Source organism: Corynebacterium sp. 5QC2CO, from assembly GCF_024580435.1.
In the GTDB taxonomy this organism is placed as follows: domain Bacteria; phylum Actinomycetota; class Actinomycetes; order Mycobacteriales; family Mycobacteriaceae; genus Corynebacterium; species Corynebacterium jeikeium_D.
The window spans coordinates 54,984-170,326 of sequence record NZ_JANIKI010000001.1; the positions used below are offsets into that span (position 1 = coordinate 54,984).

99 protein-coding genes, 2 tRNA genes, 1 pseudogene and 1 riboswitch (2 of these 103 cut by a window edge) are annotated in these 115,343 nt (G+C 59.2%); of the genes and pseudogenes, 64 read left to right on the forward strand and 38 right to left on the reverse strand.

Features of this window, described 5'->3' with window-relative positions; genetic code table 11:
- A protein-coding gene (locus NQ014_RS00340; RefSeq protein ID WP_373467688.1) for a DJ-1/PfpI family protein crosses the window boundary here: on the forward strand, positions 1–114 show its 3' end. The gene continues 288 nt to the left of window position 1, outside the view; 114 of the gene's 402 nt are visible here — the last part of the coding sequence; its start codon lies beyond the left edge, outside the window; it ends in the stop codon at positions 112–114.
- Between the two features lie 16 nt (positions 115–130).
- Here NQ014_RS00340 and NQ014_RS00345 read toward each other — a convergent pair whose 3' ends face one another.
- Positions 131–1,015: a hypothetical protein gene (locus NQ014_RS00345; RefSeq protein ID WP_070566880.1), complete on the reverse strand. Its 885-nt coding sequence runs from the start codon at positions 1,013–1,015 to the stop codon at positions 131–133.
- Between the two features lie 146 nt (positions 1,016–1,161).
- Positions 1,162–1,395: a hypothetical protein gene (locus tag NQ014_RS00350; protein ID WP_048734899.1), complete on the reverse strand. Its 234-nt coding sequence runs from the start codon at positions 1,393–1,395 to the stop codon at positions 1,162–1,164.
- 372 nt (positions 1,396–1,767) lie between these two features.
- Here NQ014_RS00350 and NQ014_RS00355 point away from each other — a divergent pair, with 372 nt between their 5' ends.
- The 3 genes from NQ014_RS00355 to NQ014_RS00365 all read left to right on the forward strand — a co-directional run bounded on the left by NQ014_RS00355 (position 1,768) and on the right by NQ014_RS00365 (position 6,394).
- Positions 1,768–3,291 (forward strand): glycoside hydrolase family 1 protein, encoded by a 1,524-nt coding sequence (locus tag NQ014_RS00355; RefSeq protein ID WP_101688156.1) that lies wholly within the window; start codon positions 1,768–1,770, stop codon positions 3,289–3,291.
- Positions 3,288–4,613, forward strand: a complete 1,326-nt coding sequence (locus NQ014_RS00360; RefSeq protein WP_257072998.1) for an MFS transporter — start codon at positions 3,288–3,290, stop codon at positions 4,611–4,613. Before NQ014_RS00355 ends, NQ014_RS00360 begins: the two co-directional genes overlap by 4 nt.
- A gap of 260 nt (positions 4,614–4,873) precedes the next feature.
- Positions 4,874–6,394 carry an alpha/beta hydrolase gene (locus NQ014_RS00365; protein ID WP_257073000.1) on the forward strand — a complete coding sequence of 507 codons (1,521 nt, stop codon included), beginning with the start codon at positions 4,874–4,876 and terminating at the stop codon, positions 6,392–6,394.
- A 20-nt stretch (positions 6,395–6,414) separates the two neighbouring features.
- Here the strand turns inward: NQ014_RS00365 and NQ014_RS00370 are convergent, their stop codons facing one another.
- Both NQ014_RS00370 and NQ014_RS00375 read right to left on the reverse strand, forming a co-directional pair.
- Positions 6,415–6,627: a hypothetical protein gene (locus NQ014_RS00370; RefSeq protein ID WP_048735147.1), complete on the reverse strand. Its 213-nt coding sequence runs from the start codon at positions 6,625–6,627 to the stop codon at positions 6,415–6,417.
- A 186-nt stretch (positions 6,628–6,813) separates the two neighbouring features.
- Positions 6,814–6,888, reverse strand: a tRNA-Gly gene (locus NQ014_RS00375).
- Positions 6,889–7,452: 564 nt separating this feature from the next.
- Here NQ014_RS00375 and NQ014_RS00380 point away from each other — a divergent pair.
- The 5 genes from NQ014_RS00380 (at position 7,453) to clpX (ending at position 11,784) form a co-directional block, all read left to right on the forward strand.
- Positions 7,453–7,529 (forward strand) — tRNA-Pro (locus tag NQ014_RS00380).
- Complete coding sequence (gene tig / locus NQ014_RS00385; RefSeq protein ID WP_257073003.1) at positions 7,502–8,965, forward strand: trigger factor; 1,464 nt, start codon at positions 7,502–7,504, stop codon at positions 8,963–8,965. Before NQ014_RS00380 ends, tig begins: the two co-directional genes overlap by 28 nt.
- A 140-nt stretch (positions 8,966–9,105) precedes the next feature.
- Entirely contained in the window at positions 9,106–9,678 is a 573-nt protein-coding gene (locus tag NQ014_RS00390) for an ATP-dependent Clp protease proteolytic subunit (protein WP_016422302.1), read from the forward strand.
- Positions 9,679–9,724: 46 nt separating this feature from the next.
- Entirely contained in the window at positions 9,725–10,348 is a 624-nt protein-coding gene (locus NQ014_RS00395) for an ATP-dependent Clp protease proteolytic subunit (protein ID WP_369707172.1), read from the forward strand.
- A 173-nt stretch (positions 10,349–10,521) separates the two neighbouring features.
- Positions 10,522–11,784 (forward strand): ATP-dependent Clp protease ATP-binding subunit ClpX, encoded by a 1,263-nt coding sequence (gene clpX, locus NQ014_RS00400; protein ID WP_257073010.1) that lies wholly within the window; start codon positions 10,522–10,524, stop codon positions 11,782–11,784.
- A gap of 62 nt (positions 11,785–11,846) precedes the next feature.
- On the opposite strand, the gene NQ014_RS00405 is transcribed toward clpX, so the two are convergent.
- On the reverse strand, positions 11,847–12,632 hold the full coding sequence (locus tag NQ014_RS00405; RefSeq protein ID WP_048735139.1) for a TetR/AcrR family transcriptional regulator: 786 nt from the start codon (positions 12,630–12,632) through the stop codon (positions 11,847–11,849).
- A gap of 230 nt (positions 12,633–12,862) precedes the next feature.
- Here NQ014_RS00405 and NQ014_RS00410 point away from each other — a divergent pair, with 230 nt between their 5' ends.
- The 20 genes from NQ014_RS00410 (at position 12,863) to holA (ending at position 38,098) form a co-directional block, all read left to right on the forward strand.
- Positions 12,863–13,846 (forward strand): malate dehydrogenase, encoded by a 984-nt coding sequence (locus NQ014_RS00410; protein WP_257073013.1) that lies wholly within the window; start codon positions 12,863–12,865, stop codon positions 13,844–13,846.
- A 213-nt stretch (positions 13,847–14,059) separates the two neighbouring features.
- A complete protein-coding gene (locus NQ014_RS00415; RefSeq protein WP_257073015.1) occupies positions 14,060–16,795 on the forward strand; it encodes a valine--tRNA ligase in 2,736 nt (911 codons plus the stop codon).
- 227 nt (positions 16,796–17,022) lie between these two features.
- Positions 17,023–18,528: a folylpolyglutamate synthase/dihydrofolate synthase family protein gene (locus tag NQ014_RS00420; RefSeq protein ID WP_187402728.1), complete on the forward strand. Its 1,506-nt coding sequence runs from the start codon at positions 17,023–17,025 to the stop codon at positions 18,526–18,528.
- Complete coding sequence (locus NQ014_RS00425) at positions 18,525–19,040, forward strand: DUF4233 domain-containing protein (RefSeq protein WP_257073017.1); 516 nt, start codon at positions 18,525–18,527, stop codon at positions 19,038–19,040. The genes NQ014_RS00420 and NQ014_RS00425 overlap by 4 nt, the downstream gene beginning before the upstream one ends.
- A 99-nt stretch (positions 19,041–19,139) precedes the next feature.
- On the forward strand, positions 19,140–19,550 hold the full coding sequence (ndk, locus tag NQ014_RS00430; protein ID WP_038629458.1) for a nucleoside-diphosphate kinase: 411 nt from the start codon (positions 19,140–19,142) through the stop codon (positions 19,548–19,550).
- Between the two features lie 572 nt (positions 19,551–20,122).
- Positions 20,123–24,196, forward strand: coding sequence for a translation initiation factor IF-2 N-terminal domain-containing protein (locus tag NQ014_RS00435; RefSeq protein ID WP_257073020.1), 4,074 nt, complete (start codon positions 20,123–20,125; stop codon positions 24,194–24,196).
- 383 nt (positions 24,197–24,579) lie between these two features.
- Positions 24,580–24,888 carry a 50S ribosomal protein L21 gene (gene rplU, locus NQ014_RS00440; protein ID WP_005511541.1) on the forward strand — a complete coding sequence of 103 codons (309 nt, stop codon included), beginning with the start codon at positions 24,580–24,582 and terminating at the stop codon, positions 24,886–24,888.
- Positions 24,889–24,928: 40 nt separating this feature from the next.
- Positions 24,929–25,186, forward strand: a complete 258-nt coding sequence (gene rpmA, locus NQ014_RS00445; RefSeq protein WP_016422312.1) for a 50S ribosomal protein L27 — start codon at positions 24,929–24,931, stop codon at positions 25,184–25,186.
- A 257-nt stretch (positions 25,187–25,443) separates the two neighbouring features.
- Positions 25,444–26,958 carry a GTPase ObgE gene (gene obgE, locus NQ014_RS00450; protein ID WP_070429496.1) on the forward strand — a complete coding sequence of 505 codons (1,515 nt, stop codon included), beginning with the start codon at positions 25,444–25,446 and terminating at the stop codon, positions 26,956–26,958.
- Positions 26,959–27,056: 98 nt separating this feature from the next.
- The gene (gene proB / locus NQ014_RS00455) at positions 27,057–28,406 is read left to right on the forward strand and encodes a glutamate 5-kinase (protein WP_016422314.1); all 1,350 of its coding nucleotides are present in this window, start codon (positions 27,057–27,059) and stop codon (positions 28,404–28,406) included.
- A 174-nt stretch (positions 28,407–28,580) separates the two neighbouring features.
- The gene (locus NQ014_RS00460; protein WP_070603365.1) at positions 28,581–29,294 is read left to right on the forward strand and encodes a class E sortase; all 714 of its coding nucleotides are present in this window, start codon (positions 28,581–28,583) and stop codon (positions 29,292–29,294) included.
- The gene (locus NQ014_RS00465; protein ID WP_016422316.1) at positions 29,295–29,447 is read left to right on the forward strand and encodes a hypothetical protein; all 153 of its coding nucleotides are present in this window, start codon (positions 29,295–29,297) and stop codon (positions 29,445–29,447) included.
- 14 nt (positions 29,448–29,461) lie between these two features.
- On the forward strand, positions 29,462–30,805 hold the full coding sequence (locus tag NQ014_RS00470; RefSeq protein WP_257073026.1) for a glutamate-5-semialdehyde dehydrogenase: 1,344 nt from the start codon (positions 29,462–29,464) through the stop codon (positions 30,803–30,805).
- Between the two features lie 21 nt (positions 30,806–30,826).
- Positions 30,827–31,597 (forward strand): nicotinate-nucleotide adenylyltransferase, encoded by a 771-nt coding sequence (gene nadD / locus NQ014_RS00475; RefSeq protein WP_101687695.1) that lies wholly within the window; start codon positions 30,827–30,829, stop codon positions 31,595–31,597.
- Between the two features lie 87 nt (positions 31,598–31,684).
- Positions 31,685–32,143, forward strand: coding sequence for a ribosome silencing factor (gene rsfS / locus NQ014_RS00480; RefSeq protein ID WP_005511538.1), 459 nt, complete (start codon positions 31,685–31,687; stop codon positions 32,141–32,143).
- Between the two features lie 2 nt (positions 32,144–32,145).
- A complete protein-coding gene (locus NQ014_RS00485; protein WP_070603359.1) occupies positions 32,146–32,853 on the forward strand; it encodes a histidine phosphatase family protein in 708 nt (235 codons plus the stop codon).
- The gene (locus NQ014_RS00490; RefSeq protein ID WP_257073027.1) at positions 32,843–34,186 is read left to right on the forward strand and encodes a DegV family protein; all 1,344 of its coding nucleotides are present in this window, start codon (positions 32,843–32,845) and stop codon (positions 34,184–34,186) included. The genes NQ014_RS00485 and NQ014_RS00490 overlap by 11 nt, the downstream gene beginning before the upstream one ends.
- Before the next feature lie 126 nt (positions 34,187–34,312).
- A complete protein-coding gene (locus NQ014_RS00495; RefSeq protein ID WP_257073029.1) occupies positions 34,313–35,083 on the forward strand; it encodes a ComEA family DNA-binding protein in 771 nt (256 codons plus the stop codon).
- Positions 35,067–37,043: a ComEC/Rec2 family competence protein gene (locus NQ014_RS00500; protein ID WP_257073031.1), complete on the forward strand. Its 1,977-nt coding sequence runs from the start codon at positions 35,067–35,069 to the stop codon at positions 37,041–37,043. Before NQ014_RS00495 ends, NQ014_RS00500 begins: the two co-directional genes overlap by 17 nt.
- Positions 37,044–37,108: 65 nt before the next feature.
- Positions 37,109–38,098, forward strand: coding sequence for a DNA polymerase III subunit delta (gene holA, locus NQ014_RS00505; RefSeq protein ID WP_257073034.1), 990 nt, complete (start codon positions 37,109–37,111; stop codon positions 38,096–38,098).
- Positions 38,099–38,357: 259 nt separating this feature from the next.
- On the opposite strand, the gene rpsT is transcribed toward holA, so the two are convergent.
- Positions 38,358–38,624 (reverse strand): 30S ribosomal protein S20, encoded by a 267-nt coding sequence (rpsT, locus tag NQ014_RS00510; RefSeq protein ID WP_016422323.1) that lies wholly within the window; start codon positions 38,622–38,624, stop codon positions 38,358–38,360.
- Between the two features lie 255 nt (positions 38,625–38,879).
- Entirely contained in the window at positions 38,880–39,494 is a 615-nt protein-coding gene (locus NQ014_RS00515; protein ID WP_070603350.1) for a type II toxin-antitoxin system PemK/MazF family toxin, read from the reverse strand.
- 162 nt (positions 39,495–39,656) lie between these two features.
- On the opposite strand from NQ014_RS00515, the gene lepA reads away from it, so the two are divergent.
- From lepA to NQ014_RS00550, 7 genes and pseudogenes are all read left to right on the forward strand, one after another.
- On the forward strand, positions 39,657–41,504 hold the full coding sequence (gene lepA, locus NQ014_RS00520) for a translation elongation factor 4 (RefSeq protein WP_257073035.1): 1,848 nt from the start codon (positions 39,657–39,659) through the stop codon (positions 41,502–41,504).
- A gap of 12 nt (positions 41,505–41,516) precedes the next feature.
- Positions 41,517–42,533 carry an ankyrin repeat domain-containing protein gene (locus NQ014_RS00525; protein ID WP_257073037.1) on the forward strand — a complete coding sequence of 339 codons (1,017 nt, stop codon included), beginning with the start codon at positions 41,517–41,519 and terminating at the stop codon, positions 42,531–42,533.
- Between the two features lie 76 nt (positions 42,534–42,609).
- Positions 42,610–42,855 (forward strand): annotated as a pseudogene (locus NQ014_RS00530) (portal protein); the annotation flags it as partial.
- Positions 42,856–42,882: 27 nt separating this feature from the next.
- Positions 42,883–43,884 carry a hypothetical protein gene (locus NQ014_RS00535; protein ID WP_257073039.1) on the forward strand — a complete coding sequence of 334 codons (1,002 nt, stop codon included), beginning with the start codon at positions 42,883–42,885 and terminating at the stop codon, positions 43,882–43,884.
- Between the two features lie 49 nt (positions 43,885–43,933).
- On the forward strand, positions 43,934–44,506 hold the full coding sequence (locus NQ014_RS00540) for a histidine phosphatase family protein (protein ID WP_049189288.1): 573 nt from the start codon (positions 43,934–43,936) through the stop codon (positions 44,504–44,506).
- Positions 44,507–44,588: 82 nt separating this feature from the next.
- The gene (locus NQ014_RS00545) at positions 44,589–48,119 is read left to right on the forward strand and encodes an exonuclease domain-containing protein (RefSeq protein WP_257073040.1); all 3,531 of its coding nucleotides are present in this window, start codon (positions 44,589–44,591) and stop codon (positions 48,117–48,119) included.
- Between the two features lie 10 nt (positions 48,120–48,129).
- On the forward strand, positions 48,130–49,095 hold the full coding sequence (locus NQ014_RS00550) for an ADP-ribosylglycohydrolase family protein (RefSeq protein ID WP_257073041.1): 966 nt from the start codon (positions 48,130–48,132) through the stop codon (positions 49,093–49,095).
- A 16-nt stretch (positions 49,096–49,111) separates the two neighbouring features.
- Here the strand turns inward: NQ014_RS00550 and NQ014_RS00555 are convergent, their stop codons facing one another.
- Positions 49,112–50,911: a BCCT family transporter gene (locus NQ014_RS00555; protein WP_257073352.1), complete on the reverse strand. Its 1,800-nt coding sequence runs from the start codon at positions 50,909–50,911 to the stop codon at positions 49,112–49,114.
- Positions 50,912–51,108: 197 nt separating this feature from the next.
- Entirely contained in the window at positions 51,109–52,194 is a 1,086-nt protein-coding gene (locus tag NQ014_RS00560; protein ID WP_257073042.1) for a biotin/lipoate A/B protein ligase family protein, read from the reverse strand.
- Between the two features lie 8 nt (positions 52,195–52,202).
- Between NQ014_RS00560 and NQ014_RS00565 the strand changes: the two genes are divergently transcribed.
- Positions 52,203–52,847 (forward strand): cation transporter, encoded by a 645-nt coding sequence (locus NQ014_RS00565; protein ID WP_070429486.1) that lies wholly within the window; start codon positions 52,203–52,205, stop codon positions 52,845–52,847.
- Positions 52,848–52,913: 66 nt separating this feature from the next.
- Here NQ014_RS00565 and nagB read toward each other — a convergent pair whose 3' ends face one another.
- The 4 genes from nagB to NQ014_RS00585 form a co-directional block, all read right to left on the reverse strand.
- Positions 52,914–53,699, reverse strand: a complete 786-nt coding sequence (gene nagB, locus NQ014_RS00570) for a glucosamine-6-phosphate deaminase (protein WP_257073043.1) — start codon at positions 53,697–53,699, stop codon at positions 52,914–52,916.
- A gap of 161 nt (positions 53,700–53,860) precedes the next feature.
- Positions 53,861–54,172: a hypothetical protein gene (locus tag NQ014_RS00575; protein ID WP_257073044.1), complete on the reverse strand. Its 312-nt coding sequence runs from the start codon at positions 54,170–54,172 to the stop codon at positions 53,861–53,863.
- A gap of 82 nt (positions 54,173–54,254) precedes the next feature.
- Positions 54,255–55,043 carry a MerR family transcriptional regulator gene (locus NQ014_RS00580; protein WP_257073045.1) on the reverse strand — a complete coding sequence of 263 codons (789 nt, stop codon included), beginning with the start codon at positions 55,041–55,043 and terminating at the stop codon, positions 54,255–54,257.
- 115 nt (positions 55,044–55,158) lie between these two features.
- Positions 55,159–56,898, reverse strand: a complete 1,740-nt coding sequence (locus tag NQ014_RS00585; RefSeq protein WP_257073046.1) for an ABC-ATPase domain-containing protein — start codon at positions 56,896–56,898, stop codon at positions 55,159–55,161.
- Between the two features lie 142 nt (positions 56,899–57,040).
- Between NQ014_RS00585 and NQ014_RS00590 the strand changes: the two genes are divergently transcribed.
- The gene (locus NQ014_RS00590; RefSeq protein ID WP_257073047.1) at positions 57,041–58,360 is read left to right on the forward strand and encodes an MFS transporter; all 1,320 of its coding nucleotides are present in this window, start codon (positions 57,041–57,043) and stop codon (positions 58,358–58,360) included.
- Here the strand turns inward: NQ014_RS00590 and NQ014_RS00595 are convergent.
- Positions 58,357–59,391, reverse strand: a complete 1,035-nt coding sequence (locus NQ014_RS00595; protein ID WP_257073048.1) for an NADP-dependent oxidoreductase — start codon at positions 59,389–59,391, stop codon at positions 58,357–58,359. The two genes, NQ014_RS00590 and NQ014_RS00595, sit on opposite strands and share 4 nt — an antisense overlap.
- Positions 59,392–59,450: 59 nt before the next feature.
- Positions 59,451–60,047, reverse strand: a complete 597-nt coding sequence (locus tag NQ014_RS00600; protein WP_257073050.1) for an HD domain-containing protein — start codon at positions 60,045–60,047, stop codon at positions 59,451–59,453.
- Between the two features lie 57 nt (positions 60,048–60,104).
- Between NQ014_RS00600 and NQ014_RS00605 the strand changes: the two genes are divergently transcribed.
- From NQ014_RS00605 to NQ014_RS00615, 3 genes are all read left to right on the forward strand, one after another.
- The gene (locus NQ014_RS00605) at positions 60,105–61,199 is read left to right on the forward strand and encodes a trimeric intracellular cation channel family protein (protein WP_070767396.1); all 1,095 of its coding nucleotides are present in this window, start codon (positions 60,105–60,107) and stop codon (positions 61,197–61,199) included.
- Between the two features lie 15 nt (positions 61,200–61,214).
- On the forward strand, positions 61,215–62,510 hold the full coding sequence (locus tag NQ014_RS00610) for an alpha/beta hydrolase (protein WP_257073051.1): 1,296 nt from the start codon (positions 61,215–61,217) through the stop codon (positions 62,508–62,510).
- A 104-nt stretch (positions 62,511–62,614) separates the two neighbouring features.
- On the forward strand, positions 62,615–63,259 hold the full coding sequence (locus NQ014_RS00615) for a bifunctional 2-polyprenyl-6-hydroxyphenol methylase/3-demethylubiquinol 3-O-methyltransferase UbiG (protein WP_257073052.1): 645 nt from the start codon (positions 62,615–62,617) through the stop codon (positions 63,257–63,259).
- Between the two features lie 7 nt (positions 63,260–63,266).
- Here NQ014_RS00615 and NQ014_RS00620 read toward each other — a convergent pair whose 3' ends face one another.
- The 8 genes from NQ014_RS00620 to arsC all read right to left on the reverse strand — a co-directional run bounded on the left by NQ014_RS00620 (position 63,267) and on the right by arsC (position 72,383).
- Positions 63,267–65,093 (reverse strand): amino acid ABC transporter ATP-binding/permease protein, encoded by a 1,827-nt coding sequence (locus tag NQ014_RS00620; protein ID WP_257073054.1) that lies wholly within the window; start codon positions 65,091–65,093, stop codon positions 63,267–63,269.
- A 1-nt stretch (position 65,094) separates the two neighbouring features.
- The gene (locus tag NQ014_RS00625) at positions 65,095–66,813 is read right to left on the reverse strand and encodes an ABC transporter ATP-binding protein (protein WP_257073055.1); all 1,719 of its coding nucleotides are present in this window, start codon (positions 66,811–66,813) and stop codon (positions 65,095–65,097) included.
- 117 nt (positions 66,814–66,930) lie between these two features.
- Positions 66,931–67,956 (reverse strand): ABC transporter substrate-binding protein, encoded by a 1,026-nt coding sequence (locus NQ014_RS00630; RefSeq protein WP_257073057.1) that lies wholly within the window; start codon positions 67,954–67,956, stop codon positions 66,931–66,933.
- 69 nt (positions 67,957–68,025) lie between these two features.
- Positions 68,026–68,886, reverse strand: coding sequence for an ABC transporter ATP-binding protein (locus NQ014_RS00635; protein ID WP_257073058.1), 861 nt, complete (start codon positions 68,884–68,886; stop codon positions 68,026–68,028).
- Positions 68,883–69,980, reverse strand: coding sequence for an iron ABC transporter permease (locus tag NQ014_RS00640; RefSeq protein ID WP_257073059.1), 1,098 nt, complete (start codon positions 69,978–69,980; stop codon positions 68,883–68,885). The genes NQ014_RS00635 and NQ014_RS00640 overlap by 4 nt, the downstream gene beginning before the upstream one ends.
- Positions 69,981–70,122: 142 nt before the next feature.
- Positions 70,123–70,290 (reverse strand): antitoxin, encoded by a 168-nt coding sequence (locus tag NQ014_RS00645; protein WP_257073060.1) that lies wholly within the window; start codon positions 70,288–70,290, stop codon positions 70,123–70,125.
- Positions 70,291–70,443: 153 nt separating this feature from the next.
- Positions 70,444–71,841, reverse strand: a complete 1,398-nt coding sequence (locus NQ014_RS00650) for an MFS transporter (protein ID WP_070601649.1) — start codon at positions 71,839–71,841, stop codon at positions 70,444–70,446.
- A 197-nt stretch (positions 71,842–72,038) separates the two neighbouring features.
- Complete coding sequence (arsC, locus tag NQ014_RS00655) at positions 72,039–72,383, reverse strand: arsenate reductase (glutaredoxin) (protein WP_257073353.1); 345 nt, start codon at positions 72,381–72,383, stop codon at positions 72,039–72,041.
- Between the two features lie 275 nt (positions 72,384–72,658).
- Between arsC and NQ014_RS00660 the strand changes: the two genes are divergently transcribed.
- From NQ014_RS00660 to NQ014_RS00690, 7 genes are all read left to right on the forward strand, one after another.
- Positions 72,659–73,789, forward strand: a complete 1,131-nt coding sequence (locus NQ014_RS00660) for a metal ABC transporter substrate-binding protein (protein WP_257073062.1) — start codon at positions 72,659–72,661, stop codon at positions 73,787–73,789.
- A gap of 23 nt (positions 73,790–73,812) precedes the next feature.
- Entirely contained in the window at positions 73,813–74,481 is a 669-nt protein-coding gene (locus NQ014_RS00665; protein WP_306438381.1) for a metal ABC transporter ATP-binding protein, read from the forward strand.
- Positions 74,471–75,301 carry a metal ABC transporter permease gene (locus tag NQ014_RS00670; RefSeq protein WP_257073064.1) on the forward strand — a complete coding sequence of 277 codons (831 nt, stop codon included), beginning with the start codon at positions 74,471–74,473 and terminating at the stop codon, positions 75,299–75,301. Before NQ014_RS00665 ends, NQ014_RS00670 begins: the two co-directional genes overlap by 11 nt.
- On the forward strand, positions 75,294–76,112 hold the full coding sequence (locus NQ014_RS00675) for a metal ABC transporter permease (RefSeq protein WP_257073065.1): 819 nt from the start codon (positions 75,294–75,296) through the stop codon (positions 76,110–76,112). Before NQ014_RS00670 ends, NQ014_RS00675 begins: the two co-directional genes overlap by 8 nt.
- Positions 76,113–76,115: 3 nt before the next feature.
- On the forward strand, positions 76,116–76,808 hold the full coding sequence (locus NQ014_RS00680; RefSeq protein ID WP_257073066.1) for a metal-dependent transcriptional regulator: 693 nt from the start codon (positions 76,116–76,118) through the stop codon (positions 76,806–76,808).
- 92 nt (positions 76,809–76,900) lie between these two features.
- On the forward strand, positions 76,901–77,218 hold the full coding sequence (locus NQ014_RS00685; protein WP_257073067.1) for a hypothetical protein: 318 nt from the start codon (positions 76,901–76,903) through the stop codon (positions 77,216–77,218).
- Positions 77,215–77,736, forward strand: a complete 522-nt coding sequence (locus NQ014_RS00690) for a hypothetical protein (RefSeq protein ID WP_257073068.1) — start codon at positions 77,215–77,217, stop codon at positions 77,734–77,736. Before NQ014_RS00685 ends, NQ014_RS00690 begins: the two co-directional genes overlap by 4 nt.
- Positions 77,737–77,749: 13 nt before the next feature.
- On the opposite strand, the gene NQ014_RS00695 is transcribed toward NQ014_RS00690, so the two are convergent.
- The gene (locus tag NQ014_RS00695) at positions 77,750–78,715 is read right to left on the reverse strand and encodes an NADP-dependent oxidoreductase (RefSeq protein ID WP_257073069.1); all 966 of its coding nucleotides are present in this window, start codon (positions 78,713–78,715) and stop codon (positions 77,750–77,752) included.
- 132 nt (positions 78,716–78,847) lie between these two features.
- Between NQ014_RS00695 and NQ014_RS00700 the strand changes: the two genes are divergently transcribed.
- The gene (locus NQ014_RS00700; RefSeq protein WP_306438384.1) at positions 78,848–80,326 is read left to right on the forward strand and encodes an MFS transporter; all 1,479 of its coding nucleotides are present in this window, start codon (positions 78,848–78,850) and stop codon (positions 80,324–80,326) included.
- Between the two features lie 118 nt (positions 80,327–80,444).
- Entirely contained in the window at positions 80,445–80,792 is a 348-nt protein-coding gene (locus NQ014_RS00705; protein ID WP_257073072.1) for a GNAT family N-acetyltransferase, read from the forward strand.
- A gap of 48 nt (positions 80,793–80,840) precedes the next feature.
- Here NQ014_RS00705 and NQ014_RS00710 read toward each other — a convergent pair whose 3' ends face one another.
- Positions 80,841–82,316, reverse strand: a complete 1,476-nt coding sequence (locus NQ014_RS00710; protein WP_257073073.1) for an NAD(P)(+) transhydrogenase (Re/Si-specific) subunit beta — start codon at positions 82,314–82,316, stop codon at positions 80,841–80,843.
- Positions 82,317–82,322: 6 nt separating this feature from the next.
- The gene (locus NQ014_RS00715) at positions 82,323–83,912 is read right to left on the reverse strand and encodes a Re/Si-specific NAD(P)(+) transhydrogenase subunit alpha (protein ID WP_257073074.1); all 1,590 of its coding nucleotides are present in this window, start codon (positions 83,910–83,912) and stop codon (positions 82,323–82,325) included.
- Between the two features lie 387 nt (positions 83,913–84,299).
- Here NQ014_RS00715 and NQ014_RS00720 point away from each other — a divergent pair, with 387 nt between their 5' ends.
- On the forward strand, positions 84,300–85,502 hold the full coding sequence (locus tag NQ014_RS00720; protein WP_257073076.1) for an alpha/beta hydrolase: 1,203 nt from the start codon (positions 84,300–84,302) through the stop codon (positions 85,500–85,502).
- Between the two features lie 6 nt (positions 85,503–85,508).
- On the opposite strand, the gene NQ014_RS00725 is transcribed toward NQ014_RS00720, so the two are convergent.
- The 4 genes from NQ014_RS00725 to NQ014_RS00740 form a co-directional block, all read right to left on the reverse strand.
- Entirely contained in the window at positions 85,509–86,054 is a 546-nt protein-coding gene (locus NQ014_RS00725; protein WP_257073078.1) for a TetR/AcrR family transcriptional regulator, read from the reverse strand.
- Entirely contained in the window at positions 86,041–87,537 is a 1,497-nt protein-coding gene (locus NQ014_RS00730; RefSeq protein ID WP_257073080.1) for an MFS transporter, read from the reverse strand. The genes NQ014_RS00725 and NQ014_RS00730 overlap by 14 nt, the downstream gene beginning before the upstream one ends.
- Positions 87,538–87,746: 209 nt before the next feature.
- The gene (locus tag NQ014_RS00735) at positions 87,747–89,225 is read right to left on the reverse strand and encodes a hypothetical protein (RefSeq protein ID WP_257073082.1); all 1,479 of its coding nucleotides are present in this window, start codon (positions 89,223–89,225) and stop codon (positions 87,747–87,749) included.
- 365 nt (positions 89,226–89,590) lie between these two features.
- The gene (locus tag NQ014_RS00740; protein WP_257073083.1) at positions 89,591–90,103 is read right to left on the reverse strand and encodes a hypothetical protein; all 513 of its coding nucleotides are present in this window, start codon (positions 90,101–90,103) and stop codon (positions 89,591–89,593) included.
- Positions 90,104–90,505: 402 nt separating this feature from the next.
- Positions 90,506–90,627, forward strand: a riboswitch (TPP riboswitch).
- Between NQ014_RS00740 and thiC the strand changes: the two genes are divergently transcribed.
- The 3 genes from thiC (at position 90,626) to NQ014_RS00755 (ending at position 95,354) form a co-directional block, all read left to right on the forward strand.
- Entirely contained in the window at positions 90,626–92,332 is a 1,707-nt protein-coding gene (thiC, locus tag NQ014_RS00745; RefSeq protein ID WP_049172697.1) for a phosphomethylpyrimidine synthase ThiC, read from the forward strand. It overlaps the preceding riboswitch by 2 nt.
- Before the next feature lie 380 nt (positions 92,333–92,712).
- Entirely contained in the window at positions 92,713–93,696 is a 984-nt protein-coding gene (locus NQ014_RS00750; protein ID WP_257073084.1) for an HtaA domain-containing protein, read from the forward strand.
- Between the two features lie 314 nt (positions 93,697–94,010).
- Entirely contained in the window at positions 94,011–95,354 is a 1,344-nt protein-coding gene (locus tag NQ014_RS00755) for a glycosyltransferase family 87 protein (protein WP_257073085.1), read from the forward strand.
- A 2-nt stretch (positions 95,355–95,356) separates the two neighbouring features.
- Here NQ014_RS00755 and NQ014_RS00760 read toward each other — a convergent pair whose 3' ends face one another.
- On the reverse strand, positions 95,357–95,554 hold the full coding sequence (locus NQ014_RS00760) for a hypothetical protein (protein WP_048732933.1): 198 nt from the start codon (positions 95,552–95,554) through the stop codon (positions 95,357–95,359).
- A gap of 264 nt (positions 95,555–95,818) precedes the next feature.
- On the opposite strand from NQ014_RS00760, the gene NQ014_RS00765 reads away from it, so the two are divergent.
- The 3 genes from NQ014_RS00765 (at position 95,819) to NQ014_RS00775 (ending at position 100,094) form a co-directional block, all read left to right on the forward strand.
- Positions 95,819–97,201 carry a M18 family aminopeptidase gene (locus NQ014_RS00765; RefSeq protein ID WP_257073086.1) on the forward strand — a complete coding sequence of 461 codons (1,383 nt, stop codon included), beginning with the start codon at positions 95,819–95,821 and terminating at the stop codon, positions 97,199–97,201.
- Between the two features lie 135 nt (positions 97,202–97,336).
- Positions 97,337–98,749 (forward strand): M20 family metallopeptidase, encoded by a 1,413-nt coding sequence (locus NQ014_RS00770; RefSeq protein WP_257073087.1) that lies wholly within the window; start codon positions 97,337–97,339, stop codon positions 98,747–98,749.
- Between the two features lie 4 nt (positions 98,750–98,753).
- Positions 98,754–100,094 (forward strand): alpha-amylase family protein, encoded by a 1,341-nt coding sequence (locus tag NQ014_RS00775; RefSeq protein ID WP_257073088.1) that lies wholly within the window; start codon positions 98,754–98,756, stop codon positions 100,092–100,094.
- Positions 100,095–100,247: 153 nt separating this feature from the next.
- On the opposite strand, the gene NQ014_RS00780 is transcribed toward NQ014_RS00775, so the two are convergent.
- Entirely contained in the window at positions 100,248–100,445 is a 198-nt protein-coding gene (locus NQ014_RS00780; RefSeq protein WP_048732925.1) for a hypothetical protein, read from the reverse strand.
- Positions 100,446–100,534: 89 nt separating this feature from the next.
- A complete protein-coding gene (locus NQ014_RS00785; protein ID WP_257073089.1) occupies positions 100,535–102,586 on the reverse strand; it encodes a hypothetical protein in 2,052 nt (683 codons plus the stop codon).
- 157 nt (positions 102,587–102,743) lie between these two features.
- Here NQ014_RS00785 and NQ014_RS00790 point away from each other — a divergent pair, with 157 nt between their 5' ends.
- The 6 genes from NQ014_RS00790 (at position 102,744) to NQ014_RS00815 (ending at position 108,464) form a co-directional block, all read left to right on the forward strand.
- Positions 102,744–103,352 (forward strand): ECF transporter S component, encoded by a 609-nt coding sequence (locus NQ014_RS00790; RefSeq protein WP_257073090.1) that lies wholly within the window; start codon positions 102,744–102,746, stop codon positions 103,350–103,352.
- Between the two features lie 8 nt (positions 103,353–103,360).
- Positions 103,361–104,977: an ABC transporter ATP-binding protein gene (locus NQ014_RS00795; protein ID WP_257073091.1), complete on the forward strand. Its 1,617-nt coding sequence runs from the start codon at positions 103,361–103,363 to the stop codon at positions 104,975–104,977.
- Positions 104,974–105,792 (forward strand): energy-coupling factor transporter transmembrane component T, encoded by an 819-nt coding sequence (locus NQ014_RS00800; protein ID WP_257073092.1) that lies wholly within the window; start codon positions 104,974–104,976, stop codon positions 105,790–105,792. Before NQ014_RS00795 ends, NQ014_RS00800 begins: the two co-directional genes overlap by 4 nt.
- Positions 105,793–105,811: 19 nt before the next feature.
- A complete protein-coding gene (locus NQ014_RS00805; protein WP_257073093.1) occupies positions 105,812–106,327 on the forward strand; it encodes a hypothetical protein in 516 nt (171 codons plus the stop codon).
- Positions 106,327–107,172 carry a YdcF family protein gene (locus tag NQ014_RS00810; RefSeq protein WP_257073094.1) on the forward strand — a complete coding sequence of 282 codons (846 nt, stop codon included), beginning with the start codon at positions 106,327–106,329 and terminating at the stop codon, positions 107,170–107,172. The genes NQ014_RS00805 and NQ014_RS00810 overlap by 1 nt, the downstream gene beginning before the upstream one ends.
- A 107-nt stretch (positions 107,173–107,279) precedes the next feature.
- Complete coding sequence (locus tag NQ014_RS00815; RefSeq protein WP_016422383.1) at positions 107,280–108,464, forward strand: acyl-CoA dehydrogenase family protein; 1,185 nt, start codon at positions 107,280–107,282, stop codon at positions 108,462–108,464.
- 445 nt (positions 108,465–108,909) lie between these two features.
- On the opposite strand, the gene NQ014_RS00820 is transcribed toward NQ014_RS00815, so the two are convergent.
- The 5 genes from NQ014_RS00820 to NQ014_RS00840 all read right to left on the reverse strand — a co-directional run bounded on the left by NQ014_RS00820 (position 108,910) and on the right by NQ014_RS00840 (position 112,904).
- Positions 108,910–110,142, reverse strand: coding sequence for an amidohydrolase (locus NQ014_RS00820; RefSeq protein ID WP_257073095.1), 1,233 nt, complete (start codon positions 110,140–110,142; stop codon positions 108,910–108,912).
- A gap of 81 nt (positions 110,143–110,223) precedes the next feature.
- Positions 110,224–110,721 (reverse strand): hypothetical protein, encoded by a 498-nt coding sequence (locus NQ014_RS00825; protein WP_257073096.1) that lies wholly within the window; start codon positions 110,719–110,721, stop codon positions 110,224–110,226.
- 107 nt (positions 110,722–110,828) lie between these two features.
- A complete protein-coding gene (locus tag NQ014_RS00830; protein ID WP_257073097.1) occupies positions 110,829–111,440 on the reverse strand; it encodes a suppressor of fused domain protein in 612 nt (203 codons plus the stop codon).
- Between the two features lie 30 nt (positions 111,441–111,470).
- On the reverse strand, positions 111,471–112,115 hold the full coding sequence (locus tag NQ014_RS00835; protein ID WP_257073099.1) for a DUF402 domain-containing protein: 645 nt from the start codon (positions 112,113–112,115) through the stop codon (positions 111,471–111,473).
- A gap of 96 nt (positions 112,116–112,211) precedes the next feature.
- A complete protein-coding gene (locus tag NQ014_RS00840) occupies positions 112,212–112,904 on the reverse strand; it encodes a hypothetical protein (protein WP_257073100.1) in 693 nt (230 codons plus the stop codon).
- Positions 112,905–113,540: 636 nt separating this feature from the next.
- Between NQ014_RS00840 and typA the strand changes: the two genes are divergently transcribed.
- Positions 113,541–115,343 carry the 5' portion of a translational GTPase TypA gene (gene typA, locus NQ014_RS00845; protein WP_070429521.1) on the forward strand. Its footprint extends 111 nt past the window's final position, so the window shows 1,803 of its 1,914 coding nt (coding positions 1–1,803); the start codon lies at positions 113,541–113,543; the stop codon falls past the right edge of the window.

Genomic DNA, 115,343 nt, shown 5'->3' on the forward strand with positions numbered 1-115,343 from the left:
GCTTTAATTAGCAGCATCCTTGGCGAGGAAGCTGGGAGACTTGCCGCCAGAAAAATTGAGTATCGGCCCCAGACAGACGGCACTGTCGATCCTTTTGCGAATCGAGCGAAATAGCGGCGCCGGGCTTTTCCTAAATATCGAAGCCGTCGAATCCGCCGTCGAAGAACCCGCCACCGTCGCTGCCACCATCGCCGCCGCCGAAGAGGCCGTCGAAGAAGCCGCCACCGTCGCCTGCGTCACCAGCATCAGCGGCACCCCCACCGAAGTCGCCGCCGCCAAGGTCATCGCCACCGAAATCGTCTCCACCGAAGTCATCGGAACCAAAGTCCTCGGTGCCGCCGAAGTCGTCGGCGCCGGTGCCCATGCCGCTGGCGAACTCATCAGCGCCGTAGGCAACGCCGGCCATACCGTGGAAGAGAGTAGAGAACAGCAGCATCGAGCCTGCGGTCCAGACACCGGTGCGGAGCGCGGACTTCCACCAGGGCTCGGAGTACCAACCGGCCGGAACCGGACGGCCAGCGACACGACCACCGGGGTAGTAGTTCGGAGTTTCCGGGGTGGCGTATGGAGAGGCGGTAACCGAGTGGCCTTCGTGCTCAATGGTGCGAGTTTCGGTCACAGAACCAGCGGCCTTCTGACCCTCCAGCGGTGGCAGTGTCGGCCCCGCCGGCAGGCCCATAATTTCGCGAGCCGCATTGATGTAGTGCAGACCCTCCAGCGCCGATTCGCGGGCCATTCGCGCCTGTGCCGGGGTGCGTGCAGTAGAAATCTGCGAGGAAGCGGCATTGTAGCGCTCGGATGCGTCAGCAAGAGCCTGCGTGGAAGCCGAATCGGTGCCAGCCAGGTTCAATACCTGTGAGCCCAGTCGCTCAATCCATCGGCGGGCGTCTGCGACGGCGTCTTCCAATTGATTGTTCTGGCGAGCATCAAAGGCCCTGTTTGAACGGTTTTGAGCCATCGACGCGATGATAATTGCGCCGCCGACGGTGATCGCGATCAGAATTAAAGCCCCCATGGGCTAGGCCTCCAAAAAGGAAATTGCGGGTACTGCTTGTAATTACTTGAGATAACGCATGTAGAGCGAAAAAAGTTCCCGAGCTTACATATCTGTCCGACAGATGTAGCTCGGGAACCAGGAAATGATTGGGTATGGGTAGGTATCTATGATTCGGCGGAGTCGGTGCTCTTGGTGCGGCTCTTCCGATTGGCGTGCCATGCGCGAACTTCTTCGGAATCCCACAGGGTCAACCCATGAAGCTTCGCGACGGGTTCAGGAGCCTTCTTGCGGCCAGCGTAGCTGGTGAAAGTGCCACGTGCGGTGCCGGAAAAAGCAGCGCATTCGACCGCGGTCCATAGTTCGTGTCCAGTATCGGCATCGATAATGGTGGGCTTCATGGTGCCCAGAGTACCCGTAGCACTGGATCCTGAACAGAGGTCAGAAGAATTTCTGGTCCCCGGACGTCGGCTCAGAAAGTAAAAACCGGGAGCAATGCGCCCGGTTGCGTGGAGGGGATGACGGGAATCGAACCCGCGTCTTCAGCTTAGAAGGCTGACAAGTGGGGTTCCTAACGTGATTTTTGATTTTTTTGGGGGGACATCGTCAACAACGGGCCGGGGCTCCGATTCGTTCCAGGGGGAGCGGATTTTTCGCGAACGATCCGGTTGCTCTACTCGGTTGCTTTACGACGACCCCGTCGACGCGCGAAACCCATAACATTTTGTTTGAAAACCAAAAACTAGGCGTGATGTGTGACATAGGATGTCGGCATGTCAACCAATGTGCCTGCCAATGACCGAACTCTCCATCCTCAGCCGCGCACGTCGCCGCTCGCGAAGCCGTTGCATCACGACGTCGATCTGCGGGGTCTGCTGATCGGCACGGCGTCGGCCGCCGGGCAGATCGAGGGCGGTGACGAGAACAACGACTGGTTCGATTGGGCCCGCGAGCCCGGCAACATCGCCGATGGTTCGACCCCGCTGCGCGCCACCGACCACTGGAACCGGTGGCGGGAGGACAACGAGCTCATGGCGTCGCTGGGTCTGCCCATCGCTCGCATCGGCGTGGAGTGGGCGCGTATCGAACCGCGGCCGGGGGAGTTCGACCATGCGGTGCTGGATCGCTACCGTGAGGAGATTGCCGACCTGCGGGACAAGGGGATTCGTCCGCTGGTGACGCTCCATCACTTCGTCAATCCGCTCTGGTTCGCTCGGCGCGGCGGCTTCACCTCCGATGAATCGCCGGCGGCTTTCCTGCGCTATGCGGAGACGACCGTGCGGGCGCTCGACGACCTCGTCGACGAGTGGATCACCGTCAACGAGCCGAACGTGTACGCCACCCAGGCGCACATGTTCCGCTCGGGCCCGCCGGGCAACCGCTCGTGGGGCGACACGATGGCCGTGCTGCGCAACATGGCGGTGTCCCACATCCGCGGTTACGAGGTCATCCACGGCATCCAGGGGGATCGGGCGAAGGTCGGCATCGCCCACCACGCACGGGCGTTCGCGCCGCGCAATCCGCGCAACCCCATCCACCGCGGCCTGGCGCGGATCAATCGGCATCTGTTCCAGGACATCGTCGCCGACGCGCATCTGGCGGGGAAGTTCCATCCGCTGCTGGGCGGGGCGAAGGTCGGCCGCGGGTTGCCGTCGGGCCGCCACCACGACTTCCTGGGCCTGAACTACTACTCGCGCACGGCCGTCGACAAGTTCGACGACGGTACCTTCGTCGGGGCTCCGGTCAACGACCTCGGGTGGGAAATCCACCCCGAGGGCCTGGTCGAATGCGCCCGCGACCTGAACGAGCGTTTCGGCGGACCGGTCTGGATCACCGAAAACGGCACCTGCGATCTCGGCGATCTGGAGCTGTCGGTTGGTGGCGTGGACGCGGGCGTCGAAAAGCCGAATCCGGCCGGGGACTACGCCAACCCGGACGCCGGGGCTGCCGACCGCAGGCTGGAGTCGTTCCGGCCGCGGTTCATCCTGGAGCACCTGCGGGCCATCGCCGAGTCGGACGTGCCCATCGAGCGCTGGTACCACTGGTGCTTCGTGGACAACTGGGAATGGGCCGACGGCGAAGAGCCGCGATTCGGCATCGTCCACCTGGACTACGAGACGCAGGAACGGACGATGAAGCCGTCGGGCCGCCTGCTGGCCGAGCTGGCCCGCACCGGGCGGATCACCCCGGAGCTGCACCGGCGCTACACCGCAGGCCGTCGTTACCCCGTCGCGGACGAACACACCGACCCCAACGTGCGGGCGCAGCCGCCGGAGCCGGATGGGGTGCAGGGATGAGCTCCTCCGAACACGCCGGCTCCTCCGAACACGCCGGCTCCTCCGAACGCGCCATCTCCGACGTCGGGCGTTTCACCGCCGACCCCGCCCAGCGCACGCCGGTGACCACCGGCTGGATCGTGCGGTACGGCCTGCTGTACCTGGGGCAGAACATCTCGTGGGCAGCGCCGACGCAGCTGTTGTTGGCGCAGCAGATCCTCATCTGGCATCCGGGGGAGAAGGAGGAGAAGTTCGCGCTCCTCATGGCGGTCGGCGGGTTCTTCTCCATCATCGGGCATCCGCTGGCCGGGTGGTTGTCGGACCGCACGGACACGCGCTGGGGCCGCCGCGCCCCGTGGATCCTCTTCGGCGGGCTGGCGGCGGCCGGGTCGCTGGTGTTCCTGGGCGCCGCGCCGGGCTTCATGGCGTTGACCATCGGGTGGGCGGTGTTCCAGCTGGCCATCGCGGCGTCAATCAACGCGGCCCAGGCGGTGGCGCCGGATACGGTGCCGGACAATCAGTACGGCGTGGTCTCGGGTGTGCTGGGGCTGACGTACACCCTCGGCGTGGTGCTGGGCACCGTCGTGGCCACGGTGTTCGACCTGGGGCTGGCGTACATCGTCACCGCGGCGCTGCTGCTGGTGCTCATCGGCCAGTTCCTGCCGGGCTTCCGCGACGTGTCCCGGGTGCGGTCGCAGGCGGCCGCATCTCCGGTGCTTGACGACGCCGGCGGGGACGCTGACGCCGTGGTGCCCGCCGTCGCCGAGGTGCCCGGAGGGCTCTACCGCGACTTCACGTGGGTGTTCATCGCCCGGTTCCTGGTGACCACGGGCAACTCGGTCGCGTTGTTCTACCTGTTCTATTACCTGCGCGATCACATCGGCCACCCCGATCCGGATGCCGGCGTGCTCGTCCTCACCGGCGCGTATGCCCTGTGCGTCATCGTCACCGCGATCCTGTCGGGCAAAGTGTCCGACAAGATGGGCAAGCGCCGGGTGTTCGTGGCGTTGTCGTCGATGGGCGTCGCCGGGGCCTGCGCGATCATGGCGTTCGCCGGGAGCTTCGCCATGGTCGTCGGCGCGGCGGTGCTGTTGGGTCTGTCGTGGGGCGTGTTCATGGCCGTCGATCAGGCCCTGATCAACCAGGTGCTGCCCAAGGCCGATGAGCGCGGGCGTGACGTGGGCGTCATGAACCTCGCCGTCGCCGGCCCGAACATGGCCGCCCCGGTGCTCGCCGCCTTCGCGTTGGCGAACCTCGGCGGGTACCCCGGTCTGTACGTTTTCGCGGGCGCGCTCACCGCCGTCGGTGCGGTGCTGGTGTACCGGGTGCGGTCCGTGCCCTGATCTCCGTGCGTTGAACAGCGTGCGGCCGGTGCCCTAATCTTCGTGCCTTGAACGGCGTGCGGTCGGCGTTACGGTTTGATACCGTTCGTTGCAGTCGATGAAAGGTGTTTATCCCCGTGCGCCCCACGAAGAAGTTGTCCCCCGCCGCATTCGGCGCAGCGTCCCCCGCCGTCTCCTCTGTGGAGACCGGTGCCGAGGCCCGGTCCGCGAGCCGAGTCTCAGCGGCCCCGTCGTCCCGGACGTCCTTCGTCCGCAGGGCGTTGGCCCCGGTCACGGCGCTCGCGCTGGCGGGCACGTTGCTGTCGGTGCCGCAGGCGTCGGCCGGCGGCTCCGCCGGTCCGGCCGATCTCGGCGGGTTGGACTGGGGCGCGTGCCCGACCGCGGCGATGACCGCGCCGGGCACCGTGTGCGCGGACATCGACGTGCCACGTGATTATTCCGACCCGGAGGGCGCGACGATTTCCCTCACTGTCAGCCGGGTTCCGGCGACGGGGGAGCGCCGTGGCGTCATCGCAGGCAATCCGGGCGGCCCCGGCGGCGACGCGTTGGGAATGTTCTCCGACGAGGCCGTGAGGATGCCGACCGCCGTCCGGGAGCACTTCGACCTCATCGCCGTCGAGCCGCGCGGCCTGGCCTGGGGCACCCCGCTGAACTGCAACGTGGCGGACATCCCGATGACGGGTCTGCTCTCCGGGCAGGTCGGCGCGATGTACGCCTCCTGCGAAGCCAACGAACCGGGATACGCGGCGACCATCACCACGGAGAACACCGCTCGCGATCTCAACCATGTCCGCGACGTGCTCGGCCAGGACGTCATGCACCTCTACGGCCTGTCCTACGGCACGGATCTGATGAGCACGTACGCGACCCTGTTCCCGGACAAGACGGGCCGGATGGTGCTGGATTCCTCGGTCGATCCTGCCGACCGTTACTTTCGGCTCGGAGACTCGCGCGAGCCGTGGCGCCGCGAGGCTCTCAACGCGATGTTCCAGTGGATCGCCGACCGTGACGACGAGTACGGCCTGGGCACCACCGCCCTGCAGGTGTACGCGCGCTGGTCGCAGCGCATCAACGAGGAGGTTGGCGCGCCGGGTCAGGTCTACCCGCCGCCGACGCAGGTGGGCGACGTGCCCGCCGCCTTCGCCGACGACCCGGAGGCGTTCATGCAGCTGGCCGACGGCGTTCTGCCCGTCGCGTGGCGCAGCCATTCCTTCGCGGCGAACCTGATGCGCCCCGGCGCCGGCAATCAGTCGGTGCTGCTGCAGCAGACCTTCGCGGCGACGTACTCGGAGAGCATGTGGCCCGACATCGCCGACGCCGTGGTCACCGGCGAGGTGGAGACCCCCGAACTACCCGAGGGCGTGACCCCGGAAGACATGATGGCGCAGACCGAGGCGATGGGAACCATCGAGCGGGCGATCATCTGCAACGACAACGTCACCGCCGCCGACCCGTCCCGCATTCCCCGCACGTACCTCGACCAGTTCACCGGCGGCGACATCTTCCGCCTCAACGCCGATGCGCTGTCGTCGGGGCAGCTATGCCTCGGCTGGCCGGGGCAGGGCGCTGCCGTGGAACTCAGCGGCGACGCCCTCGAGTCGAAGCCGCTGCTGCTCCACTACGACCGCGATGCGGCGGTGACCGGCACGGGCGGCCGCGCGATGCAGGCGGTCATGGGCGGCGAGCTCATCGAGCTGCCGGGCCACGGCCACGGCGTGCTCGTCGCCCACAACGACGCCGACGAGATCGCCAACGTCGTCGCCACCCACTACTTGGGCTGACCGGTCCGAGATTGGGCCGGCTACTTGCCCTTCGCCTCGTGGCCTTTCTGCCACTCGCGCACGTCGTCGGAGTTCCGCGGGTTCAGCCCGTGGAGCTTCGCCGCCGGCACCGGCGCTTTGCCACGGCCCGCATAGCTGGTGAACGTGCCGCGCGCGGTACCGGTGAACTCCGCGCATTCGGCGACGGTCCACAGCTCGACGCCGGTGTCCTTGTCGATGATGCGAGGATTCATGCCGCCGGGACTAGTTGTGCGTGACGACGGCAAAAGACCCGACATGACAGTGCCACCGACTTGTTACCGACGCTGTATGAAACCGTGACGCGCGCACGCGGTCGTGACATGCCTGTGACGGATTTCGGGACGGATCCCGTCAAAAAGAAGAACACCCTCCGACGCTGGCCGGAGGGTGCTTTCACATGGAGGGGATGACGGGAATCGAACCCGCGTCTTCAGCTTGGAAGGCTGAGGTATTAGCCACTATACGACATCCCCATAGACAGAAATCCGGTTTAGATGCGCACTCGCCTCAACCAGACCGTGTCTTGGTACAAGGCATATTAACTCGTTAAAGCGCACATACAAAAATCGATGCCAGGTTTTTCTCGAAGGATTTAAAGAAAAGTGGCTGTGGCCGGGAAAAACAGAAAATGAAACTAAAGCAATATGGGGTATATGAAACAGGCGTATAGCCGTTGATTACACTGTCACACGACTCAACAAAGGGGCAGTCGTTTTAGGCGGCTTCTTTGGAGGGTCGGCCGACGAATGGAGTGTTTGCAGTAAACGAGGCCGCCAAAAGCAGTGCCGAGGTGATGCAAACGCCCTGTGATATGCATGGATTTCATGAAACCAGTAGTAGTTGGCAGGTTGGCTCTCGATGGCGTCGTAAAGCGTTTTTCAGACAGAGCATTAGCCTGGTTGAACGCGTGGTTTTGTGATTTCATTAATCGTCAGGTAAATCTATACGGGTCCGTTGTGGAAACGCGATTTCGCGACTATGAGGGCCCCGGTGCAGATGCTCCAAAGGGGTTTCTGCTAGGTTTCGAATGACGCATACGGGGTATGGCGCAGCTTGGTAGCGCGTCCGCTTTGGGAGCGGAAGGCCGTGGGTTCAAATCCCGCTACCCCGACCAGTATCACGGGCACTCCCGTGGTCTATGAATTAATCATCGAGTTGCAGGAGAGTGCACCAGTGAAGTCTTCCGTTGAGAAGCTCAATGAGACCCGAGTGAAGATTACCGTCGAGGTCCCGTTTGATGAGCTGAAGCCAGAGTTCGACAACGCCTACAAGGCACTGGCTCAGCAGGTCCAGATTCCAGGCTTCCGTAAGGGCAAGGCACCGGCAAAGCTGATTGAGGCCCGCTTCGGCCGCGGCCCAATTCTGGAGCAGGTGCTCAACGATATGGTTCCGTCCCGCTACGACGAGGTCGTTCGCGAGGAGGACCTGAAGGTTATCGGTCAGCCTGAGGTTGACATCACCAAGCTGGAAGATGGCGAGCTCGTTGAGTTCACCGCTGAGGTTGACGTCCGCCCGGAGATCGAGCTGCCGAAGTTCGAGGACATCGCAGTTGAGGTTGACCCACTGGTCGCCGACGAGGAAGCTGTTGAGGCTGAGCTGCAGAATCTGCTCGCTCGCTTCGGCACCCTGACCGGCGTCGAGCGCGCAGTCGAGAAGGACGACTTCGTCTCCATCGACCTGTCCGCCACCATCGACGGCGAAGAGCTGGAAGAGGCTTCCACCGAGGGCCTGTCCTACCAGGTTGGCTCCGACGACCTGATTGACGGCCTGGACGAGGCTGTTGTCGGCCTGTCCCAGGGCGAGTCCAAGGAGTTCACCACCAAGCTGGTTGCTGGCGAGCACGAGGGCGAGGACGCTCAGGTCACCGTTACCGTTCAGTCCGTCAAGGTCCGCGAGCTGCCGGAAGCTGACGACGACTTCGCTCAGATGGCTTCCGAGTTCGACACCATCGACGAGCTGAAGGAAGACCTGGCCCGCCAGGTCGAGAACACCAAGAAGGGCGAGCAGGCTCAGCAGGTTCGCGACAAGGTCCTGGCTGCCGCTATGGAGCAGACCACCATCGCTCTGCCGGAGGGTGTTGTCAAGGAGCAGGTCGAGGGCCAGCTGCAGCAGCTGCTGGGTCAGTTCGGCGGCGACGAGAAGGTTCTGAACTCCATGCTGGAGGCTCAGGGCACCACCCGCGAGCAGTTCGACGAGGACTCCAAGAAGTCCGCTGAGGAAGCTGTCCGCACCCAGCTGTTCCTGGACACACTGGCTGAAGAGATCCAGCCGGATGTTTCCCAGCAGGAGCTCACCGACCACATCCTGTTCACTGCTCAGTCCTACGGCATGGACCCGAACCAGTTCATCCAGCAGATTCAGCAGTCCGGCCAGCTCGGCAACCTGTTCGCAGACGTTCGCCGCGGCAAGGCTCTGGCCACCTCGATCCTGAAGGCTTCCGCCAAGGACACTGAGGGCAACGAAATCGATCTGAACGAGTACTTCGGTGAGGTCGAAGCTGAGGCTGAGAAGGCTGAGTCCGACAAGGCTGAGGACAACTCGGCTGAGTAAGCCCCGCCGTTAGCGCGACGCATTCCTTATGCTGCAACGCTTATAGCGAACAAGGGCCGTTCCTGAAACAAAGGGACGGCCCTTTTCGTTACCCTCTAGTGAACGACAAACTCGCACACGTACGAAGAAGGAGTACACAGATGAGCGATAACGCCCAGATGTCGACGAACACAGTTTTCGACAAGCTGCTCAAGGAGCGCATTATTTGGCTGGGTGAGCAGGTCGACGACGAGATTGCCAACAAGCTCTGCGGTCAGATGCTGCTCCTGGCAGCTGAGGACCCGGAGGCGGATATCTCGCTGTACATTAACTCCCCGGGTGGCTCCGTCACCGCCGGCATGGCCATTTACGACACCATGCAGTTTGTTCCGTGCGACGTGGCTACCTACGGCATGGGCTTGGCAGCTTCCATGGGTCAGTTCCTGCTCGCCGCAGGTGCTAAGGGCAAGCGTTACGCACTGCCGCACGCCCGCATTATGATGCACCAGCCATCTGCAGGTATTGGCGGTACCGCATCCGACATCACCATTCAGGCTGAGCAGTTCGCTGCCACCAAGAAGGAGATGGCTCGTCTGATTGCGCAGCACACCGGTCAGCCGGTCGAGCGCATTGAGGAAGACTCGGACCGCGACCGCTGGTTTACCGCAGCTGAGGCTAAGGAATACGGCCTGGTTGACCACGTCGTGACCGCTCTCAAGGACACCGCACGCTAAAAGCGGACAGTAGCGAATAATTAGAGGCGATTTAATCAACATGGAGATGAACAATATGCAGATGCCGCAGTCGCGCTACGTGCTTCCTTCTTTCGTGGAGCACTCCAGCTTTGGTGCTAAGGAATCCAACCCATACAACAAGCTCTTCGAAGAGCGCATTATCTTCCTCGGCTCCCAGGTCGATGACACCGCCGCTAACGACATCATGGCGCAGTTGCTGGTGCTTGAGGGCCTGGACCCGGATCGTGACATCACGATGTACATCAATTCCCCAGGCGGCTCCTTCACCTCGCTGATGGCCATCTACGACACGATGCAGTACGTGCGTCCCGACGTGCAGACCGTGTGCCTGGGCCAGGCTGCCTCCGCGGCAGCCGTGCTGCTCGCTGCGGGTGCACCGGGTAAGCGTGCAGCTCTGCCGAATGCGCGCGTTCTCATTCATCAGCCGGCTACCCAGGGAATCCAGGGCCAGGTTTCCGACCTGGAGATTCAGGCGAACGAAATCGAGCGCATGCGCAAGCTGATGGAGGAGACGTTGGCTCGCCACTCCGGTCGCACTGCAGAGCAGATCCGCAAGGACACCGACCGTGACAAGATCCTGACCGCTGAAGAGGCCGTCGAGTACGGCATCATCGACCAGGTCTTCGAGTACCGCAAGCACAACGCCTAAATGGGGACATGGTCTCTTTGGAGTGCTGCGCACTGGCCGTCGTAAAGCACCGGGCGAGATCGCGTGAAATTCGCCTCGCCCCTGGCGTGGAAGCCGGTATTTGCGCACACTCACGGTAGGCTGGTCTGAAGCAGTTATTGGCAACGAAGCGGAAAGGCGGCGGCGGGAGCCTCATGGCGCGTATGCAAGAAAGTGCGGATTTGCTGAAGTGCTCTTTCTGTGGAAAGAGTCAGAAGCAGGTCAAAAAGCTGATTGCCGGACCTGGTGTGTACATCTGTAATGAGTGCATCGAGCTCTGCAACGAGATTATTGAAGAGGAGCTCAACACCGGCGGCGAGGCAACTGGCAACGACGACCGCCTGCCGCGTCCGATGGAAATTCGCGACTTCCTCGATGAGTACGTCATCGGCCAGGACATGGCAAAGCGCACCCTAGCCGTCGCGGTCTACAACCACTACAAGCGCCTTCGTGCTGCAGAGACCAAGTCGGACAACGACGTCGAGCTACAGAAGTCGAACATTCTCTTGCTGGGGCCGACAGGCTGTGGCAAGACCTACCTGGCACAGACGCTGGCTCGCAAGCTGGATGTGCCGTTCGCAATCGCTGACGCCACCAGCCTGACCGAGGCCGGCTATGTCGGTGAAGATGTGGAGAACATCCTGCTGAAGTTGCTGCAGGCTACTGATTTCGACGTCGAGAAGGCGCAGCGCGGCATCATTTACGTCGATGAGATTGACAAGATCTCGCGTAAGTCTGAAAACACCTCTATCACTCGCGATGTCTCCGGTGAAGGTGTGCAGCAGGCGCTGCTGAAGATTCTCGAGGGAACCGTAGCCGCCGTGCCCCCGCAGGGTGGGCGCAAGCTGCCAAACCAGGAGTTCATTCAGTTCGACACCTCCAATGTCCTGTTCATCGTCGCCGGTGCGTTTGCCGGTCTGGAGAAGGTCGTGCAGGAGCGTGTCGGTAAGAAGGGGCTGGGCTTCGGCGCAGATGTCACCTCGGCTAACGACGCGGATATGAAGGATCCATTCCGCGACGTCCTGCCGGAGGACCTCGTTCGATTCGGCCTGATCCCTGAGTTCATTGGTCGCCTGCCCGTCATCGCATCGGTCACCAACCTCGATGAGGACGCGCTGGTTCGCGTACTCACCGAGCCCAAGAACTCCCTGGTCCGCCAATACCAGCACCTGTTCGACATGGATGGTGTGCGCCTCACCCTCGACGACGAGGCACTGCGCGCCATTGCTGCCAAGGCGATTAGCCGCAATACCGGCGCCCGTGGTCTGCGCGGCATCATGGAAGAAATCTTGGTTCCCGTGATGTTCGACGTACCAGAGCGTGACGACGTTGCGGAGGTCATCGTTCACAAGGAATGCATCACGGACGGTGCAGCGCCAGAACTCGTTGAACGCAGCGCGGACAAGAAGACTGCGTAAAGGTAGCTGAAAACCCGGTTAGAGCGCCTGCTCTAACCGGGTTTTGATGTCTGTGTGGAGCCCTAGTCGTCCATGCCGTAGATGTCGCGGTAATCCGGGGCATCATCAGCAGCCAAGTCCTGAGTCTCTGGGTTGGGCTGATCGCCATAGACCTCTGCGCCAAGCGCGGACGAGTTCGCGCCATGGGAGGCCAGCAAGGAAGTGTACGAGCTTCCCGGTTCGTTGCGAGGCGAGGATGTCAACAGGCTGGTCACGGTGTCCTGTGCGAACTCACGCAGCTTGTCCGACAGCACCGTCGACTGCATTTCAATGCCGTAGAGGTTTTCAAAAGTCCGTTGGTGCAGGGTGGGGAAGGTGGCCAGTGAGAGCACGAGAATATAAAGATCAAGTGCGGAAATGTCAGTGCGGAATGCACCGTAATCGCGGCCGAGCAACAAGATGCGGTCAAACTCCAAAACAATTGGGCTCTGACCACCAAGCCCAGTCACGCCTTCAAGCGGCAGGACTGGGTGTAGGTTTTCCTGGATGATGAACCGCACGGCGAGCGGGTTCGCCGAGAAATAGTCGTAGATAACGCCGACTACATGCTGCAGGGCTTCCACCGGCACATTGGAGTGTGGACGCAGGGCGTCGTCGTCAGGCCTTACGGTCTCCAGCACATGTACCCACGTCGCCCTGTAGAGTCCCATCTTGTCACCACAGTGGTAGTGAAGCATGCGCTTGGAGACACCAGAGGCGGCAGCAATGGCATCCAAACGGGCATCTGCATACCCCTTTGCGGTGAATTCTTGAAGTGCTGCCACCAAGACTGCATGGGGGATTGCATCAGAGGAGCCTGGAGACTTCATGAAAATCCTTTGCTTGGACTAGAGGGCGACTACGGGGTTTTGGCTATCTAACGGGGGTGAAATTGCTCGGTCGCGGACTTCTTTCTAGTGAAATGAGTACATGACCGTAAGTCATGCCTAATGCTATCCGTTTTTCAGAATTGGCCTGAGCCCGTCGCCCCCGTCTGCGCCAATTCTGTAGTCGCATTAGAGTGGGCAGCGAATTGATTCTCTCTCGAGAAAGGCCTGAAGTGAACAAGACTCCCGTAAAGGTTGCAGTTACCGGCGCCGCCGGACAGATCGCTTACTCCCTGCTCTTCCGCATTGCCAGCGGTTCGGTTTTCGGCCCTGAGACCCCGGTTGAGTTGAACCTGCTGGAGATCGCTCCGGCGCTGCACGCCACCGAAGGCGTCGCCATGGAGCTGTTTGACTCCGCCTTCCCGCTTCTGACTGGCATCAACATCACCGATGATCCGGCCAAGGCATTCGACGGTGCTAACGCCGCCTTCCTGGTCGGTGCAAAGCCGCGCGGCAAGGGCGAGGAGCGCTCCGCACTGCTGGGCGCCAACGGCAAGATCTTCGGCCCGCAGGGTGCCGCACTGAACGATCATGCAGCAGACGACATCAAGGTCCTGGTTGTTGGCAACCCGGCCAACACCAACACCATGATTGCTGCGTCCCACGCTAAGGACATCCCGGCAGAGCGCTTCACCGCCATGATGCGCCTGGACCACAACCGTTCCCTGTCTCAGCTGTCGGAAAAGATTGGTGTTCCGACCACTGAGATCAAGAACATGATTGTCTGGGGTAACCACTCCGCAGACCAGTTCCCGGACATCACCTACGCCACCATTGCAGGCGAGAAGGTCTCCGACAAGGTGGACGCTGCATGGGTCGAGCAGGACTTCATTCCGCGTGTCGCGAAGCGTGGCGCAGAAATCATCGAGGTCCGCGGTTCTTCCTCCGCAGCTTCCGCTGCCGCCGCCGCGGTTGACCACATGCGTGACTGGGTCACCGGTACCCCAGAGGGCGAGTGGGTCTCTGTCGCCCTTCCGTCCGATGGCTCCTACGGCATCGACGAGGGCCTGGTCGCTGGTGTTCCGTGCTACGCCAAGGACGGCGAGTGGGTTCGCGTTGAGGGCCTGGATCTCTCCGAGGTTCAGCGCGCTGGCATCGAGCGCAACGTCAAGGCACTGCGCGAAGAGCGCGAGGCTGTTAAGGACCTGCTGGTCTAAGAGCTGTTCAACGGCCGCCTAGAGGCGCTCTCTTGTGATGATTTCACAAGAGAGCGCTTTTATTTTGCGCGGTAATCGCGGTTTGGCTCGGAGCGAGAATAAGGCTTGAATTCGGCGGTGCATAAGTCGCTGATAGCAGATATGGGTGGGGCGCAAGGGCCGTCGTAAAGCCCCTGGAAAACCAAATCCGGGCAAGGCGCTAAGATGTGACGCGTGACTGAGAACAACGTGGACCTAAACAGAGCAGAAAAGTTGCCCAAGTCGTGGAACCCGGCTGACGTGGAGTCGGACCTGTACCAGGGCTGGGTAGACGCCGGTTATTTCAAGGCTGATCCGTCTAGCTCCAAGCCGGCTTACTCTATTGTGCTGCCCCCGCCGAACGTGACGGGTCAGCTGCACATGGGCCACGCACTGGACCACACTTTGATGGATGCGCTGGTGCGCCGTAAGCGCATGCAGGGCTACGAGGTGCTGTGGCTGCCGGGTATGGACCACGCGGGTATCGCAACGCAGACCAAGGTCGAGGCGATGCTGAAGGAGTCCGAAGGTAAGGACCGCTTCGATTATGGCCGCGAGGAATTCGTGGAGAAGGTCTGGGAGTGGAAGCACGATTACGGCGGACGTATCGGCAACCAGATGCGCCAGATTGGTGACTCCCTGGATTGGTCTCGTGAGCGCTTCACTCTGGACGAGGGGCTGTCCCGTGCGGTTCAGACGATTTTTAAGGAACTGTTTGACCGCGGTCTTATTTACCGCGCCAAGCGCATGGTCAACTGGTCGCCAGTGCTGCAGACTGCAATCTCGGATATTGAGGTCAAGTACGAGGACGCTGAAGGCGAGCTCGTGTCCTTCCGCTACGGCGATGGGGAAGACTCCATTGTTGTGGCGACGACTCGTGTGGAGACGATGCTGGGTGACGTGGCAATTGCCGTGCACCCGGAGGATGAGCGCTACACGCACCTGGTGGGCAAGGTTCTGGACCACCCGTTCCGCGAGGACCTGAAGATTCAGGTCATCGCCGATGACTACGTGGACCGCGAGTTCGGTACAGGCGCGGTGAAGATCACGCCGGCGCACGATCCGAATGACTTCGCCATGGGCCAGCGCCACGACCTGGATATGCCGGAGGTCATCGACACCACTGGCCGTATCTTCAACACTGGCACGCGTTTCGACGGCATGGATCGCGCTGAAGCCCGTACTGCGCTGACGGAGGCGCTGCGTGAGCAGGGGCGCATCGTCAAGGAGGCCCGCCCGTACGTTCACTCGGTCGGTCACTCGGAACGCTCGGGTGAGCCGATTGAGCCGCTGCTGAGCTTGCAGTGGTTCGTTAAGGTCGACGAGCTGGCCAAGATGTCCGGCGATGCTGTTCGCGAGGGCGACACGGTTATTCACCCGGCTTCGCAGGAGCCGCGCTGGTTCGACTGGGTCGATGACATGCACGACTGGTGTATCTCCCGCCAGCTGTGGTGGGGCCACCGCATCCCGATCTGGTACGGCCCGAATGGCGAGGTCGTCTGTGTCGGCCCGGATGATGAGGTCCCGACGGGTGACGGCTGGACGCAGGATCCGGATGTGCTGGATACCTGGTTCTCCTCTGCGCTGTGGCCGTTTTCCACGATGGGTTGGCCGGACGCCACCCCAGAGCTGGAGAAGTTCTACCCGACATCCGTTCTGGTCACCGGCTACGACATTCTGTTCTTCTGGGTCGCGCGCATGATGATGTTCTCGACCTTTGCTGCCACCTTGCCTGATTCACCGCTGGGTAAGGGCCGCGACGGTCGTCCGCAGGTGCCGTTCAAGGATGTCTTCCTGCACGGTCTGGTCCGCGATGAGCAGGGCCGCAAGATGTCGAAGTCTCTCGGCAACGGCATTGACCCGCTGGACTGGGTGCGTGACTACGGTGCGGACGCACTTCGCTTCACGCTGGCTCGTGGCGCTAACCCGGGCTCTGACCTGCCGGTCGGTAACGACGCCGCACAGAGCTCCCGTAACTTCGCTACCAAGCTGTTCAACGCCACCCGCTTTGCGCTGATGAACGGTGCCCACGTGGGCGAGCTGCCGGACCGTGACCAGCTCACCGACACCGACCGCTGGATTTTGGACCGCCTGGAACAGGTCCGCGCCGAAGTCGACTCTGCGCTGGATAAGTACGAGTTCTCCAAGGCCAACGAGGCCCTCTACCACTTCGCATGGGACGAGGTCTGTGACTGGTACCTGGAGATGACCAAGGTCGACTTCCCACGCCTGAATGACGGCGAGACCATGACCGAGGAGCAGGCCGCCCGCGCCGCCTCCACTCGTCTGGTTCTAGGCCGCGTGCTGGATACGCTGCTGCGTCTGCTGCACCCGTCCATGCCGTTCGTCACGGAGACGCTGTGGAAGGCGCTTACCGACGGCGCGGAGGGCTTCGAGGACTCTCTGGTTATTTCCGCCTGGCCGGATGCCACCATGACCACCGATGGCGCTGCTGTTGACGAGGTTGCCGCACGTCGTATTGCCGATGCCCAGAAGTTGGTCACCGAGCTGCGTCGTTTCCGCAACGACCAGGGTGTGAAGCCGTCGCAGCGCGTGCCGGCACGCATGAACCTGGCGGATGCTGATCTGACTGCTCAGGAAGAGATGATTCGTTCGCTGGCTCGTGCTGAGGCACCGGAGGATGGATTCACCGCTACCGCTTCCATTGAGGTGCGCCTGTCTCAGGCCACGGTCCTGATCGAGCTGGATACCTCCGGCACTGTCGACGTGGCCGCTGAACGCAAGCGCCTGGAAAAGGACCTGGCCAAGGCGGAGAAGGAACTGGCCGGCACCGAGAAGAAGCTCGGCAACGAGGCCTTCCTGTCCAAGGCTCCGGAGCAGGTCGTGGAGAAGATTAAGACTCGCCACCAGTTCGCACTGGAGGAGATTGACCGTATTAAGGCTCGTTTGGAGGGACTTCCGCAGGCATGACCGATCCACGGGATGCTGAACCACGTGATGAGGCCGCAGGCGAGATTCGTTTGAATCTTGGCGGCGAGGACGATTCGGTGACGCAGGAAGAGTCTGCGATGCAGGAGGAAGCTGCGGCACTCGAAGAGTCCTCCGCAGCGCCTGAGTTCGAATTCGATCCGGCTGACTCTCAGATTGTCGAGGACCTCGAACCTCGCGAAATCGCCGGTGTGATGGCCGATGACCGCATGCCCGATGACATGCGCCTCGGTGAGGTCTCCGTGTCCGAGGAAGGCCTGAGCCTGCCCGTCGATGTGGATCGCCCAGTCAACGAGCCGGCTCCGCTGGAGGCCACCGCAGAGGAGCTGCGCGAGCTTGCAGAGGTGGAAGCCGAGCTGGATCAACGCTGGCCGGAGACCAAAATTGACCCGTCGCTCGAGCGGATCGAGATGCTGATGGACATCCTTGGCCATCCCGAGCGTGCCACTCCGGTCATTCACGTTGCCGGCACGAATGGCAAGACTTCCACTGTGCGCATGATTGAGTCGCTGGTGCGCGCTCTCGGCCGTCGCACCGGACGCACTACCAGCCCGCATTTGCAGCTGGTTACCGAGCGCATCGCCATCGATGGCCAGCCCATCCATCCACGCGATTACGTGCGCATCTGGCGCGAGATTCAGCCCTACGTGGAAATGGTTGACGCCAAGTCCGCCGAAAAGGGCGGCCCGCAGATGAGTAAGTTCGAGGTCCTCACGGCCATGGCCTACGCTGCCTTCGCCGACGCTCCTGTCGATGTCGCCGTGGTGGAAGTTGGCATGGGCGGCACATGGGATGCGACCAACGTGGTGGAGGCCGACGTGGCAGTCATCTGCCCAATCGGTCTCGATCACACGGAGTACCTCGGCGATACCCTGGCTGAAATCGCTGCTGAGAAGGCTGGCATCATCAAGTCGCGGTGGAATAAGGACGACTTGCTCACGCCACCGGACAATGTCGCCATTGTCGGCGAGCAGGAACCGGAAGCAATGGACGTCGTTTTGCGCCGTGCCGTGGAAATGGACGCCTCCGTCGCCCGTGCTGGGGTCGAGTACGGTGTCGTCAGCCATCAGCTGGCGGTCGGTGGGCAGAACCTGACGCTCAAGGGCCTGGCCGGCGAGTATGACGACATCCATCTGCCGCTGCACGGTCCGCATCAGGCGCGTAACGCAGCCACAGCACTGGCCGCGGTGGAGGCGTTCTTCGGCGCAGGCCCGGGGCGTCCGCTCAACATTGATGCGGTTCGCGAAGGCTTTGCGACGGTCGCATCGCCCGGCCGCCTCGAGCGCGTGCGTTCGACCCCGACGGTGTTTATCGATGCCGCCCACAATCCTCACGGTGCCCGTGCGCTACGCACGGCCCTCTCCGCTGAGTTCGACTTCCGCCGTGTCATCGGTGTGCTGTCGGTGTTGGGGGAGAAGGATGCTCGTGGGCTGCTGGTGGAGCTGGAGCCGTACTTCGAAGAAGTGGTTATTACCCAGAACACCTCGCCGCGTGCGCTGCACTACGACGACCTGGCTGACCTTGCGGAGGAGATTTTCGGCGAGGAGCGCGTGCATCGCGTGCCAACTCTGCCGTCCGCCGTTGAGTTAGCTGTCGCGCTGGCTGAGGAAACCGATACCGGAGACGGTATTGTCTCTGGTTCCGGTGTGATCGTCACTGGATCTGTTGTCACCGCGGGCGAAGCCCGGACACTATTTGGAAAGGACCCGCAATGAGCGAATCTCAGGCGAGCCAGCCACAGGGCAATAGCGCGGAGGATTACACCGCTGCCGACCGCGAGGCCCTGCGCGCCTACCGCGAGGGCCGTGACCTGAGTGAAGGCGGCAAGTATGGCCCGCTCGGTGTGGGACACGATCCGGCTAAGGACCCGCTGAAGGGTTTGCGCGGTGTTATGTCCGGCACGCTGATTATGCAGGCTATCTCGGTGCTGCTTGGTCTGACTGTGGTCACGCGCATTCCCGACGGCCAGATTAACCAGACCTTTTCGGTTACGTACATCACCATCCTGGGCCTGGCTCTGATTGCGATGGCTTTCCTGCAGAAGCAGCCCTGGGCCCTGAAAGCCAACATTGTGCTGCAGGTCTTTGGTGTGCTGGCTATCTTCACGCACGTGTCTATGGGCGTGGTAGGTATCTTCTTCGCCCTGGTGTGGGCCTACATTCTGCACCTGCGGAAGAACCTCATCCAGCGTATGGAGCGCGGTCTGTTGACCACCCAGCACTCGTAAGTCTCCCGCGCTCGTAGTTGCGCTGGGTTACGCTGCACATTTCACCCCGCTGCACCACCACTCCGGTGTAGCGGGGTTTGTCATAGTATGATGCTCACCATGACTGAACGTACTCTTATTCTGATCAAGCCGGACGGCGTTTCCCGCGGTCTGGTCGGCGAAGTTATCTCCCGCATCGAGCGCAAGGGCCTGAAGCTGGTCGCGCTTGACCTCCGTGTTGCTGACGAGGCAACTGCGAAGGAGCACTACGCAGAGCACGTCGATAAGCCGTTCTTTGGTGAGCTGGTTGATTTCATCACCTCTGCACCGCTGGTCGCTGGTGTTATCGAGGGCCCGAACGCAATCGCTGCTTGGCGTCAGCTCGCTGGCGGCACCAACCCGGTTGAGGCCGCAACCCCGGGCTCCATCCGCGGTGACTTCGCACTTGAGGTTGCTAACAACGTTGTTCACGGTTCCGATTCTCCGGAGTCCGCTGAGCGCGAGATTGGTATTTGGTTCCCGAACCTCTAAACGTTGACGGTTCAGCATTGACCCGTGAGCGTTGAACTGGCGCCGAACTGAGCAAGCAATTGTTTGCCGGTTCGGCGCTTTTTTGCTTGTCGACGACCGTGGGGCGGCCCTTCAGCGGGCTGCACGCGTGAATGCGGGCACGGGCTGCAAATGTGAAACTGTGCGAGTTTATGACACTTTCCGGCAATTTTTCAGGCCATTTTTGTCATAAACGCAGTCAGTAACTCGGATTGGCCCGCCGCCACCAATGTCGGTGCGCGCCACCTGCTCGATATGTGCGACAATGGACAGCAGCAGTAGTGCCCGGGAGTTCGCTCCGGTGGATGAGATATTCCGTATGTGATCGCTGAATCCCCGAGTCAGCCGGTAGGCCTGCCAATAAGACTTTCATAATTGTTCATCGTTTTCGGCCCTCTATCTGCGCATTTGGCGCAAATGAAGTGGCTGTCGCAACATCGTTGCTCCGCCTGGTTTCCAAGGCCACAACGGATGTAGGCGCACATGGAATGACAAAGAGTGTGCTTCCTGTTGTCGGGTTTTGCGTGGTGGGGTGTCAAGGAGAAACAAATACAGTGGCAAATTTCAGCCAGGATGTTGTCGCTAAGGCACGCGAATTTGATCGTGAGTCAGCGGCTCTGAAAACCCGAGTCCACCACCTGGCCAAGAGCTTGGGGTTGACCTCGAAGGAAACCATCGAAGCACTGGGGCACGCGGGGATCGTCGTAAAGTCCGCTGCGTCCACCATTAATCAAAATCAGCTCGACGCAGTGCTGAATTTCATCGGTGATCATCCAGAGGATGCCTCGCTTGACGACGGATCCGCTGCGACCAAGCCAACCGGCGAAAAGCCAGCCGCGAAGGAAAAACAGTCGGCAGGTAAGCCGAACGCGGCGGATGAGAAGTCGGACGAGCAAACCGCAGCTAAGTCCGAGAAGAAGCCAGCTGCGAAGAAGAGCAGCAAGAAGTCGGCTGCGAAGAAGGCCACAAAGAAGGCTGCGCCGAAGGCAGAAAAAAAGACCGACCAGAAGGCAGCCAAGAGCGAAGCGGAGTCGGACGCAGCGCCTGCCGAGGAAGTGACCGAGAAGAAGGACACCAAGAAGGCCTCGGCTAGAAAATCCTCGGCAAAGCAGAGCGCAGAGAAGCAGGCTGAAGAGAAGCAGAGCGCAGAGAAGAAGAGCACGACTAAGAAGCGAGCAACGCGTAAGCGGGCTGTGAAGAAGACCGCTGGCGCTCCGGAAGAAACCGCTGCGAAGGACGAGCAGAAGGACTCGAACTCGGTCGTCGAGGAAGCTGTTGAGGCTGTCGTTCAGTCGTCGTCGAAGAAGGCTGCAGACAAGAATGCTTCCGATAAGAAGGCTGCCGACACCGTAGCCGAGACCGCTGAGAAAACCTCCGCTGAGGAAGCATCCGCCGAAGCACCTGCTGCAAAGAGCGCTGCAGTGACCACACGTCGTGGTCGCCGAGTTCGCCGTGCGGTCCGCACGACCAGCGCTCCAGCAGCAGAGGAAATTCAGGAAGCGCAAGAGCCGCAGAAAACGCAAGAGCCGCAGGATACGCAGGCAACTCAGAGCGAAGCGCTGCAGGACATCGAGCCGCCGGTAGTTCCGGAGCCGCCGGTTGCGGAAGAGCAGACCGCGTTTGCGCCTATCTTCCTGGCTCCGCAGGCTGTTCCGGCCTCGGCCAAGGATTCGGCCACCGAGGATGCAGCTTCAGCTGACAGCGGTGCCTCCAACCAGGGCACCGATGACAACGCGGGGGAGGGGCAGGACGGCTCGTCGTCAAGCGAAACGGAGCGTCAACCGCGCCCGCGTCGTCGCCGTCGTGGACGTGGGCGTCGTAATGATGACGCGCAACAGGCGGAGAAGACCACCGAAAACACAGAGCGCGAGGAAGAGGAAACCCGCGAAGAGGTCGAGGAGCCGCAGGCGATTAAGGGATCGACTCGCCTGGAGGCGCAGCGCCGTCGCCGTATCGAGCGTCGTGAGGAATCGCGCAAGCGCCACGTAATCTCGGAGGCGGAATTCCTGGCTCGTCGTGAGTCGGTGGAGCGCACGATGGTGGTGCGGGAGCGCAAGCGCCATGACCACGCGGGCATTGTCACTGAGGTGGGTGTGCTGGAAGATGACCTGTTGGTCGAGCACTTCGTTACCTCTGACACGCAGACCACGCAGATCGGCAATATCTACCTCGGTCGCGTGCAGAACGTCCTGCCCAGCATGGAAGCGGCGTTCATCGATATCGGAACCGACCGCAACGGTGTCATTTACGTAGGTGACCTGAACTGGAAGCTGCTGGACACGAAGTCGCGTTCGCGCAAGATTGAACATGCGCTGAAGGCCGGCGACCAGATTCTGGTCCAGGTGTCCAAGGACCCGATTGGTCACAAGGGTGCGCGTCTGACCACCCACATTTCGATGGCTGGTCGATTCCTGGTGTACGTGCCGGGCGGCCGGAGCGCGGGTATTTCCCGCAAGCTGCCGGAGCCGGAGCGCAAGCGCCTGAAGTCGATTCTGAGCGAGGTTACGCCGGAGGGCTCGGGCACGATTATCCGTACCGCCGCCGAGGGTGTGTCCAAGGAGGCCATCGAGGCCGACATTAAGCGCCTGGAGTCGCAGTGGCAGGAGATCTGGGAAGCCTCCGAGGCAGCGAAGGCGAAGCGTGGAGCAAAGCCAATCGCGCTGTACGAAGAGCCGGACATGCTGGTCAAGGTTGTCCGCGACGTCTTCAACGAGGACTTCTCGCGTCTCGTCGTTGAGGGCGATCGCCCGTGGAACACAGTGACGGACTACATCGGCGACCTGGCACCGGAGCTGGAGCCGCGACTGCAGCGCTACTTCGCCAAGGAGCACGGCGGCGCCGATGTCTTCGAGCACTTCCGTATCGATGAGCAGCTGGCCAAGGCACTCGACCGCAAGGTCTGGCTGCCTTCGGGCGGCACGCTGGTCATCGACCGCACCGAGGCCATGACGGTCATCGACGTCAACACCGGTAAGTTCACCGGCGCTGGCGGAAACCTGGAAGAGACGGTCACTCGCAACAACCTGGAGGCCGCTGAGGAAATCGTCCGCCAGATGCGTCTGCGCGATCTGGGCGGCATGATCGTCGTCGACTTCATCGACATGGTGCTGCCGGAAAACCAAGATTTGGTGCTGCGCCGTCTGAAGGAGGCGCTCGGCCGCGACCGCTCGCGTCACGAGGTCTCCGAGGTGACCTCGCTCGGCCTCGTTCAGATGACGCGCAAGCGTCTGGGCACAGGCCTGCTGGAGACCTTCTCCACGCCGTGTAGCTGCTGTAATGGCCGTGGTCTGATTATCCACATCGACCCGGTCGAGCAGGACAATCAGGGCCGTGGTCACAAGAACGGTCGTCGCAACGAAGAGCAGGGTAAGTCCAAGCGCCGCAACAAGTCGCGCTCGGAGCGCAATCCGGCCAACCACCCGGCCGCGCTGGCCATGCACCGCGATCAGGGCGACCAGGCAGGCTCTTCCAAGGCAACGCTTGACGACGACTCGGAGACCAACCAGCGCGATAAGGACGCAGCTGACAAGCGTGTCGCAGCTGCTGTCGAAGCTGTCATCGTCTCTTCTGGGAACGATGAGCCGAGGCCACCGCGTCGTCGCCGGGTTCGTAAGAGCCAGGGCCGAAACGAAGAGCAGCGACAGGACTGCAATGGCCATCAGGAGCGCCGCGAGCGTGATGAGCAATCGGAGAACTCCAATGACCTGGCTGCTCTGGCTGCCGCAGCTGTTGCGGAAGCCCGTGAGAAGGACCCAGAGGAGCCGTCGGATGACCGTTACATGCCGCAGGAGGGGCAGCGCCGCCGCCGTCGGGCTACGCGTCGCCGGGTAGCGGAGTATGTTGCCGTTGATTCGGCTGCACGCGACGCTGATGACCGCGACGAAGAATATGGTGATCGTCGCAAGCGTTCGGAGCGCCCGACCCGTGCTGAGCGTGCCGAGCGCACCGATAACGGTGGCTCCGGTGGAGGCCGTGGCGAGGCTGAACGCTCCAGCAGCGCTAGCGCTCGACGTCGCCGTCGTCGCGCTGTGCGTCGTACTGCTGTGGATGAAACCACTGCGCCTCAGGCTGAGTCTCAGGCAGCTTCCACCACAGATGTGAGGGAGCCAGCCAGGGATGGCAAGGGCGGCAACGCTAACAAGACCGGTAAGGCTGCGGCCGCGGAGTCCCAGACCTATGAGGAGGCCAAGGAGGCGTTCGAGCGTTCTCCACGCCGTCGTCGTCCGACGCGCGGTAACTCTCGCTCGGATCGCGCACCGCGTCGCGAGGACTTCGAGTCCACTAAGCCAAAGGCGGACGCTGAAGGCAGCAAGGGCGGAGATCGTGCGAAAGACAACCGCGATGACAGCAACCGCAGTGGCGGTGGCCGTCGCTCGGGCAAGTCGCGGGTTGAAGTGGTAGCGGTCGAGGGCACGGGAGCTCGCCGTAATCGCCGTCGGGCGGTGCGCAGGGTCTCGTCGCAAAGCGATGCCGAAGCGACTGCGCCGAAGCAGCGACAGGGCGCTTCAAACCGCGCTACTAAGCCAGAGCAGAAGCAGGCTAATCGCGGTGCTGCGGCGCCGGAGACGAAACCGGCCAATCGTCGTCGCCGCGTGCGTCGTGCGGTGCGCCGAAGTGGTCAGAACTAGGTAGCGGAAATCTGGAATAAGGCCAGATAGGAGGCTGTTTTCTGTTCCCTAAAGCGGGGAGTGGAAAGTGGCTCCGGAAACTGCCCGAGAAGACCGTGAAAACCGATGGGGGACAGGGTCTTACTCGGGCAGTTTGTAATTTAGGGGGATTTTTCGCTACTCTTGACCAGTCGCTGATTAGTAGGCGTATCTGGTCATGCCCACTGGTGCTTGAGGCGCTGGTGGTAAGGAAACGGCCAGAGCGGGGAAATCTACTCGGATTTGGCTTTCGGGTATGTCCCTGAAGTGTTCTGCACACGCAACTAATCGCAATTCCATTGTCCAGTCAAGGAATTACAAAGATTCCTTGAGTCGAGTTTCTCAGATAAAGGGGTAGCCCTCCTATGTACGCGATCGTCAAGACCGGCGGCAAGCAGTACAAGGTTGCCGAAGGTGACCTCGTCAAGGTCGAGAAGATCGAGGGTGAGCCGGGTTCGTCCGTGGCTCTCACCCCGGTTCTGCTCGTCGATGGCGCAGATGTCATTGCGGATGCCGACAAGCTTGCCAACGTTACCGTTAACGCAGAGATCGTCGAGGCCGCTAAGGGCCCGAAGATCCGCGGCATGCACTACAAGAACAAGACTGGCTACAAGCGCCGCTACGGCCACCGTCAGCCGCTCACTGTTCTGAAGATTACCGGCGTCTCCAAGTAAACCGCCGAAATTCCAATTAGCTTTTCCCTAGGAGAAAATCATGGCTACTAAGAAGGGTGCATCCAGCACCAGCAACGGCCGCGACTCCGAAGCTAAGCGCCTCGGCGTGAAGCGCTTCGGCGGCCAGCAGGTTAAGGCAGGCGAGATTCTCGTTCGTCAGCGCGGTACCTCGTTCCACCCGGGTGAGAACGTTGGCCGTGGCGGCGACGACACTCTCTTCGCTCTGAAGGCAGGCGCAGTCGAGTTCGGTACCCGCCGTAACCGCCGCATTGTCAGCATCGTTGAGAATAACTCCTAAGAACAACCCTCGGTTGTCCACATAGGATTACTGCAACGTCGAATTTGAGGCAGGTTTAACTGCCTTGCAGAAGAGCCGATTCCTTTCCCACTGCGAAAGGTAATCGGCTCTTTTGTTGTTTATGTACTGTTTCGCGCTTTTAGGTTGCGAGGCAGCGTTTTGTTACCGCCTAGACTTCTGCCCGTCGGCTCGCTTAAATTAGGGCATTACTCCAGGCACTAGAAGATGGCTCTCCGCTCGGAAGTGTGTGTGATTTTATGTCTCGTTTTGTAGATCGTGTCGTACTGCATTTGCAGGCCGGCGACGGTGGTCACGGCTGTAACTCGGTGCTGCGTGAAAAGTTCAAGCCACTCGGCGGTCCCGATGGCGGCAACGGTGGCCACGGTGGCGACATTGTGCTGGTCGTCGACCCGCAGATTCACACTCTGATGGACTTCCACTTCCATCCCCACATCAAGGCTGCCAACGGTAAGCCCGGCGCGGGTGATCACCGCAATGGTGCTCGTGGTGAGGATTTGGTTCTCGGAGTGCCGGAGGGCACGGTTGTGATGACCGAGGATGGGGAAGTGCTGGCGGACATGACCGGTAAGGGGGCCCGCTTCATCGCTGCTGAAGGCGGTTACGGTGGCTTGGGTAACGCAGCGCTGGCGAACAAGAACCGCCGTGCGCCGGGCTTTGCTCTTCTCGGTGAGCCGGGTGAGGCCAAGGATCTTGTCTTGGAGCTCAAATCCATGGCAGACGTTGGACTGGTGGGCTTCCCGTCAGCCGGAAAGTCCTCGCTGGTTAGCACCTTGAGCGCTGCTAAGCCGAAGATTGGTGACTATCCATTTACCACGCTGCAGCCGAACCTGGGTGTAGTCAACGTTGGCTACGAGTCCTTCACCATCGCAGATGTGCCGGGTCTTATCCCGGGGGCTTCTGAAGGCCGTGGTCTTGGGTTGGATTTCCTGCGTCACATTGAGCGCTGCGCTGTGCTCGTGCATGTGGTTGACGCTGCTGCTCTGGAGGGCGACCGCGATCCGGTCTCTGACATCAAGGCGTTGGAGACGGAACTCGCCAACTACCAGTCGGTGCTGAAGGCCGACGTGGGGCTTGGGGATCTCGCAGAGCGTCCGCGCGTCATCGTGCTGAACAAGATTGACCTGCCCGATGCTCGCGAGATGATTGACATGCAGCGCGAGGAGCTGGAGAAGTTCGGCTGGCCGATTTATGAGATCTCTACGGTGACGCACGAGGGGCTCAAGGAGCTGACCTACGGTCTGAAGGATCAGATTGCCGCCTATCGCAAGGCGCATCCGTTGCCAACAGAGCAGGAGCCCCGTGCAGTTATCCGTCCGGAAGGTGTGCGTGGCAAGAAGCGCGAAGGCGCGGACTTCACTATCGAGCGCGATCCGAATACCCCAGATGGGTTCATTGTGCGTGGCCGTAAGCCGGAGCGCTGGATTAACCAGACGGACTTCGAAAACGACGAGGCAGTCGGCTACTTGGCTGACCGCCTGGCCAAGCTTGGTGTCGAAGATGCCCTGGCAAAGGCTGGGGCAACGGTTGGCTGCCCGGTTACGATTTCCTATCTCACCTTCGAGTGGTACCCGCAGCAGGTCGCGGGCACCGATGACTTCGTGCCGAGTGGCCGTGGTACCGACGATCGTCTCTACGTCAACGAGCGCACTAGCGCCGAGCAGCGTAAGCGTGCATCGCAGGCCCGCCGTGGTCTGATTGACGAGTACGATTTCGGAGATGGCGAAGAGGCTATTCGCGACCGGTACTCATAGTCGCGGGCGACAGCGTCGTCGGCAAGCGAAGACTTCAAACTTGCATTTTGCCATTGATTGTTTAAACAATTATATAGTCAGAATTACATTAGACCGTCATGTTTTCCATTAGTGAAATGAGTGAGTCAGTTATCCCTTCCGACACCGTTGCCAACGATGTTGACGTCACTGGAGCAGATGCATTAGATGCCCCGGTAGCTACCGCGCCGAAGTCTGAATCGGACGCGCCGATTTCCCGTGAGGAGGTCGACGAGCTGCTTCACAACAATCCTGAGTCCACCGTCGCTGAGATTGAAAAGGCGACTGAGAATTTATCTCCGGGAACCAAAGGCGGTTTCGATTCCGAGACTCGTGAGGCAATTCGTACCGCGAAGCGTGTCGTGGTGAAGATTGGTTCTTCCTCGTTGACCGGATCTGACGGTCGTACCGATCCCGAACGCATCGACTTCATTGCCGATGCCCTGGAAAAGCGTATGGGCTTTAGCGATGTCATCGTTGTGTCCTCCGGTGCGGTGGCATCCGGAATGGGGCCGCTGGGGCTGACTTCGCGTCCCACTGATTTGGCGACCAAGCAGGCGGCTGCAGCTGTGGGGCAGGTGCGCCTGGCACAAGAGTGGGGACGCTCCTTCCTGCGCTATGGTCGCACTTCTGCGCAGGTGCTTTTGACCTCGGACGATGCAGGTGTGCGTTCGCGCGCTCGCAACGCCCAGCGCACTATCGATCGCCTGCGCCAGCTGGGCGCGGTGCCAATTGTCAACGAAAATGACACGGTCGCGACCTCGGAGTTCCGCTTCGGCGACAACGACCGCCTGGCCGCCCTGGTCAGTCACCTGGCGTACTGCGATGCACTGATTCTGCTTTCCGACGTCGACGGCCTCTACGACCGTAACCCGGCCGATCCAGGTGCAACCTTTGTGCCAGAGGTGCGCAGCGGTAACGACTTGCGTGGTGTTATCGCCGGTGACGGTGGGGCACTGGGCACCGGTGGAATGGCCTCGAAGGTGTCTGCCGCACGCCTGGCTTCGCGTGCAGGGGTGCCGGTGCTGCTGACTTCGGCGTCCAACATTGAGCGAGCACTTGACCAGGCAGACGTGGGAACCGCTTTCGCCGCGAAGGACAACCGCTTGAGCGCCTGGAAGTTCTGGATGCTCTACGCAGCGGATAGCTCGGGCCTGCTTCGCCTGGATGCCGGCGCGGTCGACGCTGTGACCCGCATGCGCAAGTCGCTGCTCCCGGTCGGTATCACCTCGGTTGACGGTGAGTTCTCCGCTGGTGACATCGTCGACCTGATTGGCCCGAGCGGTGAGGTCATCGGACGCGGCGAGGTCAACTATGACTCTGAGGAGCTGCTGGGCATGATCGGCTACCACACCGAGGAGTTGCCGAATGACATGCAGAAGCCTGTCGTCCATGCCGACTACCTGTCGGATTTCGCCTCCCGCGCTTAGGAGAGCGTTGCGCTGAGAGCTGCAGCGCTTAAAGACGCGCACCTGGGCGCGCCCGGACAGAGGTGCCTCGGCAAAGACCGACTGAGTGGGGACTGGCTGAGTGCGGACTGGCTGGGGGAGGAGTGCCTGAGCGCGGACTGCCTGGATGAGGAACTTTCGGGCATAATCCTAAGTGTGTTATCGAAAATTATTGGCGTCATCGGCGAGTTGCTCTTGACCGCTGGAGTGCTGGTGGCTCTCTTCGCCTTTTATCTGCTGTACTGGTCTGGTCTTGAAACCGGGAAAGCTCAGCAGCAGGCTCGTGATGAGCTGCAGCAGGCATGGTCCGCACCGGCATCGGCCCCAGCTCAGGCGCCAGAAGGCACGGAGCCAGCTGTTGAGGGCTCCTGGGTGCCTGGCTCTGCGGTGGCGATGATTTCCGCTCCTAAGGCGGGTTTTAGCGATTTGGTCGTATTCGAAGGTGTCTCCCAGGAAGTTTTGCGCGGTGGCCCCGGCCATTATCCGAGTACAGCCCTTCCGGGGCAGGTGGGCAACAGCTCCTATGCCGCTCACCGTGACGGCCACGGAGCTCCCTTTGACAACATTGACCGCCTGCAGACGTGCGATGACATCACTGTAGAGACGCGTGATGCTATTTACCGCTACAAGGTATTGCCGGTCGACGGTATGGCTGGCGCAGGGGAAAGCTTCGACTGCGTGCCAGAAGGAACTAACGTCCCCGAGATTCCCGGCCAGCACATTGTCACTCCAGACCGCGCTGATGTCCTCAATCCGGTCGGTGACGCCACTCTACTTACGCTGACTACCTGCCATCCCCAGTGGGACAATACTCATCGGCTCATTATTCACGCGGTCCTCGCCGGCGTTGAGACCAAGGAGGTCAACTAGATGTACGCAGCTTTTTGGCGATCCCTGCCGGGTCCGTGGTGGGTGAAAGCGATCATCACCATCGTGATTGCCGTCATCGTGTTCCTGCTGTTGATGAATTACATCTTTCCTTGGGTTGCTGAGCTAATTCCCTCAAATGATGTCTCACTCTAGTTATGCTGGTAGGCATGACTGCTCAAACGAACGAAACTGCTAACACCAATCAACAGGGCATTGCCGAGGATTCGGCTCTTAGCCCGGAGCGTGCTGCTGAGCGCGCCGAGGTTTTAGATAAGGCACAGCGTGCCAAGGTTGTCGCGGGAGAGCTGGCTCGCTTTACATCGGCACGCAAGAACGAGCTCCTGCTGGCCGCAGCAGACGCACTGGTCGCCCGTACTGAAGAAATTCTGGTAGCCAACGCCAAGGACATCGAGGCCGGTAAGGCCCGTGGTTTTAGTGACTCCCTGCTGGATCGCCTGCGTCTTGACTCCGATCGTGTTGAGGGTATTGCCGGTGGGCTGCGCCAGGTTGCGGCCCTGCCGGATCCGGTAGGCGAGGTGCTGCGGGGAAGCACTCTTCCTAACGGCATCAAGCTTTCCCAGGTCAGCGTTCCGCTGGGCGTGATGGGCATGGTCTACGAGGCTCGCCCGAACGTTACTGTCGATGCCTTTGGTCTGGCGCTGAAGTCGGGCAACGTGGCCTTGCTGCGTGGCTCCAAGTCCGCCGTCCACTCCAACACGCAGCTGGTCGCGGTTTTGCGTGAGGTGCTGGCCAACCACGATGCACCGGAGGACCTTGTTCAGCTGCTGCCGTGTGAGACCCACGATTCCGTGCAAGATCTCATAACTGCCCGCGGCCTGGTTGACGTAGTGATTCCGCGCGGCGGTGCCGGTCTGATTGAGGCCGTCGTGACGAAGGCAACGGTGCCGACCATTGAGACCGGTACCGGTAACTGCCACATCTACATCGATGCTTCCGCCGATATCGACGAAGCGATTGCGCTGATGATTAACGGCAAGACCCGCCGTCCGAGCGTCTGTAACGCCACTGAAACGGTTCTCATTGACTCGGCGCTGTCCGCGCAGGATCAGGTCCGCATTTTGGACGCGCTTGCCGACGCTGGCGTTGCGGTCCACGGCGATGTCGATAATCTGGCGGCCTCTGGGTGGACTGGTGAGGTCATTCCTGCGACGGTGGAAGACTGGTCGGATGAGTACCTCTCGCTAGACATTGCAGCGCGCATCGTCGACGGTGTGGTGGCCGCGACGGATCACATCACTGAATACTCCTCGGGCCACACGGAAGCTATCTCTGCACGTGACTGGGGCGTGTGCCAGGAGTTCGTCGACCGTGTTGATGCTGCTGCCGTCAGCGTCAATGCCTCCACTGCATTCACCGATGGTGAGCAGTACGGTTTCGGCGCAGAGATTGGTATTTCCACTCAGAAACTGCACGCCCGTGGGCCCATGGGGCTGCCGGAGCTGACCAGCAGCAAGTGGGTTCTGGCTGGTCGTGGACAGACTCGTCCGTAGTGCCCAGGTAAAGTGCCAGTCATGATTAAGCGCAAGAAAAGTGTGCGGTCGCGAGTACACGCCGCGTTGACAGCGAAGTCGGCGGACGCGCCCCGGCAGCGCATTGGCGTAATGGGTGGCACTTTTGATCCCATCCACAATGGTCACCTGGTTGCCGCTAGCGAGGTGGCAGACCGTTTCGACCTTGACTTTGTGCTTTTCGTGCCCACGGGTGAACCGTGGCAAAAGCGCGGCCGGAAGGTCTCTCACAGCGAAGACCGCTACCTGATGACGGTCATTGCCACTGCGTCGAACCCGCAGTTTTCGGTCTCGCGGGTTGATATTGATCGGCCGGGTGCGACCTATACCGTCGATACGCTGCGGGATTTGAAGGTCATCTATCCCAACGCGGATCTGTTCTTCATTACCGGTGCCGATGCGCTGCAGAAGATTATGACGTGGCGGGACTGGGAGGAGATGTTCGACGCAGCAACGTTCGTCGGTGTCACTCGTCCAGGGGTTCACCTGCGGGCAGAGGACCTGGAAGGAATCGACGCTTCACGGTTGCACCTCATCGAGATTCCCGCGATGGCTATTTCTTCTACCGATTGTCGAAAGCGTGCGGAGGCAGGACGCCCTGTTTGGTACTTGGTGCCGGATGGCGTGGTGCAGTACATCGCTAAGCGTGGTTTGTACCAGTCTGCTGAGGGCACGGTTGGTTCTGTGGGCCCCGCATCGGTGAACTCGGCCTCCGAGGATGCGGCGCCGGTGGCTGCGGCGTCGGTGGATGCGAAGTCCGATACCGCGGACTGAAAGTTAGCAAAATCCCGCTGAGACGGTAAGTTACAAGTACAAACGCTGTTTTTCACGACTTTTAATCACAAGGAGCTGAAGTCTTTCGTGACTGCACAACCACGCGCCATTGAGCTGGCGACCGCCGCGGCGAAGGCCGCCGATAGCAAAAAGGGTGAGGACGTCGTTGTTCTCGATGTCTCTGGCCCGGTGGTGATTACGGACGCATTCGTCCTGGTCAGTGCTGACAATGAGCGTCTGGTTGCCGCAATCGTCGACGAAATTGAGGACGATCTGCGTGACCTCGGCGCAAAGCCGGTTCGCCGCGAAGGTGTCCGTGAGGGACGTTGGGCGCTGCTGGATTACGGCGACATTGTCGTGCATGTCTTCCGCAGTGAAGAACGCGACTTCTACGGCTTGGATCGACTGTGGCGCGATTGCCCGCGCATCGAGGTCGAGGGCATCGAGCAGCCGAGCAACGAGGACGGCGAAGATTCCGCCCGCAATGCTCGTTCCATCGACGAGATTCCGCTGGCTGCCGAAAACCCGGACACGGACGAGTTTTAATTGTGGCGGGCTCACGCGAGGCACATGTTGCCGCTCGACGTCGCCTGATTATGCTGCGGCACGGGCAGACATCGTATAACGCTACCGGCCGCATTCAGGGACAGCTGGACACGCAGCTTTCCGACGTTGGTCGCGAGCAAGCCCGTACTGCGGCGCAGTACCTGGCGGAGGCTGAACCGCGAATCACAAAAATCGTGTCCTCTGACCTGACCCGGGCAGCCGACACCGCCCGTGCGCTAGCTGAGGCCACCGGTGCAGAGTTGAGTTTTGATAAGCGCCTGCGTGAGACCAACCTCGGTGAATGGCAAGAGCGCACCTACGACGAGATTGACTCCGCGTTTCCCGGTATGCGTGACCACTGGCGCCATAATCTCAACTGGGCGCCCAAGGGCGGCGAGACCCGTTTTGAGGTTTCCAACCGAATGCTGGCGGTCATTGCTGAGCTAGCGGCCAACCCCGATTGGGAGTCGGATACCTTTGTGCTCGTGTCCCACGGTGGTGCCATTGCTGCCGCTACCGCAGCCCTGCTGCAGATGCCGCGCGACTACTTCAGCACGTTCAACGGACTGGGCAACACTGCGTGGGTCGAAATGGAGCAGCGTACGCGCGTCAATGGTGAGACCTCCTGGTACCTGAATGCTTTTAACGCGAAGGTCCGTCAGCGGGAGTTGCAGGTTTCTGATTCTTCAGGAGGCCGCCATGCCCGGTGACGGTCGCGTTCGCATTGTTGTCGATGACACCGCGTGCCTGATGCCCGAGGTTGCCCGCAAGCTCGACATCACCGTGGTTCCCATCGGCCATGACATCAATGAAGACGCCGTCACCACGTCGGCAGTCAGTCCACTGAAGCTGTGCGCCGCATATGCGCGTGCGCTGGAACGCTCCAACAAGGATGGTTCTGACGCTGGCGTTGTCGCCCTGCATCTTGGCAAGGGAATGTCCGCTACCTGGTCTAACGCTGTCACCGCTGCTGGTGCGCTGGACCGTGTGACCGTCATCGATACCGACACCGTCGGAGCCGGAGTCGGTGCCGCTGCCATCGCGGCAGCTAAGGCCGCGCGTGCCGGGGCCAGTCGTGATGAGGTTGCCGATGTAGCTCGTGATGTGCTGCAGCGCTATCGACTCTGGTTGTTCGTACCGAAGCTTGACTCGCTGCGCCGTGGCGGTCGCATCTCCGCAGGCCAAGCGATGCTTTCTACGGCTCTTGCTATCAAGCCCATCGTCGGCATCAAAGATGGCTCACTGGCACTGGTCGCCAAGTGCCGTACAGAAGCGAAAGTCAAGCAGCGGATGGTGGATTTTGCCACGAAGATGGTGCGGTCTGCGTCATCGGCGAACCGTCCGCCTGCAGTATTGCTGCATCATTCCGACGCGCTTGACGACGTCCACGAGCTCCAGGCCATGCTTGCCGAAGAGCTACCCGACGATACCCGGTTTAGAATCCTGGATTTGCCGGAGTCGCTTGCTGCTCATGTCGGGCAGGGAGCCTATGCAGTTGGCATGGTTTCCGGTGGCTCGATTGATTCGGAGGCCATGGATTTTGAAGCAGAGCTGGGTGTGACAGAGCTGCTCCACAGTGTGGAGGAGAGTGACGCGGCTGCTGTTGAAGCTGAGGCTGTGGACGCGGTAGACGACGATTCTGGGAACATAGGCAATTCCGGTGACTCTGCTGGCACGGACGGTTCGGCTGAAAATGCTGGCGCCACTGACATAGGTGAGCCGATCACCGACCAGGCTGAGGTGAAGGTAGTTGAGAATCCGGCTGCCAGTCGCAACCGCAATAAGCGAATCCATCGCACAGTCGTGACTAATGAACAGGGAATTCCGCTTTTCACCACGGCGGTTTCTAAATTGCCAACGTGGAGTGAGAACCGCCAAGCAGCCCTGGATAAAGCTGAGCGTCTGGCGAAGGCTATCTCTGATTTGGCGCTGCGCGATAAGTCCGATCCCGAGGGAGCTGTATTTGGCACCGAAGGGGAGAAATCGCAGGAGTCGTTGTCAAGCGACAAGCGTGATGACGACGGCGATGAGAAGAAGAAATAGCGGCTGACCTGAGCAGATGATGTGACCTGTGGATAACCTCCACAGGTCATTTTTTATCCACAGATGACGCTTCGACAGGTGCTTTCGCGGGAGTGCGGTGTGGGGCGAGGCGCTAGTGTGCGCATCGTGACGAATTTGCGGAATCGGCTGGCGGACTACCTGGAACCGATTGATCAAGACAAGCGCATGGCGGTGGACTTTTCCACGCGCCGCGCGGTGGTGACGCCGCGGGTGGCAATGGCCGCGTGCATTGTGATTGCGGTGTTGGCCTTGGGAGCAATCGCTGCGGTGGTGTGGCCGTCGACGCCACAGGTGGAGATGCCTGCGGTGCAGGACGCTGCTGTCGCGGGGACGACACCGGAGACGACCGAAACCCCAGCGGAGATGCCGGGCGTTCCGGGGCAGGAGACTACCCCTCAGGCACAGGCGGGGCCGTTGATTGTGTCGGTGGTGGGGTTGGTTGTACATCCTGGCGTGGTGGAGGTGCCAGCGGGCGCGCGGGTGGTGGAGGCAATCGATCGTGCGGGTGGGCTTTTGCCGGAGGCTAATCCCGCCAGCGTGAACCTGGCGGCACCGTTGGTTGATGGTCAACAGATTGTGGTCGGGACAGAGGCGCTGCCAGCAGGAACGGCGGAGGGCGGTTCCGATGTTTCTGGCGGTTCTGGCGGCGGTGCTGCAGGCGGGGCTGGCTCGGGTGGCTCTGACGGAAAGATCAACATCAACACCGCCACTGCCACGCAGCTGGAGGAACTGCCCGGAATTGGACCCGCAACAGCGACCAAAATCATTGACTTTCGTGAAAAGAACGGGCCTTTTGCGAGCATCGACGCACTTGAGGAGGTACCGGGAATCGGCCCGGCTAAGGTAGAGGCTCTGCGCGATGCCGCCACCGTCTGACCTGCGCGCTCGTGCTGGGCTCGACGTGCGGCTAGTGCCAGCAGCGGTATTGGCGTGGGCGACTGCGGTGGCAGTGATCATGCGCCCAGAATGGGCGATAGTTGTGGCACCAAGCGCAATCGTGACTGCGGTGGCGTTGCCGTGGGCGTGGCAGCGTTGGTCGTGGCGATGGGGCAGAGGTGCGGTGACCTCCGGCTGGCGAGCAATCGCCACTATCGTGGTGCCAGCTGTGGCGGTGGCCAGCGTTGCGGTGGCCACGCGAATCCGCATAGCACAAGCCCGAGCCCACGAGCTCTATGAGGACATTGGTGGGATGGCGAAGGTGCAATTGCGCCTCGTCACCGAGCCGAAAGCAACCGAGTTCGGGGCCAGCGCGAAGGCCCGCATCGAGGGCCTTCCTGGGCAGGTGTCGGTTTTCGGCGACGAGTCACTGTTGGCGGTCACGAGAGACACCGTAATTGAATCCACAGCCGGTATACGTGCGGCCAGCAAGCCCTGCATTAGTGGTATCCAACTGAATCTACGCGGCGATGTTGAGGTCATCGCTCCACCACAGGGGCTGGCAGCTCAGGTGCGCCAGCAGCTCTTTGACTCGGCGCAGAATCTCCCCGTTGGTCCCGACCGTCTCATTCCCGCCATGGCCATCGGCGATGAGCGCGGCTTTAGCCTCACCGACGGCGACATGATGACTGCCTCTGGGCTTTCACATTTATCAGCAGTCTCTGGAGCGAACGTTGCGCTTGTTATCGGGGCTGTTGTGGCCGTGTTTTCGTGGGCTGGACCGCGGGTGCGCGTCGCAGTCGCCGCGCTTGCCCTGTATGGCTTTGTGGCAATTGTGGGTACAGAACCGTCAGTGCTACGCGCGGTGGTCACCGGCTGCATTGGGCTGTTGGCGATTCTTGTAGGACGAGCTGGCCAGGCCATCGCGGCGCTGTCGGCTGGCATTATTGGGTTGATTCTCCTGGCTCCAGACCTATCGGTATCAGGGGGCTTCGCCCTCTCGGTCGCAGCCACCGCCGGGTTAGTCCTTCTTGCCGAGCCCCTTGCCAGACGCCTGTCCGCCACCACCGTTATGGGTACCTGGCCCGCCCCAGTAGTCCGCGCCATCGCCGTATCGATTGCCGCACACGTGGTCACCATGCCCGTATTGGCGCTTCTCATCGGCGAAATTAGTCATGTCTCACTGCTCGCCAATCTCCTCGCCGCGCCCGCCGTCGCACCGGTTACTATCGCCGGCTCGCTCGCTGCCGTTGCCGCCGCACTGCATCTCAATTGGCTGGTCAGCGCTCTGCTCTGGTGCGCCGCGCCGTTCGCGTGGTGGATTCATCAGGTCGCACGTCTTACTGCAGGAATCGTTGCGCCCGCCACTGGGGCGGTCACGTTGGTCATTTCCTGCACGCTCACGTTCGCATGCTTGACGACGCTCTGGGCGTGGCCCCGTTTTGTGCTCCGCGCTGGGACCTTCGCTGCTGTCTTGGCAGCCGGTAGTTATGCCGCTATTTGGGTGTTCGGCCTCGACATTGCGCGTGCCCCACAGGGGTGGAAGCTTGCAGCCTGCGCTGAGAAGAACCAGCTTGTTCTCATTCACGCGGGTACTGCCGGAGAACCCGCCAACCATGTTGCATCGGTTGGTTACCCTGCACCGACCCCGCTGAGCCGGCAGTGCCGAATTGCGCTCAGACTCACCGAGAAAGAGGCGGGGTACGTCCAGGTGCTCGATGACACCACCAATAACCCCACGATAGAAACCGTGGCGGTGGAGTCCCCGTCGTATATCGCTGAAGCCGTGAGCGACCAACCGTCCCAATCAGGCCGCTCACCCCAGTGGTTTATCGCCCGCGAGTGTGGTCTGCGCGTGCGGGAAACCGTAATGACACCCGAGCACATTCCTGTGGTGTGCCCACAGCGAGATGGGCCGCAAGCTCTCTATTCGAATGGCGAAGTCTGGCGAGGAAAATGAAATCCGGGCTGTCCCGTAGGCTAGAAACAACAGTCGCAGGAATCAACGCGGAAAAGAGGTCGGGATTGAGCGCCGTCGCACCCGTGAATTTGATTGTGGGCAAAGAGGAGCTGTTGAAAGACCGCGCCCGCCTCGCCATTGTCGCTGCCGTCCGCGCGCAGGCAGCAACGGAGTCCGATCCGGGTGGACGCTCGGTGCCTGTGACCACCATCCGTGCGGGGGACATGACCACTGTTGACGCGGTGGAGCTCTTCAGCCCCTCATTGTTTGGGGATGACCGGATCGTGGTTGTTACCGACTGCCAGGATGCGGGTAAGGAACCCTCCAAGCTGTTGATGGATTCTGTTAAGGATCCCGCGCCGGGCATCACGTTGATTCTGTTGCACACTGGTGAGGGGCGTCAGAAAAAGATGGTCGCTGACCTGCGTAAGTTGGGGGTCCGCTTTTTCGAAGCTCAACCGCTTAAACGAAACGACTTGCCCGGTTTCGTTGGCGAAGAGTTCGCTTCACACGGGGTTAAGGTGCGTCGCGACGTCATCGATACCGTCCTGGATGCGGTCGGTTCAGACCTCCGCGAACTAGCCACCGCTATTTCCCAGCTCTGTGCAGACACCGCGGGCAAGGTCACCTCGGAAGCAGTGCGCACCTACTACGGTGCTTCGGCGGAGGTCTCGGGCTTTGAGATTGCCGAGCTCGCACTGCGCGGCCGGGGTGGAGAAGCGTTGGCCAAGATGCGCCGTGCCTTGCAGCTGGGCATGGCACCGGCACTGCTGTCGGCTGCAATCACGGGAATGGTTGGTGATGTAGCTCGGCTCCACGGTGCACGTGGTGTCAATGCGCGTAGAGATGCCCACCGCTATGGCATGCCGCCGTGGAAGTTGGAGAAAACTCAGCGGTTGGCATCTGCCTGGTCAACCCCGGCGGTTGCTCGCGCTGTGGTTGTCGCGGCACAGCTGGATGCAGACACCAAGGGAGCCTCATCGACGCCGGAACTATCGCTGGAACAGTCGGTGCTTCGTATCGCGGAGCTGGCCCATTCGTCCCATCGGCGTTAAAATTTCCGGGCTGCAAATGTGAAACTGTGTGAGTTTATGACACTTTCAAGCCATTTTTCAGGCCATTTTTGTCATAAACGTAGTCAGTAACTCGCATCGCCCCACCGCCGCCGGCCATAAACGCAGTCAGTAATTCGCATTGGGGTTAAATAACAAAAACCGCCTCCCGCCACATCCGAAATGAAATCGGAAAATAGCAGGAAGCGGTTAATTTCACGGCGCAAGCGCAGCGCAGAATCAGCACAGCGCCAAAAGGGAATTAGCCCTCCAGCTTGTTGAAAGCCTTAGCCATACCGGACTTCTTGTTAGCCGCAGTGTTGCGGTGGAAGACGCCCTTGGTGACAGCCTTGTCCAACTTGCGGGAAGCAACGCGCAGCTGAGCCTCAGCAGCAGCCTTGTCGCCAGCCTCAACAGCAGCCTGGAACTTGCGGATCTCGGTGCGGACTGCAGAGCGGATAGCCTGGTTACGCAGGCGAGCCTTCTCGTTGGTCTTGTTGCGCTTGATCTGGGACTTGATGTTTGCCATCGTGAATACCTCTTGTATCCGTAGTAGTTGGAATTGTTACCGTCCGCCACCAAGAAAAGTCCTGATCACAGTGCAAATTTTGGCTCCAACCCCTGCTGGTCAAACTAATTAACTAGCATAATCGAAGCCACACACTGCGCTTATACGGCGATGAAAACGCGAACCCAAGGTCCTGCCCGCGCTCGCCGAAAAGGAACGCAACGGTAAACAACTTGCAGAATCTTAGCAAACAGCGCTGCCTAATTCCAGCTTCGGCTAATTCCAGCCATAGTCACCGCGAAGTCGGGCGGCGATGAGCTCGAAGCGCCTGCGGGGCATCATTGCGCCTGCGCGGCGAATACCCGATTCTGGGATGAGCAAGATGCGGTCCATGCGAACCCACGATGGCTTGGGGTCTTCATTCCAGAATCCGCTGCCAATAAATAGCCACTCCGGGTGCTCACTGTGCTCGGTGCGGGTGGAGATGAGCATGCCCAGAAGATACTGGTCGTGGCGGCCAACCACGACCACTGCGCGCTCACGCAAAGCGGCATTTTCACCTTCTAGTTGCAGCGGAATCCACACCACTTCACCGGGGTCGGCCTGGCCATCCATGTCGGGGCTGTAGACGATTGTGCGGGCCAGCTCCGCGGTTGGGCGCGCGATGGTCACCGAATCTCGCAGTCGAAGTAGGGCCTCCTTGGACTCGTCGGAAAGCGAGGTGTCCTGGGCGAGGCCTAGCTGCATGTTGAGCTTTAACAGCGCCTCATCGAGTGTGTCGGGGCCACGGAACCACTCGGTACCGGCGAAAAGACGCGCGCTGATGCGATTACGCAGGCGGCGTGGCCAGCTTTCGCGTTCATTTTGATCGGTGGACGAAGTGGAGCTCATGGAATCTAAGTCTAGAGGTTTAGTGCGGAGGGAATCGATAGGTAAGATTGTGCGTGATTGTATTTAAGCCCGGCTGGTCGGTTTTCGAGGCCGGCGCATATGGGTCGGCCAACGCCGCGCCCCAATGCCCATAACGTCTTTATTTTTCGGAGTAGACCCAACGTGACCAAGAATTTTGCGGAGCAGACTTTTACGGACCCCTCACGGATTCGAAATTTCTGCATTATTGCGCACATTGACCACGGTAAGTCCACCCTGGCGGACCGAATTCTGCAGCTCTCGGGCGTTGTTGAAGCACGCGATATGCGCGATCAGTACCTCGACAACATGGATATTGAGCGCGAGCGAGGCATCACCATTAAGGCTCAGAACGTGCGCCTGCCGTGGGTTCCGCGCACAGGTAAGCACGCGGGCGAAGAGATTGTCCTGCACCTGATTGATACGCCTGGTCACGTTGACTTCACCTACGAAGTCTCGCGTGCGCTAGAGGCGTGTGAAGGCGCGATTCTGCTTGTCGACGCTGCTCAGGGCATTGAAGCGCAGACGCTGGCCAACCTCTACCTGGCCATGGAAAATGACCTGGAGATCATTCCGGTTCTGAACAAGATTGACCTGCCGGCCGCGGATCCGGATAAGTACGCGGAGGAAATCGCGCACATCATCGGCTGTGAGCCGGAGGATGTCATGCGTGTGTCGGGCAAGACCGGTGAGGGTGTTGCGGAAATGCTCGACCGAGTCTGTGAGCTCGTCCCGGCACCGGTCGGCGACCCGGAGGCACCTGCCCGTGCGCTGATTTTTGACTCGGTCTACGACACCTACCGCGGTGTGGTCACGTACATCCGTGTTGTTGATGGGCAGCTCAAGCCGCGTGAAGTCATTCAGATGATGTCCACCGGCACCAAGCATGAGCTGCTGGAAATCGGTATTGTTTCCCCGCAGCCGAAGAAGTGTAAGGGACTTGGCGTCGGCGAGGTCGGTTATCTCATCACTGGTGTGAAGGACGTCCGTCAGTCCAAGGTCGGTGACACCGTCACGCTGAACGCCACGCCGGCGGAGGAGCCGCTGGAAGGCTACGAAGAGCCGAAGCCGATGGTCTACTCCGGTCTGTTCCCAATCTCTCAGCAGGATTATCCTGACCTACGTGATGCGCTGGAAAAGCTCCAGCTTAACGACGCTTCGTTGACATTCGAACCTGAGACTTCGGTGGCCCTCGGATTCGGTTTCCGCGGGGGCTTCCTGGGCCTGTTGCACATGGAGATCACCCGCGCCCGACTGGAGCGCGAGTTCGACCTGGATCTCATTTCGACGGCCCCGAACGTTGTCTACCGCGTGGTCACTGAGGATGGCACCGAGGTCACTGTTCACAATCCGAGTGACTGGCCGGAGGGGAAGCTCCGCGAGATTTACGAGCCGATGGTTAAGTGCACCATCGTCGTGCCAAGCGAGTTCGTTGGCCCCACCATGGAGCTGTGCCAGCAGAAGCGCGGTGAGATGGGTGGTATGGACTACCTGTCTGAGGACCGCGTGGAACTGCGCTACAAGATGCCGCTGGGCGAGATTATCTTCGACTTCTTCGACATGCTGAAGTCCCGCACCAGGGGTTATGCTTCGCTGAACTACGAAGATGCCGGCGAGCAGATTGCCGACCTGGTCAAGGTGGACATCCTCCTGCAGGGCGAGGCCGTCGATGCATTCTCCGCTATCGTCCACCGCGACAACGCGCAGTGGTACGGCAACAAGATGACCAAGAAGCTGCGCGAGCTAATCCCTCGCCAGCAGTTCGAGGTCCCGGTTCAGGCGGCAATCGGTTCGAAGATTATCGCCCGCGAGAACATCCGCGCACTGCGCAAGGACGTCCTTGCTAAGTGTTACGGCGGTGACATCTCCCGTAAGCGCAAGCTCCTGGAGAAGCAGAAGGCCGGTAAGAAGCGCATGAAGAACATCGGTTCGGTCTCGGTGCCGCAGGAGGCATTCGTGGCTGCGCTGTCCACTGACGAGGGCGGTAAATAGAGGGGAAACTGTATGCCACGGAAGCGGAAGAAACTGGTCGAGAACTTCGAAGAGCTGCTTGAAGCCGGTGACATGGTTGCGCTGAAGGCCGTCTATGACACTTGCGCTCTCAACGCAGTTTTCGGATATAGCAAGGACACTGCACTAGCGCTCCGTGGCACCCCGCCAGAACTCATGCGTTGGCTGATTGACCAGGGGATCGACGTCAACACCGAGAACCGCTTCGGTAAGACCGCGCTGGCAGAGCATGCCAACCGGGGCGATACCGACAAGATGAAGGTCCTGCTCGAATGCGGTGCGGATACTGAAGCCGGTAAGTATCCTCCGCTTTTCATGGCAGCGAAGAGCCATCAACCCAAGGCGATTGCGTTGCTGTTGGAAAATGGCGCTGACCTCCATAGAGAGAACCGCCTCGGCCACGGTCGATCAGCATTCAAAGAGGCAATCGCTACCGCCGATACCGATGCAGTCCGGAGAGTCCTAGAGAGTATCGAGGTACTCCTGGACGCTGGTTCTGTAATCGACGACGAGGTGCGTGAAGAGTTCACCAAGTTCGGTCGCCGCTACAACCGCATGTCCGCCGAGGCTCGCGACGAGTACCAGCCGGTCATGGATCGTCTCTACGAGCGCATCGGTGCGGAACGTCCGGACGTGATTACGCCTCACGACGGCCACAGCGACATCATTGTCCCCGAAGACAAGTCGACCAATGGCCAGTTTAAATACCTCTGGAATTACCTTGTACCTGGTGGCGGTGCAGCCGCGACTGTGCAGGGCGAAGTTATTCGCATCGTCGGTCGGCTCGGGTACGAAGCCTTGGAGATGGGCTACGTCAACTGGGACGAAGATTTTGTCAAGATGACCGACTTCTGGCTGGAGACGGTTGGGGCTGCTGAGGAAGCGATGACCGTCGTGAAGCAGCGCAAAGCCGGGGAGGCGGACATTGATGCGTTGACTGAAGCGGCAGTCGCGTGGGTTGCAGACCACCCGCAGCCGATTACGTTGGGCGAGGTCCCGTATCGGCGCTAACCCCCAATTGGGTAGCTAAAAAACTGTTAATGGCAAGCCCTACGTAAAACCGCGGTGCCAGCCGTGTTTTTAATGAGTGGAATCTGTCTACCTAACAGCAATAATGTTTTCGATTATCGGTGGGCTCGGTGCTTCGTTGCTTCGGCTGCCGCCGCTGATTGGTTTCCTTGGGGCCGGTTTTGCCGTTCATGCAATGGGGCTTGAGGAAATCCCGTTTATTGTTTCGCTGGTCGAGCTCGGTGTTACCACCTTGCTGTTCACAATTGGTCTGAAGCTGAATCCGAAGGATATCGTGGCGCCGCGAGTGGTCTTTCAAGCCAGCCGATTGCTTTGGGTATAAACTGATTTTATGAAGGTCACCCAAAACCAGATGCCCGCGAGTCATCTTCGAACCAGTCGCAGTGCGACGTTTCGGATGACCGCGGGCTTTGCTGTTGTGATGCTCGGAACTCTCGTCGGCTGCTCGTCTTCGGACACGGAAGATTCCGCCGCATCACAAAGCAACGACGATCACAGCGCGGTGCAGCCGCAACCGACGTCGGCAAGCGAAGGCGATAATACGGACATGCCTTCGCCGACGAAGGGAGCGAGTGCCGACAGCATCGGATTCGATGAAAGCGCCTACCAGAAGATTGACGTTCAGCGGTTTAGTCAGAACGGAATCAAGGCGTTCTACGTCACGCTCGACGGGAAAAAGAGCGAGTGTTTCTACTCTGAGGGCGCGGTGACGTGCACCGGTCAAGCTGATTCATCGATTCCCGACGTGGAGGTTCCGCCGTTCCCACCACAGTCGCCGGGCGCAATCATGCTGAATACTTCGGGCGCCGCGTACACGCTCGTCGAAGGGGTACCGCCGGCTGAAGAAGAGCTTGACGACGGGCAGTGGACGAGCTTCGGCACCGCTGCGTGTGCCAAGACGGATGCGGACAAGCTGGTGTGCCAGTCGGATAATGCGTCCTTTGCCATCGAAGGCAAGGACAAGACGATTCGGACCTCTGGCAAAGTTTTTGATTCCGTCGAGGAACTCATGGCTCAGGGGAGTGAGCCGGCGAGGGGCTACAGTCAGGGCACGGATGCACTTGTTCAGGGGCCGATGATGTGCGGTGCCATGGAGGGACATCGACTGGCGGAAGTGGTCAAGGGTGAGATGACCTGTGCTGAGGCCATGGATGTGCTGGACCAATATGACGACATCAAGCACTCAGAGGGCACGGGCAACACGCTTACTGTCGAAGTGGGGGAGTGGACGTGTAGCTCGCCGACAGCCGCGAGGTCAGAAGAGCTGCAGGCTGTAACAGTGTGTGAGGATCCGGAGCGTGGCTTGGAAGTCCATGACCCCGTGATGGGCTAGCAGGGCTGCCGTGGCTAACCGCACTTTCAAATAAGCCTAAGCTGGAACTATGACTGACTTATATCTCGTACGGCACGGCGAAACTGAGTGGTCGCGCACTGGGCAGCACACATCGGTAACCGATCTTCCTCTGACTGACAACGGACGGGAGGAAGCCAAGGCCCTCAACGGCTGGCTGGATCCGAAGGACTTTGGGTTAGTGCTGGCATCACCCCGTCAGCGTGCACAGGAGACCGCTCGATTGGCAGGATTCCACGACTTCGAGGTCGAAGAGGATCTTGCGGAATGGTTCTATGGCGACTACGAGGGGATTACCTCGAAGGAAGTGCAAAAGACTGTTCCTGACTGGCAGATTTGGACTCACGGTGTGCCCAATGGTGAAACCGCGGAAGAAGTCCGTGAGCGCGTTGAACGTGTAGTCAAAAGGGTTCGTGAATCGGGGGAAGACAAGGCGATTCTGTTCGCCCACGGTCACTCGCTGCGTGCGCTCACAACGGCTTGGTTGGAACTGCCCATTGAACTTGGCCAGTCCTTCCCATTGAATACCGCGTCTCTGTCCGTGCTTGGTCGCTACCATGACCGGCCTGCGGTTCTGCGCTGGAATCTCTCGCGGGGGCTGTAGCGGCAGGCAATGTTCGCCTGCCAGCTTAAAAGCTGTCAGCATATGATGTGAATCTCCCCGAAAGAAACGGAGTCCGCGACCGATGGCATCCATTCCACCGAGCAATTTCTTTCAAGCGATGAGGCCAACCGGCAACAGGCCCGGGTATGCGGTCTTGGACTTTGAGACCACCGGTTTCTCCCGGCATGACCGAGTCATTGAAATTGGTGTGGTGCTGCTGGATACGAACTGTCGTGCCGAGCGGACGTGGCAAACTCTGGTGCAGCCGAACCGGGGCTTCGATAACTCAGATGTCCACGGAATTACCCCCACGAATTTGGTTGGTGCGCCCACGTTTGAGCATGTGGCGCGCCGCTTCGCCGAGGTACTCAACGGCCGCGTTATTGTCGCTCACAACGCCAGTTTTGAGTACAAGTTCCTGACCAACGAGTTCGGGCGCCTCGGCATCGAGCTTGCCGACGGTAATTGGTTGCTGGACACGATGGTGCTAGCCCGACAATTTATGCCTGGCCAGCCTGTTTCACTGAAAAATGTTCTCAGCATCATGGGGATTGAAAACAGGGCGGCACATACTGCACTCGCAGATGCTGAGGCGACCGCGGCAGTGCTTCAGCGGTTTGTACAGGCACGTCCGGACATCGTGGACTACGCTGAGTCGCTTTATTTTGCGCCAGCGCAATTGGTGCAGTTGCACATTTCGGAAGTGCCCCTGCTTGAGCGCAATAATGCGCAGGCTGCTGGGGATGTAGCTGCTGCAGGCACCACTGCAGATTCAACCGCCACAGGTACCGCTGCAGATCAGCAAACTTCCGAGAAGCAGTGGCTGCAGGAACTTACCCAGCATGTGCCACGAACTGGTGATGTGGCTTCCGACCAGTACATTGGCTTCCTGGTGCAAGCAATGGTCGATGGGCGACTGGACATGCGAGAGCTGTCCAAGTTGCACGGCATTGCCGCAGAACATGGGTTGAGTGCAGATGATGTCAATATGCTGCATGAGCAATACCTGCAGCAGCTCATTGTGCAGGCTTGGGCTGACGGCGTAGTAACGGAGCAGGAACGCCGCTGGCTTATCCGTATTGCCGGAGAGCTCAACATCGAACGCAATCGTGTGGAAGATCTGGTCACTTCTGCACGAAAACTGGAACTTCGCCCTGGTGACCGCGTGACCTTTACGGGCGCCATGGCAACTCCGCGAGAGGTCTGGGAAGCGCGTGCGCGTGCTGCTGGCCTGGATGTTGGTGGAGTCATTAAGGCCTCCGTGGTTCTTGTTGCCTCGGATGTAAACACCCAGTCGGGTAAAGCGAAGAAGGCGCGTGCACTGGGCATTCCCATTGTCGATGAAGTGACTTTCGCCCATGCGCTGGCCGAGCTGAATGCTGCACAAAAGCGCAGCGCTGAACAGAACCCCGCCAAGCACGACACCCCGCGCCTGGAAACCGTAACAGATGCAACAGCCGACACTGACACGTCGGCCACCGCCGACAGCGAAGAATCCGCTGGCAGCGAGCCCATGTCAGAGCTGCGGGACCTCACCACAATCTTCCCGTGGCTGAGCGATAGGAACTTCAGCGGAATTGGCGAAGATGTCCTGGGAATTGCGCAGGCGTGGATCAAAGATCATCAGACTTCGGGGCTTACAGGGCTGTCCCCGTACATGAACTTCCTGGCATTCCCAGAGAGCCCGGAATGGCAGCGCGTCTTGGCCAAGTTGGGGCTGACCGAACCGGAGGTCAAGGACACCTCGCTGCGCAATCGTCTCATCCGCGAGCTCACAGTCCGAGACCTGCAGGACCTCAAAGGTTATGGTCGAGTGCGCGTCCAGAAGCTGGTGGCAGATGCGGTCACGCATGCGTTCGATGAGTTTGAAGCAGGCGATGCCACCGCCAACGACACCGCCGACCTCAACGCGGACCACCCGTTCGACAACACCGATGACTTCGGCATTAGCTGGGACGACACAACTGCTCCCGAAACATCGGTACTGCTGGATTGGTTGGCAATCACCGGCGCATCAAATCGCATCCTCGCCGGAGCAGAAGACAAAGCCTACGTCCCCGAAGCCGTGCGCGAACAAGTGGGCAGCCTCAACGACAGAATCACAGACATCCTCACCGGTGCTGAACGCGAAATTCAGCACATCACCGGCCAGGATGAACGCTTCCCGGCAATTCTCAACCGTCGCCTCCACGACGGTGCCACCCTTGCGGAGCTCGGTCAGCAATTTGGTGTTTCCCGCGAACGAGTCCGACAGCTGGAGAACGCACTGCTGGCATCACTGGCCGATGCCGGCCCCAACTGCGAGATTGTCCGCACCGGGCTGTTCCACCGCTACGCGCCGCTGGCTACAATCAGCCAACTCCGAAGCGATATGCCAGGCTTGTTCACCGTTCCCGATGGAATGTCTGCACCGCTGCTGAACCTAGTCAATCTCACCGGTACTGCGGACGCTGCCGTGGCGCAGGCTCAGTGGAGCATCGAGGGCGAATGGTTCATTGCCACCGGCTTCGAGGACAAATTCGCCGCCACCGTAGAGCAGCTCACCGATGACTTCGGCATCGCACCCGTGTCGGAATTAGTTACCGCGCTGGGCATCCCAGAGGACATCGTGCGCGGGTGGATCAACCAGCGCACCGGGTACAAGATATTTGAGGGCCACCTGTTTACCAAGGTCACGTCGGTAAGCGATAGGGCAGTGGCGTTGCTTGCGCACCGTGGTAAGCCGATGCACATCGACGACATCGCCACCGTTATCACCGACCGAAACTCGCGCGGCATTGACGGTCGTCTCGCGCTTGATCCGCGGACGAAGCGGTGCGCGCCAGGCACGTGGGCGCTGGCGCAGTGGGAGTTGGAAGAGTGGACGACAATCGCCGGCTACATCTCCCGACGCATTGATGATGCCGCCACGCAGGGGCACGATGGCGTTTTGCTTGACGACGTCATCGCGGGCGCAACCAGGTTTGGCGTATCGGAAAACTCCGTGCGCACATACGCCGCTGGCGGTGAGTTCGTGGTGGAGGACGGTTACGTTCGTAAGCGTTCGGCCGAAGAAATCGAACCGATCGATGCCACACCGGAGGAATCCCGTGGCCTCTACTTGCGCGAAGGGCAGTGGTGCCTGTTGCTGACTATTACTCACGATCATGCGCGTGGCTCGGGAAGCGCTATTCCTCCTGGCGTCGCGGGCATGTATGGGCTGGGGTACGGCGATGAGAAGCTGTTGCCGTCCAGGATGGGCGACCAGCGGATTGTCGTTGGCCGTACGAACACTTCGATGTCTACGATCTCCCGCTTTGTCAACGATATGCAGCTTGCCGAGGGGGAGCGCGTGTGGATTCACTTCGGTGACACTTTCGACATCACGCGTGCGCCTGCGGAAAACCCTGACGCGGAAGGGCTGGCGGCGTTGGTTAATGCTTTCGGCCTCGATGAGGAGTTTGCCGCGGAGCTCGCTGCCGAGGGCGATTCTGCGGAGCTCGATGTCGATGCTGTGCTTGCAGCAATCAATAGGCAGCTCGGGCTGCCTACCGATGCACCTCGCCGCAAGACAGTCTCGCGCCTGCGCCATCGTCGCGATGACGAGTTAGCCGACACCATTCAAGCTCTGTAGGAGACACTCCGTGATTCACAATTCCGATGCCTTCGCCCGCGTCCTCGACCGTGCCCGCGGCGTGCTCTATGGCCAGGTCATCGGCGATAATCTCGGGGCGCTGGTGGAATTTTGCAGTGCCGAGGACATCGCGAAGCGCTATCCCTACGGTGTTCGCGAACTTGCCGATGGCGGCACCCACAATATCGCCGCTGGTCAGCCCACCGATGACTCCGAGATGGCGCTGGCATTGGCACGCTCACTGGTGCGCTGCGAAGGCTACGATGCCGACGATGTTCGTGAGTCCTATGTGCGCTGGGCGAATTCCGATGCTTTCGATATCGGGGAGGCTACCACGGCGGCGCTGTTACGACGCGCGCCGAACCCGAATTCCCAGGCCAACGGCGCGCTCATGCGCATTTCACCGCTGGCTATCGCATACTGGCGCAACCCCGCACGCGCTGGCGAACTGGCGCGCACAGACGCCGCCATCACGCACCCGCATCCGGTGTGCATCGACGCCAACTCACGTTACGCATCCGCGCTTGCCGACGTCATCAGCGGCGGCCTCCACCAGCCGCGCCGCGGCATTGGCGTGGGTGCGCTGATGGAGTGGTTGGCCTCCCAGAGCTCGCAGTGGGAAGCCGAGTGGCAGGCCAGCGGTGCCGTGGTGGATAGCGGGGAGCCGGATTTCTCTGTGCATCAGGGCTGGCTACGCTTTGCGTTGTGGGCATTGCATGAGGAATTGCGCCGGGTAGAAGACAACACCACAACCTTTGAGGACTCTCTGGTCCGAGTCATTGGCCGTGGCGGTGACACCGACACTAACGCGGCTATCGTTGGTGCGTTTCTCGGTGGCGTCTTCGGTGCCTCCGCCATTCCACAGCGGTGGCGTGACGTGGTTGATTACTGTTCGTCGAAGCGAAACCGGCCGGCGGAGTATCACCCGAATGACGTTGCGGAGTTGGCGGAGCAGCTGGTTGCCGTAGGGAACTAATTAGATAGTGCACTCACTAATGGGTAGACGTGTGTTTTGATGTCTTACCGTTTGACGATTTTTCTCCCTCGTCGTGGGTATCAGTCGTCTCAACCATCTCGTTGGTCTGGTGATACCACTCGGTCAGCTGCTCCATACCGGATTCGACTCCCGCGGAGGAGCCGACGCCCCGATCCTTGTCAGTGCGCTCAACAGACAGTTCGAAGTCATCGCCGTATTCTTCCAGGCCGCGTTTGACTGCATTGCGGACTGCGGTCTTGGCGAAGGTGGTGCGGATTGCCTGCGGGTCGGTGCTGAGGTCCTTGACGAAGGATATGAGCAGCGCGATGATGATCACCGCGAATGGCATTGCCGTCAAAATTGTCAGTGACTGCAAACCAGACAGCGCATCCTCACCGCCGGTGAGAAGCATGACCACGGCGATGCCCATCATGAGAACGCCGAAGAAAACCACGACCAGCTTATTCGGCTCCGGATCGCCCTTGGAGGCCATCGTGCCCATCACTACGGATGCCGAGTCGGCAGAGGTAATGAAGAAGATTGCCAGAATCACAATCACCAGTGCAGAGACGACACCGTTAAACGGCAGCTCGCCAATCAGGTTGTAGAGCACCTGCTGTGAGGAGGCTGAGCCGTCAAAGCCGGGGACGTTGTTGCGGGCGAAGTCAATAGCGGTGCCGCCGAAAATAGAGAATGCGAGCATCAGCACAAAGGACGGCACGATGATGGTCACCAAAATGAACTCACGAATCGTGCGGCCACGGGAAATGCGGGCAATAAACATGCCCACGAAGGGAGCCCAGGCAATCCACCAAGCCCAGTAGAACATTGTCCACGCAGCCTGGAAGTCCAGAGTTTCCTGGCCCCAAGACAACGAGCGGGAGGACATATCCAGGAAGTTATCCAGATAGCTCAAAATGCTCGATGGCAGAAGGTTGATCAGGAACAGGGTCGGTCCTGCGGCAAAGACAAAGAAGAGTGACAAGAAGGTCAGCATGATGTTGGTATTCGACAGAATACGAATACCCTTCGACACGCCAGAGACCGCCGAGATAATAAAACCGACGCTTAAGACCACGATGACGACAAGAAGTACCGCCATCGAAGAAGTAAAACCAGCGAGCGTTGAAATGCCCTCGCCAATCTGTAGCGTGGCAATACCCAGCGAGGCAGCAGTACCGAACAGCGTCGCCACAATCGCCAAAATGTCAATGGTGCGACCAATGGGCCCATCAGTGCGTTTCAAAATCGGCGTGAAAAGCGAAGATATCAAGCTGGCGCGGCCACGGCGGTACGTCGAGTAGGCAAGTGCGCCACCAACCAGTGCGTACAGTGCCCACGGTGAGAAACCCCAGTGGAAGTTTGCCTGGGCAACCGCTCGGTGCAGTGCTTCCTCAGTGTGAGCCTCCACCGTCAGCGGCGGCGGTGAGTGATAGAACGCCAACGGCTCAGATGGGCCGAAGAAGTAAATACCGACACCGATGCCGGCAGCGAACATCATGGCTACCCAGGAAAAACGGGAGTATTCCGGTTCCTCGTCATCCTTGCCCAATTTGATATTGCCGTAGCGGGACATGGCAATGCCCAACATCACAATGACACAGATAACCATGGTGACATTGAAGAGCCAGCCGAAGTTTTCCAGGCCCCACGACAGCGCGGCCGAAGAAACCGAGGAGACTGTTTCGGGGCTGGTGATACCCCAAATGACAAAGGCGATAATCAACACCGCGTTGACGCCGAAAACCAGCTTGTCCAGTCCGAACTTGTATTTCAGCTCTTCGACACTGAATCCAGGCACCAGTCCTGGGTGCATATTGGCAGGGTAGAGACCGATTGCGCGTTTAGTGCGCAGTGCACGGGCTCTATCCAGGGTTTCGTCAAGAGGGCTTAGTTTCTTCTTCGGGCCATGTTGTTCCGCGTCATCCACGCTGGATCTCCTTGGTTTACTCGTTTTGTCTAGTTAACCCTCTTTCCCGAAGATTTTCTTCATTTAGATAAATCACGTGGACGCTACGGAACTCGGTGAGTCCAGCCCTCCGTGCCGTATTTGGTGTCAATAAGGTGCTGCGCCGCAGCGAAGTCTTCGTCGGAAAGCGATGCTTCGGCGGCGCCGTAGCGGTTGATGAATGTCTGCTTCATCGCGTCAATGACTTCGGCGCGGCTGGCACCCGTCTGGCGGCGGAGCGGATCGACGCGCTTCTTCGCGCTGCGCAAGCCCTTGTCGGCAATCTTGGCCTTGCCAATGCGCAGGACTTCCATCATCTTGTCAGCGTCGATATCGTAGCTCATGGTGACGTGGTGGAGCACCGTCGAACCACGGCGCTTCTGCGCGGCACCACCAATCTTGCCGCCATCGGAGGTGATGTCATTGATGGGGACATACCACGCATTGACGCCGAGCTGCGCGAGTGCAGCGATGACCCAGCGGTCGAGGAATTCGTAGGATTCGACGTAGCTAAGGCCAGCGACCAGCTTCTCTGGCACATAGAGCGAGTAGGTGACGCAGTTGCCGCCCTCCATGAACATCGCACCGCCGCCGGAAAGACGACGCACCACCTGTACGTCGTGCTTCTCTACGCCCTCGGGTTCGAGTTCGTTGACGTAGGACTGGTAGGAGCCGATGACGGTGGCACGGTCTTCCCAATCCCAGAACCGCAGAGTTGGACCACGTTGACCAGAATTGACCTGGTCAAGGAGGACTTCGTCGAGGGCAACATTCAGCACCGTTGGCAGGACACCCGGCTGCAAAACCTCCCACTCCAAATCGGTGAAGTCGACAGCCTGCGTCAGTGCGCGGCGAACGACCTGCGCAATAACGTGGGTATCAAAGCCGTGCAGTCGCACCTCGCGGCCGGATTGATCCTCAAAATCCTTTAGCGCCGCATCGAGGCGAGCCTGCAGGCGTTCCGTGTTGTCCTCGGCAGGTGCACCGAGGAGAGCGTCATTAATGATGTCGTAGGCTTCATCGGGTTCGAGGAAAAAGTCGCCCGAAATGCTTATCGACGAAATAGTGTCACCTGTGGTCTCACAGTCGGCGACAACCAATTTGCCGCCGGGAACCTTCATCTCTGAGTGGAATTTCTGTGCGGAGGTCATAGGTTTCGATGGTACTCGCGGCGGGCGTTACGATATCCCCCGTGTTTACCTCATCGACTTTGGATCACCGCGCCCGCAAAATTGTCGCGTGGGTAGCGGGCTTGAATCTTCTCGGATTCTTCGTTGAATTAATTGTCGCCTCGATTATTGGCTCCGCAGCCCTGTTTGCTGACGCTGCGGACTTTCTTGAAGATTTCCTCATCAACCTGCTGGTTCTCACCGCATTGGGTTGGTCGCTAGCAAGCCGTCGTAAAGCAAGCTTCGGCCTCGCCGGATTGATCCTGATTCCGGCGATCGCGGCGTTCGGCACCGCCATTTGGAAGATGATCAGCGGTGAGCCGCCGGAGCCGCTCACGCTGTCGGTGACGGCAATTATCGCGATGGTCATCAACCTGGTCTGTGCGATTTTGCTGATGAACCTGCGCAAGGCCGACAGTGCGCTCATGCGCGGCGCGTGGTTGGCGGCGCGTAACGACGTCCTGGCGAACCTGCTCATTCTCGCCGCCGGAGTGGTCACCATTTTCTGGTTCAGCGCATGGCCGGACATCGTCGTGGGACTTGTCATCGGCGTCATTAATCTCACGGCCGCGAAGGAAGTTTACGAGCAGGCGCGTGCCGAAGACCCCGAGCTGGAGATGGATGATGACGACTAGCGCTGACTAGTCGTGTGTGGCTGGGGGAGTAGTGAGGTCGCGGAAAAGCAGGGAAGGACCGGGGCCTTACTTCCACATATCCTTTTGCCACTGCGGCTTATGAGCGTAGGTGAACTCGTAGTATTCCTTGTTCTTCAGCTCACTGGCTGCAGCCTGGTCAATCACAACCGTGGCCCGGGGGTGCAGCTGCAATACGGACGCAGGCATCGACGCGCTCAGTGGGCCCTCGATGGATGCGGCAATAGCGTGCGCCTTCGCGGTGCCGGTGGCCAGCAGCAGGAGATGCCCCGCTCGTGAAATGGTGCCAAGCCCCTGGGTAACCACGTGGTACGGCACGTCTTCCGCGGAGTCGAAGAAGCGGGCGTTATCTAGCACGGTCTGCGGGTGCAGGGTTTTAATGCGAGTCAGGGAGCCAAAAGAGCTGGCGGGCTCGTTGAAACCGACATGGCCATTGGTGCCGATGCCCAGCAGCTGAATGTCGATGCCGCCGGCCTCGATAATCTTTCGCTCGTAATCCTCGCAGGCCGTGCCGATATCGTACGCGAGGCCATCTGGAATATGGACACGCTCCGGGGCGACATCCACGTGATCGGAAAACTCACTGTGAATCACGTGGTAGTAGCTCTGCTCATGCTCGATGGGCAGTCCCACATACTCGTCGAGTGCGAAGAAACTGCAGTCCTTGAATGTCACATCACCAGCCCGATGGCGACGAATCAGTTCCCGATACGTCGCAAGCGGAGTCGATCCTGTCGCTACACCAAGGTTTCCACCTTTGTTGGCGTAGTGAGCGAGGTAGTCCGAAGCGATGCTCGCGACTTCGGCCTCAGAATCGACGATGATGATTTCCATGGTGGAACACTCCTGAAAACGAGGGCTCGTGGCAGAAATTGCAAAAGGTGCGAGACAGAGTACCAGTAACTCCACAACGCTAAGCGCTATAGCCCTATTCAGATGAGGTTAATCTGCCATGGGGTGAGACCTGTAATTGAGCCCTGTTTTTCCTGCGTAGGCTACTTCACCCAGAAGTTGCCGTTTTCATCCTTGTAGATGATGTCGCCAGCGTGAGCGACCTGGGTGTCGTTAACCTGAAGCTCAACCAAATCCAGCGTTTCGACGATTGGCTCACTGTAGACGCCACCGTTAAACCAAATCTTGAAAGCATCTGCGGAAGTCGAAGATCCAGAGAAGCGGTGTTCTTCATACTTGTGCGCTGGTGCAAAGGGGCAGCCAATAGCCTGTGCGATAGCCGGAGAGGCAGCAACAGCGCCCAGCACAGTAGCGGCACCGATGGCGACGGCGACGATAGAGCGAGAGAACTTCATGAGTCAATTCTAAGCCGATTCAGTCCCGAGTGGGAAGGCCTGACTGAACGGCTGTCGCCCGCCACTTAGTACTGCCCGCCAATTACCGCCACTCAGCAGTAGCCGGGTCAATGCCTTCCTTACGGGCCTGAGCTTCAATCAGATCCAGCAGGTAGCCAGCATTGCCGCGGTAGTACCGATCAAACCGGGAATCAGCGACGTACATGCGAGCCAGCAGAATCTGCTTTTCTCGGCCAGCCTCGTAGAAGCGGGTAATAGTGGCTAAGTGACGGTCAACTAGTTCTGCCGCCTCCTCGGAACCGGGCTCGACGTGGCGTTCGGCAGCGTCGGCAAGCGCATCGGCAAAATCCTTAGCTTCCGCCTCGAGTGCGGCCCAGTCGCTGTCATTCATTTTTTCCTGAGCCTGCTGGGATTGCTCCCACTCGGTGGTGTCGCCCCAGCGCTCCTCAGCTTCGGCCTCTAGAGTCTGCCAGTCGCGGCCGATAAGTTCCGCCTTTGTCTTTGCTTCCATCGTGTGTCCTTCCTCAATTAGTTTGTCCAGAGACTGCACCATGTGGTGCAGGTCAGCGATCTTCTCGGTGAGAACAGTTCGCTGTGCGAGCAAACGATCTTTCCGACTTCTCGGGGAGGAATCGCCGTGGACGAACTCCTCGATAGTCTTCAACGGCACACCGGCGGCGCGGTAGACCAGAATCTCCAGCGCGGTGTCGATGTCCTCGTCGGTGTAGAGGCGGTAATCGGACCACGTGCGATACTGCGGGCTGAGTAGCCCAATGGCATCCCAATGTCGCAGCGTGCGCGTGGTAACGCCCAGGAGGTCGGCTGCCTCGCCGATGGTGTACTCGTTGTCGTTGTTGCTCACGGGAATCATCTTTCTGTTTGACGCCGCGTCAAGGTCAAGACCTGACGCCGAAATCCGTCGAGGAAGTTAGCTGGGGCATCCGCAGGGGAGGGAGCGGGGCCGGGGTCCGCCAATCTTCGAGGCTCTACCGCAAGAGCCGAAGTCTGTTGATTGCCGCCGCAACCTCCTGGAAACGAGGCTCCGCGAGATGACCAGAGTTGGTGAACTCAGCTGTCGCATCGAAGAGTGAATGACAAAAGTTGTCGTGCTCGCGCTGGATTAGGTCGGTGAGGTCAGTACGCCCATCGAGCTGCTTTACGACGGCGCCCAGAATCCGGGCAATTGCTTCTGTTTGGGAGGAATCCATCAATTGGCTGACAGCGCGCAAATCAAGATTGTCCTTGCCCACCTGAATCAGCTCTAGACCACGAGCACGCGGTGGCTTAGGTGGTTTCGCACCGCCACCGCGCCCACCGCGACCGCCGCCGCGGCCGCCATGCCCACCATGGCCACCACCGGTAGGGAAGTCAGCCTGCAGAAAACGCTCACCGATCTGCGCAAAAGCAGGCGAAGGCTCAGCCGGAGTAGCCGATTCGCGAAGTTCACGGGCGCGCTCGGTGACGTCGTAAGGCGTGTACGCATCCAAAGCAATCACGGTGTCCGCGACATCGATGAAAGCCCCAGAGCCGCCAGCGACGATAACCGTGGAGATCCCGTGGTCCTCCCAGAGCTCGCGGACCCGTGCGACCAGTGGAGTAATCGGCTCCCGGTCATCGGGGATGAGGCGGCGCATGCGCTCATCGCGAATCATGAAGTTGGTCGCGGAAGTGTCCTCATCGATGAGCAGCACTCGCGCACCGGAACCCAGCGCCTCCATCAGGCTCGCAGCTTGGGAGGTCGACCCCGATGCATTCGCGGTGGAAAACCGGGTCGTGTCATCACCGGAGGGAAGGCCGTTGATAAACGGCGAGATATCCACACCCGTGATGGCCCGGCCGTCCTCGGCACGCAGTGCAACCGCAGTCTCGTCGGCGACCACAAACTCGCGGCCATCGCCAGCGATATGGTTATAAACACCCGTGACCAGGGAAGACAACAACGTGGACTTGCCGTGATAACCGCCACCGACAATCAACGTCACGCCCCGCGGAATACCCATGCCGTGCACGGTTTTGCCCGACGGAAGCTGAAAACTGTGCTGCAGCGATTCCGGCGAGGTAAACGCAGTCGCGCCGGGCTTCGGCAGCTGGCTATTGCCCGCCTGACGAGGCAACACCGCACCGTCTGCCACAAACCCAATCAGGTCCGCGTCCGCCACTGCACGGCGCAAAAACAGCTGGTCATACTCCAATTCCGCGGCTGCCTCGAGCGCATCGATGGGTGCGTTCACGATGGCGTCGTCAAGCGCGTCCAACAGATCCTCACAGATCAAGCGCGCCGCCTCACGCCCGAGAATGCGTCGGCCGCGGGCGGGCAGTTGGATTTCTAGGCTGATCTGGAGGGCATCGTCATGCTTATCGACGTCGTGCGCATCCGCACGGAGCTCAGCGACAGCTGCTCGGCGCAAGACCTGCTGACCTGGAGAATCAATGAATAGTCCGCGACCATACTTCTTCAAAGCGCGCACGAGGCGGCGGTTCAACAAATCGAGCTCAGCCGTGCTGAACCTACCGGGCTGTGACCGGGAGGCGCCGCGATAGTCCAGTACGGACAGCGGAATGTGGACGCGTGCCCGCGATGCCGGGGCGTAGGGGTCGGATTGAACCTTGTCGATAAATAGCGTCGCGTCCAGGTCTGGCAGCTCGTGGGAGCCACGAAGAGATTTGTATGCACCGTAGCTCTTGCCATCGAGGTTGGAGAGACGTCGATAAAGGTCAGCGGGCATATTTCTACTTTCGTTGAAGATGTTAGATGTTCTTCCCGCGAGTGTAATGGCAGAAGGGGCAAGCGCGTTTCGTGCTTCGACTGGCCTGAGCAGACAGTCGCGTGCGTCAGCGCCGTTGCTGCGGACAGGTAGCGTGAAAGGTATGACGGATAGCTCGGAAGCTGACAAACCTGTAGGGGACAACCCAGAGTCGGTGCAAAAACACGCCAGCACCAACGCCAAGCGCTACGTTTGGGCGCACGGCCTGCAGAATATTGGCGATCAAATCGTCGCGGCAAAGACGTTGTTGCCATGGTTGCTGCATTCGGCTGGCGCGCCGGGCTTCTTCATCGCCATGCTTGTGCCAGTGCGCGAGTCCGGCTCGATGCTGCCGCAGGCAGCGCTGACACCCTGGGTAAAGTCTCGCCCGCGCCGCACAACCGTCTGGATTGCCGGGGCGTTGGGGCAAGCCATCGCGGCGGTGCTGATTGGTCTGGCGGCGTTGTTCCTGGAAGGCACCGCGCTCGGCGTCGCTGTCATCATTGCACTTGCAGGCTTTGCGACGGCACGAGCTCTGTGCTCGATGGCCTCGAAGGATGTTCAGGGACGCACGATTCCGAAGGGGCAGCGCGGGCAGATCAGCGGCCGAGCTGCGATGTTGGGCGGTGTCGCCGCAATTATCGTTGGTGCGGTGTTGTGGATCATCCGCGACAACGTCACCAAACCAATCGTGGCGGGGCTCATCTTTGTTGCGGCGCTGTCGTGGGTGGCAGCGGTTTTGATCTTCCGCGGAATTGTCGAGCCCACCAATGAAGATGACAAGGACGAGCCGAATAAAACCTGGTGGCAGGACACCTGGTGGCTATTTGCGGAGGATAAGAACTTCCGTGACTTCGTGATTGTCCGTAGCTTGTTGCTGGTCACAGCACTATCCACGTCGTTCATCGTCACGCTAAGTGCACAGGTGGGTGCTGACCTGAAAGCCTCTGACGGTAGTGGCGGGGGAGTGAGCGCAAACGTCGGCATCTTCATGCTCGCCGCCGGGTTCGCGTCGCTCATTGGCGGAAAAGTCGCCGGAATCTGGTCTGATAAATCCTCGAAGAAGGTCCTGACCTACTCTTCGCTGGTCGGTTCGATTGTGCTTTTCCTGCTGGTCGCCAGTTCACACTGGCTTTCCACCAGTGCCAATGCCTGGATTTTCCCACTCGGTTTCTTCGCAATGTCCGTCGTCCACGCAGGTGTTCGCGTGGCCCGTTCGACCTATGTTGTTGACATGGCAGAAGGCGACAAGCGCACCGAGTATGTCGGAGCGGCCAACACCATCATGGGGGTCGTCCTGCTCATCGTCGGTGCGTTGTCAGGTGTTATCGCTAGCTTCGGTCCCGCGGCAGCTTTGATCTTCCTGGCGCTGATGGGATTGGTTGGTGTCGCGATGTCCAGCAGGCTGAAGGAAGTCTCGGTTCCGCGCAAGGCAGGTCTTTAGAACTCTACGACCATCTTGCCGGTATTGCCTCCGCTAAACAGCTCGAGGAATGCAGCTGGCATGTTCTCGATACCGTGGCGAGTGGTGACATCGTAAGCGACCTTACCGCTGACGACCAGCGGAGCCATTCGCTCCTGGAATTCACCTGCCAGGTGCAGGTACTTGCCCAAGACAAAGCCGCGCAGCGTAATGCACTTGCCAATGACCAGAGCTAGGTTGCGTGGTCCGGTCGGAGCTCCGGTGTTGTTGTACTGGGAGATTGCGCCACACATAGCGACACGGCCAAAGGTGCGCATCGCGCCGATGGCTGCCTCCAGGTGGTCTCCACCAACGTTGTCGAAGTAGAAGTCAATGCCCTCTGGTGCCGCCTTTGCTAGCTGCTCTGCAACCGGGCCGTCGTTGTAGTTGAAGGCGGCATCAAAGCCGAGTTCGAGCAGACGCTTAACCTTCTCGTCCGAGCCGGCGGAGCCAATGACACGGGATGCGCCCATCTGCTTGGCGAACTGACCAGCAGCCGAGCCGACCGCACCAGCAGCGCCAGAGATAAAGACGACGTCGCCTTCCTTCATCTCTCCGACGGCACTTAGACCAGCGTAAGCAGTAAGTCCAGTAAGACCAAGGATGCCCAGGTAGGCAGCAGCCGGTGCAACGTTGAGGTCAACTGGTGTTGCCTCGGAATCGGCAATGACCGCGTTGGTCTGCCAGCCATAAGAGTGGCGGACAGCGTCACCAACCTGGAACTTATCCGACTTGGACGCAAGGACGGTGCCTACAGCACCGCCAGTCATTGGCTGGTCGAGCTGGAAAGGCGGGACGTACGACTTGACATCATTCATACGGCCACGCATATAGGGATCAACGGTAGCGACCGAGTTGGCCACCAAAATGTCGCCGTCGTTAAGCTCTGGCAAATCGACGGTCTCGAGGCGGAAATTCTCGTCAGTTGGCAGGCCGGTCGGGCGAGAAGCTAAAACCCACTGCTGAGTGGTGGTGGGCAGTTCGGACGTGGACGAAGTATTAACGGAAGTCACTGCTCTTCTCCTGTTGCGTATTCGCGGATTTATTGTCGGTTTAATTGCTGAATCGCAGGTTACGCCTCTTGTACCCAGGAATCGAGGCGCTTAATAAGAACGCCCAGGTCGTCCAGTAAAGGCATGCCGGGCAGTCGTTCGGCGATTACGTTGCGGACGCTTGTGTACCACCACAGTTGCTGGCTTGGAGTTGAACGAAAGCGTTGCCATAGGGCGTGGCCATCGCGGTCTAAATCCTCCAGAGTCTGGCTGAGATTGTGGAACTTATCCGCAGCGGCCACGATGAGGGACTCCTCGCTGCCACGAGAAAGCTGTTCCAAGTAGGCATCGGCGCGGTCCTGCCACGAGGGCAGGGAAGAGTCTTTGGTGACACCCTCGACGATCTCCACCACGCGAGGCCCGAACTCATCTTCCATCTCGGCACGTGAGTAGTTTTCCGGCACGTCTTCCAAAATGTCGTGGAAGAGAGCTGCCAACAGCACGTCTTCGTCGTTAGTCACGCTCGCCGCAATCAACATCACCGACATCGGATGGCTGATATAGGGAACGCCCGAGCCCTTTCGGTAGTGCCCATCGTGCGCGCGAGAGGCGATAGCGATGCCGCGCATGAGCCTGTCGCTAGGGCGTGCCGAAGCAAAGGTGTCAGCGTTTTGCATGGGTATCCCGACCTTTCGTTGATGCTTGAAAAATAGCAGCGTCTAAGCTTGAACATCATGAACGTCGCAGAAGTAGATCCGCTCATCGAGTCGATGTACCGGTGGTCCGATGTCAGTGGTGTCCTGCTCATGGGCATCATCGGTGGCACCATCGCCCGGCAACGAGGCTACGACATCATCGGGTTCTTCTTTATTGCGCTGTTCTCCGCACTGGGCGGCGGCATGATTCGCGATGTTCTGATTAACCAGGGCACCGTCGCCGCAATGAGTCAGCCGGAGTATCTAATCCTGGCGTTTACCGGTGCGCTCATCGCGCGATTTTTCTATTTCAAAGGAAAGACCTGGGAATACGTTCAGGTCCACGGTGACGCTGTGGTCTCGGGACTCTGGGCAGCTACGGGAACGGTCAAAGGCGTCACTTATGGTCTGCCCATTCTGCCGTGCATCATGATGGGCGTTTTCACCGCCACTGGTGGTTCCATGATCCGTGACATTGTGACCGGGCGGGTACCCGCTGTTTTCGGCGGCAACCAGCCCACGGTCATCCCGGCCGTGGCTTGCGCGGTCATTGTCATCGGAGGCCACCATTTGGGGTTTATGGCCGTGTCCATGGTCATTGGTCCTATCGTCAGCATCCTGCTTTCGCTGCTGGGGTACTGGGGTAATTGGCGAGTGTCGGCACACTCGGAGTGGGCGCCACTGAACGACACCGCGGCGCAGATTGCGGTCCTCGCACGTCGAGCAGAGGGCAAGAGTCGCGAGGTTGGTCGACGTTTCGAGCCCGCACGCCTCCGCAGCTGGCGTCACCGTCAGATGGAAAAGGCGCTGCAGCGTCGCATTCAGGCTGAGGTTGATAGGGGAGTGTCTCGTTCCGACGCTGAGGCCAGCGCGGAGGAATTCCTGGAGGAGTTCAATGCGGACTTTCCAGCGGATCTGCACATGCCGACGGCACAGCAGGAGACAGTGCAGGATGACAGCGACGAATCCGATTTCGGTGTGGACCTATCCGGCGATTCCTATGATGACTACGGAGAAGATACGGCACTGCGGCAGCGGGAATACCGGGAGATGCTGGATCAAATTCTTGCGGACGATGAGGCGACCGACTTACTCGTCGCAAAGCTGATGAAGAAATACGAACAGCGGGATTAGAGGAGCGGTAAAAACATGGCATCGACGAGTACAGCAAGCAGGCATTTTGGACACATTATTAAGGAACACACCCTTGAGGTTGCCTGGGATCCTTTTACCGAAGCTGCGAATGCCGCCACATTTGAGCTTTTCGCCAGGGAAATCTATGCGCCAGGAAATGAGGATGCACCGGCAATTGTCTATTTGCAGGGCGGCCCGGGGTTTCCGGCACCGCGTCCGGTAGGCGCCAGCGGAGTAATCGGTGAGGCGCTAAAGGAATTCCGCGTCATCCTGCTGGATCAGCGCGGCACTGGCCGCTCGCATCGAATTGATGCGGCCAATATTGCAGATATTCCGGCCGAGCGGCTTGCACAATTGCGTCAGGAATACATCGTCGAAGACGCGGAAGCATTGCGAAAGCATTTGGGCATTGCCAAATGGTCGCTGTATGGCCAGTCCTTTGGCGGGTTTTGTATTACTTCGTATCTCAGCCGCTATCCGGAATCCGTGGAACACGCCTATCTCACAGGTGGTTTGCCGGTTCTGGACTGCGGCGCTGATGACCTCTATCGCACGACATATGCGAAGCTGCGCACCCGCCACGAGCGTTTTTATCGCGAGTATCCGTGGGCCGAAAACCGCATTCGAGAAATCTGCGCGCACCTGGAGCAATCTGCAGAAACTCTCCCCACCGGTGAGCGACTGAGTTCTCGCCGATTCCGCACCATCGGAATTGAATTAGGCCGGGGAGATGGATTCCACAATCTAGCGTATTTGTTGGAAGAACCATTCCACATTCGCAAAGGCGAAAAGCAATTGCGCACCGATTTTCTGGCCGATGTAGGATCCCGCGTGAGTTTCGCCGACGGTCCGTTATACGCCGCGATTCACGAATCCATTTATGGTGGTGTCGGGGAGCAGCCCACAACTAATTGGGCAGCACATCGCATTCGCGAGGAAATTCCAGGTTTTGAAGAAAAGGCCAATCCGGCAGGAGACGAGCGGTTTTATCTCACCGGCGAGCACATTTTCCCGTGGCAATTCGACGAAGACCCCGCGCTCCTTCCTTTCAAGGAAAAGGCCGAAGAATTGGCGCAGCATATCTGGAAAAGCTCGCCGTATGATTCCGCGCGCTTGCTTGCCGACGCCCCGACCTCGGCAGCCGCGGTTTATCTCGACGATATTTTCGTGCCGTTCGAGTACTCGATGGTGACGGCCAACTGCTACCGCGACCTGCGACCACATGTGACCAATGCGTTCCAGCATGACGGTATTCGCCACGACGGTGCGGCCATCTTCGCGCGGCTCCGCGAGCTCGTCGAGGATCACTAGGAGGCCAGTTTGCCGGTGGAGAGTCTCTACCCGTAGAACTTCAAACCTCCGCAGAACCTCATGCAGTCCAGCATTGCCTCTCGGTGCCGTCTATCCTGGTGAGCATGTCTACAGCAGACTTCTGGGATGAAAAATTTACGGTCGATGGCAAGGCCGCAAGCGACGGTTCGCCCTCTTTCTTTGGCGGCGAACCGAACCCGACAATCGCGCAGCATGTTGAGGTAATCCGGACAGGTTTCTCCGACCCCTCACGTGCGCTCGACCTAGGCTGTGGCCGTGGCCGTCACACGGTGTGGTTAGCCAGCCAGGGCTGGGATGTCACCGGCATGGATTTCTCCAGCGTCGGGCTCGAACACACTGGAGCCGCGTTGGCAGCTGAAGGGCTCTCTGCGAACCTGGTCCAGCAAGACTTAACAGACTGGCAGCCGGAAGCAGGAAGCTTTGAGCTGGTAGTCGCCGCATTTATTCACCTGCCGCGCAGGGACAGGGAGAACCTCTGGCGAGCCGTCGCTGAGGCTCTCACTCCGGGTGGCTACTTTGTCTCAGTCTCACACCACCCGGACAACGAAGTCCACGGCCCGGGAGACCCCGAGCTGCTCTACAGCGCGGATGAGGTCACTGATTTCTTTGCGCACGAGCCGCAGAGTCTCGAAGCGGTGGTGGCGCAGCGTGACGTCGTCAAGCAAATCGATGGCAAGAACGTTGTCGACACCGTGGTGGTGTTGCGGAAGACCTGCGCGGAGAGCTAGAAGGAGCCTAGACCTCGGCGCGCGCAAGTCGAGCAAATGCGCCGTCTGCGTTCAGGAGGTTGTCATACGTGCCGCGTTCGATGAGCTGGCCGTTTTCGATGACCAGGATGTCATCGGCCTCGGCCAGTGTCTGAAGTCGGTGCGCAATAAAGATGCAGGTCGCTCCACATGCGCGGGCATTGTCCACGATACGAGCCTGCGTCAGTGGATCCTGGTGGCTGGTGGCTTCGTCGAAAATAACAATCTTTCCGGCGAGGTGTGCAGCGAGGTCATTGGGCTTAGTGCCGTCGGCTAGTACCGCGCGTAAGTAGGTGCGGGCCAGCGCCAGACGTTGACGCTGACCACCGCTGAGCCGCTGCGCGCGGCGGCCAATGGGCCTGTCCAGCGGCATCTCAGCAGGGTTGATGGCGGCGAGTTCGAGCGCCCAGTGCATCAGTGATTCGGGAACCTCGCAGCCATCAGGCGCGCCGAGACATAGATTCTCAGCGATGGTGGCCTCCATGAGAAAGGGATTCTGATCTGCGACAACAACCGTTCGGCAGACATTGGTTGAGCCGAGGTCACGGGCATTGTGGCCATTGATGATGACCTCGCCGACATCCGGATCGACATGCCGCTGGATTAGCCGGGAGAGTGTGGACTTGCCCGAACCAGTTGGGCCGACCACACCGATGAACTGGCCTGAGGCAATGCGCAGATTGATCTTGGTCAGTGCAGGGTTATCGGCGCCAGGGTAGCGGTAGCTGACATCGCTCAGTTCGAGGGCAGGGACTGAGTCGCCGGAGTTGACCCTCGCGATCTGCGCGTGGTGCAGGTCCAGCGACTCCGGCTGCTTCGGCTCTTCCACAGTCGGCGGCTGCGCGGCCAGCTCCCTGATCCGAGTGACTGCATTGAGTCCTGCTGGCAGAGAAGATGCTAGGCGCTCGATCGAATCCATTGATGAAGCAGTTCCCGCCACCAGGGACGTCGTCACCAAAACAGCAGGGAGCATACGGTAGTCGGCTGAAAGCGCCGGGATACCAGCACAAAAGACGGCAATGCTGCCACCCCACATCCGAAGTCCGGTCGCGCCAGAGCGCAGTCCCGCCCGCTTGCCGCCTGTACGCATTTTCTGAGCAAGCTGTTCATCGAGCTCACGCAATCCCCGCAGCCGCTGCTCGGCTGCGCCGTAGATGAGGATTTCCTCCCGAAGGCGCAGCATATCGGCAATGTACTGCGCAATGTCCGTGCGTGTGGAGTTCGTTGCGGAAGCCTCCGCAGTCGCCTTCTTAGAGCCTGCGAGTGCAATCACAAAGCCAACCGCGAAGGTCAGCGTCAGAGCAATCGCAGGTAGGGCTCCAGCAGTCAATGCCGCTGTCATGACCGCCATCAGCGGAATTAGTACGGCCGTCACCGCGGGCGCAATTGTGTGCGCGAAGAAGACTTCCACTCGGTCAACATCACGAATCGCAATTGTGTGAATCCTGGCAGTACCCAGCCCATCGGTTACCGCGGGCGCCTGCGGGATAAGACGCTCGACAATCCACAGCCGCAGCTCGCCGAGCAGCCGAAATGCCGCCAAATGCCCCAGGTACTGCTCGACATACCGCAGAATCGCTTTCAACAGCGCCAGCCCTGCAACCACGCCAATGACCGCCCACGTCCACTGCATGCTCAAGCTTTGCGACGAGTCGGTTGCGTCCCACTTCGACAGCGCAATTGTGGCAATTGCCCAGGCGGGCACAGCCAGCATCAATGCACCCAGAATGTGCCCAGCCACGCGTGCGAGGATAGATGCACTGAGCGCTCCGCGAGCCTGTGCGGAAAAGCGCAGCAACCAGATGATGTTGTTCATGTCAGCTCTCCTCGGTCAGCGCTCGTGCGTAATACTCATTGCTTGTGCTCAGTTGGTCGGGTTTGCCCGCAGCCACGATCCGGCCTTCGGCGACGACAATGACCAGGTCAACGTCCGATAGTGCTTCCATGCGGTGAGCGACCATGATGCTCGTGCGACCTTCAGTAAGGCGTGTCAAGGACTCCTTGATGAGACCTTCCGTCCGACGATCGATGTCCGCTGTCGGCTCGTCGAGAAGCACAATCGGAGCGGCGCCGAGCAGACCACGCGCAATGGCCAGGCGGCGTCGTTGCCCGCCTGAGAGCCAATTGCCCTGATCACCGACCTCCGAATCGAGACCACCAGGGCGCTGCTCGATTTCGGTGAGTAAGTGCACGTCGCGAAGTGCTTTTCGCATATCGACGGCCGTTGCGTCCGGGCATGCGATGCGAAGATTGTCCGCGACGGTGGTGCCGAAAATGGCTGGCTGCTGGGAGATGAGCAGCGAGTTGGCGAGCAACTCCGGGGTCGAAAGCGCGTGGCCGTCGAGGCAGACTTCCCCGGAATGCGGCTGCAGGCCTGCGAGTACACGCAGGAGTGTGCTCTTTCCGGAACCGCTGGGGCCAACGATGCCGACTCTGCTGCCGGCTGGAATTGTCAGGTTGATATCGGAGAGAATGCGCTTTTCGCCGATGTCAACGCTCACATCGCGGAGGGAAATCTCCGGTGCGTGCGGTGCGGTGGCTTTGGTGGAATGCGCTGTTCCGGCTGTGAACGCTTCAGCGGCAGGCTCGCCGAATACCTCCACAATTCCATTTCGATGCGTGCGCCCACCGAGTCCGATATAGAAAGTGCGGCCGACGCGATTCACGGGCTCGTAGAGCAGAACGGATAGGAAAACACCTGCGAGGGCTGTGCCAACGCTGATTGCATCTGCCTGCAAACGCAGCAAGACAAGACCGATTGCGGTCGTCGACATTGCAATGCCAAAAACCGCGTCGTTGACAATAATCATCAGCTGATTGCGGGCGAGCAGGGCGGTGAGCTCAGCCATCGCAGTGCGAGTTTGGCTGGCAAAACGCGCCATGACCCGGTCAATTGCTCCAAGAACTTTGAATGTTCCCAGCCCTTCGAGCATCTCCAAGTAGGCATGCGTGGCCTTCGCTTGCTTTCGGCGATACGTCGCATTGGATTTCCGCAGAATCTTTCCCGCACCAATAATGATCAGCGGCGTGGAAATGAAAAATAGTGCCAGCCACAAGGCGGTTTTCGTATCCACCCACAAAGCCCAGACTGCCAAAATGATCAGTGGAGCACTAAACGAGGCCAACATGGGAGCGAGAAATGTCGCTCGGTAGTTCGCGGTCTGTTCGACGCTTGTGGTCGCGGCATCGAAGAGTAGGCCTTCGCCAGTGTGGGACGCGCTTCGCTGTGAGTGACCGGATTTCCCGCCACCGTTCCCTTTTCCATGCGCCTGCTTCGGGGCCTGTGCAGGAGCAGAAAACTCCGGCTTCAGCACACTGCCAACCACATGCGAGCGCCACAGCCTTTCCTGCTCACCAGCAAGCCGTGGTGGCAATGCCTCCGTGACATAAGCACAGAGGCTTCCCAGAATGACCGCCACAATTGCAGCGAACAGGGATTCATGAAGTCCCCACTGCCCAAACCAGTTTCCACCACTGGTGTCTGCGACACCGCCGTGCAAACTGCTGAGAGCATCGAGTGCGTGCCCAAGAGCCACGGCACTGAGAGCGAAGAAAAAGCTTCGACCCCAGCTGAATAACAAAACCCAGTGCATTCGGCGGGGTGGGGAAGTCAGTGCTTCATGAATCCACATAGCGACGTGAAAACCTATTTTCTATTTAGCCAGCGCGTCAGCGATCTCACGCAGTCCATCGGGCATGTGCATTCCGGCGGTGCCAGAGGTCGTCTTCGCATCAATTAGTTGCACTCGATCATTCTTGACCGCAGCGACGTCGGCAAGCGCCGGATTATCCAGCAACTCCTGGAATGGAGCCTTGCCCTGGCCGTGGAAATCCTGAATCAAAATGACATCCGGATTGAGCTGCACAATTGTTTCCGGATCAGCGGGAACGGCACCCGGGCGCTTGCCCTTTGGCGAAATCGGCTCGCCACCGGCCAGCTCAACGAGATTTGTCGTCGCCGACTGCATGCCCATAATCATCTTCTGACCACCGCGGGCAAACAGGACCAGCGTCTTTGGCTTAGTTGTTGAATCAATTTCCGAGAGAATCTCTTCGGTTTCCGATTCAATCTTGGCAACCATTTCAGCCGCCTTATCTTCGGCTCCGAGCAACTTACCGAGTTTGGTCACCGACTCTGCCAGCGCCTTCGGCGAGGCGAAATCACTGCTGGCAAACGCCGCGGTCGGAACATCGCTGGCACCCAGCAGCTCACTTGCCGACTGCTCCTGATCATGGCGGCTGGTCATCAACACCATGTCCGGCTCATAGGACAGAATCTGCTCCGGATCCGGCTTCGTCGAGTTGGCAATCGCGTTGGGCACCTGACGCGCCAGCTCAACCTGATTACCCGAGCTCTCATCGAGCGCATTCTTCGTCACGGCTACGACACGCTCTGGCCCAACCAGCTCCAACGCCAGATCCGCAACCTCGGTCGACAGGGCAACGATGCGCTTCGGCTGACTCTGCACCGTAACGTCGTGGTCGCCGACGGTCACAGTACGCGGCCACTGCGCCTGCTGGTTTGTCGAAGTTTCGCTTGACGACGGCTGCTGCGCCGTCTCCTCCGAAGTGGAACAAGCGACCACCGCAGCGAGTGGAAGCGCTGCAAGCAACGGCAGAGTGACGGTCTTTTTAGAGTTTCGCTTCAAAGCAGAGATAGGAGAAGTTGGTGAAAACACGAAAGTACTTCCTTGAGTGTTGAGTTTTGATTGTTGGGGAATTTTCGGTTGCGTTAGCGCTAGCTGGAATCAGACAGCCGGGCGAGCCCGAGCCAACGCCGTCACTCGCACCGAACCGGTATGTGGATCGGTATCAACAGCGCTGGCGATGCGATAAATCGCATCTATTCGGGGCGGTGTCAGCACTTCTTCGGCGGAACCAGTGACTTCCAATCCGCCGTTGTGAATCACACTGAGCCGGTGGCAGCTGCGGGCCGCGAGGTTGAGGTCATGAAGGACGACTCCGATACCGTGGCCCTCGTCGGCAAGCTCGCCGAGGAGCTCGAGGATTTCCAGCTGAAACCCGATGTCCAAGGCCGCAGTGGGTTCGTCGAAAAGCATGACCTTGGCCTGTTGTGCCAATAGCTTTGCGATGAACACCAATTGCCGCTGCCCGCCGGACAGAGCCGTGATGGGACGGTCGGCGAGTGCGGTGATACCAACGCGGTCGAGGGCATAGGCGACGATGTCGTGGTCCGTGGAGTTCAGTGAACTGCGGAAACGGTCACGTCGACGGTGGTGCGCATACCTGCCGAGTGCCACGACCGTTCGAACGTCAATAGCGGCATCGGCCGGTGTGTGCTGCGGCAGGTACGCCAACCGGGTGGCGCGTTCGTGGGCTCGAAGCTTCGTCAAAGGTGCACCGAGGAGCTCAACCTGCCCCGAACTCGGTGTCACAATGCCCGCCATAGCACGGAGCAAGGAGGATTTTCCGGTGCCATTGGAACCGATGATGCCGTGGACTTCGCCAGGACGAATAGCGAGGTTCACGCCACTTACGACGGTCCGATTGCGGTAACCGACACTGAGGTCGGTAGCCCGCAGCAGCGCGGTGCTATCGGCGTGTGGCTTAGTGACGTGGTCGCTGAAGTTTTGTGTCTGCTTACTCATGACTGGCGGCCACCTTGCCGAAGAATCAACGCGAGTAGCGCAGGTGCGCCAAGGAACGCGGTGACGGTGCCAGTTTGCAGAGCAACTGGGGAAAAGAGACTGCGAGCGACGAGGTCGGCGAGAATGAGAAATACTGCGCCGAGGCACATAGAAATGGGCAGCAGGCTGCGGTGATCGGGGCCGATGACAAGGCGAATCAGGTGCGGGACGACCAATCCGACAAAGGAAATAACGCCAGTGACAGCGACGCCCGCTGCCGTGACTAAAGCAGCCAGGGCGAGCAGCAGTTGCCGGATCCACACTGTGCGCATACCAGTGGCAGCGGCCTGTTCTTCGCCGAGGAGGAACAGGTTGAGTTCGGGAATGAGCATCATCAAGATAACCGTGCCGACGGTAATGGGGCCGACTGCCAGTGCAATGTCCTGCCAATTCGAAGCAGTCAAATCGCCGTTGAGCCAGAACATGGCCTGTTGAGCGTCATCGCTGTGTGGCGCGTTCGCGATGGTGGCGGAGATGACTGCTCCGAGGAATGCGTTGAGTGCAATGCCGACGAGCAACAGGGTGGCTCCGCTGCCGCCATTGAGACCGGCAACGATCTGGACAAATATGACAGCCAGCAACGCGCCTATGAATGCGCCAGCCGAAAGAACCCACGGTGCTTTCGCAGCCACGCCAGTGACGATGAGAATGACGGCTACCACTGCTGCACCGGAGGAGACACCGGTAACACCGGGTTCGGCCAGTGGATTGCGAAAGACTGCCTGCATGGTTGCACCTGCGACAGCGAGCGAGGCACCGACCAGTCCTGCAAGGAGGACACGGGGCAGTCGGATGCTCCAGACAAGTGATTGCGTGGCGGGGGATATCTCTGGCAGAAGGTGGTTGAGAGCCGGGAGGTCGTCGGAAAGCGTCTTGATGAGCGGGGTGAGCAGCGCGACGATGCCGTTGCTGAAACCTGTTGCCGCGGGGCCGATGGAGATCGCCAGGAGGATTGTGGCGGGGACGGCGAGGAAAAACAGGAAGCCGAAGAGCCGGGCTCGAAGTTTTTGTTTTCGAGTACGCGGAAGAGAAGCTCTATCGACAATAGTTTTCACTTGGTTAATGATGGACAATTTGAAAATAATTGTCAATAAAGCAGCGTTGGTGGTTCTGCGGCGTCTCCTAAAAACAGCAAAACCCCGCTCCAGCTCCCTTGTGAAAACAGGGGGCTAATGCGGGGTGAAGAAGCTCTGTAGCTTACTTCTTGTCGCCCAGGCGCTCGTCTGCCATGTCGCGAACCTTCTTGATCTGGTCAGCCTTGTCTTCGCCGAACTTGTCCTTGCCCAGCTGCTCAGCCTTGTCCAGAACCTTGTCGGAGTTCTCTTCGTTGCTCAGTGCTTCCTTGGCCTTGTCCATAAGTCCCATGGTGAAGACTCCTTCCATTTTTAATGTCTATTCGCGTTTTTTCGTTTGCGGCATAGAGTGTACTGATGAATCTGCGACCTTGCGACCGTATTGGACTCACGAAGTGAATCTGAGATTCGACTAGCAGTACCGTGACTGATGGCTATTGAGTGGCTATTGAGCTGTCTTGGTGCGGGCTTCATCTGCCTTGTGCATGACTTCGCGCTCGTACTTGCCGACGAAAATCATGAGGACGAACGCTATGGCGACAACTCCAATGAGGGTCGCGAATGTGACATTCCAGCCTGCGAAGTCGATCAAGAGGCCGACACCAGTGGAGGCGAGTGTTGCGCCGAGAAGGTAGCCAAACAATCCAGTGAAACCAGCTGCGGTTCCCGCAACATACTTAGGCGAGAGGTCGATGGCCTGCAGTCCGATGAGCATGATTGGGCCGTAAATGAGTGCGCCGATCAGGGAGATGAGCACATAGAACATCCACAATGGTGCCGTAGCGGGTAGCTGCCAGTATGCGAAAATGGTGATGCCGGTGCCGACCAGGAAGAGCATGCCGGCGCCTGAGCGCCAACCCTTGAAGACCTTGTCGGAGACCCATCCGCACAGCAGGGTGCCCACAATTGCTGCGCCCTCGTAGAGCATGAATCCGATGATTCCGCCCGTGACGTTGGTCTTGTGCAATTCGTTTGTCAGGTAAATCGGAATCCAGTTAAGAACTCCGTAACGAAGTGCGTAGACGAACACATTGGCCAGTGCCAACATGACGATAACCGGATTGGTAAGAACATGGTTCTTGACGATTGTGAACCAGGGTTCTTGTGCCTCGTCATTAGTTCCTTCGACCTTGTCTGGGTCGTTACGGTATTCCTCTACTGGAGGCAGTCCCATGGATTGGGGGTTGTCTCGAATCAGCAGGAATGCGATGGCAGCAATCACGAGCGCGACAATCGCCGGTAGCCAGAATGCGGGAGTCCAGTCGGCATCGGAAGTGGCGAACGAATGCAAGCCCCAGGCTGCCAGAGCACCACCGACGGCGGCACCGACATTGTGGGCAGTGTTCCAGATCGACATCAAAGTGCCACGCTCGGATGTCGAGAACCAGTGGACGACAACGCGTCCAGAAGGAGGCCAGCCCATGCCTTGGAACCAGCCATTGATGAACATGACTGTCGCGAAAATCGCAACAGAGGCACTGATCGCTGGGACGAACGCAACAAAGAGGTTTACGACCGCGGACAGTGCTAGGCCAAGCGGGAGGAAGTACCTGGCATTGGCCCTGTCGGAGAGCATGGCCATGAAGAACTTGGATAGGCCGTAGGAGAAGAGAACCGCATTGGCTACGATGCCAATTCCGGCTGCACCCAGTAGGTCGTGCTTTTCCAGCACAGCGGACACCAGGGGGATGTTATTTCTGATGAGGTAGAAGCCCGCGTAGCCGATGAAGATGCCCATGAAGACGTTGAACCGCCAGGTCCGGTAGGTCGGGGCAATCTTTTCCTCGGGAAGGGGAGCTGCTGGGCCGGGGGCGCTGAGCCAGCCGAGCCTCTGACTGCTCATGATGAGAGTCCTTTCGCTGAAGGCCGCCGTTGCCTCTGGTGCAACCTGTGTGGGTGGCTAGGGTGGCAGGCGGATAGCTTTATCGTTTCAGCGGTGAGTTTACAGCGACTTTATCCCCTATTAACGGGTTGTTAACTTCCCGGTCTTGGAGGCCTGTGGAGGGGGTTGGTGTAAAGGCGATTAACGCATGTCATTGGTTAGAGAATGTCGTTAATAGCCTCGGTGGGGCGCGCCATCCTTACCCCCTTATTGGTGACGACAAACGGGCGCTCAATCAGGCGTGGGTGCGCAACCATTGTGTCCAGAAGTTCCTCGTCGCTGGAGTCCTTGGAGAGTTCCAGTTCCTTGAACTCTGCTTCCTTGGTGCGCACGGCATCGATGACGTTCAGACCTGCCGCCTCGATTAGCGAGCGCAGCTCGGCCTTGGTTAGAGGAGTGTCTAGGTACTTGATGATTTCCGGCTCGATTCCGGCTTCGCGTAATACGGCGAGAGCCTGGCGGGACTTTGAGCAGCGGGGGTTGTGATAAATCTTCGCTTCCATGTCTCCATCATGGCTGATGTTGTGGCGTGAAGGTTGGCGCTGTGGCGTGACGGCCTGTGGATAGGGTTTATTCAATGTTTATCCTTAAAAAATGTCATACCGAAAACACTTAAGTTCAATAGGTTGAAAATCGCTGTCGTTAGGTTTACTCTCACACGTGATAGATGAACGGCGAAGTGCGCCCCAACCGCCCCTAAGGTGACCCGATTTACTGAAGCGGCCGGTCAGCGTAGCCGTCGTAAAGCAGGAACAAACAATCAAGAGCGGACACCAACATGACAATTTCCGGAAAACTTTCGCGATCAGCCAAGTCCATGTGTGCGGGTCTTTCGATTTTGCTAGCGGGCGCTGGCCTTGCAGCGTGTGGCGATAGCAGTGAGGGAGCCAGCGGCGAGAACCCAATCAATGTCGTGGCTTCCACGACGCAGATTTGTGATTACGTGAAGCAGCTGGACATCGATGAAGTTGATTTGACCTGCCTGTTGGTGCCGAATGCAACGGCTCATGAGTTGGAAATGACCCATGAGCAGCTGAGCAAGACTGGTAACGCGGATCTCTTGTTCGTCAACGGAGTCGACCTGGAGCACTTCCTGGACCAGGCGATTGAGTCCTCGGGCTTTTCCGGAACGATGGCAGTGACCAGTGGCGTTCTCACTGCAGGTGACGTAGATGCCATGAAGGCGGCCAAGGATATGGACAAAACCAAGCCGCTGCCACCAGAGAAGGCGAAGAATGGTAACTACACCATTGACCGAGGCGTGGAAAAGATTGATGTCTCCCCATGGCCATTCCCGCCGGAAGAACCCGGTGAGGAGGCGGAATTCCGCTTCGATCCGCATGTATGGACCTCGCCGAAGAACGCCAAGATTCAGGTTGCCAACATCGGCTACGCCCTGGAACAGGTCGCCGAGGAACGTGGCGACAATGAGCTGAAGTCCACCATCGCCGACCACGTTGCGGCCTACCAGGAGAAGCTGGATCAGCTGGATGAGTGGGCAAATAAGTCCATCGCCACTGTGTCGGACCCTGTACTGTTTACCAGCCACGACGCCTTTGGATACTTCTCCCACGAGTTCAATATCAACTTCATCGGCGCAGCGCTGTCTGATTTCAATGAGCAGCAGGATGCCACGGCCGCGCATATCGCCGAGGCGGCAAAGACCGTGAAGGACTCGGGCGCAACCGCGCTGTTTGCGGAAAACTCGAACAACTCGAAGTCAATTGAGGCGATTGCCAAGGCCGCGGGTGTCAAGGCCATCGTTGGTGAGGACGCACTCTACGGCGACTCGCTCGGTCCGGCCGGCAGTGACGGTGAGACCTACATTGGTTCAATCATCCACAACGTCACTCAGGTCGTGACGGCATGGGACGGAACCGTCGCGCCACTGCCAGAGGGCATCAAGTGAGCCTCAACCACTTAGCCAACCCCATGTCTGCCGACCCCATAGTCACGCTCGGCGATGCCTCATTTGGATACACGGCGGTACCCATCGTCAGCCACATCACCGCCAGTGTCGCGCCGGGTACCGGGATTGCACTCATCGGCGCCAACGGCTCTGGAAAAACGACCGTGCTGCGCGGAATCTTGGGCGGGACTCGTCTCCTCGCTGGTGAGATGCACAATAACGCGAAGATTGTGTCCTACGTCCCGCAGTCGGCAGACCTCGATCGCACTTTTCCGGTCACGGCTTTCGATGTCGTCGCCATGGGAGTTCTGCGCGAACTGCGCCCCTTCCAACCGCTTGGACACCGCAAAGAACGCATCCACGCAGCACTAGCCAAAGTCGGGCTTGCCAACCGCGCCGTTGATCGTTTCGGCAACCTCTCCGGTGGTCAGCAGCAACGTGTCCTGTTGGCGCGCGCCATCGTCGCACGTCCGGAACTCGTGCTTCTCGACGAGCCGTTCAACGGCCTCGACACTGAAAATCGGGCCATGCTGCTGAATCTCCTCAACGAACTGAAGGAAAATGGCACGGCGATTATCGCGGCCACCCATGATCTCGTGCTTGCTGAGGAGACCTGCGAAAACACATTGATCGTGGCAGAGCAGCCGGCTTTTGGTGCGACCTCGAAGTTGGTGCCAGCCTATGTGGACTGAGCTTGCGAATGCGCTTGGGATCGCACCTTTCATGTTCAGGCCACTAGTGCTGCTGATTGCCCTCGGGGCGGTCTCTGGCCTGGTCGGTGTCATCGTGAACCTGCGTGGCCTCGAGTTCAATGCCGAGGCCATGGTGCATTCGATTTTTCCCGGAATTGTGGCCGGTGCCGTATTCGGCGGCATCGACATGATTATCCCGGTGGCCGCGGCATTTGCGGTGGTAGTGGCAGTAGCACTGACCTTGGTATCGCGCTCGCACATGTCGGAAGCTGGAGTGGCAGTTGTACTGACCAGCTTCTTTTCCATCGGCGTGATCCTCTCGCTGAAGAAAGGTGACCAGTCAGGACAGCTGGAAGCGCTCATGTTCGGGCGACTGCTGGAAGTCACTGACTCCCGTCTCACCAGCGCCCTGATTGTCTGTGCCATCGCCTTGGTTCTTATCGCAGTGACCTGGCGCCAGCAGGTGTTTGTTGCCTTTGATCGCTTCGGTGCCAAAGCCGCAGGCGTCAATGTGTGGGGCATCGACCTCACCATTAACGCGGCGATTGCTGCAGTGGTGGTGTCGTCGGCAAGCGCCGTGGGCGTGCTGCTGGTAGTCGGATATCTGGTCGTGCCGGGAGCGGCGGCGAGACTGCTGACGCGCCGAGTGCATGTGATGGTGCCGATTGCGATTGCAGTGGGCTGTCTCAGCGGAATCGTTGGGTTGGCACTGGTGCCTTTGGGGCCGGTGTCGCCTCAAGCTGTCGTCGCGCTGACCTCGGTGGGGCTGTATTTCGTGGCACTGGGACTGCGCGCCGTGATAGGAGGCGACCGTGTCTAGCATCCTGATTTTGCCAATCATCGAGCTGATATTGGTCGGGGCATTGGCCGGTGTGGTGGGGGTACTCGCGGTGCTGGGCAAACAAGTGTTCTTCGCAGAAGCGATCACACATGCGACTTTTCCCGGTGCGGTGGTGGGCGTTGTTATTGCGGCAGCGCTCGGCCTGAGCCACTCGTGGATTTCGGTGTTCCTGTTTATTGGGGCATTTCTGATGTGCATTCCGATCGGGGCACTGTTCGGTCTGTCAAAAGTGGGGACGACGTCCTCAGCGGCGGGAATTGTGCTGACATTCGGGTTCGCGCTGGGCTACTTCCTGAACAAGTGGTTCGCCCCATTGCCGGTGAAGGTTGAGAGTTTCCTGGTCGGCAGCGTACTCAACGTGAACAAGATTGATATTGCGCTGTCGGCTGGGCTCCTGCTGCTGGTGGCGTTGGTGCTGGTGGCTCGGTGGCGCCAGCTGATTTACTTCACATTCGATCCGGAGTCTTTCGGGGTCGCGCATTCGAGGAGAAGAGCACAGTTGGCCATCAGCGGGCTGATTGTGTTGACTCTGGTGGCGCTGATTCCGGCTGTCGGCACGATTCTATCCATCGCGCTGTTGGCGGCTCCGGCAGCTGCGCTGGTTGGGGTAGTGAACGATACCCGTTTGCTATTCGTGTTAGCGCCATTGATGGGTATCGCGATTGGCCTGGTGGGGCTATTCATTGCGGTGGCGGCGAATCTGTCAGTTGGCGGCTGCATTGGCGTGTGCGCCGGCTGTTTCTATGTCCCCCTCAAGATTGCGGCAACACGCAATAACGCTAAAGTCTAAAGAATGCACGTGGAGGATTTACCAGCAAAGACCCAGGACTACCTCAAGGTCATTTGGGATTTGCACGAGCGCACCGGTGAAAAAGTGGCACTTGGCGACGTCGCTGAGCGGATGGGTGAAAAGAAGCCCACCGCCAGCGAGGCCGTGAAGAAGCTAGCTGCACGTGGCCTTGTCGATCACGAGCCGTACCGGGGCATTAGCCTGTCGGACCGTGGGCGGGAAATTGCGCTAATCATGGTGCGTCGCCACCGGCTTATTGAAAGCTTCTTGGTCTCGACTCTCGGATACACCTGGGATGAGGTTCACGAGGAAGCCGAAAAGCTTGAACATGCGGTCTCGGAGGACTTCATCAGTCGCATTGATGCAATGCTGGGATTCCCTGAACGCGATCCGCATGGCGATCCAATTCCCAGCGCAAGCGGTACCATCGCCAACGCAGTGCGCACCGACCTGACGGATATCGAAGCTGGCGAGATGGTGGTAGTCGATCGCATTAACGACTCCGATCCTGAATTGCTGCGCTATTTGGCGACATCAGGGGTAGGCCCGGGGACTGTCCTCCGAGCCGAAACCGCACCATATGCAGGCATGCATGTCTTCGCCATCCTCGATGAGGTGGGCGATAACGAGCCAAAGAAAATTCATGTGGCAGACTCGGCACTATGGGCAATCAAGGCGACTCCAACAACGAACTGACGAGAGCCGCAGCGCGCTCTTACTATAAGGTGTCGCGGAATCTCAGTGGGCCGACGAAAGTGCCGCCCGCACCGTCAGTATCGTTCGACAGCGTGAAGAGTGCTCGTCGGCAGGCATATGCCAGTGTCGAGAGCGTTGATGTGCCGTTGAATGCCATCGCTATCTCACGCGCCGAGCAGCAGGAACACATGGCTGACCTCGAACGTCGCTTGAATGTCTCGACCAAAGACATGCGGGCCCTGGTTGACTACGAAGAGCAGCGCATTGCGGTTACTAGCACTGTCAAAGAGGCAATCGTCTATACGCTGCTGGCAATACTCCTTCTGGCAGTAGCCATTGGACTTGGCTACGCCAGCCACCTGGGGGCCGATGCGATCTTGAATGCTGCGGCGGAGGTGACACCGCGGTGAGTAAACGTTCAGGCTCCGACAACGGGTGCGTGACGGTCATTGTCGTATTTTTCTTCTTCGGCCTGATTATTCAGCTCTTCGGTGTCACGCTGTGGATTCTGCAATATGTATTGCCAGTGGCGGGTTTGGTGCTTGCGATCCTCATCGCATACCAGGCGTGGGCCGGCGTGCGCCGCAGTGCTGAGGCGCACGAGCTCGCCGAGCGTAATCACGCGGAGCTGCAGCAGATTGCCATGGACACCGAGTACCAGCTCACCGCAATCCTTACTGCCTGGGACAATGTGAACACCACAATGGGTGTTGGCACCATCTACAAGGATGTATTTGCCTCCGGTGAGGCTACGCCGGAGCTCATCGAGCTACGCGGTGAGCTCTCTCGTGCTCGGAAGCTAAACAACCGACTGCGCGAGCAGCGCGAAACTATGACCAACCGGGAGCTGGTGGAAGCCATCTCTGATGCCGACGAGCTGTGGTGCTCGCTGACGAAGACGTATCAGAACGCTCGTCGCGAGCTGTAGTAACGCACTTGAATTACTCGACGGTCATCACAATCTTGCCGTCAGCGTGCCCGTCTTCCAATACTCGGTGGACCTCCGCGACCTCGGTGAGATTCTTAGTCAGGCCGATAGGAAGTGAAATCTCACCGGCAACCACGCGGTCGGCCAGGTCGGCATAAATAGTCGTGTCATTCGAAATAGCCGGAATGTGTGCCTCAATGCCACGTTCCCTCGCCGGTGTCAGGTCGGCCAGTGAAGGCAGCGCCACAATCCGACCATCCGATGCCAACACATCCAGCGAGGGGAGGAAAGTGTCGAAGTACACGCCATCGAGCACAACATCTACGCCCTCGGGGAACTGCTGTCGCACAGCCTCGAATACATCTTCCGCTGTGTAATCAATATGCTGCGCGCCAAAGCCCACTAGTTTTTCATGATGGCGTGACGACGCACTGGCCAACACAGTTGCGCCACGGGCAACCGCCAGCTGCGTTATTAGCTGGCCAACACCGCCACCTGCACCATGGATGAGTACGGTGTCACCGCTTTTTACCTTCGCAAGCTGCTCGACAGCGACGGTCGCCGTGATTCCCACTAGGGCAAGGCCCGCAGCGGTAACGTCGTCAAGCGAATCGGGCGTTCGGACCACACCGTCGGCGGGGAAGACGTTGTGTGTTGCGTAGGTGCCGCGGAAGTCGTCGAAACCGCGCATGCCGAAGACACGGTCGCCGGGGACGAAATTGTCCACGCCTTCGCCGACGGCAACGACTTCACCAGCCGCTTCGCGTCCGAGGACGGCGGGAGGGTTGAATTTTGTGCACAGACCGGAAGAGCCATCGCGCATCTTGTAGTCCAGCGGATTCGCGCCGATGGCTGTGGTTTTGACCAGGATCTCGCCGGGACCAGGTTCCGCAGGGGTGCGGGGAACCTGCGTGAACTCATCGGGGTCGCCAAAGCGATTGATGATCATTGCGTAAGACGTCGAGTTATTGTGTGCCATTCCACGATGGTAGGTGAGTTCGGCAGCGTTGGGGCATGCGGTGCGTATGGAATGTCTACGCTCTGCATACTTTTCACCTTTAGAACTCGCGGGATTGAGTTCACATGTTCAGCGCGTATAACTAGTGGAATGATGCAACAAAATCAGACGACTCCAGATCCCCAAAGGTGGCGAATACTCTCAGTTCTACTGACGGGTATCTTTATGGCGCTGATTGCTGTGAGCATCGTCAACGTGGCTCTGCCCAGCATCCAGACCGGGCTTGAGGCACGTGATGCGGATGTGCAGTGGGTGCTCAGCGGCTATGCCCTGTCATTTGGTGTAGTTCTGGTGGCCGCGGGGCGAGCAGGTGATTTGCTCGGTCGCGGCGGACTCTACATCCTTGGCATGGTTATCTATACCCTCGCCGCTATCGCTGCGGGCTTTGCCCCGAGTATTGAGATGCTGAACGTTGCTCGCTTTGTTATGGGCATCGGTGCTGGATTCTTTAACCCGCAAGGTGTTGGCATGATTCAGCAGTATTTCAACGGACGGGAGCGAGCTATCGCATTCGGCTACTTCGGCACCGTCGTGGGTGTTGCAGTGGCCATCGGCCCGCCGCTGGGCGGATTGCTGATCCGCCTCGGTGGCTCTGACCTGGGGTGGCGGCTGACCATGCTGGTCAACGTCCCAGTTGGCATCCTCACTATTATCCTTGGGCTCATATTCTTCCCGCGCCCCTACCTGCGGCGACTTCGCAATGCAGACGGCAAACCAATTGGTCTTCTGCGCACGATTCGCGCGCTTGACCCAGTTGGTTCACTGTTGCTGGGGCTCACCGTCCTCATGGTCATGCTGCCGTTTATGGAGTCGCGCGGCTCCGCATGGGTATGGGCCATGCTTCCTGTGGCAGCAGTGCTGCTTGCGGTGTGGTTGAAGTGGGAAAAGCACATGAAATCCACTCCGACCGCGCCGATGGTGGACTTGGATATTTTCCGGCTCCGCCATTTCCGTAACGGCGCGATTATTGCCACATTGTGGTTCTTCGGTACGACCAGTATCTGGGTGCTCGTGGCGCAGTACTACCAAAATGCGCTGGGACACTCGGCATTGGTGTCCGGTTTGATTGGTCTGCCCGCAGCGGTACTCAGCTCGTTTTCTGCGAACTGGGCTGGTCACCACTTGGACAAGGGGGGCCGCAGGATTGTCATCAGCGGCATCGTCATCTCGATCACCGGGCTGCTGCTGACCGTGGGCGTCATCGCGCTACACAGCAAATTCGGTGTCAGCGAGTACTGGATGATTCTCACCTTGTGCTTCATTGGCGCCTCGGGCGGATTGGTTATTTCACCAAATCAGGCACTGTCCCTGCGTGATGTGCCGTTGACCTACGCCGGTGCCGCAGGTGCAGTGTTGCAGACCGGCCAGCGTATCGGTACTTCCGTCGGCCTGGCGGTTATTCTCGCGGTTACGTTTGCAGTAAAGGATGCATTTAATTGGGAAGCCGGTGCTGCCGCTGGCTTCCTCACCATCATCATGGCCTTCTTCTTGACGCTGCTTGGAGCAGTGGCCGACGACCGTGGAGACACGAAAGAGGTGAATCTCTCGCGTGTTGCGGAGCCACCACATTAGTATCGAATCCCATGATTGAGAGAGCTTCTTTTCCGGTCTCAGTGCGACCGATGCGTATGCCATCTCGGCACTGCGCACCGATGTGTTCTATCTTGAGCAGTCCTGTACAGAGCCGGAAATGGACTGGCGCGACCTGGAAGCTACCGCGGAGCACTATTTCATCCGCGACGACAATGACGCCCGCAAGATTATTGCGTACTTGCGTGTGATTGACACGCTCGATGAGTTCTCGACGAACTACCCGCGCACCATCGGCCGCGTTGTCGTCGATGCCGCGAGCCGGGGTAGGGGGTTGTCCTCGAAACTGCTGCAGCAGGTCATCGCTGACCACTCGGATACGGGGCTGATTCTGCATGCCCAGACGCAGGCGAAGGCTGTGTACGCAAAAGCCGGCTTCCATGAGATCGGGGAGACCTTCATGGAAGCCGGCATTGAACACATCACGATGGTTCGTGACGGGTCCTAGGGGAACGTACCTAGGCTTCGGATTGTACGGCGCTGCTTACCTGAAGTTTTAAGCGTTGACCTTCGAACTTGCCAGGATGCGGTTCAGAGAGTCGACGCTGGCCTTCGCATCACCGATAAGCATGTCGGTGTTTTCGTTGAAGAACAGCGGGTTCTGCACGCCCGAGTAACCCGAACCCATCGAACGCTTGAGAACAATCACGCGCTCAGATTCCCACACCTTCAGCACCGGCATACCCGCAATCGGGGAGCCCGGCTGCTCTGCCATCGGGTTGACGGTGTCGTTTGCACCGATGACCAGGGTGACATCCACATCGGCGAAGTCATCGTTGACCTCGTCCAGCTCCAGCACGATGTCGTAGGGAACCTTGGCCTCAGCCAGCAGCACGTTCATGTGACCCGGCAGGCGGCCGGCGACTGGGTGGATACCGAAGACCACTTCCTTGCCGGCCTCACGTAGGTTGCGGACCAGGTCAGCAACAGCGTACTGAGCCTGTGCCACAGCCATACCGTAGCCCGGAGCGATGAGGATCTTGTCTGCGTCACGCAGAATCTCGGAGGTGTCCTCGTGGCTGACCTCGGTGTGGGAGCCTTCCACGGCGCTTCCCGACGAAGCCTCGGAGCCAAAGCCACCCAGAATCACGTTGGCAAAGGAGCGGTTCATAACCTCACACATGATGTACGACAGGTAGGCGCCGGAGGAACCAACCAGCGCACCAGTGATGATGAGCAGCGGGTTGCCAAGCATGAGACCGGTGAAAGCAGCGGCCCAACCGGAGTACGAGTTCATGATGGACACGACAACCGGCATGTCACCGCCACCGATGGCGATGACCAGGTGCCAGCCCAAGAACAGGCCCAAAGCAGTCACTGCAACCATGCATGCCCATGCGATGGCGCCGCCCTCGGTGCCGGTTGCGATGAAGACAGCCAGGAGAACCAGAGTGACTACCAGAATGGCAATGTTCAGAGCGTTGCGGCCCGGCAGCAGTAGTGGCGAGCCCTTGATCTTCTCAGACAGCTTCAGGCCTGCGACGATGGAACCAGTGAAGGTCACAGCGCCGATGAAGACGCCAATGTAGACCTCACCGAAGTGGAACTTCAGGGCATCGGGGGCTACATCTTCGGCGAAGATGTAGGAGTTGAAGCCGATGAAGATAGCGCCGAGTCCGACCAGACCATTGAACAGTGCAATCAGCTGCGGCATGCCAGTCATGGCAACTCGGCGTGCGCGACTGATACCGATGACACCACCGATGCCGATAGCGACGGCGATGAGAATCAGGGTAATCAGCGGCGAGAAGTGAGTATCCGGCTTGGTATCTGCGGTCACGAGTGCCTGGAAAATGGCAATGACGACGGCTACAGCCATACCGGCGATACCGAAGGAGTTACCGCGGCGAGCGGTCTCCGGCTTGGACAGGCCCGAGAGGGCAGCGAGGAACAGGACGGCGGCGACAATGTGGCCGACGTTGGACAGGCGGTAGGTCCAGTCCAGAAGCGAAGCAGTATCAATGCTAGCCATTAGACTTTATGCCTCCTCTTTCACAAACATGCCAAGCATGCGGTCGGTGACGGCGAAACCGCCGAAGATATTGATGGAGCTGACCACGATGGCCGCGAACGCGAGACCGGAAACCAGCAGGTTCGAGCTTCCCACCTGGAGAATCGCACCCACCAGAACAATGCCGGAGATCGCGTTGGTCTCAGACATCAGCGGTGTGTGTAGGCGCGGCGTGACCGCGGAGATCACGTAGAAGCCGAGCACGATAGCCAAGGTGAGAACCATGAAGTTGGCGCTCACGCTGTGCGGTGCGCTGAGCATAACCACAATGGCCAGCAGTGCCGTCAGGCCCAGAGCAATCTTCGAGCCCAGGCCCGATCCCATGAAGGAAACCTTCTCCGGCGCATTCTCTTCTAATGCGGCCTGGTGGGCCTGCTGCTCCTGCAGTGGGGCAGCAGGGGTGACAGCGACCTTGATTGGCGGTGGTGGCCAGAGAATCTCAGCTCCGGTAGCGCCGGCGCCATTCTGTGGGCGAGCCTTTGTTACCGTGATGCCACGGATAATCTCGTCCTCGAGATTGAGAACTGGAGAGCCATCCTTTTCCGGCGTAATCAGCTTGAACAGATTGAAAATGTTCTGTCCGTACAGCGACGATGCCTGCGCGGGCAGACGTCCTGCAAGGTCGGTGTAACCGATGATGGTCACACCGTTGTCAGTGACAATGGTCTTGCCTGGAACGGTCATCTCGCAGTTGCCGCCACCCGCGGCAGCCATGTCGACGATGACGCTGCCTGGTTTCATAGCTGCAACATCGGCAGCAGTCAGCAACAGCGGAGAGCGACGGCCAGGGATATTCGCGGTGGTAATGACAATGTCAGCCTGCGCGGACTGCTCGGAGTAGAGCTTCGCGGCAGCGGCAGCCTGATCATTGGTCATTTCCTTGGCGTAGCCATCCTCGGACTTCTCGGCGGCGGCCGGAATCGGGATGAACTCTGCACCCATCGATTCGACCTGCTCACCGGCTTCAGGGCGCAGGTCTGTTGCCTTGACAATCGCGCCCATCGAGTTGGCCGTACCGATCGCCGCAAGTCCGCCGACACCAGCGCCGATGACGTAAACGGTAGCTGGTGGCATCTTGCCTGCGGCAGTCACCTGGCCAGTGAAAAGGCGACCATATGCAGAAGCCGCTTCGACTACTGCGCGGTAGCCGCCGATGTTGGCCATCGACGACAGCACGTCCATCGACTGTGCCCTGGAAATGCGGGGAACTGCGTCCATAGCAAGGGCAGTGATGTTGCGTTGCGCGAGTTCTTCGACCAGTTCTTCGTTACGGCCTGGCGCAAGTCGGCTAATAAGCATGGCGCCGTCGTTAAGCAGTGCACGGAACTGCTCCGGTGGAGTGTCGAGCGTTACGACGATATCGCTGTGCCAGACAGACTCGTCGACAATGGTGGCACCGGCGGATTCGTAGTCCGCGTCGGTGAACTTAGCAGCCAGGCCGGCGTCAGCCTGCACGGCGACCTCGTAGCCAAGCTTGACGAGTTTGCCGACGGTCTCCGGGGTCGCAGCCACAATTGTTTGCTGGGGATCGGGTTCTAGAGGGATGCCGATTCTCATTGTGGGAGTTCTTTTCTGTTCGGGGTTCTATTAAGAGCCATGCGCACTCGGTTGTCGGTAAACAGTGAGTGTGGGCGTGGCCGCTTTCTCCTTGGTGTCAATAAGGTATGCGCTGGTGGGGAGGCAGCGGAGGCGTTTGTGGAAAAAGGTAATAAAAATATGTGGGTAACGGTGGTGAGGTGGGGTTTCTGAATTTGTGCACTCTTGGAAAGGGGGTAGAAAATGGGGGTAGGAGTGTGAATTATGGGCGAGAGTGAACATTTACAGCGCCCTGGATGATTGTTTGAGGGGTGAACGATGGGGGAGGCTGTTTCTGTCTTTACGTATGTATTTACGCATTAGGTAGATTCGTATTCCTAGGTTCTTGGCAAGAGTTAAGGAAAAACGATGATTGGTTCACTAAGGGCCGCTGGAAAGACCGTGTCGGCACCCCGCCAAGGGCAGGGGCGCGCGTTTTCGAAGGTGGTTGCTCTCTCGCTCGCAGCTGGTGTAGTTCTCGGCGGACAGATGCCAGCACAGGCGGCACCGCGCATTGGTCAGCTACCAGACATCACTGCACGTGAAAGCACTGTTGACTACCAGAACTCGGAAACCGTGGACAAAATTGGCGGCGGTCTGGTGGATGTCATGGGAGGCGTGAATCGCGTCATCTCCGGTGGCGAAAGTGGCCATATCACCGAGCCGTTCGCCCCAGAGGCGGGGCAGCTGCGCAAGGAGTTCGGAGCGATGGGCTCCCACCCAGTTGCCGCAACCCGTGAAGCAATGCCATGTGATGGTGTCGTCTACACCATCTACAACCGCGTACTGCGGGACCTCCACGGTCTCCACGGCACCACCGGCTGCTATGACGTATTGCCGGAATCGGCCAACGCCTCCCCAGTTGGCGCGCAGCTCATTTACCCGGCGGATATCGACTCCATGGAGTCCGCGCCGCTGATGGTTCTGAGCCCTGGCATTGGTACTGAGCCAGGTATGTACGACGCGCAAGCGCGACTCTATGCAAGCCACGGATATGTCGTGGCTCTTGGCTACAACTTCACCAACTGGTTCGCGCCACAGATGGTACTGGCAGCTTCAGTTGCCGCAGCGGCCAATGAGGGCGAGTCCACGCCACTTGCAGGCAAGATCGATTTCTCCCGCACGATGCTGGTTGGGCACTCTGCAGGTGGTGGCTCCGCGATCTTCCTGAACAACAGGATGGATAAGGCGTTCCAGGCTGCGGGCATCGATATGGTCACCCGCGGGCTGGTTGCTATCAACCCAGGGCCTTCCGACGCAGGGCTGATCTCCACCCCGCCGGAGATTCCAAGCCTGGTGGCCATTGCTGAGCACGAGGACATCGTTCCTTTTGATGCCGATCGACGTGGTTACCGCGATGCTGCAGGGCCTGCCTGGGAAGCGGTAGTCACCGGTTCCTACCACGGCACCTACCTGGATGATCCGTCCAAGAATGTGCTCGGCTCGATGGTGCTGTCCTTTAGTGAGTATGTGCTCGACGGAACGAGTCGAGCAAAGGCCGTCTATGAGGGTGCTAACTACGGCCTGGCCACTGACTCCGAGCTCAACGACGTTCAGCGCAAGGGCGTCTAGAGCTGGCTACTCCATCGACTCTGGAATTAACTTTGCGGCAGCCTCGGCGATTGCCTTGCGCTGCGCTTTCGTGAGCTGATTGCCGTTGAGGTAGTCGTTAGCCCAGAGTCCATCGGAAATCATTTGGACAACGTAGGCCATGCAGGCATCCTGGTCGGTGGCAATCTTCTCCGCCGGCGGATTCCACCGGCGCAAAAGGCGCGTCCAAATCTCGCGTAGCTCCGGGTCGGCGGCAGAGTCGATGGACATGAGTAGCTCAGCCCTCGTTGCCGTATCCAGTGAGACCTGGAGGTTTGCGCGTAAGCGGTTGGCGGGGGATACCTCCTCTGCGGACCCACCTGCGGCTTCGATAAGCTCCTCCTCCCATAACTGCGCCATGTGCTCATGGACGCTGCGGATCATGTCTTCGCGGGAGGGGAAGTGGTAAATCAACCCTGATTTACTCATTCCGCATTGAGTTGCGACATTTTCGTAGGTGACCTCGGAAAAACCGCTTGTCTCGATAATCTCCACGATTGTGTCGAGGATGGCAGTGCGCTTACTCGTGCGCATATTCAGTCTCCTTCGGGTTGCCGCGGAATGTCACCGCAGTCGCAATCGCTGCAATGACAGCAACGACAGCCAGGATAATCAAAATGGCCAGGTAGGAACTGTCGAGGCCGGCGCGGGCACCGTCGTTAAGCGCTGGCGTGTGAAGTGCATCGGTGAGCGAGATGCTGGCGTCGACAGGCGTGAATAGGGCGTAGAACATGGGTAGGAGGCTGCCTGTGATTGCGACGGTGATTAGTGTGCCAAATTCGTACGACACGGATTCCATCGCCGCCGCCATACCTGCCTTTGCCCTCGGGGCTGAGCCGATAATCGCGGTCGACGACACCGACATCACAGAGCCCGCGCCCGCGCCGAGCAGTATCAATCCCGCGATCATGAGCGAGAAATTGCCCGAGGATACGCCGTAGTACATGCCTGCCAGTCCGACGGCGTTGAGGAGGAAGCCGCCGGTGATAAGCGTGCGGAAGCCCACTCGATGGAGCACCATGCCGCCGATGACACCAACTGGCAAGGATGCCAGTGCCGCGGTGGCAACTAGCAAGCCCGCGTCGAGTGGTGTGTATCCGACGGAAATCTGGAAGCGCTGCGTCGTCATCAATTCGGCGCCTGCCAGGACAAACATGGCAAGCGCGGCTGCCAGCACGCCACCGGAAAACATCGGCGAACGGAAGACTGAGAAGTCGATGAGGGGTTCGGTAAGACGTGCCTGACGACGCTGAAACAGTACCGCGCCCACTAGCCCACAGGCGATAGCTGCGACGATGACGGTGGAGGAGCGATGGCCGGCGAGTTCCTTGATGAGGGAAACCAGGCCCAGCATGGCCAGCATCGCGTAGAGGCTGGTGAGAAAATCCCAGCGCTTGGCTGGGTTGGGCTGATTTGGTGGAGCGAAGATCAGCGTGCCAATGATTGCGAAAACTACGACGGGGATGTTGATAAGGAAGATTGAGCCCCACCAAAAGTGCTCCAGCAGGAAACCGCCAACGACGGGACCAGCGGCGGCACCCAGTGTTGCGGTGGCTGACCAAATGCCAATAGCCGTGGCAAGTTCACGAGGGTGGTGGAAGGTCTCACGTAGCAGTGCGAGGGTGGCCGGCATCATGGTCGCGGCGCCCAGTCCTAGACAGCCGCGGGCGATGACCAGGGCCCAGGCGTGCGGCGCAAAGGCCGCGGCCAGGGAAGAGAAGCCAAAAATTGTCAGGCCCACAAGAAACATCTTGCGGTGACCGATGCGGTCGCCCAGAGTGCCTGTGCCGAGGAGGAGTGCGGAGATCACCAGTGGGTAGGCATTGATGATCCACAGGCCCTCCAACTCGGTTGTGTGGAGCTGCTCCCGCAAAACTGGCAGGGCAGTGTAGAGCACCGAGTTATCTATGCCGATGAGTAGTAGGCCGGCGCTGATGATAGCGAGGAAGATCCACCTGTGGGTGACTGAAGTGGGCGGATTAGCCCTCGTGGAAGCGGCGTGGTCGGTACTTGTCATTCCAGTAACTGTAACGAACGTTCGGTTTAGTTACAACTTCTGGAGAGCGACCATTTAGGCCTAAAAATTCAAGAACAGTAAGCTAATCCGACCAAGGAGACAGTGAAAAAGTGTCTAAGTTGAAGGCGTTGTTGAGGTACGAATTCACGGACGCCGTTCGATCCCCCGTGACGCCCGAGCGGGTAAAGATCAGCTTGGACGCGTTGACTTTACGCTCGGACGTTGTGGCCAATCACTGCCGGGATAGTGATAGGCGCATCCCCGAAAAGCTCCTTCTGGTATTCGTTCTGCTCGAAAGCGCCAGCATCGTTATCCCTGATGGTGGCCACATTTGTCAGTTTGCGTGCCGACGGTGCGGAGTCCTTTTGGAGCAGTCCGCCACGGTTGCCCGCAGTGGTGGCCGCGAAAGTCCCTGCACCACGGTTTCCAGCAGCGGTGCCCGCGGTTCCGCCAGCAGCACCCGTAGCTCCGGTAGCAGCACTGTTGCGCGCACTGATTAGGGAATTCATCAATCCACTTCCGCGCTGTGCAGGGCTGTTCGAGGCATTTGGCAAGGCGGACCCAGCGACCCCGGCACCCAAGCCGGTTCCCATCACGCGACCCGCTGTTGGCGCTGGCATACGTCCAAGACTTGAAGTCGGAAGTCCCGAGGTCGGTGGACGGGGGCTTGCGTTTCCAGAAGACGGCAGTGCCGGGATATTGCCCGCTGGTGTGAGCCCCGCAGTGCGTCCTGCGCCGAGGGAGCCGGCCGGTCGGTTGCCGTGAACTCCGTAAGGCGAAGATGCTTGCGGTGATGTGCGTTGAAGTGGTGCGCTCGCGCCCGAAGGAGCGACCATGGCTGGATTCGCCGCGTTTGGTTGAGCCATGGCTGATGTACCGGTCGGGGAAGTTGGCGAGATTGTGGAGCTCGTTGGGCTGCTAGGTGATGCTGGGTGCATAGGGGTAGCAGACGGATTAGTGGGGCTCGACAAAGTCGAAGTGCTCGGTTGAACCTGCGAAGGAGCGGAAGCACTCGCGGTTGTGGATTGCGGTGTTGGAGAATCCGGAACAGTTGAAGTGGCGCCAACTGGTGCGCTGGCGGCCTGCATGCTTCCAGTCATCCCCGCAGGCGAAAGGCCGAACTGACTAGTTCCAGAACGCCCGGCGACTGTGGCTCCAACGGAAACCTCGGCAGTCACACCACTTCCCGCATCGGCTGAAACCAGGTTAGGAATTCGGGGAATAGCGGTCTGTAGCTGTGCGGTATACGGACCAGAGAGAAAGGCTGCTACCTCGGCCTGTTCAAAAGCCTTTTGCGCGCCAGGGTTTGGGAGTGCCTTGGACTCGGCCTCAATCGCCGATAGTGCATTGACGGCCATTGCCTTAACGGACGGCAAGACGGCAAGGTGCCCGGCCATGACCTCAGATGCGGTGGCGATGCTGGTAGCGCGTGCGGCCAGACCTTTCATTGTCGTATCCGCAGCAGAGAAAACAGCACCGCTGTTGCTCGACACCAAGCCGGATGAGATGGAGGTTAGATTGCTGGCCAACGTGGTCATAGTTTCGGCAAAGTTGTTCCAGTAGGCGATTGCCTCGGCCACGGCACCGTCGTTTGTCGAGGAAAACATGGATAGTAGGGACTTCGCATCGAGACCGAGTTCCGCAGAAAGTGTGACTGGCGCGAAAGTGAGACTTCCAGCTTCAAACATTGGCCGACGCTGAAATACACCGCTTGTTCGCGCTACTTCAGCAATGGAAGCGCCGTCACCATTGAACGGATTAATGCTTCGAAGGATCCGATTCATGGTGGATTCGTGCTCAGTGATCACGCGACGGAAGTCAGCGAGATTTGTTTGCGCCCACGTGAGCTGTTTGCCCAGAGATAAGCCGACAGCGGCAGAGCTTCCTGAACTGCCGGAAATTGCGAGACTGTGTTCTGTCGCCACCAGCTGGAGTGACGGAACCTGTGAGTAGCCGGCCAAGTTGGGCTGCATTGTCATAGACGAGCCGGGAAGCATGATTGCTCCAGTTAGTCCGCTAATTGCGTGATCAATTGTCGAAATGTGTGCAGAAATCAAGACATTTCCCCCAGGTAATTGGTCATGAGTTCATTGGCAGGCTTGCAGAGGGTTTCATCAAAATCAGTGGATTCTTCCTCTGAGATGTGCGTTATAAAACCTAGTGCGCCTTTCGGGGTCTCAACGGATGCAATGCAGTACGAGAGACCAATCGGGTTGGTTTGTTTGAAAGTCACCCAATGAAAGCCTTCTGAGTGGTGCGCAGTGGGGTGAGCGTCATAGTTCTCGAGCCGGGAATGGGCCACCGATGTGTGCCAGAGCCCGAGTGGCAAAATATGACTGGTTTGAAGTCCGCAACCTATTTGTTTGACACCTTTAATTCGCTCTGAAACCTCAGACTGCTCCCGGAACCCCAGCCTGTCTAAACGCCCCATAATCTCGGGGTCGTCACACGGATTGGTCAGGACGAATTCGGGTGCGTCGTAGTTGTAGTGCCCATCGGGGCCAAGTGGAGCATCACCGGGCTCCGGCGGATTGTTGGGTGGAAGCACACCCGCAGGTAACGTCACGCCCGAGTCAGTAGTGATGGTTGTCGCATTGTCGCCGGCAGGCTGAACGTCCTCGCCAGAGGTCGTAGTTGATGCGCAACTAGTCCCCGTTATTCCCCATAGAAGTGCTGACAGTAGGGCGGCAGTAGTCGCCTTTTTCAATTTTCCCTCCCCAAAGAATTTGTGTGAGAAAGATATAACACTGCGATCACAAGTGCGCTTGCTGAGAAGCCGAAAAAATAGAGCGACTGTGGATAACTTTTTGGGGGTGTGGACAACGCGGTCGGCGCGCAAAAGAGCGCCGCTGCACAGCCATAACCTGCACCTTTGGGGTGCGTTCTCAGTGCCGTCGTTAAGCGTTGGTGGCAATCGTGGGTGTAATGACCGAAGTAATCCGAACGATTGGTTAGACTATGAGGCGCATTACAAAACCACGGGAGTGCCAACCGAAATTCCGGCACTGAGAGGACGCTAGGGATCGAGCGTCGACCGGACGAACCTGAATCTGGGTAATACCAGCGTAGGAAAGGGATGTGTTGCTTCATGGCCGCACGTGTATCTGTATCCGCTCCGCCGAAAGAGGGCGAGGTTACAACTGGCCCGATTTACCGCAGCAACAAGCATTACGACGAGGTTGCGTTTAGCAACGATTTCGGTGAGGCGAACCTGCGCATTCCAGTTCGTCGAATCAATCTGACGGACGGTACTCACTTCGATGCGTACGACACCTCGGGTATCTACACCGAGGAAAACCCGGAGCTGAACCTGAAGGAGGGTTTGGCTAAGACTCGTGACTCGTGGCCGAAGGCTCCGGCAGTACCGGCGGTTGCAGGCTCTGAGGAAGCCCCGAAGGTCAAGACGCAGCTGGCATGGGCTCGAGCGGGAATTGTCACCCCGGAGATGGCTTTCATTGCCGCTCGTGAAGGTGTGGATCCGGAAGTTGTGCGCGAAGAGGTCGCTGCGGGTCGTGCCGTGATTCCGGCCAACCACAAGCACCCGGAGACTGAGCCGATGATTATCGGCAAGCGTTTTGCCACCAAGATCAACGCCAACATCGGTAACTCGGCTGTAACTTCGTCCATCTCTGAAGAGGTGGAGAAGATGGTATGGGCGACCCGGTGGGGCGCGGACACAATCATGGACCTTTCCACCGGTAAGGACATCCATGAAACCCGCGAGTGGATTCTGCGTAACTCCCCGGTGCCGGTTGGTACGGTGCCGATTTACCAGGCGCTGGAGAAGGTCAAGGGTGACCCGGCCAAGCTGACCTGGGAAATCTACCGCGAAACCATCATTGAGCAGTGTGAACAGGGCGTGGACTACATGACCGTTCACGCGGGTGTGCTGCTGCGCTATGTGCCTCTGGCCGCCAACCGCGTGACGGGCATTGTTTCCCGCGGTGGTTCGATTATGGCCGCATGGTGTCTCGCGCATCACCAGGAGAGCTTCCTCTACACGCGCTTCGCTGAGTTGTGCGACATTCTGGCACAGTACGATGTCACGTTCTCCCTCGGTGATGGCCTGCGTCCGGGGTCCATTGCCGACGCTAACGATGAAGCCCAGCTGGCTGAGCTACGCACCCTCGGCGAGCTGACCAAGATCGCTAAGTCCCGCGGCTGCCAGGTCATGATTGAAGGTCCAGGCCACGTTCCGATGCACAAGATTGCCGACAACGTGAAGTGGGAAGAGGAGTGGTGTGAGGAAGCACCGTTCTACACCCTCGGCCCGCTGGCAACCGACATCGCGCCGGGCTATGACCACATCACGTCGGCTATCGGTGCGGCCATCATTGCGCAGGCTGGCACCGCCATGCTTTGCTACGTCACGCCGAAGGAGCACCTGGGGCTGCCGAACCGCGACGACGTCAAGGTTGGCGTGATTACTTACAAGATTTCCGCGCACGCCGCTGACCTGGCAAAGGGGCTGCCGCGCGCACAGGAGCGTGACGACGCGCTGTCGAAGGCCCGCTTCGAGTTCCGTTGGCATGACCAGTTTGCACTGGCACTGGATCCGGACACTGCGCTGGATTACCACGATGAGACCCTGCCTGCAGAGCCGGCAAAGACCGCGCATTTCTGTTCCATGTGTGGTCCGAAGTTCTGCTCCATGCGTATTTCCAAGGATGTACAGGACTACGCGAAGGAACATGGCCTGGACTCCGTTGAAGCGATTGAGGCCGGCATGGCTGAGAAGTCTCAGGAGTTCGCTGATCAGGGCAGCCGCGTCTACCTGCCGATTACCGCGGAGTAATTGCTTGTCTCAGAAGCTGCTGAAGTAAGCCGCGGTCGAGCTCTATTGGGCTTGGCCGCGGTTTTCTTTTGCTTAGCCATTTCTGCCGGTCTCCTCGTTGGGTCTCAAACGGGGGTGGGTAAGGCGCACCTTAATAAATGGGTTAGGGAAGCCTAATGTGCGGGGTGTACATTGCTTGTATGCACAGTCTGAGGTTCCTGACTTTCGATCATTCCCACCGCCATCTTGCAGGTGCTCACGAAACTCGCCGTTTATTCAGCTCTGAATCATCCACGGTTGGAGAAGGCGTGCGTCGACAGGTGGGGCGGAGTGCGCGCAGAGCTGCCACTGCGGTTTCGTTGTCCGGCGCCATGGTCCTTTCGGCGTTTGTGTCCCCGGCAATGGCTGAAACTGCGAAGCCAATCGTGCCGGACAATTTTCCCAATGTGATTAATCCAGCGGAGAACTTCCAGCCGCAGTATTCGCAGTATGTCGAATCTCCGGAAGTTACTGTCACTTTTGAAGACGGCACACCAGCTGAAGGTGCCACGGTTCATCGCGGCGATGTTCTTATTGTTCGCGGTAGTGGTTTCAATCCGTCGGCCAACCGTGGTGGTTACCCGCTTCCAATTCCTCCGGGTGTGCCCAATGGTGTTTACGTTCTCTACAGTGCGTTCCCGGACTCTTGGAAGCCGAGTGAAGGTGCTCCGTCCTCGTCGCGGAAACATCCGCACGACAACATTGCCTGGGTCACGCCGGCTGGAACTCTCGAGGCGATACCGAACCAGGGCGTCGACATGCGACGTTCTATCGCTCGTCAGGCTACCCCGATGACAGATGACGGCAGTTTTGAAGCCCGCATTGTTGTTGACCCGCCAGAGACTCCAGCTGGTGATAACTGGGGAATTTACGTCTACCCGGCAGCTGGCTCGATTAATGAGGCCGAGGAAATCTACATTCCGTTGAATTATTCGGATGCTCCGGGCAAGGATGCCCCGGCTCCCTCCAGCGAGGACTTAGTAATTTCTGTATCTGCGCTGGAGAAGGTTTTTGGCGCACTGGGCGGTGGTGTCACTGCCAAGAACGGTGCCCTAGAGCCTGAGGCTGGTGTTGTCTCATTCACCCGCGACAATGACAACAGCGATGCCGAAGGGGAGAGTTACCGCGGAGAAGTTCACTTCACCGCGAAGTTCAGTCTGGTTCATGTGGTCGTTCGTAATCCGCGCATTGAGGACGGCCCGACTGGAAAGGTTATTACGGCAGAGGTCTCGCAGGGCTACGATGTCGGTCCGGATGAGATGGAGCGTATGCCCATAGCCGCTGTTGTCAACAGTGATGGCGATCAGCTGATCACGACCATCGGCACTATCTCGCAGTTCCGGTAGTCCCTCCGGTCATCATGGCCGCCAATTGTTGTCCACCTGGCACTTCGTTCAAAGTAAGCCGTCATACCTTACGGGTTCTTGTGGGGTTGTAACCACTGCCGTATTGGAATCACTACATTAGATAGAGGCGCTTACCAGCGATGAGGAGGAACGTGGGACGGCATAGTCGGGCAGAAGGACCGGTGTCACAGGATGGGGCATTGTCACAGGCTGCGGAGTCGCAACATGCTGTTGCGGAGTCTCCGTCGCGGGCCTCGCGAAAAGTGTGGGTTCGCAAACCCAATCAGGCTCCCGCGCTGACGCAATCGCCTGTCATGAGCTGGCCTCTTATGCTGGTCTCGCTGCTCGGTGGTCTTGCCTCGTTGTTGGCCTGGAACGGCCGCACCCAGCCGGACGATTGGGCTTCGCTCTGGGTGGGCGGGCTACTGATGGACAGGGGACTTGAGTCCCATCTTTATGACGCCGATCCAATCGATTTCACCGCCATGAGCGGAGAGGTCTGGCCACGCCTGGCGCAGGAAGTGTCTGCGCCATTTACACATCCCTTTGTGCAAAACCCTTTGTTTGCAAAGGCTCTGGGAGCGATATCCCACGTCATGAGCTTTGAAACCTCGGTTGCGTGGTTGCTGTTTCTTTCCGGAATGTCCGTCGTGGTCCTCGTCGCAGCTTCCTACCACCTGTGGTTTCGGTCGACCATACCCTGGGGTATCGCAGCGCTGGTTACCGCCTGCGTATTCGCTCTGCCGACCACTCTTAATTCGTTCTGGATCGGTCAGACGACACCGCTGATTGTCGCGGGCGTCGCCTATGGGCTTGCCGCCTCGCGCACTCGTCCTTGGCTCGCGGGCATCGTCCTCGGCATCGTCGCATCCATTAAATTGACTCCGTATGCGCTCATCGCCGTGATGCTCTTTTTCGCTTATCGACGGCGCGCAGCCCTCTGGTCGCTGGCCACCACGGCGGTGCTGGCGGTCTGGATGTTTATCCGCATTGATATGCCCGTTATTTCGGACTGGATTGACCGAATTGACGACATTGGTGCGTCGGTCTTGGTCGGTGGTGCGAATCAGTCGTTGGCGTCGACTTTAGCCACAGACCTGGGCAAACCTGATTTATTAGTAACAGTGGTTCGTGATTATCCGAGTCACGTGAAAACGATTCCACTGTGTATTGCGCTTGGCGTGGTGTTGATGGTCACGGCAGTTGCGTGGTTGAACCCGGTCTACCGGTTTGAATTTTTGGTTACGGGCGCGTGGCTTATTGCAGCCACATTCTCATCGATTCTTTGGACCCACTACATGTTGATGCTGGTCACGTCTGTGTTCGGTTTGGCCGCCATGGCGCGGACCCGATTGACCAGACAGTGGCCGTATATCGGTATTGCGTTGCTAGTGGTCCTGCTTACGTTCCCTGTGACAAACCCGATTGCTGCTACGCCGTATACCGGCGGATTTGTGTACTCGGGGATTACTGCGATGCTCTTGACGCTGGCATTGATGCTAGTTGTTGGTGGCTGCCACGCGTTTGCGGTACATCGGTACGGCGATAGTGATGCAGGCGAGGTTGGAGCTGGATTGGGCAGTGAATTAGCTGCCGCGGAGACACTGAAATTTCCTCAGCCAGAGCCAATGGTCTTATTCGACTTGAGGAAGCGCTAGATTTAGCGGCTCAGCATAGAGACGATGTCACGGGCAGACATGTCGCTGTAAATCTCGTTCCGGGCGCTCTTAACCTGGTGGCCGAAGTGGACTGCGTTAGCGTCACTGCTGGTGTCGCGGGTAAGAGCTTCGCGCAGCGGCTGAGAGAAAAAGGCGCGCTTGGTAGTGAAAGAACGGGGGAACAGGTTTTCAAGGCTCACGGTATAAACCCTTTCTGTGGTCGGAATCCGGTCAGGATTCCGGTTTGAGAGTTTCTGTATTCAAATGGTTTTCTTTGATGCGGTTGCAACTATATGTCTGAATATGCCCGATATCGAGTTAAAACGGGCAAAAGTGACTAAGCGGATACCGTTCCCAACATGAAACCTGCATCACACTATGGCCCGGCTTAATGCTCGGTCACGGTCAGTTGTGGGCTCCAATACAATGAAATCCGGAATCAAATGTGAAGTAGGAGTTTGGTTATGGCTATTTCTTCGGCACCCACCCCTGAGTCCCCGGATTCAGCGGATACCTCGGACGCGGCATCGCGCAGCGTTCCGGCGGCAGCGCTCAGTCACGTTGAGGATTTAATTGATTTTGTGGCTGCGTCGCCAAGCTCATTTCATGCGGCACAACAGGTCGTTGACCGTCTGAGTGCAGCCGGTGCCACGGTCATCGATGAGCACGAACAGTGGCCAAGTAAACCCGGTGCCTACGTCCTGCGTCGTGATGGCGCTGCCGTTGCTTGGATCGTCCCGGAGACGCCGGCTGCCGATTTCACCGGTTTCCATATTGTGGGTTCCCACACGGATTCGCCCGGTTTTCGTGTGAAGCCCAACGCGCGCACCTCCGCCGCAGGCTATGCGCAGGTCGCCGTTGAAGTCTACGGCGGCGCGTTGTTGGGAAGCTGGACCGACCGCGAAATTGAGTTCGCCGGTCGGGTAATTGATAAAAGCGGCAATGAGCACCTTGCTCGCACTGGCCCGGTTGCGCGTATTCCGCAGTTGGCTATCCACCTCAATCGTGCGGTTAACGAAGAGGGGTTGAAGCTCCACAAGCAGAATCACACTGCACCAATCATCGGACTGGATACTTTCGGCACCGATGTGTACCAGGTCATCGCCAATGCTGCGGGCCTGTCTATCGACGACATCGTCGCCTGGGACCTCATTTCCTTCGACACTCAGCAGCCGCGCACCTTCGGTGCTCACGATGAGTTCCTGGCTTCGGGCCGACTCGACAACCTGCTCAGTGTCCACTCCTCCCTGGTTGCCTTCGAGACCTTGCTCCGCCAAAACTGGAGCACGTCAACCACCATCCCCGTCATGGTCGCTTTCGACCACGAGGAAGTCGGGTCCGCCTCCACTACGGGCGCTGCAGGGCCACTGCTTGCCGACGTTCTGTCCCGCATCGCAGCGGCCACAGGCGCTGACCTGGAACGCACCCAGCAGCTCTACCGCGGTTCCATCTGTCTCTCGGCCGACGGCGCACACGGTGTGCACCCGAACTATGCAGGCGAACACGAGCCGGGGCACCAGCCGGAACTCAATGCTGGCCCAGTGGTAAAGATCAATGCCAACCAGCGCTACGCCACCACGGCGGTTGGTCAGGCCGAGGTTGTCCGAATCGCAGCGGAAACCTCCAAGCGCATTGGCCAGGAAGTGCCGGTGCAGTATTTTGTCTCTGCGAACCACAAGCCATGCGGCTCCACTATCGGCCCGATCACTGCAACGCGACTGGGTATCGACACCATCGATATCGGAGCTGCGATGGTCTCCATGCACTCGGCGCGTGAGATGTGCGGCACGATTGATCCATGGTGGTTGGCCGAACTCACCGTGGATTTCTGGGGTGCCGGAAACTAGCAGCTCGCTGGCAGCGCTGAAGTCACCTCTAGCAGGGGAGATGTCGGGACGCTGTGGCCGTCGTGAAGCGAAAATGGGTGAGGGAATTTCCGTAGCTGCTCGTCGTGGAGCCTATTTTCTGTCATGCTATGAACCATGACTGATGCTAACGACACCCTGCCGTCGCACCGCCTTGAAGTACCTATCGAAGAGGCGGTGGCATGGCGTCGCCAACTGCACCAGAATCCGGAGTTGAGCTTCCGGGAGTACAGGACCTCGGACATGATTGAGGATCTGCTCAATCAATGGGACATCCCGACGTACCGGTTGACCCCGACGTCCGTAATTGGTGTCATCGAGGGCACAGCGGGCGACCCCAGCACTGGCCGTGTGATCGGCTACCGCGCGGATATTGACGCGCTGCCGATTCAGGAGGAAACGGGACTGCCGTACGCCTCGCGCACGCCGGGGGTGATGCACGCCTGTGGTCATGATGTGCACACGGCGATGCTGCTGGGCACGGCGAAGGTGCTCTCTGGAATGCGCGATCAGCTGCACGGCAAGGTGCTGTGCATCTTCCAGCACGCTGAAGAAATGCTGCCGGGCGGTGCTCGTGAGCTGGTCGACAAAGGTGCTGCCGATGACTTGGATGAGGTCTATGCCTTCCACGTCGCTCCGCATCCGGTGGGGCATGTGGGGATTTGTGCTGGGCGAGTGACAACTATGTCGGGCATCGTCTCCATCGCGATTCGTGGCCGTGGCGGGCACTCCTCGAACCCGCAGCTGTCGATTGACCCGGTGCTCATCGCCAGTGAGGTGACTCTCATGCTGAACACGATTGTCTCCCGCGATGTGGATCCGAAGCACATGAACATCGTCAACGTCGGCTCACTGCACTCAGGTGAGGCCGGCAACGTGATTCCGGATACGGCCAACCTAGAAGTGTCCATCCGCTCGGTGGATGAGGCCGACTGGGAGATTGTCTGCCAGCGTATAGAGGCCGTCGTCAACGGCGTCTGCCAAGCTCACGGCGCACAGGCGACTTTCGACTGGCAGATTCCGTACCCGATGGTGGTCAATGCCGACATTGCAGTCAATCGCGCCTGGCATGCGGCGACGAAGGCGGTTGGCAACTCCAAGGTGTTCGCTGCCGATCCGTGGGCTCCTTCGGATGACTTCTCGTATTTTTCCCGTGAAGCGCCGGGCTGTTACATGTTCCTCGGCACCGGTGGCCCGGAAGCGGGTAACCCCTTCTTTCTCCACAACTCCAAGTTTAAAATTGTGGAGAGAGCCATGGTCAATGGCATGCGCACGGAAATCCAAATCGCGCTCGACGCACTGAACCCGTCGAAGAATCAACCGCCGGAGCGCCCTGCCACATCTCCGACCATGCCCGCAGCAGGTTCCGTGCCGCCCCGGCCGCGGAAGGCAGGCCTTGGCACGCCGCAGTCGCATGCGGGTCAGGCACGGGCGTCGTCAAGCGAATCGGCGGGGGAGACCTCACCGAGTCCTGAGGCGGCGGCATCAGATAATTCCAATCAGCCTCAGGCACCTAGAGAGGATGCATAGGACAATGTCCACGACCCCCAACGCCCCTGATAAGACGCTCGCTGCCGCACCTGAGTGGTCGAAGTGGGCGATTGGATGGCACGTCTATCCACTGGGGTTTGTGGGAGCGCCCATCCGTGAGAAGGATCGAGGCGCCGCGCCGGTCAATCGAATTCGCAAACTGATTGACTGGCTTCCGTACGTCCAGGAGCTCGGGCTCAACGTGCTGCAGCTGGCGCCAGTATTCGAGTCGACTAGCCACGGCTACGATACCGAGGACTACTACCGCATTGACTCGCGCCTGGGTACCGAAGAGGACATGAAGGCTGTCATCGAAGCTGCCCATGAGCGTGGCATCAAAGTGCTTTTCGACGGCGTTTTCAACCACATCGGGTCAGAGGCGCCCGCGCTGAAGACCGCGAAGGAAAACCCTGACTCTGAAGAAGCGCAGCTCTTTGCGTTTACGCACTCAGATGGCGACATGACCGCGCCGGTGTTTGAGGGCCATGAGAGTTTGGTCGAATTCGATCACACCAGTGACGCGACTGTTGATTTTGTCGTCAACGTGATGAATTACTGGCTGGCGCGGGGGATTGATGGCTGGCGACTGGATGCGGCCTACGCAGTGGACCCACAGTTTTGGCACAAGGTTTTGCCGCGAGTGCGTGCTGAGCACCCGCACGCCTTTATCTACGGCGAGGTCATCCACGGTGACTATGCGGAGATTGTGTCGGTGTCCGGCATGGACTCGGTGACGGAATACGAGCTGTGGAAAGCGACCTGGTCTGCGCTGAAGGAGGAAAACTTCTTCGAGTTGGACTGGACTCTGAAGCGCCATAACACCTTCGCGGAGTCTTTTGTGCCGGTGACGTTTGTGGGCAACCACGATGTTTCACGCATTGCGACGCAGGTAGGGGCCGACAAGGCCGTGCTGGCGGCGACGGTGCTGTTTACCGTGGCCGGTGTGCCGCTGGTCTACTACGGCGACGAACAGGGCTACACCGGCCTCAAAGAGGAACGCATCGGCGGTGACGACCAGATCCGTCCAGTGTTCCCGGATAGCCCGGAGGAACTCTCTACGCTTGGTGAGGACCTCTACCGCGCTTACCAGCAGCTCGTTGCGGTGCGACGCCGGTTCCCATGGTTGCACTCCGCTCGCGTGGAGACTGATGAATTGCGCAATGGTTTTCTTCGCTACCGCGTGACCGCAACCGACGCGGCGCTCGTGGACGATGCTGCCGAGGCCTTGGGCGAGACTGGAGCTTCCGGCGAGATGCCCTCGCTTGTTGTCGAGTTGAACCTGGAAAACGGCGCAACCAGCGCCGTGATCCGTGATGGTGACCACGTGGAATTTGAGTTTTCCTAGGCTCTCTTGGCGGCTCTAGGCTGCCCTCGGAGAACCAAAACCGCCCGGACACAATGTCCGGGCGGTAATTCTTTCGCGCCCCATCGATGAGTGGGCACAAGGGGTAGCGGCTGCGTTTATGTTTGCTGGCTACCCCTGTTTTCGCAGATGCAGTTACATCTCTGCGGTCTCAACAGGAGTCATCTCGTCGGAGGATGCCGGAGTGGTGGCCTTCTGCTCGAAGGTCTCCGACGGGTTGGCCTGGTCACCGACCTTCACGTCCGAGTCAACCTGATTCGGGGGAGAGCAAGCGACCAGGGCTGCTGCGGCAATGGCGGATGCGGCGATAGCGCCGGCGATGCGGTTACGCATGGATGTGGCTCCTCTGTCGGAAAAACAATAGCTACAAGGGGCTAATAAACTTTTCTCACATTATCTTAAAGCAATATCTTAGAGGATTCTTAACGGCTTGCGGGAACCAAGGGGCCAATCGCCCCCGCGCCGATGCATAGCGTTGCCCCCGGAGTCGCCTTTTCCACATCGACATGGAGAGTATTTCCACCACCGTTGAGGTACACATAGCGCGGTCGCAGGTCATTGTTCATCTTCACGACCGTGGAACCACCGCGGGTTTGCTCTTCGGTCTCGAAAGGATTGGGGAGCGATAGGCGCACATCCATGTCCTCGGAGGCGGTGGCCGGGAACTCAAGCACCCAGTCACCGAGCTTGATGATGTTCTCCAACTTGATGTCCTCCGACGCAGTGCCGTCCTCGCCAACTGTGATGCGATGGCCGCACTGCTCGACAGGGCCATCAGTGACACGGGTGATCTCGGAGACCTTGGCGTCGATAAGCGAACCGTCTGTATTGAACATGCGCGGGTGACCGGTGACGCGCTCAAACGGCGGGCGATCGGAGACCGCATCAAACACCCGCGAGTACATGTTCATCGGAGCGGCGACGGGCACGAGAACTTCGAAGGGGACGGGCTGGTCGATGAGATTGTAGTCGATCGCCTTGTCGGGGCCAGCGGCATCGGCTTCCTCGCGCAGCGCGGACAGCGACGCCTTGGTGTTGCCGATCCACTCCATTGCGATGTCATCAGACCAGGCATTGCGGTAAGTGACCACGGAAATCGTGGAGGTGACAGTCAGCGCGATGCCCAGCGACCAAATCAGTATGTGCGTACGAGCCGGTAGCAGCGCTGGCGCCTCGTCCTTCGGTGGGAGTCCAGCCAGGGAGATCGCGACGCAGATTACGATCACGAGCGCGACATCAGAGTAGTAGTGCAAAGTGTGCGCCAGCACGCCAGAGGTGTTCTCTCCCGAGCGGAACAGGGTGATGGCGAACAAGGTGGTGAACATGTACGCCACCGATAGCGTCCACGGAGCCCAGCCACGGTAATCGCGGCCGATGAGGGTGGCAGACAGAATCAACAGGATAATGCCGCCGAGAGTAATCAGCTGAGACGAAGCGGAGGCAAACGGCTGTCCCGGAGCCCAGCGTTCCCAGCTTGTTGGACCGCCGATGATGCCGGCAAAAATCTGGCCGAGGCCGTTGAAGAACAGTTCGGGCTGCAGCTTGTCGGAAATGAAGCCGGTGGTTTCGGCGGGGCCGAAGTAGTACCACAGTGCCCAGGCGCCGGTCAGCAGCATCGATGGGATCCAGATGACGAGGCCACGGCGGAGAACCTGCAGGATATTTCTGCGCTCCATGTAAGCCAAAGTGACGACAACCAGCATGGAGATCGGTGCGATAGCCAGGGACTTCTCAAAGAATCCCAGCGCCACTGCCAGCAGCACGAACAGGCCTACGGCTTCCCACGGGCGGGGGCCGAAGGAACGACGCATAGTGGTGCGAATGGCGACAATCATGAAGATCACGAATGCCAGGTGGAACGGCTGGGAATTGGCCGCGGCCGACCACCAGGTGTCTCCCGGAAGCATCAGCGGAGTCCAGGCGACGACCGTGATGAGGAAGAGCGATACCAGCGTACGGCCGGTGAGGAGCTCAAAGAGTTTCGCTGTGGCGTATGTCAGCACTACCGACATCACGGCCATGGTGATAGCCGGTAGCCACCAGTTCCACGGCGCGATGAGGTGATAGAGGCCTTGCACCAAGAAAGCCAGTGGCGCAAGGTGCCCGTCGTGATCCTGAAGCAGGTAGTCCTTGCTCAGCAGTGGGGTGTCGTAAAGATGGCCAACAATGATGAAGTCATCCCAGTAAAAACCATGGCTAGTCAGCACCAGAATGCGAGCGACAAGCTGTATCGCAATAACAACTCCGATGAGTGGCCACCACTGCTTCGCAGACAGGTCAAGTCGCTCGCCCCACGTCAATGTGGGCATGTAGTATGGGCGAGAACTTTCCTGCTCAGCGGTGTTGTCAGCACCAGGGTCCTCGGCAGTTTTCACTGCGGAATCCGCGGCTGTCCCCTCATCGCCGACTGGCGGCGTATGAGGGGTTTGGGCAGTTGGGGTATCTCCTGTAGATGACCGCTCGGCTTTAGTCATGGTTCCTTATGTTATCTAGGCCATCTGCTGGGCGCGGTAGGGTAGGCAAAAGTTAGTGCTTAGGGCGTGTCGACACAGGCTTCATACGCCGCTAAGGAATACATCAATAATGTTTGAGCAATACCGCTCGAGTTAAAGAAAAATAGGAGCAAGTGGGATGACGCAATCGGCGAGTGCAGCGCGCGCTAACTTCTCGTGGCGCAATATTGACATCATCATTGCAGCTGTTATCGGCGTGGCCGTCGGCCTGATTTTTGTTATCTGGAACATCATCGGCGGTGCGGGCTATGAAGCAGTCAACGCGCTTACTCCTGGTCTTGGCGGTTTGGTCGCTGGTATGTGGTTCCTCGGTGGTCCGCTCGGCGCGTACATCATTCGCAAGCCGGGTGCAGCTATCTTCGTCGAGGTAATCGCGGCGACGGTTTCAGCACTGATCGGTAACCAGTGGGGTATCTCCACCCTGTACTCAGGTTTGGCGCAGGGGCTCGGCGCGGAGCTGGTGTTCCTCATTCTGGCGTATAAGAGCTACAACCTGGCCACCGTGGTTATCTCCGGTCTCATGGCAGGTGTCGGCGCATGGACTTTCGAGCTTTTCACTGGCAACCTGGCCAAGACTTTCGAATTCAACGTCATCTATCTGATCTCCACGGCGCTGTCGGGTGCCGTCCTCGCCGGTCTGCTGGCTTACTTCCTGGCTAAGGCACTGGCGGCAACTGGAGCGCTGGATCGTTTTGTCATCGGGCGAGAGCGGCACGACGACGTCTAGGAAAATCGATGACAGATGAGGTGTTGACGCGGGGGCCGTCGTCAAGCGGAAATGTCCCTGCGGTGAGCGCGCGGGGGTTCGGATATCGGCACGCGGGGCGCAAAGCTGCGGTACTGAACGACACCACGCTGGACATCGAGCGCGGTGAAAAGGTGCTGTTGCTCGGCGCGTCGGGGATGGGGAAGTCGACGCTGCTCGCCGCTATTGCTGGCGTGCTTGGCGACGACTCCGATGGCGAAGCCACCGGAAAGCTCCTGATTGAAGGTCGTACTCCTGCTTCCGCACGGGGTTCGGTGGGCTTGGTGCTGCAAGACCCTGACTCGCAGACGATTAGTGCTCGCGTTGGCGACGATGTTGCCTTTGGTGCGGAAAACCTGGGCGTTGCCCCGGCTGAGATTGGCAACCGAGTGCGCGCCAGCCTGGATTTGGTGGGGCTGGATTTGCCGCTGGATCATCCCACGCACAGGCTTTCGGGTGGGCAGAAGCAGCGCCTCGCATTGGCAGGTGTGCTGGCAATGGGCGCACGGGTCATTTGTTTGGACGAGCCGACGGCCAACATCGACCCGGCGGGTGTGCCGGTACTACGCGATGCTGCGATTACCGCGGCGGAGAGGACCGGTGCGGCACTGATTGTGGTCGAGCATCGAGTGGATGCGTGGGTCGATGTGGTCGACCGCATCATCGTGCTGGGCCACGGAGGTGTGATTGCCGATGGTGCACCGCATCGGGTCTTGGAAGACTACGGGCAGGCTCTGACGGATGCTGGGGTGTGGATTCCGGGTGCGCCGCCCGCGCTGCCGGATGCGCGTTCAGTTGCCTGCGACCAGGACGGGCACCCTAGCGGTGACATCGCGATCGAAACCCGCGAGCTGGACATCGGCTATGGCGCGAAGAAGTCGTGGTTCAGGGGTAGCGAAACTGTTGAGCCTATTGCTCGCGGAGTATCCGTTTCTATCCCATCCGAAGCTTCCACCTGCATCGTTGGTCACAACGGCAGCGGGAAGTCCACGTTAGCGCTGACGCTCGGCGGCCTGCTTGAGCCGATGGCGGGCACGGTCCAAGTGACCGGCAGCGGTAGTGCGCCGTGGAAATGGCCGTCGAAGAAGTTGGCTACTCGGATTGGCACGGTCTTCCAAGACCCCGAGCACCAATTCGTCACCGGCACAGTGCTGGAAGAGTTGCAGCTTGGCCCCAAGCTTGTCCGTGTCAACGCTGATCAGCGCATCGAGGAATTACTTGAGCGGCTGCGGCTAACGGCCCTGACCAAGGCGAATCCGTTCTCACTCTCGGGCGGTGAGAAGCGACGTCTGTCGGTGGCGACCATGCTGGCGACAGCGCCGGATATTGTGCTTCTCGACGAACCGACGTTCGGCCAAGACCGCCGGACATTCACCGAGCTGCTCACTTTGCTTCGCCAGCTTGCTGACGATGGCCGAACTGTTATTTCGATTACCCACGATCCATTGGTGGTACAAGCGATGGGGGACTACGTCGTCGACATGGATATGTTTCATCCGAAGCGGTTAGGCCGTGCGGCGCTGGGAAAGCGTGGTTCGGGGGAGCAGGCCGGTCCGAGCAGCAATAGCGGTTCGCGCGGCCAGGGCGAAGCAGGAGGGAAATTGTGACTGAAGTCGGTTCCGCCGGTACGGCTGAAGGTACGCAGAGCGGCACTTCGAGTAAGCAGCCTTTCCTCGCGACGGTCAACCCGGTAGCGAGAGTACTGGGCCTGTTCTTGCTCACCACACCGCTGCTGATTTCCATCGACTGGGTCTCCGCAGTGGTCGCGCTTGTCTGCACGCTTTTCTTGGTGCCGCTGTCGGGTTTGGGTTTTCGTCGTTTTCTAGGACGCAGCCTGCCACTTCTTATCGCCGCGCCCATCTCTGGAATCTCGATGGCGCTCTACGGCAACCCGGAGGGCAAAGAGTATTTCTCCTTCCTGCTTGCGCATATGACGGATAATTCCATTTCCCTGGCCATCGCGATCATGTTGCGTGTGCTGGCTATCGGTACTCCAGTTATCGTGCTGTCAGCCAATATCGGCCCCACCGATCTGGGCAATGGGCTGGCGCAGATTCTCAAGCTGCCCAGCCGGTTTGTGCTGGCAACGGTGGCGAGTCTGCGACTCGTCGGCCTATTCATCAGCGATTGGCAGGCGCTGACCCGAGCCCGTCGCGCACGCGGTTTGGGTGACCACGGCGCAATCCGCCGCACTATTTCTCAGGTGTTCGCTCTGCTGGTGTTTGCGCTGCGCCGCGGCACCAAACTGGCTACGGCCATGGAAGCCCGCGGCTTTGACACACCGATTAAGCGTACGTGGTGGCACACCTCGACATTGGCCGCGCGTGACTATGCCACCATGGCCACCTGCCTTGCCATCGCCGTCGCAGCAATCAATATTTCCGTGTGGGCCGGGGAGTTCCGCTTCCTGGGCGTGGCGTAGCAAAGGCGTTTCGATCACGATGATTCTGCTTATCGACGGCCGTTCCGGCAGTGGCAAAACCACCTTTTCGGCAAAGTTGCACAGTATCCTCGGTTGGCCAGTTATCCACTTGGAGGATGTATATCCGGGCTGGTCCGGTCTGCAGAAAGCATCGGCCGCAGTTGCGGAGACCATTTTGAACCCCGCGCTACCGGCCGATGAGCGCGGGTATCGCCGGTGGGACTGGTACGTCAGTGAATTCGCCGAGTGGGTCCCCACGCCACCGGACTCCTCGCTCATCGTCGAAGGCTGCGGCGCTGTCACTGAAGCTAACCTTGCCGCTGCCCGCGCCATCGGCGACGGCAACGCCTGGGGAGTCTGGGTAGAGCTGGACACGCAGACTCGATTTGCCCGTGCCATGGCTCGCGACGACCACTTCGAGGAACACTGGGACATGTGGGCCGAGCAGGAATCCCAGCATATGGCGAAGCACAATCCGCAACAGCTCGTCGACTGGACCATCAACGTCCCAGAACAGTTAACGTGGAAGCTCTGATGAGAAAAACACTCGCGTGCCTCGGTGCAGGCTTCGGTTCCATGCTCCTCGTCGGCGGACTACGCGTCGCCGCTAGTTCGGAGCTACGCCCACCACGCCTGCCCAATCGCAGACCTCCGCGGTGGGTTCTTCCAACAGTAGGTGCCGCGTGGACACTGGCCAGCTACCGCGCCTACTACGCTCGCGCATCGTATCGCTTGACGACGCCCCTGCTCGCCGGCCTCGCAGTACCAGGAGCCGCAGCGATAGTTTTCGAGACCGTTCGTCTTCGATGTGCAGCCAAAAAACCAACTGTGCCGCCACACACCGTGGTTGTACTGGGATGCGGATTGAAGAACAATCGGCCCTCGGCCCTGCTGGCCAGAAGATTACAGCGAGCAGTCTCAGCGTGTGATGAGCGTACCGAGCGAATCATCTGCTCCGGTGGGGTCGGCAGTGAAGCGGTGACAGATGCCACCTGCTCCGAAGCGGACGCCATGGTGGAGTGGTTGGAGGCGAACGCTGGGGACGTCGTAAAGCGTGGCGACATCGAGTTGATCCCCGAGGACCAATCGACGAATACGTCGGAAAACATTGACTATGCGTGCGAGTTGATGCGCGGCATGGACGGTGCGTTGAGCGCTGGAACGGTTGTTGTGACCAGTGATTTTCATGCGCCACGGGTAGCGAAGCTCATGCGCGAACGGGGGCTGGAACCCTGGTGTGTCGTCGGCGCCTATACGCCGTTGAGGTACTGGGCGACATCGCTGCTGCGGGAATTCCTCGCGCAGTTTATTCTGTGGGCGCCGAGCGGCAACGCGAGAATTTTACGAATTTCGCGGGTAGAGCGAAGCGTTAGCCACTAGTATCGAACGAAGATAAATACATCGTGCGGTGATAGTGCTGCGTAGAAATGCGTAGAGCGCAATATCGAACACGACATCGGAATCATTAAATCGGGAGGAACACCCACATGGCTTTGACCCCAGGATTCGACCTGTTCCAGCTGCCAGAGGAGCACCAGGAGCTCCGCGCCGTTATCCGTGATCTGGCGGAGAAGCAGATTGCTCCGTACGCAGCGGACGTCGATGAGAACGAGCGTTTCCCGGAGGAGGCCCTGAAGGCTCTCAACGAGGCTGGCTTCAACGCCGTCCACGTGCCGGAGCAGTTCGGTGGTCAGGGTGCGGACTCGGTTGCGGCCTGCATTGTCATTGAGGAAGTTGCTCGTGTCTGTGGCTCGGCTTCTCTTATCCCGGCTGTGAACAAGCTGGGCACCATGGGCTTGATTCTCAAGGGCTCCGACGAGCTGAAGAGCAAGGTTCTGCCGGACATCGCCAACGGTGAAATGGCTTCCTACGCACTGACTGAGCGTGAGGCTGGTTCGGATGCCGGTTCCATGAAGACCCGCGCGGTCCGTGAGGGCGATGAGTGGGTCCTCAACGGTTCCAAGTGCTTCATCACTAACGGTGGCCGCTCCACCTGGTACACCGTCATGGCTGTCACCGACCCGGAGAAGGGTGCCAACGGCATCTCTGCATTCATGGTCCACAAGGACGACGAGGGCTTCCGCGTCGGTGGCCTGGAGCACAAGCTGGGTATCAAGGGTTCCCCGACCGCGGAGCTGTACTTCGAAAACTGCCGCATCCCGGCTGACCGCATCATCGGCGAAGAGGGCACCGGTTTCAAGACTGCCCTGGAGACCCTGGACCACACTCGCCCGACTATTGGTGCACAGGCGCTGGGCATCGCGCAGGGTGCTTACGACTACGCCGTTGGTTACGTGCAGGAGCGCCAGCAGTTCGGCAAGCCGATCGCTGCTTTCCAAAACACCCAGTTCATGCTGGCTGACATGCGTATGAAGATCGACGCTGCTCGTCTCATGGTGTACACCGCAGCCGCTAACGCTGAGCGTGGCACCGCTGAGGGCGGCGCTCGCCTGGGTCTGATGGCCGCAAACGCCAAGACCTTCGCCTCTGACGTTGCTATGCAGGTCACCACCGATGCCGTGCAGCTGCTCGGCGGTTACGGCTTCACCCGTGACTTCCCGGTTGAGCGCATGATGCGTGACGCCAAGATCACCCAGATCTACGAGGGCACCAACCAGATTTGCCGCATGGTCGCAGGTCGCCAGATCCTCGCAGACGCACAGAAGCGCTAATCACCAGCGCAAACGCTAAGCCCTCGCTACCAAGGCGGGGGCTTTTTCATGCCACCGCATCACTCAGGATTTGTCGCTTAACCCCAATGCGAGTTACTGACTGCGTATATGGTCGGCGGCGGTGGGGCGATGCGAGTTACTGACTGCGTTTATGACTGGCGACCGCGAGCCAATGCGAGTTACTGACTGCGTTTATGACAAAAATGGGCCGAAAAACGGCTTCAAAGTGTCATAAACTCACACAGTTTCACATTTGCAGCCCGTAATTTTTGCGTTAAGTAGCAAGAAGCGTGTCCAATCGGCGTGCACCGGGGTCTACTTTTCTCTTAACCCCCGGTTTTTCGGCCGTCCCGCACGAGTCCCGCACGAGTCCCGCACGAGTCCGGCACTACACCATCCACCAGCTCGCCAGCAGCCGCACGCATCAGCCTCGCTGATCACACCCTCATTTCGCCAACCAAGCACAGGCCGCTACAACGATTGCCTCTGCTCCCCGGTCAAGAGTGGGTTGGAGGTCAGGGGCGAAAGCTGGGTTGTGGTTGCCAACAGCGCTGCTCTCATCCGCGAAGCCGCCGAGCCCCCAGTACGTATATGGCACGCCAAGCGCATCGGGGATGATTGAGAAATCTTCAGAGGCGGGCACTGCGTCCAAGTCGGAGACTTCATCACCGAAGTACGCGTCGAATGCCTCGCGCACAGTATTCGTGGCGTCCCCGTCATTGTTCGTGAGGGGATAGCGGTCGTAGTAAGTGAACTGCGGGTCTTGAGGGCTGCGGGCAGCAACGCACTCTGCTCGTACAATGCGCTCGATTGCCTCTTTGAGGTGTTCGGTCACGGCGCTGTTGTAGGCACGAGTGTTGATGAGCAGCTCTGCGGAGTCAGGGATGATGTTGGACTTAGTTCCCGCCTGAATCGCGCCAACGGTCACCACTGCGGTCTCGGTGGCTGCTACCTCACGCGAGACAATCGTTTGAAGACGCATCACAATGGTGGATGCCAAGACAACGGGATCGACACTGAGCTCCGGCATGGATCCATGGGAGCCATTACCGTACACAGTGACTTTGACCGAGAATGCAGAGGAGAGAACTGGCCCGCGGCGAGTGCCCACATAGCCGCCGGGCAAGCTAGCTAGTACGTGTTGACCGAGATAAACATCGGGACGCGGAATAGCCTTCTCCAGATCTGCCGCCAGCATTGCGCGTGCACCTTCGGCGGTTTCTTCAGCGGGTTGGAAAATACCGATGAATGTGCCAGACCACTGATCAAGGTTTTCGTTGAAAGCCTGCAGCGCTGCGAGCAAAGACATCAGGTGGAAGTCGTGCCCACAAGCGTGGGCGACGGGGACCTCTGTGCCGGTCTTTTCATCAATCTGCGTTGCTGTGGAGGCGTAGTCTTTGCCGGAAGTCTCCTTCACCGGTAGCGCATCAATGTCTGCGCGCATAGCCACAATCGGCCCGGCACCGTTCTCAATAATGGCAACGACGCCGGTGCCTCCGACGCGATGTGTGGAAATACCCGAAGATTCGAGCTCCTGAATAATCCGGTCCGCAGTGCTGTGCTCCTGCATGGAAAGCTCAGGGTGCTGGTGGAAATACTTGTATAGTTCCTCGCGCTGGGACTGGGTGGACGCGAGACCATTCAAAATGTTTCTGGCGCTCTCAGTATTAGTGGGCATACCTAAAATGTACGCCGACCTAAAGCGGACGGTGGAGGCCCTGGAAGGCATCCTCGCCCTGCCCCAAACTCTAAGAGCTGCCTACGTCGTCACAAAGAACTTCTGGTTTCGCTCGCCGCGGTAGGATTGGGCGGTTGCAGTTGCGGCGATGATAGAGGCAACGATCAGCAGGCCAGCTGTAATCAAACCGAGCACCGACGAGTCTCCGGCGCGCACCTGGGAAATCGTTCCGACCAGCGTCATTGATGCATTAATGACAAAAACTGCCGCTGCCACGGACAGCACCGTGCGCGCTGCCGTCGATCCTTCAAGGAGTTTGCCAGCAAGCCACCAGCACGCAATCGCCGTTGCCGTCTGTGCGATAATCGCAAACGCGAAGCTCACGGCCAAGCTGGTCTGAGCGGCGGAAACCTCGATGTTGTTGGCCTTTGCCGCTTCCGTAACAGTCGCATCCCATTTCAATAGGGAACTGACCACGGTGAGGATTAGCGCTGGGACGTAAACATATACCGCCAGTCGCCACCACCGAAAGGACTGCGCTGCATGGAAAGGAACGTCTTTAGCCGAATTGACTGCCATAACTCCACACTCTAAACCACGCTGTCGCGGCGCGAAACGTCACTGCTAGGTTGCACTTATCGCTTGCCGACGAGCAGATAATCGGCAACCTCCCAAAAAGTTAACTTTTATACAGCGCTGGTGCGGTGCGGGTCGGTGAAGTCGACACCTTGGGTTGACCACACGCGACGCAGTTCGTCAACGCCCTTCGCGCGAGCAAGGGCAAATTCGTTGGTCGTGGCCGGGACCGGCTGGAAGATTGTGACTTCGGTTTCCGCTACCGTGACCGGCGGGATTTCTGCCTTGAGCAGCACAAAACCGGTGAAGCGCGACTGATCCCACAGTGGCTGACCGAAGTCGATGAGTGCACCCTCGGTGAGGATGAGGCCTTCGATGCTTGGGGAAGCGGCAAGAATTCCCAGCGGGCGGATGACCTCGTCCAGACCACCACGAATAGGCAAGATGAGCTCGGCGCGCGGGCCAGAGTTGGTGTCCACCACCATTGCGGACGGATCTTGCATCGCCTCGGCACTGCAACCGAGTGTTGCATAGGTGACAATCCGGTCTGTGTCAGGGCCGAAGCGCAGCATCTTCAGCGGAGCAGAGCCAAGGAAGGTCAGCTGGGCTTCGCCGGGGTCGGACTCTTCAAAATAGGAGGTAAATGCTGCTCGGACTGCTTTGATGATCGCATTGCTATCGGGGCCGGCGGGAGGAATGGGGCCGGTTAAGTTATCGAACACGGGCGGTACTCCTTTGTTGAGGTGGTCGTTCTAGGCTGCGGGCGAAAGCTCAACAGCATCAGCCCACGTCGCTTCGAGGTCCAAAGTCTGCATCCACGCATCAATGTTGTCACCGTGTGCAGCGATTGCGGCGCGTGCAGTCAGCGTGGTCTCGATAGCGAACTCAGTGAGTTCATCGCTAATCAGTCCCTGAGTGTGGGCCGCGACAAGCTCGTCGACATCTTCAACTCGAATCTGTGTGGCTGCATCGACAGGCAGGGGAGCTATGGCCTCAGGATCGATCGGTGCCTGCAGGATGTCGAGATACAAATCGGTAATACGCCAGCACTGCGGATCAGTGCGGTCGATGCTGACAATATCGACGTAGCGTTGGTGTTCCACCTTCACGCCCGGGCGGAAGTGATAAATGCTGATGCGCAACCCTTCGTCGGCAAGCAGGAATGACTCAAGATATCCAAACTTTGGATGATTCATCCCACGGCGCATATAAAGGCGGCTGGGTGTGAGAGTTCGGAACTCGTCGACATTGCGCTGAAAGCCCTTGGGGTCGGTGTTGACCATTTCACGTAGGTCAAAGGTCTCGACTTTCGGAGGATGTGTGTCCTGACTCGAGCGAATTGGGGAGAGCGCAGGAGCTGCCGCGGTCGAAGCCGAAGTGGCCGGTGAAGTGGACATGCGAATACCTTAACGTGTGGAGGCTGCCTTTTTGGGCATAGAAAAGCCCTTTCTGCATACGTGATGCAAAAAGGGCTAGGGGAGAACTAGAAAAACTTAGTTCAGGCCGACCGGGAAGACGCCGGCGGTCGGGGTGTAGTTGCAGTTGGTCGGACCAGGCTCTTCCTGAGTGGTGATGCCGCCCTGCATGACAGCGATGACCACGCCCTTGCCCGTGTCAGCGGTGCCGTTGACAGCGCCCGGGCCCTCCTCGGCGTTGATGCCGTTGTTCTCCAGGGTGGTCTTGCCGTACTTGCCGTTAGCAACGTTGACCCAGTAGACATTCATCTCTGTGTCCTGCTGCTTAGCCAGCTGCTTGGTGCCCAGGCCAGTGAAAATGAAGCCAAGCTGGTTTTCTGGAACACCTGGCAGAGGCAGGTCTGCCGGGCCCGGAACGGTAGTGGCCAGGCCGAAGGAACGACCTTCGCCACCGATGCACTTGTCAGCCACGGTCGGCAGCAGGAACTGGTTGGTCTTCGGGGCACCTTCCGGAACCTTGAAGCCCGGCTCGCCCTCGCCCTCACCAGTCAGGAAGTCAATTCCCTTGTTCAGTGCGCTGGAAATTTCCTCAGGAACGCCTGGGGAGTTAATGATGTCGCGCGCGTTGCCGTAGAGATTCGGCGAAGCGATGTTCAGGGAGTCCAGCGACGGGGAAGCAGAAGCGGCGGGAGTCATGCCCGCAGTGAGAATTGCAGCTGCACCCAAGGTCGCTGCGGCACGGCGCAGGAAGGAGCGTCCAGTCGAAACCACGGTGAAGAACCTCTCATTCGTGGGCTATTGGAGTCGGAATCAAATTTTCGGAATCGTTGCTCATCTTAGAACGACTCCAACGTGAATTGGAAAGATTTGAAAAAGAAATGTTCAGAATCTTCTCAGGAGATTAACGCACGGATTCCCGCGTGTCGCAAGTTAATTAGAGTGATTTTTGGTGTAGAGCGAGATGATTGTGAAAATTGGGATTTCATGTATGCGTGTGGGGTTAATGGTGTTTCGCAGCGTGTAAGTGGGTGAAGTCAAGTCTCATCCCGTGGGGTTACAACTATGGCATTTGGTCACATGTGTCACATGGCGGGCTGAGAGATTGCCGTCGTGAAGCGTTGTGGTGTTGGCGGATATGCCGTTATGGCTGTCGGTAAAGCGGGGGTGCAGTAAGGGGGTAATTTATCCCTAAGGGTGGCGCGGCGGTGCCACTTTGCATGGCGGATAAGTGCTCGGGGTTGCGAGTAGCTCTGCCAGATGTGCAGGACCCTTAAGAAGGAGTACACTGTAGAACGCTTTATTACGCGTTGGTGCGGGGCGTTAAAGGCAGTCGTAAAGACAGTCCTTTAGGGCAAGGCCGTATCTTTTTTCTTTTAGTCCTCTTAGCTTGTTAGGAGCTATCCGCCTGTGAGCGATACCGAGTTCCGTAATGTCGCCATTGTCGCACACGTCGACCATGGCAAGACCACTCTCGTGAACGCCATGCTGGAGCAGTCCGGCGTTTTCAGCGACCACGAAGAAGTTGCAGACCGAGTGATGGACTCTGGTGACCTTGAAAAGGAAAAGGGCATCACCATCTTGGCGAAGAACACCGCTATTCGCCGAAAAGGTGAGGGCAAGAACGGCGAAGATCTCATCATCAACGTCATTGACACCCCCGGTCACGCCGACTTTGGTGGCGAGGTGGAGCGCGCACTGTCCATGGTTGACGGTGTCGTGCTGCTGATCGACTCCTCTGAAGGTCCGCTGCCGCAGACCCGCTTCGTCCTGGGAAAGGCGCTTGCTGCCTGCATGCCGGTAATCATTGTGGTCAACAAGACTGACCGCCCAGATGCACGTATCGACGAGGTTGTTGAGGAAGCCCAGGATCTGCTGCTAGAGCTAGCCTCCACCCTGGAAGACCCGGAAGCTGCAGAGGTCGCTGAGCGCAACCTTGAGCTGCCGGTTCTCTACGCCTCTGGCCGTGCCGGTAAGGCTTCGACCGAGAACCCGGGTAACGGCAACTTGCCGGAGTCCGAGAACCTGCAGCCGCTGTTCGACGTCATCACCGAGGTGCTCCCGGAGCCGTCCGCTGAGATTGATGCCCCGCTGCAGGCGCAGGTTACCAACCTGGACTCCAGCTCCTTCCTTGGTCGAATTGGTCTGATTCGTATTCACAAGGGCCGCATCCGCAAGGGACAGCAGATTTCGTGGATTCACTACGACTCCGAGGGCAATGAGCATGTCAAGAACGCGAAGGTCGCGGAGCTGCTGCGTACCGTCGGCGTGACCCGCGTTCCTGCTGAAGAGGCCATTGCAGGTGACATCGCCGCTATCTCCGGTATCGACGAGGTCATGATCGGTGACTCTCTCTGTGATGTCGAGCACCCGGACCCGCTGCCGCGCATCCTGGTTGATGAGCCGGCTATTTCCATGACGATCGGCGTGAACACCTCGCCACTGGCAGGTCAGGGTGGTGGCGATAAGCTGACCGCTCGTATGGTCAAGGCCCGCCTGGACCAGGAGCTGATTGGTAACGTCTCGCTGCGCGTGCTGCCGACCGAGCGCCCGGATGCCTGGGAGGTGCAGGGCCGTGGTGAAATGGCGCTGTCCGTTCTGGTTGAAACTATGCGCCGTGAGGGTTTTGAGCTGACCGTCGGTAAGCCACAGGTTGTTACCAAGACCGTCGACGGCAAGGTTCAGGAGCCGTACGAGCACCTGACCATCGACGTTCCAGAAGAGCACCTAGGTGCTGTCACTCAGCTGATGGCGGCTCGTAAGGGGCGCATGGAGCAGATGGGTAACCAGGGCACCGGCTGGGTGCGCATGGAGTTCCTCATTCCGTCCCGCGGTCTGATTGGCTTCCGTACCACCTTCATGACGGAGACCAAGGGCACCGGTATCGCCAACCACTACTCGGCCGGTTACGGCGAGTGGGCTGGCGAGATTAAGGATCGTCCGACAGGCTCGCTGGTGGCTGACCGTACCGGCCAGATCACTGCTTACGCACTGATTCAGCTGTCTGACCGCGGTACCTTCTTCGTCGAGCCGGGTGACCAGGCTTACGAGGGTATGGTCGTTGGCCAGAATCCGCGTGATGAGGACATGGACATCAACATCACCAAGGAAAAGAAGCTGACCAATATGCGCGCAGCCTCGGCTGATGCGACCGTGACTCTGGAGAAGGCGCACAAGCTTTCCCTCGATGAGGCTATGGAGTTCTGTGGCGCT

What these genes read in the sequence shown, in the direction of transcription:
- NQ014_RS00785 (WP_257073089.1), bottom strand. Translation starts at nt 102,586, where the DNA reads ATGACTAAAGCCGAGCGGTCATCTACAGGAGATACCCCAACTGCCCAA.
- NQ014_RS00575 (WP_257073044.1), bottom strand. Translation starts at nt 54,172, where the DNA reads ATGAAGTTCTCTCGCTCTATCGTCGCCGTCGCCATCGGTGCCGCTACT.
- NQ014_RS00635 (WP_257073058.1), bottom strand. Translation starts at nt 68,886, where the DNA reads ATGAGTAAGCAGACACAAAACTTCAGCGACCACGTCACTAAGCCACAC.
- NQ014_RS00425 (WP_257073017.1), top strand. Translation starts at nt 18,525, where the DNA reads ATGAGCGAATCTCAGGCGAGCCAGCCACAGGGCAATAGCGCGGAGGAT.
- NQ014_RS00540 (WP_049189288.1), top strand. Translation starts at nt 43,934, where the DNA reads ATGACTGACTTATATCTCGTACGGCACGGCGAAACTGAGTGGTCGCGC.
- NQ014_RS00420 (WP_187402728.1), top strand. Translation starts at nt 17,023, where the DNA reads ATGCCCGATGACATGCGCCTCGGTGAGGTCTCCGTGTCCGAGGAAGGC.
- NQ014_RS00360 (WP_257072998.1), top strand. Translation starts at nt 3,288, where the DNA reads ATGAGCTCCTCCGAACACGCCGGCTCCTCCGAACACGCCGGCTCCTCC.
- rpmA (WP_016422312.1), top strand. Translation starts at nt 24,929, where the DNA reads ATGGCTACTAAGAAGGGTGCATCCAGCACCAGCAACGGCCGCGACTCC.
- NQ014_RS00390 (WP_016422302.1), top strand. Translation starts at nt 9,106, where the DNA reads ATGAGCGATAACGCCCAGATGTCGACGAACACAGTTTTCGACAAGCTG.
- NQ014_RS00730 (WP_257073080.1), bottom strand. Translation starts at nt 87,537, where the DNA reads ATGACAAGTACCGACCACGCCGCTTCCACGAGGGCTAATCCGCCCACT.
- NQ014_RS00755 (WP_257073085.1), top strand. Translation starts at nt 94,011, where the DNA reads ATGAGCTGGCCTCTTATGCTGGTCTCGCTGCTCGGTGGTCTTGCCTCG.
- NQ014_RS00525 (WP_257073037.1), top strand. Translation starts at nt 41,517, where the DNA reads ATGCCACGGAAGCGGAAGAAACTGGTCGAGAACTTCGAAGAGCTGCTT.
- NQ014_RS00545 (WP_257073040.1), top strand. Translation starts at nt 44,589, where the DNA reads ATGGCATCCATTCCACCGAGCAATTTCTTTCAAGCGATGAGGCCAACC.
- NQ014_RS00650 (WP_070601649.1), bottom strand. Translation starts at nt 71,841, where the DNA reads ATGAGCAGTCAGAGGCTCGGCTGGCTCAGCGCCCCCGGCCCAGCAGCT.
- NQ014_RS00465 (WP_016422316.1), top strand. Translation starts at nt 29,295, where the DNA reads ATGTACGCAGCTTTTTGGCGATCCCTGCCGGGTCCGTGGTGGGTGAAA.
- rplU (WP_005511541.1), top strand. Translation starts at nt 24,580, where the DNA reads ATGTACGCGATCGTCAAGACCGGCGGCAAGCAGTACAAGGTTGCCGAA.
- NQ014_RS00810 (WP_257073094.1), top strand. Translation starts at nt 106,327, where the DNA reads ATGAGAAAAACACTCGCGTGCCTCGGTGCAGGCTTCGGTTCCATGCTC.
- NQ014_RS00770 (WP_257073087.1), top strand. Translation starts at nt 97,337, where the DNA reads ATGACTGATGCTAACGACACCCTGCCGTCGCACCGCCTTGAAGTACCT.
- NQ014_RS00345 (WP_070566880.1), bottom strand. Translation starts at nt 1,015, where the DNA reads ATGGGGGCTTTAATTCTGATCGCGATCACCGTCGGCGGCGCAATTATC.
- proB (WP_016422314.1), top strand. Translation starts at nt 27,057, where the DNA reads ATGTTTTCCATTAGTGAAATGAGTGAGTCAGTTATCCCTTCCGACACC.
- NQ014_RS00750 (WP_257073084.1), top strand. Translation starts at nt 92,713, where the DNA reads ATGGCTGAAACTGCGAAGCCAATCGTGCCGGACAATTTTCCCAATGTG.
- NQ014_RS00795 (WP_257073091.1), top strand. Translation starts at nt 103,361, where the DNA reads ATGACAGATGAGGTGTTGACGCGGGGGCCGTCGTCAAGCGGAAATGTC.
- NQ014_RS00615 (WP_257073052.1), top strand. Translation starts at nt 62,615, where the DNA reads ATGTCTACAGCAGACTTCTGGGATGAAAAATTTACGGTCGATGGCAAG.
- NQ014_RS00350 (WP_048734899.1), bottom strand. Translation starts at nt 1,395, where the DNA reads ATGAAGCCCACCATTATCGATGCCGATACTGGACACGAACTATGGACC.
- NQ014_RS00515 (WP_070603350.1), bottom strand. Translation starts at nt 39,494, where the DNA reads ATGAGCTCCACTTCGTCCACCGATCAAAATGAACGCGAAAGCTGGCCA.
- NQ014_RS00705 (WP_257073072.1), top strand. Translation starts at nt 80,445, where the DNA reads ATGGACTGGCGCGACCTGGAAGCTACCGCGGAGCACTATTTCATCCGC.
- NQ014_RS00600 (WP_257073050.1), bottom strand. Translation starts at nt 60,047, where the DNA reads ATGCAAAACGCTGACACCTTTGCTTCGGCACGCCCTAGCGACAGGCTC.
- NQ014_RS00790 (WP_257073090.1), top strand. Translation starts at nt 102,744, where the DNA reads ATGACGCAATCGGCGAGTGCAGCGCGCGCTAACTTCTCGTGGCGCAAT.
- NQ014_RS00580 (WP_257073045.1), bottom strand. Translation starts at nt 55,043, where the DNA reads ATGATTCCCGTGAGCAACAACGACAACGAGTACACCATCGGCGAGGCA.
- thiC (WP_049172697.1), top strand. Translation starts at nt 90,626, where the DNA reads ATGGCCGCACGTGTATCTGTATCCGCTCCGCCGAAAGAGGGCGAGGTT.
- rpsT (WP_016422323.1), bottom strand. Translation starts at nt 38,624, where the DNA reads ATGGCAAACATCAAGTCCCAGATCAAGCGCAACAAGACCAACGAGAAG.
- NQ014_RS00535 (WP_257073039.1), top strand. Translation starts at nt 42,883, where the DNA reads ATGAAGGTCACCCAAAACCAGATGCCCGCGAGTCATCTTCGAACCAGT.
- NQ014_RS00765 (WP_257073086.1), top strand. Translation starts at nt 95,819, where the DNA reads ATGGCTATTTCTTCGGCACCCACCCCTGAGTCCCCGGATTCAGCGGAT.
- NQ014_RS00825 (WP_257073096.1), bottom strand. Translation starts at nt 110,721, where the DNA reads ATGGCAGTCAATTCGGCTAAAGACGTTCCTTTCCATGCAGCGCAGTCC.
- NQ014_RS00355 (WP_101688156.1), top strand. Translation starts at nt 1,768, where the DNA reads ATGTCAACCAATGTGCCTGCCAATGACCGAACTCTCCATCCTCAGCCG.
- obgE (WP_070429496.1), top strand. Translation starts at nt 25,444, where the DNA reads ATGTCTCGTTTTGTAGATCGTGTCGTACTGCATTTGCAGGCCGGCGAC.
- NQ014_RS00815 (WP_016422383.1), top strand. Translation starts at nt 107,280, where the DNA reads ATGGCTTTGACCCCAGGATTCGACCTGTTCCAGCTGCCAGAGGAGCAC.
- NQ014_RS00610 (WP_257073051.1), top strand. Translation starts at nt 61,215, where the DNA reads ATGGCATCGACGAGTACAGCAAGCAGGCATTTTGGACACATTATTAAG.
- NQ014_RS00695 (WP_257073069.1), bottom strand. Translation starts at nt 78,715, where the DNA reads ATGGCACACAATAACTCGACGTCTTACGCAATGATCATCAATCGCTTT.
- NQ014_RS00665 (WP_306438381.1), top strand. Translation starts at nt 73,813, where the DNA reads ATGTCTGCCGACCCCATAGTCACGCTCGGCGATGCCTCATTTGGATAC.
- NQ014_RS00775 (WP_257073088.1), top strand. Translation starts at nt 98,754, where the DNA reads ATGTCCACGACCCCCAACGCCCCTGATAAGACGCTCGCTGCCGCACCT.
- NQ014_RS00820 (WP_257073095.1), bottom strand. Translation starts at nt 110,142, where the DNA reads ATGCCCACTAATACTGAGAGCGCCAGAAACATTTTGAATGGTCTCGCG.
- NQ014_RS00490 (WP_257073027.1), top strand. Translation starts at nt 32,843, where the DNA reads ATGCCCGGTGACGGTCGCGTTCGCATTGTTGTCGATGACACCGCGTGC.
- clpX (WP_257073010.1), top strand. Translation starts at nt 10,522, where the DNA reads ATGGCGCGTATGCAAGAAAGTGCGGATTTGCTGAAGTGCTCTTTCTGT.
- NQ014_RS00370 (WP_048735147.1), bottom strand. Translation starts at nt 6,627, where the DNA reads ATGAATCCTCGCATCATCGACAAGGACACCGGCGTCGAGCTGTGGACC.
- NQ014_RS00725 (WP_257073078.1), bottom strand. Translation starts at nt 86,054, where the DNA reads ATGCGCACGAGTAAGCGCACTGCCATCCTCGACACAATCGTGGAGATT.
- NQ014_RS00560 (WP_257073042.1), bottom strand. Translation starts at nt 52,194, where the DNA reads ATGACCTCCGCACAGAAATTCCACTCAGAGATGAAGGTTCCCGGCGGC.
- NQ014_RS00555 (WP_257073352.1), bottom strand. Translation starts at nt 50,911, where the DNA reads ATGCACCCAGGACTGGTGCCTGGATTCAGTGTCGAAGAGCTGAAATAC.
- NQ014_RS00835 (WP_257073099.1), bottom strand. Translation starts at nt 112,115, where the DNA reads ATGTCCACTTCACCGGCCACTTCGGCTTCGACCGCGGCAGCTCCTGCG.
- NQ014_RS00710 (WP_257073073.1), bottom strand. Translation starts at nt 82,316, where the DNA reads ATGGCTAGCATTGATACTGCTTCGCTTCTGGACTGGACCTACCGCCTG.
- NQ014_RS00645 (WP_257073060.1), bottom strand. Translation starts at nt 70,290, where the DNA reads ATGGGACTTATGGACAAGGCCAAGGAAGCACTGAGCAACGAAGAGAAC.
- NQ014_RS00805 (WP_257073093.1), top strand. Translation starts at nt 105,812, where the DNA reads ATGATTCTGCTTATCGACGGCCGTTCCGGCAGTGGCAAAACCACCTTT.
- ndk (WP_038629458.1), top strand. Translation starts at nt 19,140, where the DNA reads ATGACTGAACGTACTCTTATTCTGATCAAGCCGGACGGCGTTTCCCGC.
- NQ014_RS00720 (WP_257073076.1), top strand. Translation starts at nt 84,300, where the DNA reads ATGATTGGTTCACTAAGGGCCGCTGGAAAGACCGTGTCGGCACCCCGC.
- NQ014_RS00780 (WP_048732925.1), bottom strand. Translation starts at nt 100,445, where the DNA reads ATGCGTAACCGCATCGCCGGCGCTATCGCCGCATCCGCCATTGCCGCA.
- NQ014_RS00670 (WP_257073064.1), top strand. Translation starts at nt 74,471, where the DNA reads ATGTGGACTGAGCTTGCGAATGCGCTTGGGATCGCACCTTTCATGTTC.
- NQ014_RS00680 (WP_257073066.1), top strand. Translation starts at nt 76,116, where the DNA reads ATGCACGTGGAGGATTTACCAGCAAAGACCCAGGACTACCTCAAGGTC.
- NQ014_RS00620 (WP_257073054.1), bottom strand. Translation starts at nt 65,093, where the DNA reads ATGAACAACATCATCTGGTTGCTGCGCTTTTCCGCACAGGCTCGCGGA.
- NQ014_RS00735 (WP_257073082.1), bottom strand. Translation starts at nt 89,225, where the DNA reads ATGTTTGAAGCTGGAAGTCTCACTTTCGCGCCAGTCACACTTTCTGCG.
- nagB (WP_257073043.1), bottom strand. Translation starts at nt 53,699, where the DNA reads ATGGAAATCATCATCGTCGATTCTGAGGCCGAAGTCGCGAGCATCGCT.
- NQ014_RS00660 (WP_257073062.1), top strand. Translation starts at nt 72,659, where the DNA reads ATGACAATTTCCGGAAAACTTTCGCGATCAGCCAAGTCCATGTGTGCG.
- NQ014_RS00500 (WP_257073031.1), top strand. Translation starts at nt 35,067, where the DNA reads ATGCCGCCACCGTCTGACCTGCGCGCTCGTGCTGGGCTCGACGTGCGG.
- NQ014_RS00395 (WP_369707172.1), top strand. Translation starts at nt 9,725, where the DNA reads ATGAACAATATGCAGATGCCGCAGTCGCGCTACGTGCTTCCTTCTTTC.
- NQ014_RS00715 (WP_257073074.1), bottom strand. Translation starts at nt 83,912, where the DNA reads ATGAGAATCGGCATCCCTCTAGAACCCGATCCCCAGCAAACAATTGTG.
- NQ014_RS00470 (WP_257073026.1), top strand. Translation starts at nt 29,462, where the DNA reads ATGACTGCTCAAACGAACGAAACTGCTAACACCAATCAACAGGGCATT.
- NQ014_RS00565 (WP_070429486.1), top strand. Translation starts at nt 52,203, where the DNA reads ATGGTACTCGCGGCGGGCGTTACGATATCCCCCGTGTTTACCTCATCG.
- NQ014_RS00585 (WP_257073046.1), bottom strand. Translation starts at nt 56,898, where the DNA reads ATGCCCGCTGACCTTTATCGACGTCTCTCCAACCTCGATGGCAAGAGC.
- NQ014_RS00405 (WP_048735139.1), bottom strand. Translation starts at nt 12,632, where the DNA reads ATGAAGTCTCCAGGCTCCTCTGATGCAATCCCCCATGCAGTCTTGGTG.
- nadD (WP_101687695.1), top strand. Translation starts at nt 30,827, where the DNA reads ATGATTAAGCGCAAGAAAAGTGTGCGGTCGCGAGTACACGCCGCGTTG.
- NQ014_RS00605 (WP_070767396.1), top strand. Translation starts at nt 60,105, where the DNA reads ATGAACGTCGCAGAAGTAGATCCGCTCATCGAGTCGATGTACCGGTGG.
- NQ014_RS00590 (WP_257073047.1), top strand. Translation starts at nt 57,041, where the DNA reads ATGACGGATAGCTCGGAAGCTGACAAACCTGTAGGGGACAACCCAGAG.
- NQ014_RS00700 (WP_306438384.1), top strand. Translation starts at nt 78,848, where the DNA reads ATGCAACAAAATCAGACGACTCCAGATCCCCAAAGGTGGCGAATACTC.
- arsC (WP_257073353.1), bottom strand. Translation starts at nt 72,383, where the DNA reads ATGGAAGCGAAGATTTATCACAACCCCCGCTGCTCAAAGTCCCGCCAG.